Genomic DNA, 115343 nt, shown 5'->3' with positions numbered 1-115343 from the left:
ATAACTAACATCTGTGGCTTGCTCCAATCGATGAATCTTGCGGGTAGCTATTTTAAAGGCCCATTGTTTCCAAAGCGGCAAGCCATACTCTTTAGCAAAACGTTCGTTGGGAATGCCTGACAATGTAACAACTTTTCCCTGAGGTTTAACCACTGAAAAAGCTTTTTCTAAGATTGTCCCCCCCATTGTATCAAACACATAATCATAGTCGGATAAAACTTCTTCAAAATTTTGTGTCCGATAGTCAATCACTTCATCTGCTCCCAACGCTTGAACCCATTCTTTATTTTTACTACTCGTGGTGGTGGCAACGTAAGCGCCCGCTAGTTTTGCTAATTGAATCGCAATGGTTCCAATCCCTCCTGAACCTGCTTGAATCAGGACTTTCTGGCCTGGCTGCACATTCATAATATCATGTAGCGCTTGATAACTTGTCAAACCGACTAACGGAATGGCCGCAGCTTCTTCAAACGTTAAATTTTTCGGCTTCATAGCTACAGCCGCTTGATCCACTGCAATATATTCAGCAAAAGTTCCCACGCGATTTTTGGGTACTCGCCCGTAAACTGCATCGCCCAGCCTAAAATTTTGAACTTTTTTTCCAACAGAGACAACAATCCCAGCAAAATCACTGCCTAAAATCAGTGGCATTTGATAATTTAAAAGCATCTTTACTTTGCCATCTTTTGTTTTTAAATCAATCGGGTTGATACTGGCAGCGATAATTTTGACCAAAACATCGTTGTCATGAATGGTGGGTAAGGGCACCTCCTCGATTGCTAATTCTTTTTGTCCGTATTTATGAATTAAAGCGGCTTTCATCATTGAATCTTTCCTCTCTTTCTATCCTTTTTATCGGTTTAAAAGTTTAAACCTTTAATCAATTAGTATCTTAACGAAGAATGGGATCCACGTCAAGTTTCAGCCCTCAGCGTATTTCATTGACAAAAAACAAGAAAAATGGTTTAATCGTTTAAAAATACGAACCAAAGAGGCGAAAGAATATGAAAGAATTAGAAGAAATTCAAACAGAATTTACTGCGCTTAGTGATTTTTTAATCGCATTAGGTGATGAAAAACGCCAAGCAATTATTATTGCACTGTTAGAAGACCAGGCCTGTGTTGGCCGCCGTGTCACTGAGTTAACAGAGGCGACACAACTCTCACGCCCCGCTGTTTCTCACCACTTAAAAATTTTGAAACAAGCCAAATTAATTGATTGTCGCAGTGAAGGAACTAAAAATTATTATTCACTTTCTCACGATACCACCAAAATTGAGCAACTCCAACAACTATTGACCCACATTACGTCGATTATGCCAGGGAGGAAGCAAGCATGAAAAAAATTCTCGTGGTCCTCACAAACGTCTCCCGTTATCACGGCACCGAAGAACCAACGGGCCTCTGGCTAGGTGAAGCCACGGAGTTCGTGGAAGAAGTAACCAAAGCAGGATTTTCAGTTGACTATGTTAGTCCCCAAGGAGGCTATGTCCCTTTGGATCCCCGGAGTATGAAATATGTAGATTCATCCATTATGGCGGTTTATGAAAGTGCCGATTTTCAAGAACGAGCGCTAGCGCATTCCCTCTCTCTTGAAGAAATTGAGCCAGATGAATACGCAGCAATTTACTTTACAGGAGGCCATGGCGTTATGTGGGACTTTCCTGATAATCCTCAGTTGCAAGCAATCACTCGTAGCCTTTACGAACAGGGCAAATACCTAACTTCTGTTTGTCACGGAATTGCTGGTCTTTTAAATGTCAAAGATGCGTCAGGAAATTATTTGATTGCAGATAAAACCATTACTGGCTTCACAACTGCAGAAGAAATTTTAGCCATGAAAAAAGCAGTTGTTCCTTTCTTAAACGAAACAATTGCTAAAGAACATGGTGCTACTTTTGCGAAAAAGCGTCCCTATAAAGAATTTGCGTATCAAGATGGCCGTATAATCACTGGGCAAAATCCTTTTTCTGTCCGCGCTGTCGCAAGATTGTTAATTCAACAACTATCAAAATGAAACAACAGCGACTACTTTTAGGTAGTCGCTGTTGTTTCATTGCTTCTTCTTTTTTCCGAAAGCCGAAGCCCTAACATAAAAAATTTTTGATTAGCTAAAGAGTAACATCGCGCCAATTAAGATAATTAGGTTAATTAAGCCTAAGACAATCATTGGTTTGGCCATGAATTTTGTCCAAGTGGCATATTGAACTTTGGAAATTTCCAAACCACCCATTACGACACCAGATGTTGGCGTGATCAAATTAATCAAGCCACAACCTGAAGCAAAAATCATAACCATCACTTCTGGACTTAAACCAATGTTTTTAGCTAACGCACCCATTACAGGAATAGAAACGTACGCTAAACCAGAAGTTGAAGGAATTAGGAAAGATAAACCTAAGTATAAAACAAAGGCACCGATGACAAATAAGACTGGGGAGAGTCCTTGTAATAAGCCTGCCGCTTTATCAAGGATAAATGAATCTAAATACGTTTTAGACATCAAAACAGATGCCCCGCGAGCAACTACGATAATTAAAACAACGGATAACATATCTTTGGCACCGTCGATAAATGCTTCAATGGTTTCTTTTTCAGTAAAGCGACCAATCAAGGCAGCAATGATCCCTAAAAGGAAGAACCACATCGCTAAGTCGCCAAAGTACCAGTCACCGAAACTGTTGCCTGTTAAAACAGACGTCCAGCCTTTGAAAATCGTCACTCCAAAGTCGTTCCATGGAATTAAGGAAACAATCATAATGACAAAACAGAAAGCGAATACCATTAAGATTTTTTTATGACGATTCGTAAATGGCATTTCTTTCGACGCTGCTTGTCCATATGTTTTTTCCATATCCTCTTGTTCTTGTAAAGATAAAATTGTTGAACCTTTGTCCGCCTTCACTTTTTTCGCATAACGCATCACAATGAAAATAGAATAGCTAGTAGAGGCCGCCCACAAAATAGCACCGACAATTAAAATAATTCCTGTATTGGGCTGAATGCCAATACCTCGCAACGCATCCATCGCTACCCCTGTGGAGAAAGGGTTAACCGTCGAACCGATAACACCTGATCCTGCACCCAATAGCACAGTGCCTACTGCGACAAACGTATCAAAACCAGCGGCGACCATGGTGGCACTCAATAAACCATAAAAAGGAATTGTTTCTTCTGCCATTCCATAAGTCGAACCACCAATAGAAAATAAAATCATTAAAATCGGAATGATTTTCAATTCGTTCCCTTTTAACTTTTTAACGACTGATTGAATCCCTGCTTCAAGAGCCCCAGTTTGTGTCACAATATTTAAAAAGCCACCAAGTACTAAAATAAAAATATTAATTTCAATGGCATCTTTAAACCCATTGAATGGAGCCATGATAATATCCGATAATTTGGCCCCTACCACGTGGTCAACCATTTTGCCATCAATTTCTCTTGGGGTAAATGGCTGGCCATTTAGCAAGACCGTTACGATACCTAAAACAATTAAAATAATAAATAAAATACTAAAAGACGAAAGCTGTTTTTTGTTTTTCTTCTTTTTTTCTGCCATATCCTTTTATACAGGAACCTACTTTCCTGTATCTCCCTTCTCTATGATTAATTACTCAATCGATCAATAAAGAATGGCGTATCTAGAAAAGTTAAGAATTTATGACTGTAGCTAATACGGTTCATTTGGACTAATTTTTTCATAACACTGCTTGCTGTTTCCCGCGTGGTTCCACTCATCCGTGCAATGTCATTAATGGTAATTGGACAAGCAATTGCAACGCGTTCTCTGTTGTCAATTCGTTCTCCTAAATCATTTAATAACATCGCCAGTGATGTCACAATCCGTTCACATGCATCATTGGTTGTTCCTTTTTGGATTTTGATCATGCTTTCTTTTAAAAGGACCGATTGTTCTTGAATCCAATGAATCAATTGCTGGGGATTATTTTGGAGAAAACGTTCAAACAGTTTAACTGGCACAAACACAACCTCAATATCCGTATAGGCAATCGCGGAGTCGTAATGAACCTCATCTTGAAACAGTCCGATTCTCGGAAAAAGAGCCTGCTTTTTCATAAAATGCAGATAGGAAAAATTACCACTGCGATCATTTTTTTCAATTTTAATGACACCTGAAACCAGTAAAATCAAATGATTTCTCGGATCACCTGGATAAAAAAGGACTTGGCCTTTTTTATAGGAGCGAACGAAACTCTCGTTGCGCAATTCTGTTAGTTCTGATTCAGAAAAGTATTGAAAATCTTGATTATTTTTAGTGATTATTTTCTCTATCATCATCTTAATTCTCCTAAATACTATACTTTATTTTGTCACAACCGTTCCTACGATTTCATCGCCGCTCATACTTCCTAAGTTTTCCAAAGAAGTGATAATTGCTTGTTTATTGGGTTGGCTTTCTACAAACTGAATGGCGGCTTCAATTTTCGGTAACATACTACCTGGTGCAAAATGACCCGCTTGTTTGTATTCTTCCAACTCTGCTACAGTGACATTGGTTAATTGTTTTTCATCTGGTTTGCCATAATTAATGCACACATAATCCACGCCAGTTAAAATAACTAGTGCATCCGCATCCACTAATTCTGCTAGTTTTTCAGAAGCAAAATCTTTATCGATTACTGCTTCGACACCTTTTAATTCTTGTCCTACGACAGGGATGCCGCCACCACCACATGAAATGGTAATTATATCATTTTTTATTAAGGTATTAATAGTCTCAGCCTCGTGGATGTCAATTGGCTTAGGACTTGGAACGACTTTGCGCCAGCCACGTCCTGCATCTTCTTTAAAAATAGCACCTGCTTGCATTGCTTCTTTGGCTTCAGCTTCTGTTAAAAATGGACCGATCGGTTTTGTTGGATTTTTGAATGCCTCATCTGCTGGATCTACGACCACCTGTGTTAAAACAGTAGCCACTTGTTTCTTGATTCCTGCTTTGTTTAATTCTTGATTAAGCGCATTGGACAACCAGTAGCCGATACTTCCTTGTGTCATAGCAACACACGTATCTAGCGGCATCGCTGGATTTTTTTCAGAATCAGCTGCTTGTTGTTGCAATAATAGATTTCCGACTTGTGGACCATTGCCATGTGAAACAATCAACCGGTGCCCTTGTTTAATTAAATGAACTAAATAGGCAGATGTTTGAACTAATGCTTGCTGTTGTGCGTGTGCGCTAGCATCATTTGAAAGGATGGCATTTCCGCCTAGTGCAACGACCATTTTTTTCCCCATTACAAATCCTTCTTTCCTATCATAATAAAGAATAGGCCGCCCTTCAAAAGAATCTCTTAAAGGGCGAAACAACTATTCTTTTTTCAATGTTTTTTCAGTTGCTTCCTACACACGAGGAATGAATAAGTTGCCTAAAGTAGCTGCCATGATCGCTTTAATAGAATGCATTCTGTTTTCTGCTTCTTCAAATTGACGACCATATTTACTGCGGAAGACTTCATCCGTGATTTCCATTTCAGTAATGCCGAATTTTTCAGCAACCATTTCTCCGTATTGTGTTTTCGTATCATGAAAGGCTGGCAAACAGTGTAATACGATTAAATCGCCATCCATGTTTTCGGTTTTTTCTAACATAGCCATATTAATTTGATAAGGTTTCAACAGATTGACACGTTCTTCAAATTTATCTTCTTCACCCATGGACACCCAAACGTCTGTATATAACACGTTGGCTCCTTTAACACCTTTAGCAACGTCGTCTGTAATCATTAATTCTGCACCAGATTCTTTCGCAAATTCTTTTGCATAATTAACGACTTCATCAGAAGGGAACAATTCTTTTGGTGCACAAATGCGAACATTTACGCCTAAAATAGCACCTGTCACTAACAAGCTGTTTGCCATGTTGTTACGGCCATCGCCGACATATACTAAAGTGATTCCTTCTAAACGACCAAAGTTTTCTTTCACTGTCATAAAGTCCGCAATCATTTGTGTTGGGTGCCATTGATCCGTTAAACCATTCCAAACAGGAACACCAGAATATTTCGCTAAATCTTCCACTACTTCTTGACTAAACCCACGGAACTCAATCCCGTCAAACATACTACCTAAAACAATCGCTGTATCTTCAACAGATTCTTTTTTACCTAATTGAATATCGTTGGCGCCTAAATACTCAGGATGTGCCCCTAAATCAATCGCTGCTGTAGTAAATGCAGAGCGTGTCCGTGTCGAAGTTTTTTCAAATAAAAGAGCGATATTTTTTCCTTCTAAATAGTGATGTGGAATCCCTTTTTTCTTCAATTCTTTTAAGTGAATACTGAAGTCTACCAAATACTCTAATTCTGCTCTTGTAAAATCTTTTTCTGCTAATAAACTACGTCCTTGAAATACTGAATTCATGATGATTCCTCCTATTTTTGGGTGTTTTTTAAAGATCTTCACGGTAAAGTGGCATACTCATACAACGAGGGCCACCACGGCCACGTACTAGTTCACTTCCTGGAATGTAATTCAATTTCACGCCTGCTTCTTCTAGCGCTTTATTCGTAATCGTATTCCGATCGTAAACAACAACTTCCCCAGGGGCAATTGCTAATGTATTTGAACCGTCGTTCCATTGTTCCCGGGCTGCTGCGGTTAAATTTCCAGCGCCGCAACGGATTAATTGAACATTGTCTAAATGCAAGTATTTGCATAAAATGTTATCTAATGTATCTTTTTCTTTTGTAATTTGGATGTCTCCATCTGCTTTTTCAGTGATCGAGTAAACAACCAAGCCGCCTTCGATTTCTGGATGAATCGTAAATTTATCATAGTCAATCATGGTAAAAACGGTATCTAAATGCATGAATTTACGATGTTCACCGATATCAAAAGCCAAGATATTTTTGAATCCTAATTTTTGTTCAAAAATATTTCTCGCAATTTTTTCAATTGACGCGGCGTCCGTTCTTTGAGAAATCCCAATGGCCACCACTTCTTTTGAAAGAATTAATTCATCGCCACCTTCAATTCTGGTTGATTCTGAACGATCATAGACTCTAGGAACCTCTTTTCCAGCAAAACGAGGATGATAATCAAAAATGTATTGCCCAAAAATGGTTTCCCGTTGTCGAGTTACTGAATACATATGATTTAAAGAAATCCCGTGGCCCATTGTCGCAAAGTTATCACGTGTGAAGTATAAGTTAGGCATTGGATCAATAATGAATGGATAATCCGCTTCAACCATATCTGTTAAAAATTCTTGCTCATATTTAGGTAATTCTTGTTTTTGAATGCCAGCAATCGCTTTTTGAATCAGTTCTTCGTTGTCGTCAATTTCTAACATTAACTCTCTAACTTTTTCTTTTGCTGATTCGCTGCGAATATTGGCTTCTTCTAAGAATTGGTCAATAAATTGTCGGCGGACCTCTTCATTAATCAACGCTTCAGCAGCTAAGTCCTCTAAATAGACCACTTCGATATCTTTTGATCGTAACAACTCTGCAAATGCATCATGTTCTGCTTGTGCTTTTTCTAAAAACGGAATATCATCAAACAACAGTCTCTCCAGATAATCTGGCATTAAATTTTCTAATTCCTTACCTGGACGATGTAACATCACTGTTTTCAATTTTCCGATTTCAGAAAATACATTAATTGGATGACTCATGTGAAATAACCTCCTCAACTTAATTACAAACACAGAATAACAGACCTGATTAACCTAGGACGTGAGCCATTTGCCAAACAAAATACCAAATATACAACGGTATTCTTTCTTATGCATATTTCTAGCCTAAAAGAATGCGCTTTCATAGATATTCTAAAAAAATAATGCATAATTAAATAAAAAAAAATGCATTTATTCAAAAAAAATTATTTCTCCATGCATTTCATAAAGTTATAATCTTATAGAGGTAAAAGGAAGGGAACCAGAAGTCAAAACGACTTCTAGCTCCCTTCCTTTTATGCGTTACTTTTTGACAAAGGTGTTGGCTGAATAAATTGTTGAAAATACTGCTCTAGTTCTTGTGCTTTTTCCTCGGATGATGAAACAATAATAACAGTGTCGAAGCCAGCGACAGAACATTTCTTTTCACACAAAGACACTTCATCAAGTACAGCTGAAAACAATGTTGCGTTGTCTGGTAATGTATGAACCACTAGTAAAAAGGCGACACGTTCAACTTTGGTCACTACCTCACGAATTGCTTGTATCAACTGTTCTTTTTTTCGTTCTTCTAAAGAAGTGAATTGTTCAAAAATCGTTAACCGCATCTCGCCAGAATCATCTAATGCTTTGACGACTTTTAATTCCCATAAATCCCGTGAAATCGTTGCTTGTGCGACATTTATCTCGCGCTTTTTTAATTCTCTTAACAACTCATTTTGACTATGAATTACAGTTGTTTGAATGATTTCTTTAATCAAACTTTGGCGTGTTTGCTTATTCACAAATAACACCCTTCCTCCAGACATTTACAAAGCAATACTAGCAGAATCTCTCTTATTAGAATAGAAAAAGGGTCGTTTAGCTAAAAGGTTCTCATTGATTTTGTCGGATATTTCGCATTTAAAAAAGTGAGACTTGCACAATTTAGTAAAACGTTGTACAGTGATTTTAGGGAATTACTGGCACCGTTTTAAATAACAGCAATGATGTTTTTTTGCATGATTAACTGAACTGGAGGAAAGTAATGAACCGATTAAAACGCCAAACGATGATTAAGCGATTGGTCACAGAAAATGAAATCCATACACAAAGTGAATTACTAGCATTATTGGAAAAAGAAAATATTCACACCACACAAGCAACTATTTCTCGTGACATTCGTGAGCTGAATTTAAACAAAGTAGACAATGGTCAAGGAGAAGCCTATTATCGTATCTTGAATAATTCTGCCCTTCGTCCAAAATATAAAACAGATGAAGAACGTCTTGTTGACATTATTATTGAAACTGGTGTTTCTTTAACACAAATAGAGTTCACAAATCTTTTAACCGTCTTACCTGGCAACGGGCAAGCCATTGGGGTTTTAATTGATCGCATACGTATCCACAACCCTCATATCTTGGGCTGCATCGCTGGGGATGATACCATCTTAATTCTTTCAAAAAATAAAGAAGATGCCCTTGAAGTTAACAACTATTTCCAGCAGTATTTGTACCACCCATAATTCATCACTTAGTAAAATCGACTATTTTTTGACATCATTGCTATTTTTATTAAAGATAAATAAAAAAAGGCGTCTCAGTGAAAGCTGAGGCGTTTTCTCATGAGTTTTTCTTTTGAACACCGTCTTTTTTTTGTATAATAATCAAAAAGCAAAGAAAGGGTTTCTTATGACTAAACAATTCATACTCACTTCAAACGATCAACAAACTCAGCTCAATGTATGTCATTGGCCCTGTCCTTCACCCAAAGCCGTAGTTCAATTGATTCACGGCATGGCAGAGCATATCCAACGTTATGATGAATTTGCTCGTTTTTTAAATCAATTAGGGTTTGCCGTAATTGGGCATGATCATCTAGGTCATGGCGAATCTGTACAACCAAGCGCACCGATCTATGGTTTTTTTGGAGAACAAGGGCCTGAAAATGTCGTTACAGATATTCATCAAGTGAAACAATGGGCTATGAATCACTATCCACAATTGCCCTATTTTATGATGGGTCACAGCATGGGGTCTTTCGCCTTGCGCAACTATCTGCAAGACTATCCTGTGACTATGCAAGGAGTCATTTTCATGGGCACTGGAACAAGTCCGTTACCTTTAACCGCCGCATTGCCTTTTATTAAAAAAATGGCCGAGAAACAGCCGAAAAAAACAGCTCCGTTCATTGATAAGCTGGCATTTGGTTCTTTTAGTAAAAAATTTCCTGAAGCAGGTTCCTTTAATTGGCTTTCTAAAAATCAAGCCAATGTAGCTGACTATGAAAATGACCCATTAATGGGCTTCGTATTTACCAATAATGGTTTTGCTACCCTTTTTTCACTTGTTAAACGAGCCAATCAAAGGAATTGGTACCAAGCGATCCCAAAAGAATTGCCTATTTTGATCATTAGTGGCGCTGAAGACCCAGTTGGTGATTTCAGCAAGGGTCCCGAGAAAATTCAAAAGCAATTAAAGCATGCAGGTTTTCAGCACGTGACGTTACGACTATTTCCCACATTGCGTCATGAAATTTTATTAGAAACGGAAAAAGCAACAGTTTTTCAAGAAATTGGGCATTGGTTAACGGATTTAACGAATTAAAAAAGAAGGTTGATGTTGTGACATCAACCTTCTTTTTTAATCTATTTTCGTTAAACCGCCCATATAAGGACGTAGAACTTCTGGAATCGTTACGGTGCCATCTTCATTTTGATAATTTTCCAAAATGGCAGCCACTGTTCGACCAACAGCAAGTCCTGACCCATTAAGAGTATGGGCATATTGAACTTGACCCGTTTTATCACGATAACGAATCAACGCCCGACGTGCTTGGAAGTCTTCACAGTTTGAACAAGAACTAATTTCTCGATACGTTTTCTGTGCCGGAATCCAAACTTCTAAATCATAGGTTTTCGCTGCCGAGAAGCCCATGTCACCTGTCGAAAGAGTAATCACTCGATAAGGGAGGCCCAATTTTTCTAAAATGTCTCCAGCATTGTTGGTCATTTTTTCTAATTCTTCATAGGAGTGTTCTGCATCACTAAATTTAACCATTTCTACTTTATGGAACTGGTGTAAACGAATTAATCCTCGGGTATCACGGCCTGCGCTACCCGCTTCCGAACGAAAAGAAGGACTTAAAGCAGTAAAATAAATCGGTAACTCTTGCGCCTCTAAAATTTCGTTATTATAGTAGTTAGTTAACGGGACTTCCGCTGTGGGGATCAGCGTCAAATCACTTTCTGCAACTTGGAAGACATCTTCTTTGAACTTAGGAAACTGACCGGTGCCAAACATTGCTTTGCTATTGACCAAATAAGGAGGAATCACCTCGGTATAACCATGTTCATTAACATGTTGATCTAACATAAAATTATAGACCGCTCGTTCTAAACGAGCCCCTAAACCTTTGTAATAAAGAAAACGGCTACCAGATACTTTCGCGCCTCTTTCAAAATCTAAAATTCCTAAAGCTTCACCGATTTCCCAATGTGGTTTCGGTTCAAATGAAAAAGTTTTCGGCGTACTCCACCGCCGAACTTCTACGTTGGCGGCTTCGTCTGCGCCAACAGGCACGCTCTCATGAGGTAAGTTAGGCAGACGTTCTGCAATGGCTGTGCATTGTTCTTGCAAATGAACAACTTCTTGGTCTAAAACTTTAATTTGCTCGCTAACTTCTTGCATATTTAGCAACTGTTGTGAAGCATCTTTTTGTGCACGCTTTAATTGTGCAATTTCTCCTGATACCTGATTACGGTGTTTTTTCAGTTCTTCAACTTTAACAAGTAACGCTCTCCGTTCTTCATCTAAAGCCAAAAAGCGTAATAAAACTTCCTCGTCCACACCACGTGTTTTTAACTTTTTCTGTACCACTTCTACATTTTGGCGAATTTTTTTCATATCCAGCATCTTATTTCCCTCTTCATGATTAAATTTTAAACAATGGTGAATTTTACTTTTTCAAAAATTTCATTCTTCATTCGTTGGCCAGTCGCTGTGCCAGCTAAGCCACCTAAACCCGTTTCTCTCAATTCTCGTGGTAATTGACGGCCGACTTTATTCATGGCTTCCACCACTTCATCTGCTGGTATTTTATTTACAATTCCAGCTAAAGCCATATCTGCAGCGATTAACGCATTGCCTGCACCTACTGTATTTCGTTTGACACAAGGAATTTCGACTAACCCAGCCACTGGGTCACAAACTAAACCTAATAAATTCCCTAAAGCCATAGCAAAAGCTTCAGAAGATTGGCGTGGTGTTCCGCCAGCCGCTTCAACAGCTGCAGCGGCGGCCATCGCTGAAGCACTGCCTACTTCGGCTTGACATCCACCAACAGCACCAGCAATCATCGCATTGTTGGCTGTGACCATTCCAAATAAAGAACTGGTAAACAAGAAACGAATTTGTTGATCACGCGTTAAATTCAAGGTATTTTTAATCGCTGTTAAAACCCCTGGTAAGGTGCCACTTGCACCAGCGGTTGGCGTTGCGCAAACAACGCCCATTGCTGCATTGACTTCATTAGTACCTAGTGCGGCTTGAACTGCAGACATCATTAAATCACCTGATAACGTTTTGCCAGCTGCGCGGTATTTTTTTAAACGAGCCGCATCACCGCCCGTTAACCCAGTAGGAGAAAAAACGCCTGCTCCTTCTTGCGAGCGTTTGACAGCAGCATCCATGACATCCAAATTTTGACCCATCTGTGTCCAAATTTCTTCATAGCTTTTTTGGCTACGCTCCATTTCTTGCTCAATCATCAAATCAGAGATTTTTTTTCCTGTTTTTTCAGCTTTATCGATAAATTCTTCAATCGAAAGGTACATATGTCAAACTCCTATCATAATAAGATTATTTTCGATGTGTCATCTAGTGAAAACAGTTGTTCTTTCACCGAGGAAATTGGTGCCGAATCTAAGTCAAAGATGAATAAAATTTGATTCCCTTCCACATAACGAGACACCGCATTCACTTGAATATTATTTTTTTGTAACGTATCTTTAAAAGCTTGCATCGCCTGCTCTTCTTGATTAATGACTAACAAAATAGGTAAAGGACCATGTAGTTGGACATTGAAACCGTCTAATTCAATGTATTTCACCTCGATAGTGCCGCCACCTACAGAAATTCCTGTTAAATGAATTTCGTGCGTTGCATCACTGAGTGTCACACATGCTGTATTAGCATGCTTCACTGGACTTTCTTCACTCATTTCTAAAAATTGAATCTCAATTCCTTGTTCTTCCGCAAGTTCAATGGATTGTGTTACGTTGGCATCATCTGCTGCTAGTCCAAGAATTCCGCCAATAATTGCAAAATCAGTTCCATGTCCTTTATGCGTGTCTGCAAAAGATTCATAATATTTAATCACAATTTTTTCTGGCGTTCCGCCGAATAACTTTCTTGCCGCTAAGCCAATTGCTAAGGCCCCAGCTGTATGCGAACTAGAAGGACCAATCATAATAGGACCGATAATGTCAAAACAACTTTTGTAGTTCATTACTTTGTTCACTTTTTTAGGTTTATTGATGGCCATAGCTGTGTTCATACGTAACTCCTCCTTTGGTTTTTACTGCTTCTTTTTCACTGGTTACTTCCGTCGTTCCTTCAAATTCTGGTGTATTATCCACCGCTTCAATTCTGTAACGTTTAAAGACCAGCGCACCTAAAAATCCAAACATCAGACTGACCACTGTGATAATCGCTACTGCTAGTAAAGTCGTTTGAATGGCATTGTTACCTAATGTCACAAGTAAACCAGCCCACGGCGTTGCCATTCCTGTCACAGGTACTTTTAAGCCAAAGAAAGTCACTACAATACCACTAACCATTCCTGAAATTAAATTCGTTGCGTAAATAGGAATTGGATTGGAGCTGATGATATCGACTTGTGTTAATGGCTCAATTGCCACAGCTAACGGGGTTGAAGCTGTGCCTAGTTTTAACTTTTTAAATAGCGCCGCATTGACAATGGAACTGCCGTAACAAGTCAACGCACCGACAGCCATTGGTACACCAGTCAAACCAATCAAGGCAGTTAAAACCATTGAACTTAACGGTGTCATACCAACAATCGGGATAATAGCACCTAAAATTGCGCCCATCACATATGGATTGCCATCTACTGCACTTAAAATCGTGCCCCCAATAACTTCTAGGACACCTAATACAACGGGTTGAATAAAACCAGCAACTAACGAAGCAGCGACTGGAATGACTAAAATAACGACTAATAAGTCAATCCCTTCTGGAATACGTTTTTGCATCTGCTCAACAACAAAAGATAAAAGATATGCGGTAATAAAGGCTGGTAACAAGCTGACTTTAATCAATGACAGACCTAAAATAATTGAAAAAACTGGACTAATCCCGAAAGCGAGCGGCACAAGAGCTCCAGCTGCTAAACCACCTAGACTACCCATAGTTTCACCAATTTGCGACACATAATCTAAATGAAAAACGCCGCCTACTGCATATCGCAAAAACGCCTCTGGTAGAAAGGTGGCACAAGCTGCACCAGACAAAGCACTTAAAGATTTTTTCCCTCGCGGTGCTTTAAAAGAGAATAGGGACATGCCACATAAAACTAAGACTAACATCAAGATTCCTGATAACGTTTTCATTTCTTTGCCTCCAACTATATTTTTTTATAACGGATGGTACTCCTGAATAAAATTTTTATTGCTCAACAAGTGAAAGAATGAGCGAGCATTCCGATGAACTAAAGTACAATGAGTAACAAAAATTTCATTCCACATTCAGAGTATACGACTAAACAAAAGTTTAGTCAATGTATTTTTTTAACGTAAAGAATCTTATTGCTTTTCCATTAAAAAAGTATTACACTAAAATTAATTTCAGTGTAGGGGAGGATATCACTTGGAGTCATATTTACGTTTAAGTGAAGTAGATAAACAAATCTTACATTCACATGCCTTAATGCTTGATGGATTAGGGAACTTCTTTGGTAGTACCCATGAAGTCATTCTTCATAGTTTAGAAAATTTGGAAAGTTCAGCTATCAAAGTCATCAATGGCCATTTCAGTAACCGCAAGGAAGGTGCCCCCATTACTGATATGGCGTTAAAAATGTTAAGTCAAGTAGAGTCGGAACATGATTACGCTGTGAAACCCTACTACAATAAAAATCAAAAAGGGGTTATTTTAAAATCTTCCACCATTCCAGTTATCGGTGAAAATGATCGTATTATTGGATTGATCTGTATCAATATGCATTTAGAAATGCCATTAATTGATTACTTGCAAGACTTATTACCTTCAGGACAACAAAATGATATGTCCCAAGAGCTTAAAAATTCTGAACATTTTTCTGACAATATTGACGAATTAATCACTACTTCACTGACAAAAGTAAAACAAGCAGTAGAAAGCGATCCAAATGTATCACATTTGAATCAAAATAAAGAAATTGTTATTCGTTTATATGATCAAGGAATTTTTAATCTCAAAGATTCTGTCATAAAGATTGCCGATCGATTAGGTATTTCAAAAAATACCATCTATTTACATATCCGCAATCATAAAAAAGAAGAAGCTTAAACCATCAAAGCCACCAACGCTAACTAGCGTTGGTGGCTTTGATCACTTCTCTTCTATTTTAATTTGGTAAATCAAACAAGTAAGGTGTCCCTATTTCTCCATTTAACGTAACATCTAAGCGATTTTTTGTGCCGGGAACTAAATTACTGGCTGTGAAATTCCCTTGGGCATCCGCAGTAAAACTTGCTAAAATCACCCGCGCATCATCTGCACGTGACACTAAAATAGTTGCATTCGGTGCTGTTTTACCAGAAATTGTCCCTTGTTTCGGATCAATCGTAATATTGCTAAAAGAAAGCGCTGCTTCTTGTCCTGAACTTGGAATATCAATTTGGACAGGTGCACTATTCCGTTGATCAACGGTTGCGATTAATTGAGTAGTCGCTCCCGCTCTGGGACTAATTACTGTAAAATTGCCATTGGCATCCGCATAAAAAACACCTGCTTGTGCAGAAGCATCACCGACTACCGTTGCTGTAATGGTTGCATTAGGTAATGTAGTACCATTAATTTCATTTCTTTCAGGATTGAAAACAACATTGGTAATTGTAATGTTTGTATCAGGTGCTTGGTTTTGAGGGACTTCATTCGTTTCATCAGTTCCTGCAGAAGTCTGCGTGGCATTTTCTGACGGATTTTCCCCTGTCACATTAGAATTTTGACCCGCGACAGACGAATGACTACTTTTCATTTCTTGTTGGCTAGAGGATTTCTGCGTGGCTTTCTTTGTTTCTTGCTTTTGCTTAGAATCATTTGTGCTTGCTGTTTTTTTGTTTCCACATCCTGCTAGACTTAAAGACAATACACTGAACGTTAATATACTGAACAAAGCAATTTTTTTCATTTTTCGTTACCTCCAGAAATCTTTTTGTAACATTAATGTAACATTGTTTTAAAAATCTAGCAATAATTTTTCAACCGTTTTCCTTTTTGTTTAAAAAGAAAAAACCTGCACAAAGGCATTTAGCCTTTGTGTAGGTTTTTATCTGCTAAATGGATTTAATGTTTGCGATAGCTTAAATAGTAAAAGCCAGAAACAAAAATGGCGCCACCAATGATATTACCTAAATAAACAAAAATAAAATTACGGAAAAAGTCTCCCCACTGAACGCCGCCTTCAAAAATTGCGGCTGGAATGATGAATGCATTCGCCACACTATGCTGAAAGCCAATTGCAACAAAAATCATTACTGGAAACCAGATGCCTAATAGTTTCCCCGCCGCATCTTTCGCACCATAACAAAGCCATAAGGCCAGACCTACGAACCAGTTACAGCCAATACCTGAAATAATTGCTTGAAGCCAAGTTGCTGCAACTTTATGTTCTGCAAGAGAAAGAACCTGATTTAAATAGGCGCCGCTACTGGTTAAACCTAAATAATGACCAAAAAAATAGGCAACAAATAAGGCGCCAACCATATTTGCCAATGTAATTGTGACCCAGTTCACGAGTAATTCTCTGAAAGAGACCTTTTTAGCAAACCAAGCCGTACTCACTGCCATCATATTTCCTGTGATTAACTCACCACCAGCCATTAAAATAACAATTAGACCAATTGGGAAAACCGCAGCTCCCACTAAAGCTTGAACACTGGCTAAATCTGCTGGAATAGAGGCGGAAACACGCACATAAGCCAAATAGCCGAGGGAAATCATGGCACCGCCGATAAATCCTAAAATGAGTTTTGCTACCAAAGGCTTTTGAATTTTTTTCTGACCATTTTCAATACTAATACTTAAAATTTCATCTGGTGTATACAAACATTTCACTTCCTTTGTTTTTTGTCCTCCTTTACTTTACCCTTATATCACAGAAATTCAAGTACTTTTGTGTATTTTTTCACTAAAAACTGTAGTTCTTTTAATTTTATATGAAAACATCCTGAAACAAGTCCTATTTCTTGTTTCAGGATGTTTACTTATCCGTTTTTAAAGAGTTATCTTTTCACTTTAAAACAATAGGTTGCTATGGCTAACGATAAAAAGCTCAGGCCTAGGAAGCTCCCAACTGCTGAAGATTGTTCCCCTGTTTTGGGGAATTTTTTCTTGGCAATTTTGGTCGTATTATCCGCTTTTTTGACTGTTCCTGAAGATTCTTTATTTGTCTGTATCTGTTTAGTTGCTTGGTTTTCTGCTACTGATTCCTTTGTTTGACTAGCCTTGGCAGAGGGCTTTGAATTACTTTGAGCGTCATTAGGATCTTGATTAGACTCTACCGCGTAAATGACAGAATTCTGGCCTTTACTTTGGCTGTTTTCGTTTACAGGGCTTGGGGTGCTACTCTCACTTGTACTGTTGGTTGCGCTGGTCGTACTTAAAGCACTGCTTTCGCTGGTACTACTTGTTTTACTGGTTGTACTTGGTGTGTTGCTTTCATTCGTATTGCTTGTTTCACTTGGCGTGCTTGAGGTACTACTTTCGCTAGTATTACTGCTCTCACTTGTCGTACTTGAGGTGCTGCTTTCGCTGGTATTACTGGTTTCGCTAGTTGTACTTGGCGTGCTACTTTCGCTGGTATTACTGGTTTCACTGGTCGTGCTTGAGGTGCTGCTTTCGCTTGTACTACTGCTTTCACTTGTCGTGCTTGAGGTGCTGCTTTCGCTTGTACTACTGCTTTCATTTGTCGTGCTTGGCGTGCTGCTTTCGCTGGTATTACTGGTTTCACTGGTTGTGCTTGAGGTGCTGCTTTCGCTTGTGTTACTAGTTGTCTCTGTTGATTTTTCAACTAACAGAAGTAACGCCGTTTTTATGGTTTGTGTTAATTGGTTAATACGCTTTTGTGCATCTGCAGGCGTTTTAAAGCCACCAAGTGTTGGCTCTAATAATTCTTCATCTGACCAAGCAAGCAGTTGTTGTAACTGCTTAGAGCTTCCTTCGCCAGTTGTTGTATCTATTAAGGCTTCTTGCATGGCTTGCCAAGAGTCTGTGGTATATACAGATTCATCTAATTTATGGACGCTTGCAAGTTCAGTTTCTGCTTCTGCACGCTCTAGCGTGATATCGGCTTTTTTGACTAATACTTTCATTGCAGATTGCAAATTACTTGTTAACTGATCCACTTGTTCTTGGGTTTTGTCCTGACTCTCCTGACCTTCTGCTAACAATTGTGCCGCCTGCTGATAATAGGAAGGAACAATCGTTTTAGGCCCAATGGCAGTGAATAGCTGCCAAGAGTAAACTGTATATTGGTTTGCTTCACCAATCGAAGCATAAACGGTTTGTAGCTGGGACAAATCAAGCTTTTTTGCAGAGGCCTCTACCGTCACCGGTACGTTCACTGTTACCAATGCCCCTGTTTCATAAGTTAATTGAACAGTCACTTTTTGTTGACCGATTTCATTTAAAACCTCTGGATTGACGATTTTAGCAGTTGGGACTGCTTCATCCGCGTCATTTGTATTAGCAACCAGTTGCTGCGGATCGATTGATTGTCCTTGCACAATCGTTGTAGCCACAGGGGTTGCTAAAGTATTTCTAACCGGAATTGGCGTATTTTTATATTGCTCATAAAGCGTTGGTGAAATTAATGATTCCCATGTTGCTGGCATTAAGCGATAGTCCGCCTCTGTCCAATTTTCTACCAATAATTGGCCGTTTTTAAGGCCATCATCTCGAGTATTGTCTTTCACAAAACTCGTTTCTGGTCGGAAACCACCGCCACTAGCGATCAACAATTCCCGACGTCGATTTTGCGGAATATTGTGGTAGTTAACAAACTGATTGTTGATAAATACACCATTGAACACATTGTTATTTCCTGTATGTCGATTGTATTCCATTCCAATTGCATATTGATTGTCCCAATACTTCCAATCAAAAATGTTATTAGCCACTAGCCAGTTGGATAATTCTGAAATAGCTCCCTCTGCTTGTGTTTCTGCCAAACCAATCTCTGGTGTTCCATACATAATGAGACCTGTATTTCGCAAATAATTATTCATAATCGTAATATTACGGCCTGATTTAAATTTAAATCCGCCAGCTGGACCATTTTGTAGTCCACGTAAATGATTCCCCACCACCGTGATGTTTTGAGCACCACGGAAATAAATTGCATGATCTCCCACCAGACCATTCAAGTCTTCATTATCATAAGGTGAATAGAAAAAATTATGTTGAACAGTTACATCCTTCAGCATATTAAAAGAATTAACCCCGGTGGATAGATAGTTTTGTTCATTAGGTACTGAAATAGCACCAGCTTCAATGGCTGTTTGCAAACGTGTAATAGTCGCTGCTAAATCTGAACGACTGGTACTTTTAATTGCATCTAATTCTGTCACTTTTAACCCAAATAGATTGTCCACGATGTCTACATCTGACATATACTGGAAACGACTTGGTGTTGAATAACCACCAATGTAAATCGCTCGGTTAAAATCAATCTTGGGTTGCATGTGTGCTGTGTCTCGCATGAAAATATTGCCTGAAATCTTAACGCCAATATCTGCATTTAAATTGACCACGAATCCTTTTAATGGATTATAAAAGATATTGTTTGCTAGCGTTAATTGATTCGTCAATTTCAAGGTCACATTGATGCCGTCAAAAGCAATATTTTGAAGTCGTACATTGGTTTTCGTCCCGTACGTTGTGTCTGTTAGCTGAATCGGTGTACCTGTAACGTTATGTAAAATAGTGGCTCCTGTTGTATCGCCAATTAACTGATAATTTGAAGAAATCGTAATATCTTTTGACAAAGCATAACTTCCCTGTGGTAAAAATAATGCCCGTCCTTCCTTTGCTGTCTGACTCAGCAACGTCTGTAACTTATCTGATTGATCTTCTGCACTATTAGGCACCATCGCTTGCGTACCAAAAATCGTTGTATCTGTTGCGTTAACTGGTTCAACCGCTTCGGTCACCATTGGTAGACCAACCACTGTTAATAAACCAAACAGAAGCATGAGCATTGTTTTCTTCATGGAGTTCCCTCTTTTCATTCCGTTACTTCTAACGGCTTATTTTGTAAAAGTTGATACAGCGTAATAACACGACTGTCTTCGTATGCATAAATTTTTTTGAATTTTGGATTCATATGTAAGATACTTGTTACCTTTAACAAGTTTTGATTTGTGACTTCTAATTCTAAGGCCTCAACCAATTCCTTTAATCGAACACCGGCACTATTTTCTTCACAACTTAAGATTTCTTCAATTTGTTCCATCCGTTTTTTCATTTTATCCCGCCTTTCTTCCCTTGCTCTTTCTATTATATAGAAAAATCCTTGTGAGAAACCTCAATATTTTTTAACTGACTGTTAAAAAAAGTAGTAGTTCCTTTACTATCAATAGCTAATCATCTATTATTTACGATAAAAAAAGCAAAAAAAGCACCTTTTTGACATAATTTTCAGAAGAATTGACGCAGTATTTATTAAAAAACAACGAGAAAACGTCAATAAGCAGGTGTTGATCACCTACTTATTGACGTTTTCTTCTTGTCTTTTTTTACTTTTTAGAAAAATTTTTTTACAATTTATCGGACATATGCATCAAAAAAGCCCATTTTTTTGATTTTTTATTAAAGTGACGTGGTTCTTTTCTCGTTAATTTTTACTATTTTTTGGTTCAAACGATTATATTGCTCAAACGTTAACTCACTTGAAAGTAAAAAGATCTCTGGATGACCCGTTTCCACATCTGTCAAAGAAGTCACTAATAGTAAATCAATATTTTGCCAGTCTTCTTTGCTTGCTTCACTGTATCGTAAAACTTCCAATGCATAGAACCGACGAAAATTATTTTCAATCGAAAGTTTCACCCGTTCTTCTTCCAGTACTGGCAAGCCTGATTTTAAACCTAAAACAATTTTTTGTTCGCGATGAATTAAATCATCGGAAAGCGCCAAAACACTAGAATAACGCAGAGCCAAAAATTCTTTATTTGTAAATAATTCATTGCCTGTTTGTTCGTAAAGTTGATTTAAGCCTTTGCTTAATTCTTCTAAAAGAACCGGATATTTTTCTTTGACTTTATTCCAAAAGACATTATACATTTTCACATTTTGGACATAGTAAAGTTCGGCAAATAAATGTGTAGCAAACAAATAATAAAAAATTTGCGGACGAATTTTTTCCAATTGCGGCGTCATTTGTATTTCTTCTAATAAGAAATGTTGGACTAAATGAGTCAACATATAAACAGGCGCTTCAGACTCATCAAAATGCGCTAAAATTGCTTGTGCAGTGGCTTCATCTTGATAAAATTGGTCATTGGCTAACAAGAAAAAGTACACAAAAGTTAAATCGTTTTTGTTAAGGAAAAGGGTTGTAGCTGTCATCTCTTCTATAAAGGCCTGGTAATGTTTATTACCTTCTAAATAAGTTTCTTGCTCGGCTGAAGGTCGATATTCGGCGCCTTGCGCACTCCGGACTTTTGAGATAGCGACCATATATTTAACTCGGCGTGTCACCGTTTCCGCAACTTCTACGTTGAAAAAAGCCATCATTTTTTGGACAGTTTGTGCGACTTCCGTTTCTTGTATATAGTCAAAAGGCCAAGTATCACGGATTAAGTCCATAAAAATAGTGTAAGCAAAATGGCGCAAATACGCTTCATTGCCTTCAATTTTCCAGGTACTTTTATTAATTACTAAACCCAATGGTGCTAAAATTTCTGTAAACCCTTTGAGCAAGCGCCGAATCGTGGCATCACTAGTATGATACTTTGCTGTCGCTGGCACAATTCCATTAAATCGACCCCAGAATAAATCTTCCATTACTTGATAAGTTAAACTATCCCGAAAAATTGCTGTATAAAGTTTCTGGAATGCTTGACTGGACGCCAAGTTCAAGCGATAGCCATGCCCCTTTTCAAAAGCCAAAGAAGCATCATTATCCACAGCATAATACGTAATGTCATCTTTTAGAAGCTCTACGTATTTTTTGACTGATTTTTTGTTTAATTGTAATTCTTCTGCTAACTCATTGATGTCAATCCAGCCTTCATTAATTGGCAAGTTTCTTAAAATAATAATTTTAGAAACGACATCTGTATCGAATATATCAACATATTCATCCCATTTCACTGTTCACTCAACTGCCTCTCTTCTGTTCTATTGTACACAAAATGAGAAATCTATTCCATGAAAAAATAACAGTTGTTTCTTTTATTCTTTCGTAGATGCGGACGTTTCAGGAACAAACACGTTGAGTCCCCCAGCTTCCACCGTTACTTTAATCGGTAAATCATCGGTAGGGTCGCCATCTGTTCGTGTTTGGACTTTCTTGTCTTTTTCGCCACTAATTTTAAATTGACTCCCAGAGAAATACACGACACCAGGAATTTCATTTAATTGTCCTCTGATAATTTTAGGTAAATAATAGACAAACTTGTAAAAAACTAACTTAGGCAAAATGATAATGTGGACTTCGCCGTCATCTGGCGTAGCATTGGCATCGAAATTGGTAAAGCCGCCAGCAGAATTCGTCATGGTCATCGTTAATAATTGGGCTTTGCCATGCCAACGTCTTTCATCGCCATCAATTTTTAGTTTGTATTTTTTCTTTTTCATTAATAAGCGGAAAAATTGCTTTGTAAAGGCTAAAGGACCATATTTTTGTTTCTCCTGTTGGGTCACATTTGCTGCTGTATCTGCTAATAGTCCAATCGTTAAGGTCGAAATCATCACATCTTGATTTACCATTCCAAAGTCAACTGGTGTGGTCTGTCCTGCCAAAATGGTCTCAAAGGCGTCTTCTTCTTTCAAAGGAATACTTAACACACGTGCAAAATTATTGACTGTTCCACCTGGAATAATCCCTATTTGATAGTCACGAATGGTGTCTTTAAAATTTTGAACGGCATGATGAATGGTCCCGTCACCACCAATGACGACCAAGACACCCACTTGATTTTCTTTGGCATTTTTCCGCATTTCTTCAGGATCAATGTCTGGATTGGAAGGTTGCAAAATAACCGCTTCCCCTCTCGCTTCTGCAGCTTTTTTAAAGCGTTCTGCAATCTCTTTACTTTCACTACTTCCTGAAGTTTCGTTGTATAAAACCATCATCTTTTTCATCATTCTATCCTCATATCTCTAACTAAATTTCTTGCACATGTAAAGTGTACAATATTTTAGCCAAAATACCTAAAGATAGCATCGAAAAACAAAGGCTGAGGCACAAGCGGTTATCTCCAAGAACCCAGTAAGTTCTGTTCAAAGACTAAACTGCGATGAAGGCTTACCTGAGAATGTCAATAAGAAGGAGCTGCTTTTGTTCAGTTGATTAGCTTAAGATGAAAAAACAGGCCATCCGTCCTTTCGACGGATGGCCTGTTTTTTTATAGCTTTTGCTTATTTCTTGCTCTTTTTATAGAAGAGCCAACTTGCCAAACTGACCAACAGGAGGCCGATAAAGACAAAGAAGTAATTGACTTTTGTGTTGGTTTTCGGTAAATCAAGCCAACCTGTCTCTCTAGCTGCTTGTTTCGTTGTTGGCTGATTTGGTTTTGTTTTTTTGGATACAGGTTGTTTCTCGTTAACAAACGTGCCCGCATCCACGAGTTCAGGTTTGTCTTTCGCTGTTGCCGCAATAGTGAATGCGACTGCTTGCTTAGACAGTTGGTAACCATCCGGTGCTTTTGTTTCCACAAAGGTATATTTTCCTGGTTGTAAGTGGTTCACTTGAACTAACCCTTGGTTGTCAGAACGTAATGAACGAGCGACAGTTTGCCCTGTCTCTGCATCTGTCACTTTAAATTCAGCACCTGCTAAGGCATTCTTTTGCTGGTCAATTTTCACCAGCTTGGCAGCACCTTGGTAATTAATAAAAGGTGCTTTAAGTACCACAGTGGCTGGTTTGCCTTGGTTGTCTTTGGCAATCGTAAAGCTTGCGCTTGGCGTTTCATTAAGAAGATAGCCTGTTGGCGCTTGTGTCTCCACAAAACGATACGTTCCCGGTGCTAAGTTTTTCGCAATGACTTTGCCTTGCTTGTCAGACATCAGATTGGCTTGTCCAGCTACGGTTTGCCCTGTTTCATCAATGACCTTAAACACCGCACCTGCCAATGCTTCACCTGTTTCGTTTTCTTTGGTTAATTGAGCAGTTCCTTGATAATTGATAAGATCGCCTAAAGCAATTGGCTGCTCTTTTCCTAATTGGGCGGTTACATCAAATGGATGTGGCGTTGTGTCTAACAGATAGCCTGTTGGTGCTTTCGTTTCCACTAAAACGTAATGCCCTTCATTCAGCCCTTTAGCGTAAATTTCGCCAGTCTTGTCCGTTGTTATTTCAGAAACTTTCTCTCCTGCACGATTCAAGAATGTTATTGGTGAACCTTGTGGCTGATTCTGATTATCGGCGTTGTAAATTGCAAAAACTGCACCCGCTAAGGTTTGACCTTGCTCATTGACTTTACGTCCCGTTACTTCCGCTTGATAATTTACAAACTCTAACTCATCTAGTGGTTGTTTATCATTTGAATTCTTCTTCACTACAAAATAAATGGGTTGTTTATTGACGATATAGCCATCCGTTGCATCCATTTCATCTAATTCATAACTACCAGCGCCTAAATCCTCCATAGCCAATGAACCATCTTTTTCAGCAGTTACTTCTCTTTCAAAGATTTTTTCCCCGTTTTCGATTCGATACAATTTAAAAATCGTTCCTGGAAGTGGGTTCGCATTGGCATCAATTTTCTTAAAGACGGCGCGTCCTTTGAAATTGGCGAAGGCCCCTAATTGGAAGATCTCCGGATCGCCTTTGAAATCACCACGAATTTCTACTTTTACTAATTCAGGATAAATAATATAATCTGCGCCATCTGGTAATTTTGGTGCTTTGATTTCTTTGTAATAATAGGTACCTGGCGCCAAGTCTCTAAAGATAATTTTGCCATCTTTGCCACTCGTTGCTGTAATCCCTAATGATTGTTTATTGTGATCATATAGTTCAAAAACAGCACCTGCTAATGGTTGGTCTGCGCTATTCGTTTTCACGATTTGGAAAGCCCCTTTGTAATTCACAAAGTTGTCACTAGCAACAACGACCGCTGGTTTACCAGCATTTTTCTCAGCAATTTCAAATGGGACTGGCGTGGTATTTAATAAATAGCCTGTTGGCGCTTTGGTTTCTACAAAGCGATATTTACCTGGGGCTAAGTGCTCTGCAATAATTTCCCCTTGACTATTTGTCGTCAAGCCTGTTTGAATCGTTTGTCCCTTCGCATCAAGCACTTTAAATGTCGCACCACTTAATAAGTATCCATTCACATCTTTTTTGATTAATTTAGCTGCGCCTTGATAGTTAACAAAGTTAGCCGTTGCTATAACTGTTGCTGGTTTGCCCCGATCGCTTGCTGCAATCGTGAAAGCACTTGGTTCAGTGTTTAAAAGGTACCCTGCTGGCGCTTTGGTTTCCACAAATTGATATTTGCCTGGGGCTAAATCCGTCACTGTGACTTTTCCGTTTGCATCCGAAACTAAGTGTTCTCGAACCGCTTGTCCTGTGGTATCAAGGACTGAAAATTCAGCACCTGCTAATGGATTGCCTGCTTGGTCTTTTTTAATTAGTTCAGCAGAACCTTGGTAATTAAGCATTTTAACATGAACATCATGAATTTGTCCGCTCGTGTTTTGTGTCACAATGAACCGTTTGGGTGTCGTGTCTAAAAGATAGCCTGTCGGTGCTTCGATTTCTGTGAACTGATAAAGCCCCGGTTTTAAACTATCCACCTCTAACTGGCCATTCGCGTTGGTTCGATCCGGCGCAAGGGGAACTTCTTCCCAATGAGTAAACGGCGTGGTTACGGCATGCTCTAATTTAAAGCGAGCATTGACTAACTTTTTACCCTTCTCATCCATTTTTTCTAAAAATACTTTATTGACATCGTTTTTAATAATGGTTGGTTGTGCTCCTTCGGCTGAAGTTTCTTCATCAATAGTAATGACTCGGCCTTTAGCTAATTCGTCCGAAACTGTATAACCTTCTGGTGCTTTTGTCTCCACCAAAATGTATTGCCCTTGCGGCAACCCACCAAATGTGATAACCCCAGTGGCGTCTACTGTACCTTCACGTAGGACTTGTGTTTTGGCTTGGTCCCAAATTTGGAAATGGGCGCCTGCTAAAATAGTCGTCCCATCCATGGCTGTTTTCTTCAGCTGAATTTTGCCTTTAGTCCCTGTGGCATGACCGCCACTGTGATCAATGTCAACGACCACATCGCCATTGTCATCCCCATGAACGACTTCTGAACCATTTCCAGTAATTGACACTTGGTTGGATACCGTGTCTGTACTCCCCGCCGCTGAAGAAGTCACTAAACTACGATATTCCATATAATAAGGTGCTTCAATATGGGCCATTTTAACGACAATTTTTTGTTGTCCTGTTTCATTATCGGTGGTAACTTCCAGTGTGTAATCTTTTCCTTCTTCTAAAATAACAGATTTATCTGGCGTAATCGTTCCGTCTTCTGTTACGTTGGTACCGTAAATCACCAATGACTCGGGATCTAACACTTGATTTGGTGAGGGTGTATCAGTAATAACCACATCGTCTAAAACCGATTGGGCGCCATTGATCATTACATGCCAGTACACATGATCTGGATCATCTTTGTGGTATTCGCCACCTTTTTTCACTGATTCGCCACCATGTTGAATAGAAACTTTTCCTGTCACATCACGTGAAGAACCTTGGTTTGTATAAGATGCGGTATTGTCATAGCTAGCCGAACCTTCGATAACTTTTTCATCAACAGACGTCTTAAATTCAATCACATACGTACGACTATCATTAGGAAAGTCAACACGCCAAGTATTTTGGTTTTTCTCGCTTGGTTCTTCCATTGTGATATCCGTCAACGGTTGCGTTGGTTTCACTTTTTCAACCGAACCATCTGGTTTTGTATTGCCTTCATAGACTTTCAAGCTCCCAGCCAAATAGGTTTGATTGGCTAAAATTGGATCCGTCAAAAAGGCGTCGACTAAACGATTATTACTTAAATTAACCGCAAGCGTCCAAGTGATTTCTTTGGTGACGGCATTGTAAACACCGCTTTTTTGCGCATTTAAATCAAAAGCAGGTAAAGGTTTAAACGGTTTACTATCTTCTGAATGATGATTGTTTCCTGCTTCATCCATCCAATCAATGGCAGCGGTATTTCGGTAATGGTCCAATGCAGGATTGTTAGCATCTAACTCGGTAACATCGAAAAAGGTAGTATAGGTTACGTAAAAGGCATCACTTGTTTTGGCATACGCCCCCATGAAACTTAACTTAAAGCCTGTTTCACCTTCTGCATTACGAGTTATTTCTACCATGTAATCTTTACCTAACGTCAACTGAGCACCAGTGGTTGTATCTTTAACAACCAACGAATTGGGTACCATGGTTAAGCCAGGAACTGGTTCGTATGTGTCCGTAATCACGGCATTTTCCATCAAATAATTATTTTGATTCACAGCTAACGTCCAACCAATCGTTGAATTTTGATAATCAACTGCACCAGTGTTTTTAATAATATTTTGTTGACTGGCTGTGCCATCACCTTCTGAATGCTGACCAGTGCCAACATCCACACGATTATTCACGGCAACATCGCCTTCGACAATTCCATCAACTTTGGTTTTATAATCAATCTTGACTGCGCCAGTCACATCATGTAAAAAGTCAATTGCAAAGGAACCGTCTCCGTTGATTACCACTTTGTAATCTTTTCCTTCCACAAGTTCTGCTCCAACGACTTCATTTCCTTTGTCATCAAACGTCACTGAATATAAATGTAAAGAATCTGGTTCAAACGTTAAATTATCGCCCATTGTGTCTGTAATGACTGCTTGGTCTTTTGGAATGATTTGTTCACCATAGTTGTAGTTAATTTCCCAAGTGAATTCTTGATTGGTTTCATCGTAATCTATGTTGCGCTTGTCTAACATTTTGCCATATGTGGCGGTAACAGTTGCTTCAGCATCTAACCCATTTGGATTATTATCACTTGTTAACGTCGCGTGATTTTTAAAAGGCACATCGCCGCCGCCATCTGGAATAACCGCCTCGTCAATCGTCGTTTGGTACTCAAGACGATACGCTTTGTTGGTGTCACCTTTAATCGTCACATTGCCATTTTTATCAACGGTATATTCATCTGGACTAAGTTCGCGACCCACTTCTTTAATTGTTCCATCAAGATTCATCACTAACTCATAGACTTTCACGGACTTAAAGGTATTCCCTGTTGGCCATGTTTCCGTCACAGTTGGATTTGTTTGATCTTTCATCGCTTGATTGATATCTACCGTCCAAGTAATCGCACTAGGATTGGGCGTTCGATCAAAATGGCCTTGTTTATCAATTTGTTGTTCGGTATCTGGGACAATCGGAATCACTACAGGCGGCAAATCTTCTTGTGTAGGAATATCAATCACCCAATCTCCTGGGCCCCGCCCATCTGAATCATTCAAATGAGTATCTAAAGAAAAGTCCCCGTGAATGTCACTTTCAGACGTGATTCGCTCATTAAAGGTAAAACGAACCGTACCATCTTCACTAATTGTGTAGGTTCCATAGACATTGCCTTCTGCATCAACTAAATCACCTGAACCTGGTTTATTAGGTTTCAAATTGCCAGGTAATTGAAACTCGAAGTAATCGCCTGCTTTCATTTGTTCCCGCACATCTTCTGGAATCGACCAGTTAAAGTTCCAATGAATGGTCACATCTTCTTTATACGGCGGTGTTGCTGGTGTGCCATCAGGATTTAAATAAATCGGATCTTCAAAATTATCGATAATCGTTGTTTCATCACCTGTAAAATAGTCACTAATATCTGTTGGTCCTGCTACGTGCGGTTTGACAGTCGTAGACTCGGTTGTTTTACTTTCTATCGCTTTTGTCGTGCTGGCGACAGTTTCTTCGGACGAACGAGGAACAGAGGAGTTTGTAGATGCTTCTTCTGTTGAACCTTCATTCGCTGATGCGGCTGGCGAACTCGTGATTGCCGTTGATTCTGTCGGATCAGTACCAGTATTTAACGTCAACGCTCGTTGCTGTTGTCCATAAGAAAACGTCACATCTTCTGTAGCTGTAGGGTTCAACGTTAAGACTAACGTATCTGCTAACGCTTGCTGATTCAATTCAATTTGAATCTGTTTCTTCTGGTCATCCACTTGAATCTTGCGCGTATTATTGGGCGCTGCCCAATGTGCAGCTTTGATTGACACATTGGCACTATAATGCACTACAACCTCTTGTGTTACTGGTTGTGCTTTTCCTTGAAGCGCTAAGGTCATTTCTTGCTGGCTGGTTTGCTTCACTTCTCCTAACGTTAACTGGCCATCGCTGTTAACATCTTCCGCCAAAGCCATGAGTGGTGTGCCATAATTTAGAACAAGTAACAAACACATCAACCCGTAGAGCCAACGGTTTACCATTGGACCATTCTTTCTCATTTCTTTCATCCTTCCTCTACTAACGACACATAGAAGAGAACGTTCACTTCGTACCAATTTTTTATTTTAAACCAAATAAGTGAGTGCTCTTCTGTTGTCTTTCTTCCTTGCTAAAACAGACAGCCAACACACCTTTTCTTTTTATCTCCTCAAAACGCACTCTTACTTCGAATGCGGATTCATTTTCTGCTTTTTCCTATAGACTCTTCTATAAGAATAAGAAGAGTATAACGAGATTTTTCAGCGAAAATTATCAACAACTTCTCCTCCAAATAGAAAAAGTTGATGAAATCCCAGAAACCCTTTTCATCTTTATGAAAACACGTCCTTATCCTTTCTTATTTTTACTATTCCTTCTTCCACTATACCGTTTTTTTTAATTTTTTTCATAAGAACTAACCAGACAAAAAAGCCTATTTGTATAAGCTATTTAAGCTAAAAATCAATAGACTCAAATTATCATTTTTGTTATTTAAATGTTTTATATAAACTGGTTGTTTTTTTTAATAATTTTTTGCTCTATCGTTTTTTGTCCGTGTTTTGTTCCATTTGACACATTCAGTTCTTCTTGATTTTTAAGAATAGATACAGTAGCATAAGAACAACTAGTTCTTTCACTGGCAATCGTCAAATGTCGTTTAAAAAAGAATGCCCTATCTGTATTATCTGAAAAATCAAACAATCATAACCAATTAGAAAGGTGGTTATTATGCATAACTTATTAACCAAACAGGAAATTCAGTTGCTTTCCCTAATTGAATACTTGTATGACAGTAAAGAAAAAGTCCCCATGCAAGTACTCCGACGAAAATATGAATTTTCCCATTACAATATCAACAATTTATTGAATCAATTAACTTTGTTAATTTCTCGAGTCAATACACATGAAAATGTACATATTCGCATCATTAATAATCAACAGTCCATAGAATTAGTTGCCGATGAAAATATCCCGATTGAGTTAATGAAAGAAGCTGTTGTCCGCGGGTCACTAACCTATATGTTAGCCCTGGATTTACTTTTAAAACGCTACACTTCAGCCAAAGATTTTTGTGAAGAGCACTTTATTAACTTTTCTATTTTTAAACAAGTCAGTGACCGTTTAAATAATCATCTAGCTAGATTTAATTGTTATTTAAACTTAAAAAGACGAGAAAAAATTTGTGGTAACGAGAAAGATTTTCGCAGTTTCTTTTATTCCTTATTCTTCATTTCAGGAACTTCTCTAGTACCATTTTTATCTAAGACTAATCAAGCGCAATTGCAGAACTTCATTGAAATCATCAAAAACCGTTACCCTTACTTTACATATACTGATTTACGCAAATTAAAATTAATTATGTCCATAGGTTTACTCCGTTATCAATCCGGTTTTACAATCACCAATTATCCAGAAGTTGCTGCTATTAATTTGGCCTTTCCTTATTCAGAATTCCAACTATTAGTGAATGATTGTTTTATTGATGAACAAAAAGAGCCTGACACTTGGCAAGCTGAGATTCATTTTTATTATGATTTCTTCAGCACATTAACGATGTACTCTCTGGTCCAAATGGAAACCATCAACTTTGCCAACTTAGCGATCATGGGAATGGATAACAGTCCACACGCTACTTGGATTTTTGAAAAATGTACGCAATTACAGTTGGATTTAAGCGCAATAGAAGTGGTCTTTTTGTTGGTTAATTTATCCAATGCCAGTGAACGACTGATTCATTTCCCTGTGGAAGAGGAATTGAGCTATGAGGTTGCTAATGTCTCTTTGTATGAAAAACAATACCCAAATGTTTCACGAACAACCAACTATTTCTTAAAGCGTTTGCCTTTTGACAAACAACATCCACTAGATGCGTTATTTAAAGAAACCATTTTTTTAATTATTCGGAGTGTTTTATTAAACAAACAAATTCCTGTTAAAATTTTACTTCATTCATCTATTAATCAGATACAAGAAAATTGGTTAGCGAAGGAAATCAATAATTATTGCGATGTTCCTTTGAAATTCGTTAATCATATTCAAGAAGTGCCTGACTTAGTCATTACTGACAAAAATAATCCGCTTTTTCACGCCAGTAAAACTTTTTATTGGCATCCCGTTCCTTATTTAGACGAATACTATAACCTAAAACAAGTAGTTCGCAAAATTTATTTTGCTAAATTGCGTGGGGAAAACAGTTTGGAGGGAATCGGATGTTAACAGGGTTACTTGATGTACCTTATCGTAAAAGTTTTGCTCTTTTAGAAGAGTTACTCGAACGTCGTGAAGCAGAAGAACAAACATTGGCGATTTCTACTTTAGCGACTCAATTAAAAATGCAACAAAATACCATTCTACAATCTGTAGCTTTGCTCCAAACAGAAATTGAAAAAAACGGCTGGGAGAACTTATTTTCTTTATCAGCAAACGCCAAAGAAATCACATTTTGGTTTGCACCCTATTTCCAACTGTCGTTTTTGATGCCCTACTTTGTCAAAAAAAGTTTCGCGTATCAAGTACTGACCTATGCCTTTAACCATAATGCAATTGATAGCAAACATTTTGAAAAAGTCCTAGAAATTTCTTCATCAACCTTTACGCGAAAAATTGGACAATTAAACCAATGGCTTCAAAAATATCAGATTGAAATCAATTTAAAACGTACCAATGTGTTGGTGGGCAAAGAAAAAGATATCCGGATTTTCTTTATGATGCTTTTTTGGAACAATTACTCTGAAGGGGATTGGCCGTTACACACGATTACTAAAAAAGAAGTCCACAGTCTCTTTCGACGTTTAAAACACTCTGTTTCTTTCAATACAACACAAGATTTTACAAAAGACTTGATTTTTTCTGCGGTGATTTTAGCGCGTTGGAAAGAGGGCTTTTTTATCAAAGAAACTTTCGTGGAGGAAGAAGCGATTGTTAATCCCTTTGTTAATCTGAGTGAATTTGAATTGTTTTTTAAAGAAGAAGCCTTACACCAAGTTCCAACAAAATTTATACAAAAAGAAGGCCTTTTTGCCTTTTTCTTATTGACGATTAGTGTCAGCTACGCCACACAAGATGTCTTGGAAATTCCTGCAGCACGGATGCATATGGTCCAGCTATTAGGCTCACCCATTAAAGAGATCATTTATCAACTAACGTCTTTTTATCAAATTAAATTGACATTTCACGAGTATCTTTATCTATATACTTCTATCCAAAATTTAAGTGTCTTTTTTAAGACCTTTGTCACGATTGCCAATCCATTTGTGCAAGAAAGCTTTTTAAAAGAAGCACTTCAAAAAAATCCAAGTCTCTACAAAGATGTGAAGCGACTTACAATCGAAATGCTTCCAACATTGATGGGCAATGAAAAATTGTTAGTTGACTGCTTGTTTATTCTTTTTTGTACATTGAAAACGAAATCTTTACCACCGATTCGTGTCTTAGTAAGGACCAATCAAAGTAATTTAATTTTAGATACCCTTTATGAAAAGCTAAGTAAAGCCGTGGATAAAAAATTAATTTTTGTCGCTTCACCAGAAAAGCCTTTCGATGTAATTATTACAGATATCTTTTCAGAAGTTAGTGTCAAATCAACGGTTCCCACTTATTATGTTGATTTTTCTGCTAGCATTGGTGAACTAGCGCAAAGCTTAGAAAATTTAAATACACAAATTGTCACCAAACAAAGTCCACGCCACTTTTAAAAGTTTTCACGTGAAACATTTTAAGTGATAAAAATTACAAAAAATGCCAAAAGGTAGCAGTTTTTCTGCTGCCTTTTGGCATTTTTTACGAAAATTTTCAATGTTCCACTCTAGTGATACCGAAACGTAGAACATTCATTTACTAACTACTCACTTTACATGACGTTGTTATTTTCTGTCACCAATTCTAGCTCTTGCAAGTAATGATCCAAAGTCGCGTGATGTTGATCGACATCGGCTAACTCTGTTTCAATTTTAGCTAAACGCGTGTTCATGCGTTGAATTTCCGTTAGTGTTTGTTGTAAAACGTTTAAAATCCGTTCATCGTTAGGCATTGAAATCACTCCTTGTCCATTTATAGTTCTGAGCCGTGTTCAATCTCTTCAATCGTTTCAAGAGACAAATCTTTGGCATCATTTTTAGCTTTGTGGAAGACCATATATAAAATGGTACAAACGATTGGGATACAGCCTGCTAAGAAGTACATTTGTTGGAATGACATAAAGTTACGTAATTCACCTAAAACGTACGGACCAACCCCTAATCCAAGGTCTAAACCGATGAAATAAGTTGATAAAGCAATCCCGATACGGTGAGGACTTGGGCTTTCTTGAAGACAAACCGCTTGGCCATTTGACATAAAAGTACCATAACCTAAGCCAATTAACCCACCTGAAACTAATAACATCCAACCAGACGTAGTCATACTTAATAAGAATAAGCCTAGTGTTAAGAAAATGTAGCTCGGATACATGACGTAGCGTTCACCTTTGACATCGAAAATCCGACCTGTCGATGGACGTGTTAAGGTAATCACGACTGCATAGACGATAAAGAAGAAGGTGCTGACGTCAACTAAATCGATTACTTTGACATAAGAAGATAAGAAAGATAAGACACTTGAATAAGCAAGCCCCATTAAAAAGGCGATAAATGTAATAAATAAAACTTTCTTTTCAACAAAACTATCAAAATTCCATTTAGATAAAGCTTCACGATGTTCAGGTGTTAACTCAATATTTTTCACTGGGAAAATGAAGCAAGCAATGGTTGTTAACAAAATTAAAATAATTGAAAAGTTAATAATGACATGGAAGTTGGAAACATTTAACAATAACATCCCAATAAATGGCCCAATGCCGGCTGCTAAACTAGTACTCAAACCATAATAATTGATCCCTTCCCCTTTTTTGTTTTTAGGGATATAGGCGGTAACAATTGCGTTGGTCGCTGTCGAAACGGTTCCGTAACCAAACCCATTTAAAAAACGGACCAGATAAAGAATGCCCATACTTGGCATATACATATACGCAACAGTCGTTAAAAGATAAAACAAAGCCCCATAACGTAAGACTTGTTTGCGCCCAATCAGTTCAAGGAGTTTCCCCATGAAAAGTCGTGCAAGCAATGTCCCGATGATGTAAATTCCTGAGGCCAAACCCGCTTGACCTAAAGTAGCGTGTAAGCTATCTTGCGCAATCACCGCAATAATAACCATTAATAAATAATAAACAAGATAGACAATGAAATTAATCACTGTAATACTGATAAAGCCTTTATTCAAAAGCTTTGTTGGTGTTTGTTCTGTCATAATTCTTTGAATTCCTCTCTCTTTTGTTCTGTTTATTTTGTGTTGCTATTTTTCAATAAAAGACCGCTATCCCCTCACTTTGATGACTTATCAAAAAATTTTCTGAAATTCATTTGCAGTTATTACTATACGAGATATCTGTTACAAAAAAATGTAAATTTGTGAATGATAAACGTTATCTACAAATAACTTCAACAAATGTTGTTGATTTTTGTTGAAGAAAGAGTCCTCAACTATTCTCAAAATATCGAATGGTTGAGGACTCTTTCTTTTAATTAAAAATAAGTTCACATCTATTACAAACTGTCTATAGTTTGACTCTGTATGTCTAAGACATCGGTTACTTTTTTACCAAATTGTCCTTGGACCGACTTTTCTAAGCCAGTATTTGCATTTTCTATTGAGCGTTTGGCTTGTCCTAAAGCATTTTTTTCCCTTCGCTTGCTTTTCTGTACTTTTTTACTCTGTTGTTGTAACAGCGATAAACCGAGAGACTGCGCTGTTACTTTTTGCAGATTCTTTTGGTATTCTTTCCATAATTTCTCCAATAACTCCATGAACATCCTCCTTCGTTAACTTTCCCGCTGTGCATTTAATTTTCTATACTTTATTTCTAACTCTTCCCTCTGACGGTAAAGTTTTCTCTTAGCATGACTTACTTCTTCTGAAAAGTCATATTCTAATCGGCCAAGCGCTTGTCTCGCTTGTTGTAGTGGTTGCTGATTTTCGGCAATCATTCGAATAGCAGACTGAATGTTATAATAGGTTTCTTCAGCGAGTTGTTGGCTTTTTCTCTGATAAGAAGCTAAGAGCATTTCTTGCTCATCTAACTCCCGCAATTGTCTGCGGCATCTTTCTAGCTCATCGGCTGTCGTCATGTTAAGGCTCCTTTCAGTTGGTTCGCTAATTCTTGATCTCTCTGAACCAATTCATTTATTTTAGCGGTAATTTGTTGGGTTAATTGAACAAATGAAGTTCTAATACGATTGATTTTGCTGAATTTTTTCTGGAAATATTCCAGATCTTGGTCAACCATCGTTTGTTTCGTACATTGGACTTGATCCATCGCCTCTCTCATTTCTGCATACGAAAGTTCTGGTGTATGTCGTTGAATGAGTTGCAATCCGTTTTCCCAATCTTCTTGTAATTCTTGCATCACTTTTTTGTAAATATGTAGGCACTCTTCCATCGCTACATCAAATTGTGATGCGGCGACTTTAACAACCGCTAAGGCTTGACTATCTTCTAAATAAATCCGTTCATTACTAGATAATCCGCCACCGCTCGCCGTTAAAGAAACACGTAATTCATTCAACTGATTAAATTGTTTCAGTTGTTCTTGAAGCCATTTGTTTTCTTTTTTTAAACGGTTGATTTCTGCCAATGTCTCAGGATTCGTGCCGTCGTAAGTCTCCAGCCCACGAATTCTATTTTTATTTTCTAAAATCTGCTGCGCCAGAATGGTTTGCTCGATTGCAACCCCACCATGCCCATCTGAATAGACAGCAATATCGCCAAATTTATCAATATAATTACCGGCATCATCAATTTCAAACATATCCAAATCATGGCCGAACGTCTTTTTAACCCAGCCAACAATTACGCCACTATAATTATCAACTCCAAAACTATAAAAAGGAATTTTCCCTTGTCCACCTGTTACAAAACTGCTGGTGACCGCATCTGAAGTATCATAGAAATTAATAATTTGACCTTTGTAGTTTTTAATTTGTTCGTCTGTCAATCCTGAACCAGCCGCACCATACGTGATGGCATTGTAGCCTTTCAAAACCGCAACGTAAATTGCTTCGGCACCACCAAGAGAATGACCCGTCGTGTTAATTGTATAGCCAGCTTCAGGAGAATATTGGCGCTCAATCTGACTGGCATATGTTAAAGCAGATTGGAACGCTCCAGCTTGGTGTTTATCATTAAAACCAATTTCTCGAAAATTGGTTTTCCAATCTTGCCATGATTTGGTACCAGCGTAGACAATGGTGAGATTTTGGTTGATTACGGATTGGGGATAGCCTTTGATTTCTTTTAATTTACTATCCTTATATGACTTATATTCATCTTTGATTTCAGCCACTGTCATAGCTTGCATGCTGTTGCTTCTTAGTTCATGTTCGTATCCGAGAGTATCTTTATCAGTATCGATGGTATCGATTACAAGATACTTCGCCCCTTTGTATTTAATAACATTTCCTGAATTTGTTGTTTCTTTCTCCACTCCGTATACTATTTCAGAAAATTTCCGATAATTGTCCATTACTTTATCCCTCCTTCATAATAAATAATTTTATTCTTGGGTATTGTTACAGAAGTTGGCTGTTCTTTTTCTTCTAAAACATAATTATTTCTCGTATTTCCTGGATCCAAACTATAGCGAAATTTTCCTGTTTCTGCTGAGATAGTACTTAATGTTGTATTATCTTCATACACATCGTTAATAATAAATTCGACCTCTAAACCTTTCATTGGCCCTACTGCAAAACTGGTAAATTCTACTTTTTTAATATCGCTGTATTCTTTTAATTCATCTGATTTTTTTAGAAATTCTTCCGTAGTTAAACTACCTTCCCCTCTGTTGTATTCCTTATTTAGCTGTTCATCCTTTGCTTCATCTACTGTGTAAAGTCTGTAGTTATTATACAAATAGTTCGCTAAATCTGTTTGGATTTCGTGTAGTTTCGCTTTTTCTTGTTCGTCCATATACCATTTTCCTCCAATTCCTATGATTAAAATAATGAGTAGTCCGATTAACCATTGTTTCCTATGTTTCACTGATGCACCTCCTTTTTGCCACGCAACGACTTTTTAATTAAATTTTAACAAAACCACCTATCAAAGGAAAGTTATATTTAATCTAATTTTAATAAACTGGATAATATTAAAGAATATAAAAAAAGAGTTTGGACAATCGCCCAAACTCTTCTGAAAAATCTTCTCTATTTTCGTCCTAAAATCCATGAAACGATGGCAACTAAAATCACTGCCCCGATAATCGATGGCACAATAGCCATTCCAGCTAAGCTTGGTCCCCATGTGCCTAAAATGGCTTGACCAATTGTTGAACCAACTAACCCTGCAATGATATTGGCAATAATGCCCATTGATGATCCTTTTTTAGTAATTGCTCCAGCGATTGCCCCAATGACCCCGCCGACAATTAATGCCCAAATAAAGCCCATGATTGTTTCCTCCCTTTAACTGTTTATTCTACACGTGGTTCCATATTTTCTTTGACTTGTTCTGTTCCTTTATTCACAGCTTTTTTTGCTTTTTCTGTTTGTTCAGAAGCAAATTCACCGGTACTTTTGGCAGCGCCTGTGACTTTATCTTGAACCGTTTCGCTATCTTCTTCGTATTCTTCTTTTGATTTGATATCGACTACGTTAACATTCACTTCAATCACATCTAAGTGGGTCATTTTTTTCACTTCACGGCTGATTAATTCTTTCATTTTTTCGTAAATGTCTTGAATATCTTTGCCGTATTCTACCACGATATCCATATCAACAGCGACTTGTTTTTTACCAACTTCGGTATCAATACCAGCTGTGACGTTATCTGTGTTTACTAATTTTTCAGCAATATTTGAGAAAAAGCCGCCATCGACTGTTAATAGACCATCGACATTTTCTAAGGCTAAACCGATAATTTTTTGAACGACTTTATCTTCAAATGTTAATTCACCTTTGATTGCATGATCTTCTGGTGTGTGTGGTCCGTTTCCTGCTGGTTTTGGTACATTATTGAATTTTTCGTTACTCATGGTTCATTCCTCCTAGTTTCTTCTATTATTGCTTTATTTTTAATAAAATAATAACCCATTATTGAACACGAGGTGCCGTGTTTTCTTTGACTTTTGTCTTGCCTTTAGTTACCGCATGTTTGGCTTTGTTGGTTTGTTTTGACATAAAACTACCTGTCGCTTCAGCGGCGTTGCCAAGTTTATCTTGGACCGTTTCACTTTCTTCTTGGTACTCTGCTTGTGTTTTGATATCTACTACGTTGACATTGACTTCGATTACTTCCAAGTGAGTCATTTGTTGGACTTCACGAGTAATAACCTCTTTCATTTGATCATAAATGGTCTCGATATCTTTCCCATATTCGGCTACAATGTCCATATCCACTGCGACTTGTTTTTTGCCGACCTCGGTGTGAATGCCTGTTGTAACATCTTCACTGTTAATCATTTTATCTCGTAAATTCGAGAAAAAACCACCGTCCACAGTTAACAAACCGTCGACTTCTTCCAAAGCAATGCCAATAATTTTTTGGATTACTTTATCCTCAAACGTCAACTCACCTTTAACAATCGATACATTTGCATTTTCCATAGCCAAAACCTCCTATTTATGATGAAAATAATTTTTGACAATGCCTGTCTGTTCCAAATACAAACCTAGCCAAATACCTAGTCCTGTCAGGAGTACTACTAACAATGTTTTAAAGAAGCCGATTGACAGAAACAAGATTGCAAAAACCAAACCGACTAGGCCACCAATTAACGGAACGGCATATTGTTTTATCCATTCAACCATTGTACATCCCTCCTACTCCACACGTGCTTGTGTTTGCTGTTGTTGTGGTCGTTTCATTGATTGAATATCTTCAAAATGAACATCAATCGTAATCTTGTGACCAGTTCCCACCAAACGAGCAAGCCGTTCTTCCATTGTTTTTGACCAAGCTTCTGTTTGTCCAATTAAATCCGCCGTTCGTTTCAGTGTGCCTTTAACATTGACCTTAATGCGTCGTTTTGTCGCCTTTACACGAATGGTTGGTGCTACCAGAAAGTCACTGTCTTGCAAGCTAGAGCGTACAAATCCTTCGATGGCTTTACGGTGTAACACTAACTTTCCTTGCTCTTCTTTTAATTCAAACGTGCCTTTTCTTCTTGGGAATAAAAGAATGAATAAAAATAGAAAGAGCATAATTCCTAGTAAAACCAGCGCTACCCAAAAGATTGCTTGACGTGCGTACTCGTTGTCTTGCAAGAACCATTGGACATTATCTGGTGGTTGCCAAGCTGTATCGGCTGACCAAGTGGTGATGGCCACCGCGCCAAATAATGCCATTAAAATCAGTGAACCTAGAAGCAAAAGTATTTTAACAACTTTATTCACGGAACATCCCTCCTAAAGATTAATTGCTTCTCCACCAGTTACGCCATAAACTTGAGCCGTAACATAACTTGCATCATTGGACGCCAAGAAAACATAAACAGGGGCTAATTCAGCAGGCTGACCCGCACGTTCCAGTAAAGAATGTTGCCCAAATTCTGGCAACTCTTCAATTGGTTGTCCATGATCTAACTGTAACGGTGTCCAGATTGGTCCTGGAGCCACGCCATTTACCCGAATGCCTTTTGGTGCCAGTTGTTTTGCTAAACCAACGGTAAAGTTGGCAATTGATGCCTTCGTTGCTGCATAATCCAACAAATGCTCACTGGGATTAAAGGCTTGGACGGAAGTCGTTGTCACAATACTACTTCCGGCAGGCAAGTGAGGCACTGCTGCTTTGACAATGCCAAACATCGCAATAATATTGACATGGAAAGTGTCTATCACTTGTTCCATTGGTAATTCTTCAATAGCGGCACAGGAAATTTGTTGGGCTGCATTTAAAACGAGGGTATCCAAGCCGCCTAATGCTTCATGAGCTTGTGCAACCAATTTTTCAGGTGCTTGTTTATCTCTTAAATCTGCTGGCAAAAGAAAGACTTTTCGGCCAGCTTCTCGTATATAGTGCGCCACTTCTTCGGCGTCTTTTTCTTCACCTGGGAAAAAATGTAAGGCAATATCTGCACCTTCGCGAGCAAAAGCAATCGCCGCCGCTCGTCCAATCCCAGAATCACCGCCTGTAATTAATACCCGACGATTTTCTAATTTGTGATTTCCGACATAGCTGTCTTCCCCACAATCTGGTTTAGGAACCATTTTGTCCTGTAATGCGGGAGTTTCTTGATCTTGTTGCGGAAATCCATCACTATAAAATAACTTTCTTGGGTCTTTTAAGTTTGGTTCTGTCATGAAATCTCCTCCCTTTCTACTATTACCTTAATACAATTTTTTCTTTTTGAAAAATATTTGAGCACATAAAATAAAAAAAATATTTTTAATACTCATTAAGCGAAATTTTTGGCAAAATTATCTAAAAGCTGATTTTATTTTTCAAAATAGCGTTTAATTGACCTTTTTTATCAACATTTGTTATTGACATATGATGTCCAATTCGCTTAAATAAGAAGGAAGCCCAACAGGCAAAAACAAAAATATTTAGAGATAATTGAGGAGTTACCGCCAATGAGAAATGTTTTACAAGACTACTTAGATGAACATTCTTTTCGAGTCGTTGTAAAAAAGAAGAAAAATTATTTAACTTATGAAGGACTGCAAGATCGTTATGCCTATATTTTAAAAAGTGGCATCATCAAAACTAGCGTTATTTCCAAAGATGGTCGTGAATTTAATTTACGTTATATCAACAATTTGGAAATTGTTTCATTGCTACGTGATGAATATTCAGAATTTATTGATGCACCTTTTAATATTCGCATCGAATCTCCACAAGCAGAACTTTACCAAATCGACCGTGTTCAATTTTGGCGGGATATCAATAATAGTAAAGACTTGCAAATGTATGTCAAAGAATACTATCGGGACCGTTTAATGCATTCCATGAAAAAGATGCAGCAAATGTTGATGAATGGCAAATTTGGGGCCGTTTGTACACAAATCTATGAAATGTACGATTCATTTGGCGTAGAAACAGAGGAAGGTATTTTAATTGATTTCGTGGTGACCAATGAAGAAATTGCGCATTTTTGTGGGATAACTTCTGCTAGTAGCGTTAACCGGATGATGCAGCAACTAAAAGAGTTAGGGGCAATTGAACTACGTAACCGCAAAATTTTGATTAAAGATTTAGATATGATTAGAGATAACATTATTGTTTAACATCAGCACCCCCCGCAAGTTTGACCTTGCGGGGGTGCTTTTTATTTTTCAGTGACAATATTCAATGGAAACTGACCTTTTTCTAAATTAAATGTCCGACCAGCCGTCAGCTGAAGCATTTCTTTTTTCATGCCTTCCGCCAAACGTACATCGCCAAAGCTTTCAATCATATCAATAACGGCGATTACTTCTTTATAATATCTCATTTTGCCAGTGTACAGATAATACGTAAGGTTTTTTAAGTAACGTAAGTTAAAATGAATATAGTAGATTTCAGCAGGAATCGTGGTAACACTCACTAGCGCTAAATATTCCCGAGCTTTCGCATAATTTTTCTTATAAAGTTCCCCAGTAATGATATTTAGGTAAAAACCATAGGCAACATTTAGTGTTTGGGTATCACGTAATTCAGCATCTTTGACAGGAAACATCTGCTCAAGAATCTGAAGGACTTCATTTTCAGAAAACAAGGCGGCAGGATTAGTCACCATTTGATAATCGTAGTATGTATAGTAGCTTTTGCTAGAGATAAGCGCGAGAATTACCATTCGATCGGTTTCATCAAATTCTGGAATTTCCTCCCAATCATTACTAAACGTTAATTTAATATCTGTGTAAATAGACATTTCCAACGCATTTTTATGAGGATTGCGCTCTAATTGATAAAAATAATGAATCAGATTCTTTTTTTCACTTGTATTGTTCAACCCCATTTGACAACATTCAATTTGATGTTTGACTTCTGAAGAAGCCATGATTCTCGTATCAGATACCATAAAAAAAAATTCATTAAAAGTAATCCCCAATGACTGTAATGCCGTCATTAAATCCTCGTAACTTAGCTTGGCTTCACCAATTTCGATTCTTCGATAGGTTTGTTTCCCCTTTTTTGGCAAAACATCTTTCTGAGCAATTTTTTTCTTTTTTCTAAAATATTTTAGAGCACCTAGAACATCCATAATATCCCCCTTTTATAACAAAAATAATATTAAATATTATTTTTTTATTAACTTAAAGATCCAACAATACCTGTACAAATTAAACAAAATCAGCGAAAACATTAATAAATATTTCAAAATATTCATTTTTATTATTTCCGTAATTATAATATTGTAATATTTTGATAATCACAAAAACTTATATACTTAACTTCCCTTGAAAAAACCAAAAGAAATGTTCTATAATAGAAGTCAATATAACTAACAGAGCAGGAGGTTTTGCATATGTTTGGTTTTGATATCAGCTTATTCCTTATTACACTATTCCGTTAAACCCACTCTTCACTAACCATTGTACAATCAATTTCATTGAATATCTATTTCATTTTTATTAAATAACATTTTTAATAAAAGTACATATCGTTTATTTTTAGATATTTTATTTAATTATATGGAATATATTTATTTAAACAAATAAATTACATTTAATTAAATCAGAGGGAAACAGATTGTAGCAAGTGAAGAAAAAAAAACAGCTCTTGAGAGATATTTTCTCAAGAGCTGTTTTTCTATTTTATTTCAAAAGCGGTTTGCGTTGTGGGGTTATTACTTAATAAGGTGTTTTTATACAGTAAATAGTACGCTGCCGCTGACCAACTAAAGTTTTTCGTACTTAGGCCCTTCCCTGTCAGTGGATCATAATTTTCATGAATAGGGCCTTCTCCCATCAATCCTTCGGCATGTAAGAAGAGTTCTTGTGTCATTTCTTTTGCTTCTTTTGTATAGTCATAGTTTTGAAGAGCTTCTACACCAAACAAGGCTTGATCAAGCCAAACTGGTCCCCGCCAATATTTCGTTGCAGCAAATTTTTCATTGTCTTTGGATGCCGTTGGGAATGGCATAAAGGTATTAAACATTTCTTGATTCATCATGTTTTTCTTAACTGCCGCCGCCTGTTCTTTGGTCGCTACTTTTGCCCAGAGCGGCAACCAGCCTTCTGTTCCTTTGCCACGATTGACTAACAATTTTGTTTTCGAGCCGTCTTCATTTATTTGTAAGTCATAGAAGAAGCCTGTTTTTTCATCAAACATATTTTCTTGAATATATTTTTTTAGTTTCTTCGCTTCTTTTTGATAGTTCTTATAGTCCTCTTTTTTGCCTAGTTCTTCTGCTATCGAAGCTAAATAGCCCTTTTCAGCGTAGAGATACGCATTCAAATCCACTGATTCTTGATTAATCGAATACCCCACTACTTTTCCTTTATTTTTGTTTTCAAAAACTTTAACTCCATCATCGCCTTTGCCCACACCTTCTTTGTCAAACCGTGTAGCGTTATCCATGCCACTTTCCCATGCGGCTGCTTCAATAACAGCATCATCGTCCACTTTAGGTTGGCCATTTTTATCTTTAATGATTTGATCCTTGTCGTCTTTTTGCCAGTGAGCATCACTGACCATGCTTCCATATTCTGCTATCCCATTTTTATTGTGGTCTCTGTTGGTATACCACCAATTATGATAAGCCACAAGTTTGGGATACATTTCTTTTAAAAATTCCTTATCTTTTGTTTCTTGATAAATATGCCAAACTGCCCATGCAGCCAATGGTGGTTTAGAATTTCGTTCATTCCAGTTGCCACCTTCACCACCACGCGCACTGTCTTGATTGTAAAAGACAGCATCAATGATCGCTCCTGCATCTTGTGGACGTACGGTATCATCTTTTTGAATTTGATAATCAAACAAGGCCCGCATATTATTTTTAGCTAACTCAGGATTAAAATCAGCCGTTGCTACATCCGCTTTCCACGAATCCCAAGCCCACATACCAATAAACCATTTATAAGACATGGACGGAACAATCCCGTCATGCTTAAAGGCACCTGCCGCACTTCGCCAATTGGTATTAATCGTTTCAATCGATTTGACTAGCGCATTTTGATATTCAGGAAATTCTGCTGTTTTCTTTTGATCAAACGTTTTATCTAGGTATCCTTGCCATCTTTGCTTGTTCTCTTTGAAATAGCGCGCCGCATTTTTGGTATATTCGGGTGCTTGTTGTTGTTCCTTTGCCTCTTCTTCTTTTGTAAAAGTATAGCTTTCTGTCGTATAGGTGTTGTACGTTTGTTTAGGCTTCAATTCAATTGGTTCAGCGGTCGCTGTATAATTCCGATTATCAATTTTTGTTGAAACTTTATCCGCATGATGAATCGTATATTTTGTGTCTTTCGTAGCAAAATAATTCCACGTTTCTCTGACTTCGCCAAAATTCACTTGAATGTCATTGTCTTTAGCAGTTAAACGAGTGCCAATATCTAAGGTTTCCGTTCCCTCTTGAATTTTGTCAAAGACCGCACCTGTCCAGCTTGCTTCAAGTGACAAGGGCTCTTCACCAGTGTTTTCAAGTGTCGTTTGGATAAGCGCCGTTCGATTGCTGACAAAAATTAAAGCTAAATGAATCATTAGATCGTCTAATTCATAGGTTTGCTCTAGGCGCCCAGGATAATAAGACAGGTCCATGCGGTTGCTTTGGCTTAAATCATAGGTTTCTCCCGTTTTTTTATTTTTGACCGTTAATTTGTTTAAACTTGCCGCCAAGTTTACTGGATATTCTTCCGCAATAATCAATGGCCCCGCAAAACCACCCAGTAGCTCTTTATTGCTTTTTTCAGGTAAATAGTAGCCATGCCATGCACCTAAATCAGAAAAATTATTAAAATAATTGGTATCGTATACGCCATTCGTCCGTTCGGTTGGTGATGCACTCACATCTAAAACATTTGCAAATTCATCAACTTTTGTTCTTTCAACACTTGCTTGCACTTCCCCGCTTAACGCAAAACAGCTGACTACGGTGATTCCTAACGCTAACCAAGTAGACACCCGTTTCTTTTTTGATAAACCCTTCATAAAACCCCTCCTATAAAAATGATAGCGCTTTATACACTGATTTATTATCAGCAAGGACTATGCCAAATGGAGTGTATCCCTTTTTATTATTGAAAGATTCAACTTTCTCTAGAAAAAAAGCGACCGTATCGAAGTGTATTGATCAAAAAATAACGAGTGTATCGATAGTGTATTTAGTTTATGCTTGATTCTGTTTTATTTTCGTAGCTTCCACAAATTTTTCAGTAATTTTTTGCGGTCGTGTAATAACAGATCCCACCACCACGCTATAAGCACCTAGCTCCAGAACACGTTGGACTTTTGCTGGCGTATCAATCATTCCTTCTGCAATGATTGGTGTAGTAAAATGCTTCTTTGCTTCTCTTAACAGTTCAAAATCATTTTGTTCAATCCGCTGATTTTCACTTTGCGGCGTATAGCCGACTAACGTTGTGCCAATATAATCAAAACCTAACTCCGCCGCTTCAATCATCTCTTCCAGCGTGGAACAATCTGCCATCCATTCTTGGTTAGGATACTTTTCTTTTATTCTTTTGAAAAATGTGGCTAACGTTTCGCCATTTGGTCGTTTTGAATGGGTTGCATCGAGAGCGATAATTTCTGGCTGAACAGCCATTAATTCATCTATCTCACGCATAGTTGCGGTAATATATACTTCTGCGTCAGGATAATCTCGTTTAATAATCCCAATGATTGGTAAATCAACCTCTTTCCGGATTGCTCGAATGTCTACCACAGAATTTGCTCGAATACCTTTAGCCCCTCCTTGTTTAGCGGCCAAAGCCATCTTGGACATGATAAAAGAACTATGCAACGGTTCGTCTGCCAACGCTTGGCAAGAAACAATTAATGCCCCTTTGATTTCTTTATTCAACATTGATCCCTCCAATTTAAAAGCGATTACAAACACAGTATAACTACAACAGCTGAAATATGCCACTCTTCTAAATAAGAACAAACGTTTCACGTGAAACAAAAGAAAGCAAGCGGTTAAGGCTTGCTTTCTTTTGACTTATTTTTAATTTTTACGACCCTCTAAATAATCATACCCAAAATGTGCATACGCAAATGGCGTTGCAATTCGTCCTCGCGGTGTTCGTTTAATGAAACCTTTTTGAATAAGATAGGGTTCATACATATCTTCCACCGTTTCGGTTTCTTCACCGATGTTTACAGACAAGGTACTTAAACCAACCGGACCGCCGCCGTATAAATCAATCATTGTTTTCAACAATTTTTGATCGACATAGTCCAAGCCTTGATGGTCCACTTGCAGTAAGGTTAACGCTTTGTCTGCAATCGCTCGGTCGATTTTGCCATCTGATTGGACTTGGGCAAAATCACGGACACGTTTTAACAAACGGTTAGCAATTCGGGGGGTTCCTCTTGAGCGGCGCGCAATTTCAAAGGCACCTTCCTCAAAAATCTCCGTTTGAAAAATATCCGCGGAACGGAGAACGATTTCTTTTAAATCCTGCTCTTGATAATACTCCATGTGAGAAATAATCCCAAAACGATCTCGTAATGGTGCTGAAAGCATCCCTGCCCGTGTGGTAGCGCCCACTAAAGTAAAAGGCGGTAATGGAAAATGAACGGGATGTGCCGTGGTTCCTTGACCAACCATGATATCAATGTAAAAATCTTCCATTGCGGAATACAGCATTTCTTCCACAACTCGCGGCAAACGATGAATTTCATCGATAAATAACACATCACCAGGCTCTAATTCGTTCAAAATAGCGACTAAATCTCCCGCCCGTTCGATGGCTGGTCCACTTGTGGTACGAATGTTCACATTCATTTCATTGGCGATGACCATCGCCATTGTCGTTTTCCCTAAACCTGGCGGACCATAAAGAAGGGTATGATCCAACGCTTCATTCCGATTTTTCGCCGCTTCAATATAAATCGTTAGTTCTTGTTTTACTTTGTCTTGACCAATATATTGTGCTAAAAATTGTGGACGTAACGATTTTTCAATTGAAGCTTCTGCTTCTTGACTTGCAGCTGAAAGCAACCGTTCTTCTTCTGTCATCGTTATTCCTCCTTAGCGTTTCATCATGAATTTTAACGCATTGCTCAAATAAACATCTGTCGTTGTCTCACCTAACGCTTCCAATTGCTTAGTGATACGCTTAATCTCTCGGTCACTGTAGCCTAGGGCACTTAATGCTTCTAACGCTTCTGCCAATGCTTGATTGCTTGTTGTCACCGCTTCGGTTGCGGTCATGGCAGCCACCGCTGCTTCGGAAGACTCTAATTCGCCTAGTTTTCCTTTTAAATCTAAAATCATTTGTTGGGCTGTTTTCTTGCCAACACCTGGGAACTTCGTTAAATATGTAACATCTTCCCCTTCAATTGCATTGATTAAACCACCATGATCAGCCACAGAAGCCATGATAGCTAAACCACTTTTAGGGCCAATTCCAGAGACACTGATTAATTTTAAGAACAATTGTTTTTCTTCTAAACTGCCAAAACCAAATAATAGCTGTGCATCTTCCCGCACGACTTGGTGAAGATATAGTTTAATGTCCGTATCCATTTTTCCTGAATAGCGGTACGGGTTATCGACTGAAATCTGATAGCCAATGCCATTTGTTTCAACGACAATATAGTATGGGCTAACAAACGTTACTTTTCCAATAATATATTCGTACATGTTGTCACCTTTCCAATTGCTGATTGCGTACATATGTTCCATTTTAACACAAAGCATCAAAAAGCCATAGCGGAGAATTTTTTATCATCGACCTTGGCTACATCTATTTGTTACTTTTCGCTCACTAGGGAATTAAAAAGTGCGTACTGTTTTTTTTGACATGCTTGCGTGATAATAGCGGTAGCTTCAAAAAAATAACTAAAAAGGAGACTACATACATGAAATTAAGTATCTTAGATCAATTAACGGTTCCTAAAAATCAATCAGCAAGCGACACATTACAAGAAGCCAAAGAGCTCGCTCAATTAGCGGAAAAACTTGGTTACACAAGAATTTGGTATGCCGAACATCACGGTTCAGACGCCTTTGCCAGTGCAACGCCAGAAATTTTAGTTGCACATATTGCTAGTGCCACCGAAAAAATTCGTGTTGGCGCGGGTGGCATCATGACCATGCATTATGCGCCATTTAAAGTCGCAGAAACGTTTAAAACGTTAGCAGCTTTATATCCTGATCGAATCGATTTAGGCATGGGCCGCTCGCCTGGTGGCAGCCCTTTAACTACGTTGGCATTAAATAATGGTCAGCCACCACAGCTAGACCAATTTGATAAATTACCTGAAATTTTACTCTTTTTAAGAGAGGAATTTCCTGAAGATCATTTATATTCTAAAATTTCAGCTGTTCCGCGGGAAGTTCTATTACCACAACCCTGGTTACTAGGTGCTAGCAAAGAAAGCGCACGTTCAGCTGGTGAATATGGCATTAATTTTTCCTTTGCGCAGTTTATTCATGGACATTTGCCCAAAGAAGTATTGTCCGCATATTACAAGCATTTCCGACCAGTAACTGAACAGCAAGAGCCGCAAGTGAGCGCTGCGTATTTCACTTTCGCCGCCGACACGAAAAAAGAAGCAGAATACCATGCGGCTAGTTTCGAGCATTATATCTTTGCCACCGAACATGGGCTTCCAAATAAATTTTTATCGCCAGAAGAAGCCCTAGCTTTCCCTTACAGTGAAATGGACAAACTGGTTTTAGAACAAAATAAACAACGCTTTGTCATTGGCAGTAGCCAAGAAGTTGCGGAGTTTTTCCACCAACAAGAAGAACTAGGGTTGACAGAAGCGATGCTAATCACCCCAGGTTATGACAAACAAACGCGCTTTCAATCGTTTGAACGCCTAGCAAAAGAATTATTATAGAAAGGAAATGAGAAATGTTAGATGTTTTAAAAAGAATTAATACGCTTGCACAAAAAGAGCGTGAACAAGGCTTAACATCTGAAGAACAAGCTCTTCGTGTCGATTTGCGACAAGAATATTTGCGGACCATTCGTGAACAATTCAATAAAACATTAATGGGCGTCACTATTTATGATCCTACTGGTGAAGATGTAACCCCAGAAAAATTAAAAGAAGAACAGCAGAAATATTTTGATTAAAAGAGACACAGAACAGTCGATTTGACTATTCTGTGTCTCTTTTTAACTACTCTTCTGTTACATATGTCCACTTATAATCATATTGTGCGCCAGCACCATGGGCAACGACGCCTTTCACTTCTTTACTGCGTAGATGGGCAGTCGCCTTTTGATAAAGTGGTGCTAAAGCGGTCTCTTCACCAATCAATAACTTCTCAGCCTTAACCATATCTTCCCAACGTTTTTCAGGATCTGAAGCATCTCTTGTGGCTGAAGCCTCGATCAACTCATCGTAGGCTTTACTTGAAAAACGCCCGCGATTATAGTTATTACCAGTAACAAAAAGGTCTAAGAAACTACTTGGATCTGCGTAATCCGCAGCCCAACCACCTAAGATTGTCTCAAAATCGCCGCGACTACCTCGATCAATTCGAACTGAAAACGGCACTGGGCTCACTGTTACATCAATGCCCTCTAAAGTATCCTTTAACGTACCTTGAATATATTCCGCTAACTTTTTCGTAGAATCGACATCATCGGCAACAATATCCATTTTGAGTGTTGTTATGCCCAATTCTTTCTTCGCTTTTGCCCAATATTCTTTTGCTTTTTCTGGGCTATATTCAACAATTTTTTTATTTTCATCAGCAAAATCTTTGTCATCTGTCGGCGAATACGACATCCCTTCTGGAATTAAGCCGGTAGCGACTACTGAGCCGTCGCCTAAAATTTTATCTACTAATGCGTTGCGATCAATCGCTGCTGAAATTGCTTTGCGTAAATTCACATTATTATACGGTGAATTTTTATCTCGCTGATTAAATTCCAAATAGCTGGTTCGTGCTTCTTTTTCGATAACCAATTCTGGATCCTTCGCCATTTGCTGGGCCAATTCGCCACTTAAAATAACATCATCTGCTTGGCCATCTTGGAATAAGTTCAAGGCAGTTGGTGCCTCCTTAACAACATCAAAATTGATTTTATCTAATTTGACATTGTCTTTATCCCAATAGTTTTCATTTTTTTCCAAAGTCCAATTGGTATCTGAGCCAGCCCCTTCAAAGTTAGCTAAGACAAACGGACCATTATAGACTGCTTTTTCACTGGAAGCAGCGTAATCTTTGCCATATTTCTCTACGGTTGCTTGATGTTGCGGGAAAAATAGTGGAAAGGCCAGTAAATAATCAAAATATGGTGTTGGTTTTGCCAGTTTAATTTCTAGCTCGTAATCTCCGTTTGCTTTAATGCCTAATTCAGAAACTGGTTTCTTACCAGCTACAATGTCTGCACCGTTTTCAATCATTTCTAGAAAATAAGCATACTCAGCGCCAGTCTGAGGATCTGCTGTACGTTGCCAACTAAAAACATAATCGGCAGCTGTGACAGGATCACCATTGGACCATTTTGCTTCTTCTCTTAGTTTCACTGTGTACGTCAAACCATCATCACTGACTTGCACTTTTTCTTTAGCCCCTGCTGGTTGCGGCTTGCTTTTATCATCTAAACGATAAATTCCTTCATACGCATTATTCAGTGCCGTAAAACTAATTGTATCTGTTCCTAAAGATAAATCTGCAGAAGGCATTTCTTGTTGAACTACTACTTTAAATTCTTGTTTAGCGGCAGTTTTCTCTGATCCGCCCTTTGCTTTTTCGGCGCCAGCTCCCCCATCACCACCACAAGCAGCTAAAACTAACAGCGTTGTTAAACTTAACCCGATAAGTCCTTTTATACGTTTACTTTTCATGCCTTTCTCCCTTCACAGAAAAAACTCTTCATTTTTTAATTTTTAGAATATTCTTATAATACTAAAATTAAAAACAAATGGCAAGCATTAAAATAAAAAAAGAACCAATCCCGAAGGACGGTTCTTAAAAAATGACTAACTAGCTTTGTTACGTCGTTTATAAATATACCAGCCAGAAGAAGAAAGTCCAACGAACAGTAAACCATATAATGCAAGCGTTTCTGTTTCTGTACCCGTTTTAGGTAAAAAGCCGCCATACTTTTTCTTCTCTGTTACGGATGGATTGCTCTGTCTTGCTCCCGCTTGGTTTTGTTTATTGGTTGCTACTGGTGTTTCTGGTGTTGGTTTCGGATCTGGTTTTGGATCTGGTTTTGGATCTGGTTTTGGATCTGGTTTTGGATCTGGTTTTGGATCTGGTTTTGGATCTGGTTTTGGATCTGGTTTTGGATCTGGTTTTGGATCTGGTTTTGGATCTGGTTTTGGATCTGGTGTTGGATCTGGTGTTGGATCTGGTTTCGGATCTGGTTTTGGCGTCTCTCCTCCACCAATTAACTCTTTGTAAGCTTCTTCCGAAATAGAAACAATTCGTTCGCCTGGGAATGGTTCTTTATATTGTGCTAAATCAATCGTCGTTGCTGCACGATACAACCGCAAGCTGGTTGCACTTTTCAAGTATTCAATTAAGACAGCATCTAGTGAAATCCCTTCTTCTCGTTCACCACCTAGCATATCGTAACCATCACCACCAGCAGCTAAAAAATCATTGGTAGCCATCCGGTATTGTTTCTTCTCATCCAATGGTTCAAACTTTTGTGTTTGCCGATTTTTAATTTCTATTCCTAATACGCGACTACCGACAATCGTTTGTCCTGTTTCATTGCCTTCGTCACTAGCCAAGCGAGTACCTGGTTTTGTGGAATCATAGTGGATACGAATGGAGCTTGAAACATGCAGGAAACCACCATTTGCGCCAAGTTTTGGTTGGCCAGCATCATCTAGTAAAATTGTGCCATTCTCATCTTTTTGTGGAATCGAACGAACAGACATTTCAAACATTTCTTTAACTTGAGCGCCGGTTACTTGAATTTGCGCAATGCTATTGCCAAAAGGTAACACAGCAATGACATCCCCAACTTTAATTGGCCCTTGTTTAATATCAGCGCGAATGCCGCCACCATTAGTTACTGCAAAATCAGCAGGTTGACTAAACGCGTCTTGGCCATATGACATAATCGCATCACCAATCAAATTCCCTAAGTTGGTCTCTCGTGTGCGCACATTTTCTCGTTGTCCATCCAATGTGAATGGAATATAATCGACAATTACTTTTTCATTTTCAGCGTTAAAATTCGTACGTGCTTCATCAACGATGGCTTTAACTGCCGGGTTTTCTGGCAATTCTAGCAACTCTGCTGCTGAAATCAATTTTGCTGTTTTCTTAGTTGGTTCACTCTCTGGTGCTGTGACAATTCCAACATTATTTAAATAATTACCTGTTTGAGCATAGATCACTTTGCCATAACGTTTGCCGCTTTCGACGGCTGTATGCGAATGTCCATCAATCACAGTGATATCTAACTCAGGATATGTTTGACTAAGGGTTTCTGCTAGCGTATCACCACGCCAGATATGCGGCGTCGTTTCATCTACGCCTAAATGCCCAGTAACCACGAAAGCTTGAATATCCGCGTACTTCTCTTTAATTTCATTAATCACTGCTTCTACTTCTGGAATCGGGTCTTTAAATGTCACCTTCTCTACGTTTTTCGGGTGTGTTTTCGTTGCTGTTTCTGGGGTCGTCACACCTACAATGGCAAACTTTTTCCCGGCTTTTTCTACGATAGTATACGGATCAAAAACCCGTCCACTGCCATCTTTGTAATACGTATTACTAGATAAAATCGGAAAATTCAGTTGGTCTTTATAACCTAGTGCAATCTCTAAACCAAAATCAAACTCGTGATTTCCCACCGCCATGGCATCATAACCAACTTCATTCATTGCTTTGGCCATATCCGCGCCTTTGGAGAAATTGGAGATTGGTAATCCTTGGAAAACATCCCCTGCATCCACCATCAAGGTTGGGTTTTCTTGGTCTTTAAAGGTTTTTAGACGCGCCATACCTAATTCGCCTTTCCCTGCTTCTAGTCGGCCATGAACGTCATTTGTGTGCATAATGGTATATGCATTATCTAAATCAAAGCCCGCATTACGGACATCTTGTTTCGTAATAGCGGCGGCGTTTGGTGTACGTCCATCAGGAGAAGTCGGAATTTGAAGAGTGCCGTCATTCACTAATTCGATTGCTTTGGCACGCCATTTTTCATCAAAATTTGTCCCAATAATTGACCAATTTCGTTCGATTTCTTGTTCTGGATCAAGCGTTCCTTTTTTCTTAATATAATCAACAATCATTCCTCGTAAGGTTTCTGGATCAGAATTTTTAATAGGTTCCCCTACTTGAATCCCTTGGCTAGCTAAACCGCCGTAACGATAATTATTCATAGCAATCGTATATTCTTTGGCAGGATTCAACGGTTGGCCGTCAATTTTCGCATCTACAATTCGTTCACCCACTGGTTTTGAAATGTCAATCTTGTAGTCCACTCCAGAAATCATGTCATAGTTATATACACGAATGTTTGGATTAAAACTAATGGTCAAATCATCTGGCTGTGTTTGGTTATAGTACGCCCCTTGTTTTTCTAAATACTTCAGTAAGTTTTCACCGTTAATGGGAACACTCACTAAGGTATTCGGGTATTTGTAGATATCAAAAATCGTGGCATAGGAAATCTTCCCCGCAGGTAATTTACTGTCGTATTTAAACAGCGCTGCCGCACTTAATTGTGCACCTGTCACTTCTTTTTGAACGTTATTAATTAAAGAAATCATCGCTGTTGGTTGTAATTGTGCTTCGGGAATTCCTTTAATTTCTTGTTTTGGTAAAAAATCAGCTGTTGCTGTGCCGATCTCCTCCTGAATAAACGCTCGCGTTTTTTCATGGTATTCTTTTGTCGCTGCCTTAACTGCTTCATCTGCTGGAACATTCGTTGTTGGTACAATCGTTGCTGTACCTTCTTGCACTTCCCACTTATCGGCATTTTTAGCAACTGAAAGATCAATTTTGACAACTTCTGTCCCCGTATCTTTCGGTCCCCCTACCGGTACAGTTTTTCCATTCGGCGCTGCTCCTTGCTTGGTAAAAGAAAGGTGGTCATGACCTAGAATATACGCATCAATCCCCGCGACATTTTCAATTACTTGGTCGGCACTGGCAGCCGGATCACTATTTTGTTGTCCCGCATGAATCGAAGCAACAATAATGTCAGCCTGATCGTTAGTTTTCAACTCAGCAACTGCTTTTTCTGCTTCTTCTTTCAAAGGTAAAAAATTAAGCGAAGTAACACGAGGGCCATCCCACAAAGGAATGTGCGGGATTGTTAAGCCGATAATCCCAACTTTTAAATCTGGCAGCCCATCTTGATTAAAATCAAGTTCCTTCGTGGTAGTCCCTTCAACAAAACGACGACCATCTTCCTTATTGTAGGTATTCGCAGACAAGATTGGAAAAGTGGCTTCTTGTTGAATTTTTTTGATTAACGGTAAACCAAAATTAAACTCATGATTTCCCAAAACCATTGCATCATACTTCATCACATTCATGGCGGTGATCATTGGATGGGTCTTTTCATTCACTAAAGGCGCTTTATTATACAAGTCATCTGTTAAAATAGTGCCTTGAATATTGTCGCCATTATCAATTAAAACGGTGCCTGCTGGGTTTTGCGCCCGGACTTGGTTGACGACTGTACTTACTTGGGACAAACCGACTGGTAATTCTTTATCATCTTCATAAGACCAATTCCATAATTGACCATGAACATCTGACGTACCTAAAATTGTTATTTTTTGCGGCGTGCTCGTTTCTTCTTTTTCAGCGGTTGACGTTTCTAAATTCGTCGTCTCTGTTGGTGCCGTGGTTTTTTGTGACTGCTTGACACTGTCACTCGTAGCCTGATTTGGTGCTTCTTGTTTGATGTCTGTTGTTTCCTGTGTAATAACTGGTTCTTGTTTTATACTTGAATCGGTGGTACTTGTTACTGCTTCTGAACTTTGTTGACTCGTTGTTTCTACTGCATATGCCGTACTAGTAACGCTTGGCGCTATCAACGCAACAGCCATTAAAAAATGCATGCTCCACTTCACTTTTTTAAAGCTCAACTTTTTCACAAATTTCCTCCTTGTGTTTCAACCCATTTGCAACAAACAATTGTCAAAGTAACAAACAACAAAAAGAGCCTTCCCCCATCACGCTGCTCTTCTTTTCCTATCATAATATATCCGTTAAATAAAAAACAGTAAATTCCGTTAAAATAAGATGTTTTTCCTGTAAATTGTTTTTATTTTTGGACAATATAGCGGATTTGTTTGTGAAAAAAATAGTAATTTTGACCAAAACACGAACTTTATAAAAAAGAAAGTCTTTTTATATTGGAAAAGCGGAACAAAAACTATTTTTTTGAAAAAAATAACTAAAAATACCGAATAAACAGCATTGGTCTAGTCCTTGAATACCTATAAACAAATACTAGCAGCAATTGGTCTAGTCTTTAAGGAGGAAAAAGAACGCTCTTTTGCTTAAGCAAAAGAGCGTTCTTTTTTATTTGAGGTTAATCCTTCATGTAAGGTAACTTTTTAGCATAGCCTTCTTTATTCACTTGACGTGCCCGGGCAATCGCCAAATCTTCTGAAGGGACATCTTCTGTGATGGTTGAACCAGCAGCAGTCACCGCATGATCACCAATCGTGACTGGCGCAACAATGTTCGTTGCAGAGCCAATAAACGCGTGATCACCCACGACTGTTTGGTGTTTATTTTTGCCATCATAATTAACAAAAACAACGCCGCAACCGACATTAATATCTTTGCCTAATGTTGCATCACCAACGTATGTTAAATGGCCCACTTTTGTTCCTTCATCGATTGTTGCATTTTTTACTTCCACGAAGTTACCAATGTGTACGTTTGCCCCCACATCTGCTTTAGGACGTAAATGTGCATACGGACCCACATCGGCCCCCTCGCGAACCACACTTTCTTCAATCACAGACTGTTTAACAACCACTTGATTGCCGATATGACTATCAACGATTTCTGAATGTGCGCCAATCAAGCAATCTTCGCCAATCACTGTTTTTCCTTTGATAGTGACTCCCGCTTCAATGACTGTGTCTGAACCAATTACCACGCCTTCATCAATATACGTTGTGTCTGGATCAATAAATGTAACACCATTTCGCATATGCATTTCATTTAAACGACGATGCATAATTTTATTAGCAGTGGATAAAGCAACACGATCATTTACACCCATTGCTTCGTCAAAGTCTGCCATTTGGTAAGCAGCGACAGCTTTGCCTTCTTTTTTCAAAATTTCAATGATATCTGTTAAATAGTATTCCCCTTGTGTATTGTTTGTATCTGTTTTCGCTAACGCTTCAAACAATGATTCATTATCAAAACAGAAGGTTCCTGTATTAATTTCTTGAACACGTGCTTCTTCTTCACTGGCATCTTTTTGTTCCACGATTCGTTCAACAATGCCCACATGATCACGAATAATTCGACCATAGCCTGTTGGGTCTTCTGCATGCGCTGTTAAAATAGTCGCACTTGCATTCTTACCTTGATGGTAATCGAATAAATTTTTCAAGGTTTCCGCAGTTAATAACGGCGTATCCCCTGTAATAACTAATGTTGTTCCTTGTTTACCACCTAATAACTCTTGTGCTTGCATGACTGCATGCCCAGTTCCCAATTGTTCAGCTTGTAAGGCATATTGACTACGTTCGCCTAAATGGCTTTTAATCATTTCCGCCCCATGTCCAACGATTGTCACGATTTCTGTTGGTTCTGTTTGTTCTACTTGATCTAAAATATGTTCGACCATTGGTTTACCAGCAACTGGATGCAATACTTTATAAAGTTTAGATTTCATGCGTGTTCCTTTACCAGCTGCTAAAATAATTGCGTATCTATTTTCCACGTTTGCCACCTCAAATTAACTAAATTGTTTGATTTTCTTCTAAATCGTCCTCATTATACCTTTTCTAGTTTATCTTACTCTTTTGTCTTTTTCAACAAAATAAGGCATTTAAAAGGTAGACCAATTTATTTTCTCATCTTTTTTTAAAGGAATAAAACAGAAAAAAAGAACCTGAAAATGGAATGGACCACTTTCAGGTTCTTTTTCAAATTATTTCTCTGTGAAATAGTTTCCTGGGACTACGCTAATCGTTTTTGTTTGTGTATCCACATCTTCCACGTACAATAGCGAAGTATAGTCATCGATTGCACGACGGCCATTGAATTTTGACTCAGCAAAAACGGTAATGCCCACAAGTTCTGCTTCAAATTCTTCAATCATACTCTTCATACCATTGACGGTGCCGCCGCCTTTCATGAAGTCATCCACGACTAAAACTTTTGATCCGCGTTTTAAACTGCGTTTTGAAAGTTCCATTTTTTCGATACGTTCTGAAGACCCTGATACATAGTTCACGCTCACCGTTGAACCTTCAGTAATCTTAGAATCGCGACGAACAATCACAAACGGAACATTTAAGTAATAAGACACAGCTTGCGCAATTGGCACTCCTTTAGTCGCAACGGTCATTACCGCATCAATTTGTTTGCCTAAATATTTAGAAGCAATAATCCGGCCCACTTGTCTTAATAAATTCGGTTCCCCAAGTAAATCTGAAAGATAAACATAGCCCCCAGGTAATAAGCGATCTTGTTCTGACAAACGATCACATAAATCCATAATCAACTGCTCCGCTTCCTCATAAGGAATTTCAGGGATAAAGCGGACACCGCCTGCAGCGCCTGGAATCGTTTCTAAAATACCTGTTCCACGTTCTTTAAATGTTTTTTTAACAATTGCTAAATCTTCACTAATGGAAGACTTGGCAGATTGGTATCGGTCAGCAAAATATGTCAAAGAAACCAATGTATGGGGATGATCTAAAAGATATTGGGTCATATCGATTAATCGTTCACTTCTCCGAATTTTCAAATTCGTCACTCCTTTTCATTCTATCGTTCCTTATTATAAGGGGTTTAACCGAAAAATTCGAGGATTTTTTTCAAATAACTGAAAATAGTTCGCCATTTCTTTTAAAAAAAAGAAATAAAGGAGAAAAACTTTCGTTTTTCTCCTTAGTTTCTTTGCATTTTTTGTTTTCGTTGGACCATGACAACCACTCGGCGATAAATATTGACTAATAAGAATAAACCAATAAAAATTAGGGTAATGCTTGCACTCGGTGGTGTTTCCAAATAATACGAGCTAGTCAACCCTGTTAGCATGCCAATCAAGCCCATAAACACACTGATAATAATCACCGTGTTAAAGCCTTTACCAATTCGCATACCTATTGCAGCTGGTAAGACCATAATTGCTGAAATTAACAAGGCTCCCGCGATCGGAATCATCACAGCAATCGCCACACCAGTAATTACATTAAAAAGCATCGACATCCAATGAATAGGTAGCCCATCAACATGAGCAGTATCTTCATCAAATGTTAAAACATACATTGGACGTTTAAATAACATAAACAATAGAACTAAAACTACGAATAAAATTGCCAACATAACCACTTGATCCCACGTAATCGTGACGATGGAACCAAATAAATACGATTGAATACTAGCAGCTGAATTGCCTCCTGTTAAATTCATTAAAACTAACGCCAAAGCCAAACCGCCTGACATTAAAATAGCAATCGAAATTTCTGAATAGGTGCTATAAATCATTCGTAAATATTCTAGAATGATTGCAGCCACAATCACGACAATTAAGGTCATTAAATTAGGATTCCAATTAAAAAAGAAGCCTAGAGCCACACCGGCTAATGACACATGTGAAAGGGTATCTGCCATTAAAGATTGTCGGCGAATAACTAGAAAGACGCCGAGCATTGGAGCAATCACTGAGATAAACAGTGCTGCTAAAAAGGCCTTTTGCATAAATGCATAAGAAAGCATTTCTGCCATACGATTCACTCCTTACCGCTAAAATGAACACTACCATTGTAGCGACGTTTAAGCGAATTAATTTTTTAATTCCTGCTTATTTTTTAAATTTTTCCAACATTTCTTTAAGCCGTTCCTAGGCTTTCGTTATTATCGAGCCAGATAACGTTTTATTGGAAAATTTACGTATACGATTCTTCACTCATATGGAAGCAACGCCATTTCGAATCTTCTTTGCGGACAAGACGAATTTGACGATCTACATAGGTTTTGATATCTTCATGATCATGCGTAATCATCAAAATAGCTTTTCCATGTTCATGCGCACTGTGTTGCAACAATTGATAAAATTCGTTTCGCGATTGTTCATCCATACCTGTTGTTGGCTCATCCAAAATAAATAAATCTGGATCGGTCGCAAACACTCGCGCTAAACTAATTCGTTGCTTTTGCCCGCCAGAAAGCTCGCCAATTCGTTTGTGGCGCATTTCCCACATGTCCACTGATTTCAAAGCTTTTTCCACATGAAGATGATCTTTTTTCGTCAACGGTTTGAACCAACGATTTCTGGGAAAACGACCTGAACGTACTAATTCAATGACGGTGCTAGGAAAGCCCGCATTGAAAGAAGCGACTTGTTGTGGAATGTAGCCAATACTGATTTTTTCACCAGCACTATTTTTTTTAGCGACCGTAATTTTGCCACTTGTTGGTTTTAATAACCCTAAGGTACTTTTGATCAGCGTTGACTTGGCAGCGCCATTTTCTCCTGTTAAAATAACGAATTCCCCTGGATCAACATAATAAGAAACATCTTCTAAAACAGGTTCATCATCATAATAGAAGGTTAAATTTTCGACTTCAATATAATGCATAAGTTGGCTCCTTTCTGTTGCCAGATTAATGAATGCTTTTTTGTAAAGCAGCGAGGTTTTCTTTCATGACAGACACGTAGTTCTCGCCTGCTTCTTGTTCTTTTTGAGTTAAACTCTCTAAAGGATTCAATACGGCTAATTCGACGCCTGTCTCGTCTGCCAATGTTTTGGCTACTTTTGTAGAAGCCGATGCTTCAAAATAGATCACAGAAACATTGTTTGTTTTAATATATTTTTTTAATTCGGCTAAACGACTTGGCGAAGGTTCTTGGTCTGGATAAATCCCAGCAATCGGTTCTTGGGTCAAACCATATTGTTTCGCCAAATAGCCAAATGCAGCATGTTGCGTCACAAAGGTCCGATTTTTAGCGCCTGCAAACGCAGCTTGGTATTCCTTATCTAACGCAGTCAATTTTTCCAAATAAGCAACGGTATTTTTTTCAAATACGGCTTTTTTCTCAGGATATTTTTTGATAAGCGCATCCCGAATCGCTGTTACTTCTTTTTGCGCTAACACGGGATCTAACCAGACATGCGGATCCAGTTCGTGGGAATGGTTATGGCCTTCATGACCTTCTTCGCCAGATTCTTCCTCTTCTGTTCCTTGCATCAATTGAATGGATTGACTGGCTTCCACGATTGAAACTTTTTTCGTATCCAAGTTTTCAATAACATTCGGAACCCAAGTTTCTAGCTCTTTACTATTATAAACAAAGACATCCGCATCAGTAATTTTCGCTAAGTCTTTTGCGCTTGGTTCATAATCGTGTGGTTCCGTTCCAGCTGGAATCAACAGCTCAACCTCTCCCTCATCACCAACGACTTGTTTTGTGAAGTCGTACATCGGATAAAAAGTAGTCATTACCGTGAGCTCTTTCTTCTCTTTTGGCGATTGTGTGGTTTGCCCACAGCTAGCTAAAAGAAAAGCACTGATTGCTAAAGTAACGCCGATTATCAAACGGCGGTAGATTTTCGTCATGTTCTGTCCTCTTTTCGATTTACCTATTATAAACCGTAATATTTACGATTTGCCAGGAATAATGTACCAAATGGATCACGGGACGTCAAGGAATAAATTTAAAAAAACAACAGAGCGTGGGACAAAAATCACTTTGGGTTTTTGCTCCACGCTCTGTTGTTTTTATTTATTTCAATGTCCGAACCAAATAAACTTCTTCGCAAAAGCCTTTAAGTCCATTATAAATCCGTTGTGCTCGTGTTTTCTTTTCACATAAAGCAAAGACTGTCGGTCCACTGCCGCTCATCAACGCTGCATCAGCGCCGTACTTCAGCATGCGATCCTTGATTTGTTGCACGATTGGATGTCTGGCAATCGTGACACTTTCCAACGCATTGCCAACCGTTTGGGTCATCCCAGTATAATCACCATTTTCAATAGCTATTCTTAGTCCAGCAATATCTGGATGGTGCAATTCATCTACCGCTAAATCATTAAAAACGGTACTAGTGGATACACTAATTCTTGGTTTAACTAACACAATCCAACATTGAGGCATGGTCGGTAATGCTTCAATTTTCTCCCCACGTCCGTTTGCAAAGGCTGTTCCACCCCTTAAACAATAAGGAACATCCATACCAATTTGGCTACCAATTTCACAGAGTTCGTCCATCGTCAACCCCAGATTCCACAGTTTGTTCAAGCCTCGTAATGCTGCGGCACAGTCACTGCTACCCCCTGCTAAACCAGCTGCCACGGGGATACGTTTTTCAATATATATTTTAATTCCTTTATGAATATTATAGGTACGCTTTAATAAGTCAACTGCTTGATAGACATGATTCCGTCGATCCACGGGTAAAAAAGAGCTGTCCGTTTCAATACGAATGATGTCTTCTTCTAGATTTTCAAAAGTTAAATGATCGGCTAAATCTACACTTGCAAAAATAGATTCAACTTCATGATAGCCATCCACACGTTTATGCAGAACATCTAACCCAAGATTAATTTTCGCAGGAGCTCGTTCGATTATTTCCATCGGTTCCCTGATTCACCTTCCTTAATCTTTTGTCTACCAACATTTTAATCTTTTAGATTCTATCATATGTCCATGAAGAAGTACACCGAAGATTGCTCTTTCTCTGACAACAGATGGGTGAAATTAAAAAGAGCTTAGGAACGAAGGGCTCTTCCTTCACTCCTAAGCGGACTTTCTAAATTATACGGCTTGACCGATGAATTCGATTTCAACGGTGCGTGTTAAAACATCTGAATAGCTATAAGATACACGTTCAAATGAGTTCTCGTCTGGATCCAAGTCAACAACAAAAACAGATGGATAAGTCTCCGTTAAGATTCCTTTACGTTCTGTTTGGCGCTTTCTTCCAGTCTGAGCAACTAACATAATTTCACTGCCGATACGGCCTTCCAAATCTTTCTTAATTGACGATAACGTTGTTGGCATTGCATTCACCTCGAGAAACATTATATCACTTTTTTTAAAAAATTTCAAGTTTATCATACTAGAAGTCTGTTTGCAACTACTTTTGCTCGACAAACCGGCTGTTTTGTCGAATTTTTATTCATTTTCTAATGTATATTTCATTTTTGCTTTGGCACGATCATAGGCACTTCGGACAGCTGAAAAAGTTCCCCCACGCACTTTAGCGATTTCTTCTAACGTGTAGCCTTTTAAGTATGCGTTTAAAATTTGTTGTTCCAACGAGGAAAGACGTGTCGGAAAAGCTGCCAATTTTTCTTGAATCATTAATTGACCTAATGGGTCGGTAGCCGCTGTCCCTAAATAGTCCACTAACTCTTCACCAGCGCTTTCTAATCGTTGTTCCAGAGAAATAGACAAGGTATCTGTTCGCCGCTTATAGGCGCATTGATGGCGAATTAAGCTATGTACGTGATTTTCAAAATTTCGTTTAAAAAACTTTCCTAATGATGCTTGTTTTTCTGAATCAAATCGTTCTAACGTCCGAAAGAAGACAATTCGCCCTTCTTGAAGCCAGTCCTCAGTATCATAATCTTTTAAATAGTATTTTTTCATGCACTTATAAATCACTGGCTGATATTGCCCATATAAGGCTTGAAATTGTTCTTGGTCTCCTGCTAATGCTTGTTGAATCTGTTCTAACATAAAAAGCCCTCCTTTTCGATAAACGTATCGAATGATTTAGGAGAGCATAGCATGTTAGAAATTTATGACTTAAGCGAACATTTGTTTAATCTTTTTTTTGAGACAATTCTTCTAGCTTCTCAGAAAGTTTTGATAACTGCTCCACGTTCCATGGAGAATTTCGACGAAATTGCTGGAAATGGATATCCGTTGCATGAATGGCAATCGTCTTTTCTGTTTTCTGGACAGCTTTGTAAAGTTCATTGGCCGAAGTCCGCAATGCACCTTGTGAAAAGACCACCCATTGTTCAGCCAAATCGCTCGTTGCGACTGTTACTTGCGTTAAACGATCATTTTTTTCACCAGCTAGACGTTCAATATAACTATCTGCTGTTTCATCTTCTTTGGTGAAAACCACGGTCAAAAGGTACTTTTTGTACGTTTGCTGAATACCTGGGACTAATTGGGCATCAAAGACCACAATGATTTCCAACCCTTCATATTTGCCATAATTGGACAGACGACTAAGAAGCAGTTCACGCGCATCCTCTAAACGCTCTTGCTTTTTCAACTGGACCAATTCTGGCCAAGCACCAATCATATTATAGCCATCAACGATTAACAATTGTTTTTTCATACAATCGCCTGCTTCTATAATGGGTTGCGGCCACGATAGACTTCATACATTAGCAAGCCTGCAGCCACACCAGCGTTTAAGCTTTGAACGTGTCCAGTCATTGGAATCGTTAATAATTCATCCACTTCTTTATGAAGACCTTGACTCATGCCACGACCTTCATTTCCGATGATTAAGGCAATTGCGCCTTGTGTATTCCAGCGACGATAATCCGTCCCAGACATATCTGTACCAAAAATCCAAAATTGATTCTCTTTTAGCGTTGCAATACTTTGTGCTAGATTCGTTACACGAGCCACTGGAATATGTTCCACGGCCCCTGTTGACGCTTTGGTTACGGTTGGTGTAATTCCCACTGCACGATGTTTCGGAATGATAATACCGTCCACGCCTGTCGCATCAGCTGTTCGCAAAATTGAGCCAAAGTTATGTGGGTCCTCTAGACTGTCTAAAATTAGGAAAAATGGTGTTTCTGTCTTTTCTTTTGTTTGTTCCAATAATTCTTCTAAAGTTAAATATTGATACGCCGTGATTGCTAAAACCATGCCTTGATGCACGCCGTGATCACTCATCGTATCTAATTTTGCTTTAGGCACCCATTTGACTGGAACAGCCTGTTCTTTCGCTGCTTGTTTTAATTGCTCAATTTTCTCGCCACGAGCATCTTCTTGTAAAAACAATTTATTCCCGCGTCCTTGCTGCAACGCCTCAACAGTGGCATGGAAACCAAAGACAAAGTTATCTGCTAGCTCTTCTGAGGTTCCATCAGCACCTGCTGTCGCTGGTCGTGGGTTCCGTTCTTTTGAACGCTTATCTGAACGTTCTGGACGTTTCTTACCTTTTTTAAAAGGACGAGATTTTTCATTTTTCATTGGTTTCACCTACTTTCTTGATACACCAGTTAATTAATTCTTCTAAACGTTCTTTTTGTTGTGTTAAATGTAAATAACCCATCAAGGATTCGAAACCGGTCGCTACCCGATAGGTCGTCACATCAGCATTTTTGGCAAAGGTGTGACTTTTAGCATTCCGACCGCGTTTGTACATCACTTCTTCTTCCTCCGTTAGCATTTCTCCCGCTAACATCGCTTGCATTAAGCTTGCTTGGGCTTTTGCTGACACGTAGTGTGTCGCCATGCGATGCAAAACATTCGGTTTCGTTTGTCCTAAGGAAACTAAATAATCACGAATGTAAATTTCATAAATCGCATCGCCAACATAGGCCAAAGCTAAACCGTTTAATTGTTTGTAATCTCTCATTCACTTCTTCTCCATCTCGTTCCTTGCGGAGTATCTTCTAAAACAATGCCTTGTTCTTTTAATAAATCGCGGATTTCATCACTTCGGGCAAAATCACGGTCTTTCCGTGCTTGGTTCCGTTCTTCAATTAACGCATCGACTTGTGCATCCACTAATTCTTCGTTTTTAAAGAATAAACCAAAAATAGCTAACCAGCCACTGAAAAGCTTATCCATCGCCACTAGAATTGGTTCCGAAACTGTCGCTTGTTCACTATACTGATTCATCATCTTCGCTAATTCATAAACGACCGTAATCCCGTTAGCTGCATTGAAATCATCGTCCATTTCCGTAATAAAACGTTGTTCTAATTCGTTTAATTGAGCCAAATAGTGTTCATCCTCTGGCAAACTTGCGACCGCATCTGCTTGTCTAAAACGTAAATTTTCAAACGCATTTTTCAATTTTTGATAATTGGCTGCTGCCTCTTTTAGAGTGCTTTCGCTATAACGAATCGGGCGACGATACTGGGTGGTGGACATAAAGAAACGTAAAATTTGCGGATCCACTTTTTGAATCATTTCATGAACAGTAATGAAGTTACCTAGGGATTTACTCATTTTTTCATCGTCTTCACCAATTGTGACATAGCCGTTATGCATCCAGTAATTGGCAAAGGTATGACCTGTTTTGGCTTCGCTCTGTGCAATTTCATTCTCATGATGTGGAAATTCTAAATCTTGTCCACCGCCATGAATATCAATCGTCTCTCCCAAGTGTTTTGTCGCCATGACAGAGCATTCAATATGCCAGCCGGGACGTCCTTTCCCCCAAGGAGAATCCCAAGAAATTTCATCTTCTTTGGCACTTTTCCAAAGAGCAAAATCCAATGGGTCTTCTTTTAATTGTTGTTCAACGCCAGTTCGTTGACTTGCCCCCACTTCTAATTCATCAATCGATTGATGGCTTAATTTACCATAATTAGGGAATTTACGGGTGCGATAATACACATCACCTGCGACCTCATAAGCAAAACCTTTTTCAATTAAAACTTCGATGAAAGCTAAGATATCAGGCATGTGGTCCATCACCCGAGGATGTAACGTTGCTGGTTGAACATTCAATGCTTGCGTGTCTTCTTCAAAGGCTTTGATAAAACGATCCGCCACTTCCGGCGCAGTAATTTTCAATTCTTTGGCTGCCTTGATAATTTTATCATCGACATCTGTAAAATTCGAGACATAATTCACTTCATACCCACGATATTCAAAATAACGACGAATTGTATCAAAGGCGATCGCACTGCGCGCATTACCGATATGGATATAGTTATACACGGTTGGTCCGCAGACATACATCCGAACTTTATGCGCCTCAATTGGCGTAAATACTTCTTTTTCTCTGGTCAATGTATTATAAATTTTAATCATGCCCTTTTTCCACCTTTCTTCCATTTAGACGAACGACTTTCGCAGGAACACCCACAGCTGTAGCATCTGCTGGGATGTCTGAAATAACAACAGCACCCGCCCCAATTTTTGAACGTTCACCAATCACAACTGGCCCTAAAATTTGAGCTCGTGCCGAAATCATCGCTCCTTTTTTCACTGTTGGATGGCGTTTACCCGTATCACGACCGGTCCCACCTAACGTCACTCCGTGAAACAAAACAACATCTTCTTCTATTTCCGCGGTTTCCCCAATCACAATGCCCATGCCGTGATCGATAAAAACCCCCGCACCAATTGTGGCCCCAGGATGAATTTCTACGCCCGTTATGAAACGCCAAAATTGTGCATGAATCTTCGCCAACAAAAACAACTGATGCCTATATAAGAAATGAGACAAGCGATGCCAAAACAGGGCGTGCAAGCCAGGATACGTTAAAAGAACTTCTAGTGTGGTCCGCGCTGCAGGATCGTTTCTTTTAACAGCTGCGACGCTACGTTTCAACCAACTCATATGGTGAACTCCTTTCTATTATACAAAAATAAAAAACGTCTTTTAAGCAACAAAAAAACGTTGCTTAAAAGACGCCCATGCGTGGTTCCACTTTTCTTCACAAGAACTAGCTCTTGCCTCGATACAGTTAACGCCTGCCGACGTCTTCGGTTACTTTTTTCACCAAAGCCACTCATAGATGCATTTCGACAAAAGATGCTCGCTGTTCTCACCACCCACAGCGTCTCTGAAATCCATCTGCTTGTCTACTTCTTCTATTCTTTGTGTTTTTATAACACTTTATTTAAATGATCTAATGCTTTTTCTTTGCCTAATAATTCGATGGTTTCGCCTAATTCAGGACCATGCATTTGTCCAGAAACAGCAATTCGAATTGGCATAAACAAGTTTTTGCCTTTAACGCCGGTTTCTTTTTGGACGGCTTTAATCGCTGCTTTAATACTTGGGACATCGAAAACGTCCAAGGCTTCTAATTGTTCTTTAAACGCATGTAACACAGTTGGCACTGTTTCTCCTTGCAAGAATTCTTTCGCAGCATCATCTAAAACTGGATGTTCATTAAAGAACAAGTTTGATAGTTCCACAATTTCAGCTGCATAACTCATTTGTGGTTGATACAAGCTAACTAATTGTTTTAACCATTCGATTTTTTCAGGAGATGGATTTTCTTCAACACGACCGTCAGCGACTAAATAAGGAATACACATATCTGTTAGTTCACCTAAGTCCATTTGTTTCATGTATTGATTGTTAATCCATTCTAATTTTTTCGCATCAAAGGCCGCTGGTGACTTGCTTAAGCGTTGTTCATCAAACAATTTAATCAAGTCTTCTTGTGAGAAGATTTCTTCTTCGCCAACAGGAGACCATCCTAGTAAAGCAATAAAGTTGAACATGGCTTCTGGTAAGTAACCTAATTCACGGTATTGTTCAATAAATTGTAAAATTGTTTCATCACGTTTGCTCAATTTTTTGCCAGTTTCTGAATTAATGATTAAGGTCATATGGCCAAAGACAGGTGGTGTCCATTCAAACGCTTCGTAAATCATTAATTGTTTTGGTGTGTTCGCAATGTGATCATCGCCACGTAAAACGTGAGAAATTTTCATTAAGTGATCATCTACTGCAACGGCAAAGTTATACGTTGGCATCCCATCGCGTTTTTGGATGACAAAATCGCCACCAATGTTATCTGACTCAAAAGTAATTTCACCTTTCACGATGTCATCAAATTTGTATTCTGTATTACGTGGCACACGGAAACGAATCACTGGTTCTAGACCAGCCGCTTCTTTGGCTGCTTGTTCAGAAGGTGTTAAATTCGCACAAGTGCCTGCGTAGTGAGGCATTTCCCCACGAGCTTGTTGTGCTTCACGTTCTGCTTCTAATTCTTCTGGCGTACAATAACACTTATACGCACGATTGCTGCTTAATAATTGATCAATCAATGGTTGGTAAATTTCTTTACGTTCTGATTGACGATATGGACCATATTCTCCCGGATGAGCAGGTGATTCATCCCATTCCATCCCTAACCATGCTAAGTTTTCCAACTGACTTTTCTCGCCGTCTTCGATGTTCCGTTTTTGGTCGGTATCCTCGATACGAATGATAAATTCTCCGTCATTGTGGCGGGCAAATAAGTAGTTAAATAATGCTGTTCTTGCATTCCCAATGTGCAAGTGTCCAGTTGGACTTGGTGCGTAACGCACACGAACTTTCGTCATGTTCATTCCTCTTTCCATTTTTTAAAAACAGACGGTTTAACGTCGTTTTCAGTTATTTTTCCAATAAAGCAACGGCAATTGCGCCGATTCCTTCTTTTTTACCAACAAAGCCCATCGTTTCCATGGTCGTTGCCTTAATGTTCACTTGTGTGACCGCTAAGTGGCAACTCGCGGCTAGATTCTTTTTCATCTCTGCCAAGTATGGGCTCATCTTTGGCTCTTCCGCTAAAATTGTACAATCAATATTGCCAATAGTAAAGCCCGACCGCCCAACTTTTTCATTTACTTTTTTTAATAAGTTTACAGAATTCGCATTTTTGAACTGCGGATCGGTTTCGGGAAACAGTTGCCCAATATCACCCAGACCAGCGGCACCAAGGATTGCATCAATAATTGCATGTGTTAAAACATCGGCATCTGAGTGACCTAACAGACCTTTTTCATAAGGAAGAGTAACCCCACCAATAATTAAAGGTCGTTGCGGAACTAATTGATGAACATCAAAACCTTGACCGATTCGAATCATACTAAGTCCTCACTTTGCTTAATTTTTATCGTTTTTAGGATGGTTATCCTTGCGATCATTAATCCCGCGACCCGCGTGCGCCGGTTTGGCAAAAATCATACGCCCAGCTGCGGTTTGTAAAGCACTTGTAACGACCACTTCGATTTGCTCATTCATGTAATGCTGGCCATCTTCAACCACAACCATTGTGCCATCATCTAAGTAAGCGACCCCTTGTTGACGCTCTGTTCCGGCTTTTACAACCATCACATTCATCGTTTCACCTGGAATCACCACTGGTTTCACAGCATTAGCTAAAGCATTAATGTTTAAAACAGGCACATTTTGAAATTCAGAGACTTTGTTTAAGTTGTAGTCATTGGTCACAACCACGCCATCTAATAATTTTGCTAATTTGATTAATTTACTGTCTACTTCAGAGATATCCTCGAAATCTCCGTCATACATCTCAACGGAGATACCTTCTTCTTTTTGTAAAGCATTTAAAATATCTAAGCCACGACGACCTCTCACCCGTTTTAAACTGTCTCCAGAATCAGCAATGTATTGTAATTCATATAAAACAAAGTTAGGGATGAGCAAAACACCTTCTAAAAAGCCTGTTTTAGCGATATCGTAGATTCTGCCATCAATGATGACACTGGTGTCTAAAATTTTGTATTTATGGAAGTTGTCTTCCACTTTACGTTCCAACATTTGTCCTTCGGTGTCTTCCGTATTTGCTTTCTTTTGGCGAGGTGTAAAAACTTTTTTCCACTCCTCAATCCGTGTTGTTCCCATTCGGAAACCTAAGTAACCCAGAATAATCATAACTAGAATTGGCAGTAAACTATTCACGACAGGAATTTGTAAGTTGTACATTGGAATGGAAATAATGACGCCAATTGTTAAACCAATGATGGCACCAATACTTCCAAATAATAAATAGGTTAAACTCATTTCATTTAAAGCTGCTTCGATTTTTTTGACAGCGGAAACAATATACTTTGCTAACCCTAAAGATAAAATAAAGAAAATAATTGCACCGATTAATCCGTTCGTAAAGTTATTGTTTAACCAACTGTTATTGCCTTGCTTAGCCATTTCCCAAGCCATTGGGAAAAGAGAAATTCCTAAACTTGCACCAGCAATGATCATCAGCAACGTGATGATTCGTTTTTGCATATAGCCATCCTCCTCGTTTATTTAATAAAGACATCTAGTGTTGTGGGGCGTACAAAAATCATACGCCACCAACAACCTAAACGGATTATTTCTACTTTCATTATTTAAAAACTTTTCTTAACGTTTCACCAATTGTTGAAACGCCAATAATTTCAATACCTTCAGGCGCTTCCCAGCCACCAAGGTTATTTTTAGGGACATAGACTTTTGTAAAGCCTAGTTTTTGCGCTTCACGCACTCGTTGTTCAATACTATTCACGCGGCGGATTTCACCAGTTAAACCAATCTCACCAATGAAACATTCTGAAGATGAGGTTCCTTTTTCTTTATAGCTAGAAGCAATACTGATTGCTAACGCTAAATCAATAGCTGGTTCATTAATTTTGACTCCACCAGCCGCTTTTAGATACGCATCCTGGTTTTGTAACAAAAGGCCTGCCCGTTTTTCTAAAACCGCCATGATTAAAGAAACGCGATTAAAGTCCAACCCGGTGGTCGTTCGCTTGGCATTGCCAAACATCGTTGGAGTAACTAACGCTTGGATTTCCACCAAAATGGGGCGTGAACCTTCCATTGCTACCACAATTGAAGATCCGGTGGCTCCTTCTAAACGTTCTTCTAAAAAGACCTGAGAAGGATTCATAACTTCAACCAATCCATGTGTCTGCATTTCAAAAATACCAATCTCATTCGTTGAGCCAAACCGATTTTTGACAGCCCGTAAGATTCTAAAGGTGTGATGCTTATCTCCTTCAAAATAAAGAACCGTGTCTACCATATGTTCCAACATCCGTGGCCCTGCGATAGACCCTTCCTTCGTTACGTGTCCGACAATAAAAATGGCAATCCCATTCGTTTTTGCCAGTTTCAATAATTCGGCAGTTGTTTCTCGGACTTGACTGACACTACCAGCAACGCTGGTAACATCTGGCTGCGTCATTGTTTGAATCGAGTCAATAATGACATAGTCTGGTTCTAATTTTTCAATGGCTCGTGATATTTCGTGCATATCTGTTTCTGCGTATAAGTAAAATGTCTCGTTGACGGTGCCTAGACGCTCCGCTCGTAATTTAATTTGCTCAGCACTTTCTTCACCAGAAACATATAAAACCGTGCCACCTGTGGCTGCTAATTGTTGCGATACTTGTAAGAGCAATGTTGACTTACCTATTCCGGGATCGCCACCGATTAAAACTAACGAACCTGGAACAACGCCACCACCCAAAACCCGATTCAGCTCCACTAATTCAGTTTTTACACGCGGCTCTTTTTTAGGTACGACTTCAGATAGCCGTTGTGGTTGTGTCTTTTTACCAGTCAAACTTACTCTAGCACGACGATCAGAAGTATCTTGAATAACCTCTTCCACCATCGAATTCCATTGTCCGCAATTAGGACAGCGGCCGAGATATTTTGGAGACACATACCCACAGCTTTGACATTCAAATTGAACTTTTGCTTTTTTTGCCATGTAGAATCTCCTTATCTGTTGTTTATTTTAACATTTATTAAATGGTTTGAATAACGTTGCCTACTGAAAAAATGGGCTTTATTTTTGTCCAGACGAACCAAAACCGCCCGTTCTTTCTGCCTCGACTTGGTCATCATCCGCTAATAAAAACGGCTTAAAAATCCCTTGGCCAATTCGTTCACCTTTTTCAATGACAACATCTTCATATCCAAAGTTTAAAAATTGGAACATGATATGTCCTTCGTTATTCTCGTTATTATAATAATCACTGTCAATGACTCCGACACCATTCGCTAAAAGTAGGAATCGTTTTAGCGGGTTCGAAGAACGACTTACCAATTCTAAATATTCAGAATCAGGCATATACGCCTTAATTCCTGTTTTAACTAAAATTGGTTTGGGATTTTCTCCAGCTTGTTGTAACTTCCAAAGACTTGGTACAACGACCGTTTCGGCTGCTTGAAAATCATACCCCGCGGCACCTTTTGTTGCTCGTTGTGGGACACTCAAGCCCTCTTCTTGATACTTAGAAATAATCTCAAAACCACGTTGTTTCATATTCATTCTCCCCTACTGTCTAAACTACTCCTATTTTACCATAATCTCTGATACTCTGGTTGTTTTTAGTAAGTTTCTCATTTCTAAAAGCCCAGTTAATCTAGACTACGCAAAAAAGAGGAGAATTTTTGTTTATTTTCCTTCTTTTAGTCTATCATCTTCTCTTAAAATAAACAGACCAAATCCCAAAAAGTCCCAAGATTCCCTCAAAAAGTTCACACTTTCATTAAACTTTCTTTACTATTCATTATTTAGCACTTTCTAGTAGCCGCTGATTTTGTTATAATGAGTGTCAAATTTTACTGTAAAAAGAAACGAGGCACTTATGAGAAACAAACTCCAACAGGCCAAACGAATTGTGATCAAAGTCGGAACCAGTTCTCTGATTTATCCCAATGGCAATATTAACTTAAAAGCAATTGATCAATTAGCCTTTACTTTGAGTGATTTAAGCAACCAAGGCAAAGAAATTATTTTAGTTTCTTCTGGCGCAATTGGTGTCGGACTGAATAAATTAAATCTATCTGTGCGCCCAACGACAATTCCAGAACAACAGGCAGTCGCTGCAGTCGGACAAGCAGAATTAATGAACATTTATAATCAGCGGTTTTCAACCTATAGCCAACAAATGGCACAAGTTTTATTAACTCGTGATGTTATTGAATATCCTGAAAGTCGCAATAATGTTACCAATACTTTTGAACAACTGTTAAAAATGAATATTATTCCTATCGTCAATGAAAATGATACTGTCGCAATTGAAGAATTGGATCACTTAACCAAGTTCGGGGATAACGATCAATTGTCTGCCATTGTCTGCCAAATTGTTCAAGCTGACTTGTTAGTTATGTTATCAGATATTGATGGTTTCTTTTCAGATAACCCTACTGTCAACAAAGAAGCCACATTATTTTCTGAAATCAATGAAATTAATGAAGACTTGTTCCAATTAGCCGGTGGTAAGGGGAGCCGCTTTGGCACTGGTGGGATGTCTAGTAAATTAAAAGCTGCTGAACGTGTGTTAGCTAATCAACAGGCGATGATTTTAGCAAACGGAAAGCAGCCAAAAATCATTTTTGAAATTTTAGAAGGAAAAGATATCGGTACGTTATTTATTAAAGGAGGGCATGAAAGTGACTGATTTAAAGCAACTAGGGCAACAAGCTAAAGAAGCCTCTTATACGCTAGGCTTGATGGATACTCGTCAAAAAAATACTTTGTTAAACAAAATGGCCGCAGCCATTGAAGCCAATGCACCCCGCATTTTACAAGCAAACGCATTAGATTTAGAGCAAGCCGCTACCCACGGAATTTCTGAAACAATGCAAGACCGCTTACGTTTAACAGAAGAACGGATCACAGCGATGGCCGAGGGCATACGCCAAGTCGCTACTTTACCCGATCCAATTGGGGAAGTAGATAAAATGTGGCGCAATGAAGCGGGGCTGTTAATTGGGCAACAACGCGTGCCTTTAGGTGTTATTGGAATCATTTATGAATCGCGGCCAAACGTGACAACAGATGCCGCTAGCCTTTGTTTCAAATCAGGAAATGCTGTTATTCTTCGAGGCGGAAAAGAAGCGTTTCACTCCAATCAGATATTGGTGACAATTTTACAAGAAGCGCTAATCCAAGAAGCCGTTTCTCCCCATCTCATTCAATTTGTTGATGATACTTCTAGAGAAACAGCCCAACAACTTATGCGCTTAAATGACTACTTGGATGTCCTCATTCCACGTGGCGGCGCCAATTTAATCAAAACTGTTTTGACAACAGCCACTGTTCCTGTTATTGAAACAGGCACAGGCAATTGTCATATTTACGTGGACAAAGACGCCCAGTTAACAATGGCAACTGAAATTATTGTCAATGCTAAATGTCAACGTCCTTCTGTCTGTAACGCCGCCGAAACGTTATTAATTCATCAAGAAGTGGCTGAAGCCTTTTTACCAACAATTGAAAAAGCCTTGAAGGAGTTTCACGTGGAACTTCGGGCAGATGAACGTGCGTTAGCAATTTTTGAAGAAGCCATTCCAGCGACTGAACAAGATTGGGAAACGGAATTTCTCGACTTTATCTTAGCAGTGAAAGTCGTTGATTCTTTAGACGAAGCCATCCAGCATATTAATCGCTACAATACAAAACATTCTGAAAGTATTATTAGTGATAATTACTTTGCCACACAACAATTTTTACAACAAGTGGATGCAGCCGCTGTTTATGCGAATGCTTCAACTCGTTTCACGGACGGTTTTGAATTTGGATTTGGCGCCGAAATCGGCATTAGTACGCAAAAATTACATGCCCGTGGACCTATGGGCTTAGCAGAGCTTACTTCGACAAAATATGTTATTTATGGAAATGGGCAAGCACGTTCTTAGAAAGAAAAACCCTTGATTTAAAAATCAAGGGTTTTTCTTTCTCCTCTCCAATGTGCATTTTTACACATGAGATTGTTCACAGTTCCACAATCTATTCTTGATATTTTTTTTGAATCCTCATTATACTTTCTACATATGCTTGTTTCACTTGGACTGGCTCTAAAATTGTCACTTCTTCACCAAAGCCCATAAAATAGTTGGCTAAAAATTGTGTTTCTGTTGGATGAATCTGTCCAACTAAAAAACACTGCGTGGGCGTTTCTTCCAACTGAATATTGTCAAAGCGATGTTTATAAAAAAATTCTTTGCCTTTTTCTGTAATGATTGCTTTAAATGGAATCGTACGTGCCGTCGTTTGTTGATGGCGATACGATTCTTTCAGTTCTTCAGTCGTAAAATCCAGTGTTTGGTTTAATTGCTGAATAGCCTCCATAAAATCACAGCGGTAAGTACGCCAAGCCTTTTTAGTCACATCATAGCCTGAACAATACCAATACCCTTCTAAAATAGTTAACCGGGTTGGTAAGATTTTTTTCGTTGTTGCTTCATATCTGGTATAGTTAAACTGAATTACTTGTTGCGCCAAAATACAATGAAACAGCTGCTCTAAATTGCCTGGTGCTTCTACTTGTTCAATTCCTTCGTAATAGACGACCTTACTCATTTGACTGATTTTAAATTGGGTTGGTTCATCTAAAGAATGCAATAATTTTTGCTGAATTTGCTGATAGGAATGACCAAACGGTGACTCTGCGACTAATTTCAGTAATTGTAACGAAAAAAAGATCGCTAACACTTCATTTTCGTTAAAATAAATCGGCGGCAACAACGGTTTGTTTAAAACTCGATAGCCACCATAACGACCATTCTCCACATATAGCGGCACGCCTAAATTTTCCAAAGCTTCAATATCCCGCAAAGCTGTGCTTTTAGAAATCCCAAAAGTTTTCATTAACTGATTTAAATTAAACTGAGGATGGGTTCTCAAGAAAAAAAGTTCCTGATTTAAACGTTCTGATTTTTTCATTTTTCCCTCCATCGGTGTCACTTTTTGACACCTTTTATTGTTATGCTTATCTTATCAATCTTAGGAGGTTCAAACAATGAAAAACACACAATTTGCCCTTTTTATGGTCTTAAATGGACGAGCAACGGAAGCCTTGACGTTTTACCAAGAAGCCTTTGCTGGTGATATTCTTTTTAAAATTACTAATCAAGAATTTAAAGAGCGCTTAAATCCTTCTTTGACCATTCCCGCTGGCGAAGAACACTGGCTTTCTCACTCGATTTTACAAATGGACACTTTTCAATTACAACTAGCTGATAATCCTTTGTTTGCAGGAATGAATACCACGCCCACAGAACAATTGACCCTCAGCTTAACCGTCAATAGCCGTCACTCTGCCAAAACAATTTTTGAAAAACTCACGCGCCATCCCGAATCCTGTATTATCCAAGAACCAATTGAAAATGAATTTGCAACATTTTATGCGATTGTGAAAGATCCTTTTGGTTTAGTCACTCAAATTACTCAAGAAAAACAAGCAGATCCTACCAAGAAAGGAAGTTAGCCGAAGAATGCGAACCTATGAATCAAAAGAAGCCTTGATTGAGGCCATTCAAATAGCTTCACAAAAATATTTAGCTGAATTTGCAGAAATTCCTGAAACACTTAAAGATCACCGAATTGAAACAGTAGCTAAAACACCTTCAGAGAACTTAGCCTATCAATTAGGCTGGCTCAACTTGCTGCTTTCTTGGGAAGAACAAGAACAACGTGGTCTGACCGTTCAAACGCCAGCTGAAGGTTATAAATGGAATCAACTGGGTGCTCTCTATCAATCATTTTATCAAACCTATGGACAAATGAGTTTAGAAAGTCAGCTGATTGCGTTGCAAGACACCTTAGAAAAATTGCTTCATTGGATTGACTCGCTTTCCGAAGACGAATTATTTTTACCTCAACAACGGGCTTGGGCGACCACCAAAGCACAATGGCCTCTTTGGAAATGGATTCACATTAATAGCGTTGCCCCTTTTACTAGTTTCCGAACGCAAATTCGCAAATGGAAAAAAGTGTGTCTTTAAAAAGTTATCCACATTTTTTCAAAAAAAGCTTGACAAGCATTTTTAAATTCTCCACAGAAAACTTTGTGGATGAAATTTCTTATTTTTTCCAAAAAACTTTTCCACAATGCTTATTTGTTCGACATTAAATCTTTGTAAATTCTAGAAAAAATAAGATGAAAACGTTGTTTTAATAACGTTTTCATCTTATTTCAACTTTAGGGGCTCCTTCACTTTTAGCAAGCAGCCCTTCTGAACTTACGTCTATTTTTTTAGCAACTCGAAAACTTATCCTTGTGGATAAACCGAGATAAAAAGCTTTTTTGTGGTTTTCAACAGAGTTATGCACAAAGTTATCCACAGGGAGTTTTCAGCAATTTTTCGGAGAATATTCGTTGTTTTAATCTGGTGATTTAGCATTTGAATGTCAATCCCTTACTCCTAATTCTTCTTCACTCCACCCTTAGGATCCTAATAAAATTTTAAAGTTTTTCTTCTATTGGTACATCAAATAAAGAGTATGATAAACTATAGGTACTTTCGAAAAATCAGGTGAGGTTATTTATGAAAAATAAAAGTAGGCAGTTTTTAAAAAACAACTGGCCTTATATGTTAGCCAGTTTCTTCATTCCATTTTTAATTATGGCAATTATCTATTTGAGTATTGGGATTTATCCAGGAAGTAGTCGCAGTGTTTTAGCCAGCGATGCCTTTTCTCAATTTTCAAATTTTCACGCAAGCTTTAACAATGTTCTTCATGGAAAACAAAGTCTTTTCTATACGTGGAATGCTTCTTTGGGACTAAACTACTTGTCCTTAATTTCCTATTATCTTGGTGGCTTATTTACGCCGCTCGTCTTTTTCTTTAACAATCAAAACATGCCTGATGCGCTCTATTTCCTAACGTTGTTGAAAATTGGGAGTGCTGGCTTGAGTTTTTGGTTCTTGGCAAAACAAACCTTTAAGATTCCTAAATGGTCCCATGTGACTTTAAGTGTGTCTTATGCGCTAATGTCCTTCATTGTGGCCCATTCAGAATTAATTATGTGGTTGGATGCCTTTATTTATCTGCCACTCGTAATTTTAGGAATTCATCGTTTAATGGACCAACGAAAACCGACATTATTGTTTGTCAGTTATTTCTTGCTTTTCATTACAAATTATTATTTTGGCTTTATGATTGGGTTGTTTTCCTTCCTGTACTATTTTGCACGAACGTTTACAGACTGGCAACGATATAAATCTCGAATCGTTGCGTATTTTACTACTTCTCTTTTAGCTGGTGGAGCATCCATGATTATGGTCTTACCTGCTGTCTTAGATTTACGAACCAATGGTGAAACTCTTTCTGAAATTACAACCTTTAAAACAGAAGCGACTGCCTTTTTAGATATTATTATGAAAAATATGATTGGCGTTTACGATACAACCAAATATGGGTCCATTCCTTTTATTTACATTGGGTTGTTGCCTTTGATTTTTTGTCTCTTCTATTTCGTTACGAAAGAAATTCCATTGAAAAACAAACTACTTTTTGGCAGTTTGTTTGTCCTATTGATTGCTAGCTTTTACATCACGCCCTTAAATTTATTCTGGCACGGTATGCATGCGCCGAACATGTTTCTTTTCCGCTATAGTTTCCTCTTTTCATTCCTAGTTATTTTGCTTGCAGGTTATGGTTGGGAGAAATTTGAAAAGGATGATCTCGGCGTCTTAAGCGGCTTGATTTTGATTCTTTTAGCAATTTTTGCTCTTGCAATGGGCACAAAAGGTGCTACTAGTTATACGTATGTGACTTTAACCTCTTTCGTATTAACAGCAACTTTTTTACTATTATACTTTTTCGGAATTGCTTTTTATCAATTGAAAAAAGCGCCTATGCAATACTTAGTGATTTTGTTATTGCTGCTCGTTTCTGGTGAAGCAATCATTAACACACGGGCGATGGTCACTGGTATTTTAGATGATTGGAACTACGCATCACGTAGTTTGTATTCTGAACCTTATCCTGACTTAAAAAATCTAGTCGATCAAACAAAAAAAGAAAATGATACTTTTTATCGCTTGGAAAATTTAAATGGTGTTTCGGCCAATGACGGCATTAACTATGGCTACAGTGGCATTAGCATGTTTTCTTCCGTACGGAACCGACATTCTTCAACATACCTAAACGCCTTAGGTTTCCGCTCGCGAGGCACGAATTTAAATATTCGTTACCAAAATAATACCTTGTTAATGGATGCTTTGATGGGCATTAAATACAATATTGCTGAAAATAATCCAATGAAATTCGGCTTTGAACGACAAGCTGCTGCTGGTAAATATCAGCTTTATCGTAACGAAAATGCTTTGCCGTTAGGATTTTTAGCAGACAAAGAGATTTACAATGTCCGGCAACCTCTCAATGATAATTTAGGTAGTCAAACAAATTTACTAAATGCTTTAGCCAATACCAATGAACGGTATTTTACCTTTTATCAACCAACGATGACGCTTCAAAATAACGTGACAATTACGCAAAATACAGCTGGCGTAACTTTTACGGAGAAACAACATAACGTAGCCAAAGAGATTTCTTATACAGTCAATGTGCCCGCCAATACGCAAGCTTATTTGAGTTTATTCCCAACAGATTTTGCTCAATTGGAAAGTTCCACTGCGACGGTCACCGTGAATGGCTCGAGTCAGCAATCACAAATTGGCATTACTGGCCAATATTATAATTTAGGCTACTATCCAAAAGATACAACTGTTAACTTCAAAGTAAGTTTTTATGGAACCAAAGCAGTAAGTTTTGTTCAGCCGCAAGTAGTTGGCTTAAATACCAATGCATTTGAAAAAGCCATTTCCGCTGTGCAAGAAAAAGGCGTTGATTTAACCACTGGCAAACGCTCTGCTTCAGGTACCTTTACCGCCGACAAAGATCAAGTACTCGTCACTACAATTCCTTATGACAAAGGTTGGCGTGTCAAAATTGATGGCAAAAAAGTTACCCCAAAAGCCTTTAAAGATGCCTTTCTAAGCGTTCCTGTCAGCGCTGGAACCCATACTATTCAGTTCTCTTATTTACCAGAAGGATTGATTCCTGGCATCGTGTTATTCGTTCTATGTACTGGTGGTTTCGTTGCCTACGTAACCTTGATTCCTGCTAGACGAAACCGTAAAAAAGAAGACAAATAAAAAATCACGCGATGGCTAAGTCATCGCGTGATTTTTTTAAATTTCAGTCATTGCTTCTTCCACAAGCGAAACACTTTGATGTCTTCCTTTCGTAATCAACAAGGAAAGTTGCACAAAAGCAAAGAGTACACTGGTCCGCTTAGGATAAGCAAAATAACGTGGTTGCCAACTAGTGACATATTGTTCTTTGCGCTTGCGTGTATCTTGAAACGCATAAATTTGATAACTATACTTGTAAAAAATATTAACAAAGCGTTCTTTTAAAAAAGAGTACTTGCTCTCCCCTACGTTAGCCAACGGCGCCATCCCAATATCAATTAATTGATAGCCCTGCTGTTGATAGGTTTCAATAAAACGAGTGAACAAATATTCTCTAGTAAAAGCAGGTGCTTCTGAACGAATACGTAACAAATCATACGAAATACTTTTGCCTTTTTCCATTTCTTTTCCCGTAATGAAACCGATGACCGTTTGTTTCTGTCTCACCAAGCCCACACTACTGCATTTCAAGTACTCGGGATCCAACCGTCCACCAATAAAGTAGCGCTCTTTTTGATTCCGTGACCAGTCCGCAGAAACTCGTTCTAACTCTTGATATAAGGCATCACTAATCGTTTCGGGATAAAATTCAAACTGAAAATCCGCTGCTTCTGCTGCTATTTTTTCAGTCACTGTTTCCGTCCAGGCTGTTTGATTCACTGTTGACGGCTCATCAAATTGAATCAAGCCTTCTTCCCCAACTTTCATAAATTCAAAGCCGCAATCGTGAAGATTCATAACATATTCTTCCGAAATACGATAAAAAACTAATTGATAGCCTAACAAATCAGCTTGATCCATAAACGCCAGTGTCGCCGCTGTCCATTTCTCTCGTTGCCCAATCGGATCCGCCAAGACAAAGCATTTATTAAACTTCATTTGAAACCCAAAAAGTACTTGATCTTCGCCTTCTTCTTGGTAATAAAAATGACCATAATCCTTTAAATACAAAAATTGACTGCCTTCGTTGCCACCAAATTTTTCCAAAAAGCGTGTCAACCGCGCTTCCTCAAACCCCTCACCTAAAGTAACAGTTGTTTCGGCTAAATATTGATACAAAAAGAATAAACCAATCAAGGAAATACTTAATCCAATCAATCCGTTAAACCAAACATCATCTGACGGAAACAACAAAAAGTGATTGATAACTTGATTGCCACCAGCTGGTCGTGCGGCGTAATAGCCAGCAACCGCATAACCGATAAACAAGCAGCCAAACAAAATACTATCTACCGTTAAAGCGCCCCATGAATAAACAAACTTTTCACGATAAAATTCTTTACGAGCCAAAATAACCGCCAATAAAATAACAGCATAAACAGCAATTAACTGCCACGAAGTCGTTCGTGCCACCGTATTTACAATACAAAATCCTAGTAAAATAATTGTAGGCCAATAAGCTTTTTTCACTTTCATAGAAATGCCTCGAGCTAAACCTAATAACAAGAATCCTACAAATAAATTCAATGTTTGATCTAAAAAATTAAAAGAAAAGGGAAGTAACACTTGGAATAAACGACTGACATTCGACAAATTCGTCACAGTCGACAATAGAACCATCATAATCCCTGCAAAATATAACGCCGCCACCAAAATAAAATGCGCCACTTTTTGTGAAAATAACCGAGGTAAATTATCAAAAAATTGATTGACTTTCATGCCTGCTTGTTGCAAGAACAAAATAACTCCTGTCATAAAAGGCGTCACATAATAGAACAAACGATAATACAACAACCAGACGACCGCTTGTGATCGATCAATCCCTAATTGTGACAAGCCCAAAATCATTAAGACATCAAACGTTCCCATACCACCAGGAACCATGGTTAACATCCCGATTAACGTAGCGATAACAAACATTGGGTAAACAGAAACCATCGAAACTGGCACCTGCATCAAGCGACCTATCATCAAGAAAGCAAACATCCCACCTAGCCATTGACCTAATGAAGCGCCGAATAATAGGAGCACCGCTTTTGGAAAAAATGTTTTAAACAATGTTCGCCGTTTTAAATACGTGAAAAACCAGAGCGCTGGCGCAATCAGACTGCCCAATAATAACCAAACCCAATATTCACGAAAAACATTTTGAGTTCGAATAAAAAATAAATCAACAAACGCCACAAAAGATAAAATAGATAACCCTGAAATCAAGAACAGAGCAACTTTTGAGACCGTTGCTACAACCTTGCCCCGTGGTACATCTTTTCCGTAAAAATTAATCCGTAGCGTTGCCCCAACCACACCGCCAAAACCCGCTAAGTTATTAATGGTATTGGTGACCCAAGCCGAAGTTAACCAATCCATTCGTTTCATTGGTGGCTTACCTTCTTTTTCCAATAACTTAACGACTACATAGTCATAAAGGAGCATCGGAATAACCCCTAATAGTCCTGCCAAGACCATACCAATTAAACGCCCCGTACTTTGTTGTTCCATCGTGGAAAAAATATCCGCCCAGGTCATGCCTTGAGCGATATGTGTCACTTGGTTAGCCACGAAAACTAATACAGAACCAAGAAAAATTAGTTTCAATAATAAACTGTGTTCTTTCAACCACTGCGTTAGTTGGCTAATATTTTTTTTCATCTTATAGCCTCTTTCATATCTCTTTTCTATTCATTTAACTTTCGTTTTATCGATTTTCTTCCATGGTAGCCTATTTGCTGAAAATTTTCCAGCACGGCTAGACATTTTGGCTGAATCGTATTGTTTTATTGAAAAAAAAGAGTGAGAAAAAAATCTAAGACGATTTTTTCTCACTCTTTTAACTGTATTTTTACGCCACTACTTCTGCGATAATCTCAATCTCCACCAACACATCCATCGGTAATTTAGAGATTTCAATCGTTGTGCGTGCAGGATATTCCGCACTAAAATACTCAGCATAGACTTCATTGAATGCCGTGAAATCCGCCATATTTTGTAAATAGCATGTCGTTTTGACTACATGAGCAAAATCACTACCAGCTTCTGTTAAAATCCCTTGAATATTTTTCAGTACTTGATTGGTTTGTTCTTTAATCGTTGTCCCAACCACCTTGCCTGTTTCAGGATCCAGTGGAATCTGACCAGAAGTAATCAATAAACCATTCACAATTTTTGCTTGTGAATATGGCCCAATTGCTTGTGGTGCTTGCTTTGTTTTAATTGTTTTCATTTCTTTTCCCCCAGTAAATGACAAGTTGTTACTTTTTGTTATTTTATTTGTTTCTATTTTTCCATTGTACTGCAACCCTTTTCGGAATGCTATCTTTTCTCAATTATTCCCAAGCGCTGATGCTGTGCCATCCTTTTGTAAAACAGCTTCAAAACCTTGACGCATCCTTTCAAGTCCCTCGTGTAGTTTTGCTTGCGAACAGCCAATATTTAACCGTAAAAATCGTTGCCCATTACCACCATAAATCGAGCCGTCCATAATGGCGACTTTCCCCACAGAAACTAAAGCCTCTTGTAAGCGGGCCACATCTGGAACTGCCGCTGATACGTCCAACCACATTAAGTAAGTGGCTTCCAGCTCCGTCACTTTAATTTTTGGCAAATATGTCTGTAAAAAATCTTTCACGTAACGTTGGTTCTCCGCTAAATAATCATTCAACTCGTCAACCCAAGTACCACATTTTTGATAGGCCGTCATGGTTGCTAGCATTCCCAAAATACTTGTTGATGATAGACCATCGGCGTTTTTTAATTTGAGCTGAAAAGCGTCACGCAATTCGTTATCTGGAATTAGGGCGTAAGCAAAAATCAGCCCTGGAAAATTAAAGGTTTTCGTGCCACTGGTAATAATGGCAGATTTTTTATAATCAAATTGCGTAATTGGTCGATGAACTTGGCCTTTATTAACGATATCCATATGAATTTCATCAGAAAGTAAAAACACATCATACTGTTGGCACAATGAAACCATTCGCTCTAATTCCCATTGCTCCCAAACACGTCCTGTTGGATTATGCGGGGAACATAAAAGCAAACAGCGATTTTCTGGTTGCGCTAGTTTTTTTTCTAAATCAATAAAATCAATGCTGTAGCGCTTCTCTTGATAAAGCAGTTCATTTGCCACTACTTGCCGCTTATTTTCCTGAATGACTTTAAAAAATGCATCATAGGCAGGTGTTTGTAAAATAATGCCCTCCCCTTCGTTAGTCAATAATTGAATCAAAGCAGAAATACCATAGATAACGGTCGGGGTATACATAATCCAGTGTTCTTCAATCTTCGTCTGGAATCTTGTCTGGTACCACGTTTGAATTGCTTCTTTTAATTGCGGATGGTTCCACCTCGTGTAGCCAAATACTGGATGTTTCAAACGCTCCTGTAATGTTGCCAGAACTGCCTCTGGCACAGCAAAATCCGTATCGGAAATAGTGAAGGGAAGCAAGTCCGCTTCCCCAAATCGGTCTTCTACAAAATCCCACTGTGTACAATACGTTCCTCGTCGATCAATTGCTTTATCAAACGACACACTCTTCACCTTCTGTCTTTTTTCTAACCTAAAATCATCTCTAATTGATTACGGACCGTTGTCACTTTGGTTCCGATAATCACTTGCACATTCTGCGCATCTAAATGCACGACACCTAAAGCCCCTAATTGCTTTAATTTGTCATCATCTACTTTATTAGCATCTGCTAACACTAAACGTAAACGCGTAATGCAATTATCAATAGCTTGAATATTCTCTTGCCCACCCAAAGCCGCTAAAATCCCAGGCGCATCATAGCCACCCGTTTTCTTATATTGAACTTCTTGATCGGTATATTCAGTCTCATCTAAGACCTTGTCTCGTCCAGGTGTTTTTAAATCAAAGGTTACAATGACTGTTTTAAAGACGAAATAATAAACAACAAACCAGATAGCGCCGACAATGAGAACCCACCACCATTTTGTATAAGTTCCTTGTAACAAGCCAAAAATAACAAAGTCCAGTAGCCCGCCATCAGTGTTCCCAATCACAACACCCAATAAAGCCATTACCATGAAACCTAGACCAGTCATAATGACATGAAACAGCCATAATAATGGACTAATAAATAAGAATAAAAATTCAATTGGTTCTGTAATGCCAGTGATAGCCGTAGCAATTACACCCGAAAGGAGTAAGCCTTTAATCTTATGTCGATTCGCCGGAGCTGCAGTATGATACATCGCAAGTGCCGCCGCTGGTAAGCCAAAAATAAAGGTCGGCATTTTCCCTTGTGACAAGAAAGCTGTTGCGCTTGGTGAAATCGGTAAATTATTTTGCAATTCTGCATAGAAAATATTTAACGCACCAAACACTTCTTTGCCAGCCACCACCGCTGAACCCCCTGCTTCAGTAAAACGAATCATGGAAACCAAAATATGATGCAACCCAAACGGTAACAGTAGACGTTCCCCTGAACCAAACAGAAAAGGCCCAAAAATACCAGAACGTTGGATAAGTTGGCCAATCGCCATAATCATTAGCGCGAAAAGTGGCCAAACTAACGGAATTACTAAGCCCACGAAGGCCATCACTAATGAAGTAATAATTGGTACAAACCGTGCGCCAGAAAAAAAGGCAAAACTATCTGGTAGTTGCACCGTATAAAATCGATTATGCAACTTATATACAATAAGCCCAGCGATAATTCCACCAAGAACACCCATTTCAATCGTTTGAATCCCAAAAACCATTCCTTGGCCGGCTTCCCGCAACTGCTCAGGATCCACGAGGCGATTCGTCTGCACTAAGTAGAAATTAATCGCTAAATTCATCACCGTATAGCCTACGAAACCTGAAAACGCAGCAATTCCTTTTTCTTTCCGAACTAACCCCAACGGAATGGCCATTGCAAACATGACAGGTAAATAGGCAAACGCAAAACCACCAATTGTCGACATAAATTGGAAAATAATTTTCACTGCGGGCTTTCCTAAAAACGGGACCGTTTCAATCATGGATTCACTGGAAAAAGAACTTCCTAATCCCAACAAAATCCCCATAAAAGCTAATAAAGCCACTGGCAACATAAACGTTTTGCCTAATCCTTGGAAAAACTCCCAGAAAGTCGCTTTCTTTTTCTTTACTGCCATTTCTTAACTCCTCCATTCATTCTTTACAAAGCTAAAAATGATTGCGTTTACATTCATTGCCCTCATTATAACTAGCCCAAAACAAAGAAAAAAGAGGCTACACTCTTTCTGTATCCCCTTACATCATTTAGTATGGTGTTGCATAAAATTACCGCGGCTGCTTTGCCTCTGCGTACATTAATAAAACCGTATCGAACAAACAAATGACAGCAATTCTTGAACTTAAATCCACGCGCTGATGATAACGTGTCGTCCCTTTGGCAAATAACGTCGTCGTCGTCAATTTTTCCAAGGTGCTTCCTTTAGTCGAAATCAAACTAATCATCGGCACTTGCTGTTCCTGCGCTACACGTGCATACGCTAAAATCCCCTTAGTTTCTCCTGTATAACTGACAAAAATGGCTAAATCCTGTCCGTCCAGATTCTTAACTGCTGCCGCTTGTTCATCCCAATCAGATCGTGCATAGGCTTTTTTTCCTAAAAATGTTAGCTTTCGTGCAAAATCAGTACAAATAGGAAAACTGCCACCAACACCGAACACTTCAATCGTATTCGCACGCTCAATCATTTTAAGCATTTCCGCGACTTTGGCTTCATCCATTTGTTGAAAACTATCTTGCACATTGGCAATCAACTGTTGCGTAATAGCTTGAAAACTACGACTATCGCTTTCTGTGCTCTCGCTCTGCACCGATTGGACGATTGCGTATTTTAATTCTTGGAAGCCTCGATAACCTAAGTGTTTTGCTGTCCGAGAAATAGTGGCTGTTGAGACAAACAACGCCTGCGCCACCTCATAAATGGTTTGTGAACTAATTTCCGTCATATGCGTCAAAATATAATCCAGTACTTGATTTTCAATTTTACTTAAATGATTTCGTTTCTTTTCTAACAAAGCGATTAATCCCTCAGTCGACATCCAATCCCTCACTTTAAATCCTTTTTTATAATTATACACCAGAATATTCTGATTATTTCAATAAGAAAGTCCAAAATAACCAACAGCGGCTCCATCATTCGCCAGAGAAAAAAATCAGCCTTCCGATGGAGGTGTTTGTTGCGCTTTCTTGCTATACTCTGTATATAGAAAACAGGAAAAATTTGGAGGTAGTACGTATGAATAATCAACGACCAATGTTTATAAATATTCTTTTAGTGGTCCTTTTATTTTTAGTTGTCGGTTCACTCTTTAGTGCCGTTGTCGGTATCGTGGGAAGCTTATTGTGGCTAGCAGTAAAAATTTTAGTTCCCGTAGCGATTATCGTGTGGCTTGTTCGAACAATTTCGGGAAATAATGGCAACTGCCACCGTCGTTATTAAAAAAAAACAGGTTTTCCTTTTCGGAAAACCTGTTTTTTTTACTTCTTTTATCTAAAAGCATATACAATATTACTAATACCAAACATCATAAAGTAGAAGCCAACTAAGAAGCTTAAAGTTAGTGCTGAAGACAATGGATTAAATAATAACATTACACCTAAGATAATCCCTAAAACGTCAACAATTAATGTGAACCAGAAGTAACCTGTGCTTACTCGTTTAGCAAAATCTAAAGTAAATAAGCCGAAAATTGAGTCGAATAAAAACCAAATTGCAAAAACAAATGGTAACACAGCGACACCAATATTTAAGTTAAACAATAAGTAAACACCAATTAGGATATCAATAATCCCTAAGATGATTGGTGCATAAGCTTTGTAGCCTAGCAATTCTTTCATACGATTACGTACAAAAATTTCGAAAATCCCTTTAATAATAGCAAAAATCGCAAAAACCATCACAATGGCAATTAAATTACCGGCAGGATTTTGGAAAGAAATTAATGCAGTCAGAACAAATAGAATTCCTAATACTAATGAACCCCAGTCCATTCCATGATGTTGTCGTTGTTCCATGACACTCACTCCTCTATAAAATAATTTATTACACTTATTATGTTACTACTATTTTACAAGGTGTCAAATATTTTCATCGTGCTTTCTGAAAACCATTTCAATGATAACTCCATTAAAAACAACGTATCACTTGATTGTCTCTTTTTTGGTGCACAATTGTGCCTTTTTTGTATAAATAAGTCCCTCGTTTTCCCACAAAAAAACCGCTACTTTTTCATCTAGTTTATAAAAAAGTAACAGTTATAAATTATTTTTTCTTTTTCCCAATCGAGAGAATCCCTCTTTTTATGACATCAAAGAAACTCAAAGATTGGACCATATGATCTGGGTCAACATATTCACGAATAGCTCGTAACACTCGCTTCGGCTCTTTTGAAGCAAACGTATACGTCCCATTTTTCTTGGTTTGAATCGCATAACGAGGAATCCATTTTCCTTTGAACATTACTGAAGCCAACACGTAATCGACTTCTTCCCACGGAATTTGGATAAACTTACGTGGATCTTTGGCATGGTAAAATTCAAACCCGCGGTCACCTATCATAATTTGTCCATAATCTGTTAATCCTGTAAATGCCGTCGCATCTATAACTAAATCAACTTTTGTGTTTAATGATTGTACCATGTTATCTGCTCCATTTCATTCGACTAATTCCTCTTTATTATACGTTTCTTTCCTGATCGAAACAAACAAAATTACATCTTTGTTTAAAAAAGCGGAAGAAAAGTTTCTCGACTTCTCTTCCGCTTTTTTTGATTAGAAGTAATGAACTTACTTCGTCATTCTTATAATAAGCCGATTAAGTGGCCGACTACGCCGACTACGAATAAACCAAGAATGATAACGATTGGGCTAACTTTTTTCTTCAATAACCACATGCATAAGAATGTAAGTAGTAATGGTGCTAGACCTGGAATCAATTGATCTAAGTTATCTTGTAAAGTAGTAACTTTCGTTGGTGAAAGCGCCAAGCCTTGGTTCACTTGTTCAAAGGCTTTATGCATTCCTTCACCGCCAGCAGGAAGTTTATCCCACTCGATATAAGCACCTTTGTCTAACTTAACTTGTGAGACAATTGGTAAGAACTTAATCGATACCCAACGTTGAACTAATGCGGCCAGTACGAACATCCCTAAAATAGAAGCACCTTTTGTAATATCTTGTAGTAAACCACCTGAAAGGTCATCAGTAATTTTAGAACCTGCTTTGTAACCAAACTCTTGTGTATACCACATGAATGACCAACGAATTAAGTTCCAAGCAACGAAGAATAAGATTGGGCCTAAGATGTTACCACCCATTGCTAAGGAAGCACCTAAAGCTCCTAACATTGGACGAACAGTAAACCAGAAAACTGGGTCACCGACACCGGCTAAAGGACCCATCATCCCAACTTTAACCCCTTGAATCGCTACGTCATCAACTGGTGCGCCATTGGCACGTTCTTCTTCCAAAGCTAATGTTACACCAAGAATTGGTGAGGCAATGTATGGGTGTGTATTAAAGAATTCTAAGTGACGTTTTAACGCCGCTGAACGTTCTTCTTTCGTTTTATATAATTTTTTGATTGCTGGAATCATTGAGAATGCCCAGCCGCCGTTTTGCATACGTTCATAGTTCCAAGAACCTTGGATAAATGTTGAACGCCAAGCTACAGCTAAACGATCTTTTTTAGTTAATTGAATTTTTTCTGCCATTTTCTTTGCTCCTCCTTCAGAATTAGTAGTCGTTTAAAATATCGCCTAATGGGTCGCCAGAGTTGCCTCCGCCATTTGAGTTAGAAGAACCGCCCATTTTAGATAAGTTCAAGTAAATAAGAGCTAAAGCGACACCTAAAGCACCTAATGCGATTAATGTTAATTGAGAAATCGCTGCGACTACGAAACCGATAATGAAGAATGGCCATACTTCTTTTGTTGCCATCATGTTGATTACTAATGCATAACCTACGGCAACGACCATACCACCACCGATAGCCATACCATCAGTTAACCAAGCTGGCATTGATTCTAAGAAATTACGAACAGTGTCAGCAGGAATGAATAGTAAAGCACCTGCTGGAATCGCAATACGAATACCTTGTAAACATACAGCGAAAATGTGTAACATTTCAACTTGTTTAATGTTGCCTTTTTCAGCAGCCGCATCCATCATGTGAACGATTGGAACCGCAACTGTCCGAACGATCATTGTTAAGAACAAACCTGCAACCGCTAAAGGAACTGCGATGGCAATCGCTGAAGGAACACCTTTAACACCTTGGCCACCTAAAACTAAAATAATTGCTGAGGCAACAGATGCTAAAGCGGCATCCGGTGCAACGGCAGCCCCGATGTTCGCCCAACCTAACGCGATCATTTGTAAAGTACCACCTAAAACAATTCCGGCTTCTAAATTACCAGTAACTAATCCGATTAATGTACATGCTACTAACGGTTGGTGGAATTGGAACTCATCCAAAATCCCTTCCATACCAGCTAGAAAGGCAACGAGTAAAACTAAAATAATTGATATAACAGACATGATAAGCCTCCTATTTTGATTTGTATTTGGCGAGTTACGCGTTTGCTAACTCATTTTTTGCTTTTTTCAAAATTTCGTCCATATTCGCTTTTGAATCATTTGGCACTTTACGCACATCAAATTTGATGCCTTTGGCTTTTAATTCATCAAACGTATCAACGTCTTCTTGACCCATTGATAATACTTTGCTTACAACGACTTTTCCAACAGAGTGAGCCATTGAACCAACGTTTACTTCTGGGATTTCTACGCCGCCTTCAACCACTTTTAAGACGTCTTCAGGATTTTCAAATAATAATAATGCTTTTGTATTGCCAAAACGTGGATCTTTCGCTACTTCAATCATTTTACTGATTGGAATAACATTGGCTTTTACTCCTGGAGGAGCTGCTTGTTCGATTAATTTCTTACGTAAGTCATCTTTTGCAACGGCATCAGAAACAACAATAATTCTGTTTGGTTGTGTTGCTTTTGTCCAAGCTGTTGCTACTTGACCATGTAATAAACGTGAATCAATACGTGCTAGCACAAATTTAATTTTGCCATCGCCAACAACTGTACCTGGTGGTAACGAACCTTTTGGCTGTGCATCTTCTGTCGCAGCAGCTTTTGGTGCTTCTGCTGGTTGTAACTCTTCTGGTTTAACTTTGACACCATCTTTTGCTGTTTCAAGAATGTGTGTCGCAATTTCTTGTGCTGATTCCATAGAGAAACGAGAAGCATATGCTTCAATAACCATTGGTAAATTCATACCTGCAACGATTGCCCATTTGTCTTTATGATCTTCTAACAATGAGTTCGCTTGGTTAAATGGTGTTCCTCCCCATAGGTCAACTAAAAATAGTACTTCGTCTTGATTGTCAAACGATGCAATGGCTTCTTGCATTTTTGCTTTTACATCATCGGGACCTTCGCTAGGCATTAACGTAACTGCTTTTACATTTTCTTGTTCGCCAAAGATCATTGCACCAGATTGCAAGATCCCTTCAGCAAATTCACCGTGACTTGCTAGGATAATTCCTACCATTTTTATACCTCCTGTATAATTGATGTTTTTTTTCATGGTTGTACTGCTAAACGCTTTCACTTTTTGAAAAAAATCAGATAAATCAGATTCTGACAAAAATAAATGAAAAAATTTCAATAGTTCTTGATTTTTTTCAACATCAGCACTTGCCTTTATCAATACAGTTCATGAAGCAATGATGTTGGTCCTAGGCCACCACATCCTTTCAATGTCTTTCGTCTGTAAAAATTAACGTCAGCTGGCGTTATTTTCTTTGCTACGCTCTTTTTTCAGTAAATCCATCAAATTCACTTGGCTGTCTGCTGCGACTTTTCGAATTTCCAATTCAATACCTTGTTCATTTAAAAACAGAAATGCTTTTAAATCGTTGGCATCCACTGCGACTGCATTCGTAATCATTCGCTTGCCTGTGCTGAAACTCATTCCGCCAATATTCACAGAAGTTAGTTGTACACCGCCTTCGACCACTCGTTTCACGTCCAAAGGATTAGTGAATAACAACATGGCTCGAAACGAATCAAAACGAGGATCAGGGTAAACATCAATCATTTTTTGAACAGTGATGACATTTACTTTGACACCAGGTGGAGCAGCTTGAACCAACAAGGCTTTTCTCAAATTGTCATGAGCAACGGAATCACTAACCACTAAAATGCGATTAATGTTCGTCAATTTTGCCCAAACAGTTGCTACTTGGCCATGAATTAATCGATCATCAATTCGAGCTAAACGAATATCCATTACCATCGGGAATGCTCCTTTAAATTCATTTTTAAAGGTTAGGACCTTTGTCTTTTTACTTAAAAATTTTAGGTAAAAAGGGACACCTTATTATAAGCAAGTTTCGTGCCAACTTTAGTGTATCGGTTCGAAACCTAGAAAATTATAGGTTTTTTTAAGAAAATAAAAAAAACGATACACTAATAAATAGTGTATCGTTTTTTCTGTATTAATCTAGTGTATCAATTTCGGTGATTTTATCTTCGATACACTGAGCATTTTTGACTAACTGTGCGATAAAATAAACTTCTTCTGCTGGAACATCCATATTAAGAGCTTCTTCCATAGTCTCAATTGAGGCCACAATCACTGGATAAATTGGTTCTTGAACCAATCGACCAAGTTCCTTTTCTGAAACCGTCAGTGTATCATTCCGTAAAATACGCTCCAACATGCCCGATGTGTGCATAATCAAATTGATGTAAAATGTGTACTCTTCTGGCATCGCTAATTGGGTTTGGATATTTTTAGCGAATGACCACAACAGATCAATGATTTTTTTTCCATTAATGAAAGTGAAACTTTGCTCCATATATTTTAGACAAATTTCTTTTGCTGCCGCTTCGTCCAACGGCTTATTCATTACTTCTTCTTTCCGCTCTGCTAGTAATTGCTGAATAATTTTTTCTGCTTCACCGGAAAAGAAATTTTCCATGGAAATATAAGGAACACCAATTTTGGGATTGGTAATCCCAGTTGTCGCAATAATTTCATAGTCTTCTTGAATTTTAGGCAAGACTTCTTTCATATTTACAATGGACAAAGGAATCACTTCTAAATGCCAGTCTATTTGTGGCAAGACAGCTTCCTCAATAAGCTCTTTCATTCGGCGCGCAGTTCCTTCTCCAGAAGCGCAGATAGCAATAATTGCTCTTGTTTTCCAATTTTCAATGATTTGTTTCGTTTCACTTTGGCGAATATCGGCATAGCCATGAAAGTTTTTTAAAGACTCGTGAAGTGTTTCCAATTGTGTATCAATTAATGCGGTTTTGCGGGCCGCTTCAAGAACAATTGGCGTGGTCACCATGTCTACTGTCCGCACATCAATGCCTGTCTGGCGTACAATTTCTTCTGAAAACGTACTTAATGAACCCATATCCACTAATAATAGTACGCCATTTTCTTCATTCACTTCACCAACTGCTTCAACGATTTTACGCAAAGCTTCTTTCGGTGGCATATCTAACGGCATATCCACAGCCTTCAAATTATCAACATTTAACAATTGAGAAACCACTTGTACCATACTGCTAGCGGTACTATTTCCGTGCGCAGCCACGACAATGCCAATCCGGCCAGCCTCAGGATTTTCTCTTAAAGAAATGAGCAAAACAGCTAAATAGTAACTTTCAGATTCAGGAATCTCCATCTGATAACTACTTTCAATAATATTTTTAATTTCTTTCGCTGTTTCAAACTCTGTTGGATAATCTAAAACCATATTTCGAATACTTTCATTTAAAGGATGCTTAGGATCTTTGCCTAATTGGATGCGTTTCAAGAAAGAACTAATGTGTAAACTCATTGCATAAATAAAGTTGGGTTGAAACGAATACGATAACCGCTTCGCTGCAAAATTATAAATTTTCTTAGTGACATCAATAATTCGTTGGTCAACAATTTCAGCCAATTTATTTTCTGTATCAAAGGTGAATCCATAATCTTTGTAGAAAGATTTTAAATGAACATTGATATCCGTTGTAATAAAATTATTAATTAGTTCTTGGTCCAAGCCGTCTGCTTTTAAGAGAGCCGCTTTATCTCCAATAATCTCATATAGATTGTAAGGCAATTCATAGGCATCTGACTGAATAGCTACTAAAGATTCATTTGGTGATACCACTAATTGCGGTTCCAGATATTTCGATAACTCCGACAATACTTCTCGATTACTGGCAAGTTGCATAATGCCTTCTTTAATATTGTCCGTTAATTCGTCCATCGTAATCATTAATTCCTCTTGTTCCATCTGATTAAGGAACCCTCGCGCAGTCACAAGTTGCACATTCGATTTTAGCTGACCGACATTTCCATAAGAAACACTTCCAATTAACGCTTTGACCACATCTTCTGACAAAGAGATTCGCCGTTGAATCCGCGCTGCTTCCATTGAAACCATCACTTTTAGGAGGTCAATTTTTTCTTTCGCAGGACGGTCACTAAAGTTCGGTAATTGAATGATAATCGGAATGCGTCGCACAAAAGTATTCAATAAAGAAGAAGTAGGATTCTCCGTCGTAGCACAAATAATCCGAACATCCGCATGATGTGATTTCACTGTTTCACCTAAACGCGCGTACACGCCGTGATCCATAAAATAAAAAATCATTTCTTGTCCTTCGGGTGGTAACCGATGTACTTCATCTAAAAACAGAATGCTGCCATCTGCTTCATCAATAATCCCTTCTTTCGCTTTCGTAGCGCCTGTGAAGGCCCCTTCTACATACCCAAATAAATGCGACATCAAAAGTTCTGGATTATGCGCATAGTCTGCACAGTTAAACACCACAAACTCTTTTTCTTTGGCCACAATTTGGTTCAGCTTCGCAAATTGAAACATGGCATGAGCAAAATAAGTTTTCCCAGAACCTGTTGGTCCAGTAATTAAACAATTCAAGCCTTTTGGCGGATATAAAATCGCTGCTTTGGCTTGTTCAACCGGCGTTTTCATGCTCCCAGCTGAACCGATAATTTTTTTGAAAATATCTTCAACTTCTGGGGTTTTACTTGTCGTGACTACTGGTTCAACCAATGGTTCGATAAAAGTTTTTGTGGAGTGATCCATTGATTTTTCCCGATAACTTTTAACTGGCTTGGTTAATGGTCGATGCTGAAACGCCACCTGCGCGACATATTTTACTGGTCGACCAGATAATTTTTTCAAGCGCCCTTCACGAACCAGTTGATTCAAATCTTTACTAGCATTGGTCCGCTGAATGTTTAAACGTTCTGAAATTTCTTGTGTCGTGACTCCCGCATCACTTGTTAAGGTCATTGGCGTTAAATTCTTCGTTTGCTCTTTAACATATTGATAGATTTTTTCAATCCGCTTCATTTTTGATGGCTCCTTTAATCGATACACTAATTAATTTACATGATACAGTGTATCATTAAAAAAATACACTAAAAACCCTTTCATGAAAAAAATTTCTGTTTCACATGAAACATTTTAAAAAAGCGCCTTTTTTCTATAAAAAACCCACCTTTTTATTCGTTTCTGTAAAAAGATTGAAACTCCTTGAAAAAAGGTTCTGTAGCCGATATAATGCAGAGAGGTTCAAGAATATATTAAAAGCGAGGAAAACAATTGATTACTGTTAATGATGTAAGTTTACAATTTCCAGATCGTAAACTTTTTGAAGAAGTGAATATTAAATTTACTCCTGGCAACTGTTACGGCTTAATCGGCGCAAACGGTGCAGGAAAATCAACGTTTCTTAAAATTTTATCAGGTGAGATTCAACCGACAACTGGCGTGGTTTCAATGGGTCCTAATGAGCGACTAGCGACGCTGAAACAAAATCACTTTGACTACGAAGACTACACTGTTTTAGAAACTGTAATTATGGGACATAAACGTCTTTACGAAGTAATGAAAGAAAAAGATGCTATCTATATGAAAGAAGATTTTTCAGATGAAGATGGGATTCGTGCCGCAGAACTAGAAGGCGAATTTGCTGAACTTGACGGTTGGGAAGCAGAACCTGAAGCAGCTGTTTTACTCCAAGGGCTAAACATTCCAGAAGAATTACATGATCAAAAAATGAGCGAATTAACAGCTGGTCAAAAAGTCAAAGTATTATTAGCTCAATCTCTTTTTGGCAAACCAGATGTCTTACTATTAGACGAGCCGACAAATGGTTTAGACACTCGCTCAATCAATTGGTTAGAAGAATTTTTAATCAACTTTGAAAATACCGTTATCGTGGTTTCCCATGACCGTCATTTCCTAAACAAAGTCTGCACTCACATGGCAGATTTAGACTTTAGTAAAATCAAACTTTACGTTGGTAACTATGATTTCTGGTTGGAATCAAGCCAACTAGCGACAAAATTGCAAGCACAATCTAATGCCAAAAAAGAAGAACAAATCAAAGAATTACAAGACTTTATCGCTCGTTTTAGCGCCAATGCCTCAAAATCAAAACAAGCAACGTCTCGTAAAAAAATGTTAGATAAAATTACCTTAGATGACATTCAACCTTCCTCTCGTCGTTATCCATTCGTTGGTTTTACACCAGAACGTGAAATCGGCAATGACTTATTACAAGTTGAAAATGTCTCTGTAACGATTGATGGCAAAAAAATCTTAGATAATATCTCGTTCAACTTAACAAAAGATGATAAAGTGGCATTCATCGCTGACTCAGATATTACAACGACTACGTTATTCAAAGTGATTATGGGCGAAATTACTCCCGATACAGGTTCTGTTCGTTGGGGCGTTACAACTAGCCAAGCTTATTTACCAAAAGACAACAGCAAAGACTTTGAAGAGCCATTAACCATTTTAGATTGGTTACGTCAATTTGCTGGTAAAGAAGAAGATGACAATACGTTCTTACGTAGTTTCTTAGGTCGGATGTTATTCTCTGGTGAAGAGGTACTAAAACCAGTCAATGTTCTTTCCGGAGGCGAAAAAGTGCGTGTCATGCTTTCAAAATTAATGCTTTCCAAAGCCAATGTCTTAGTTTTAGATGATCCAACGAATCACTTAGACTTAGAATCAATCACTGCATTAAATGATGGGTTGATGGCTTTCACTGGTTCAATTCTTTTTGCTTCACATGACCACCAATTTATCCAAACATTAGCGAACCGAATTATTGCTGTTTCTGATAAAGGGGTCATTGATCGGGCAGAAACAACCTATGATGAATTCTTGGAAAACCCAGAAATTCAAAAACAAATGGACGTTTTATTCAGTTCAGATTATTAAAAAATGAGGTCGGGACAGAAGCGTTTAACTCCGAGAACCAAGTAGGTACTGTTCAACATCTATTTACTTTGCAAATAGTGTTTCTCAGCAATAAGAAGGAATTTCCGAAAATTGTCATAAAACACAACGAGGAACGAGTTGATGTTGCATGATACCTACCCGGTGTTCTATAATTTTTGGAGACCAAGTAGGTATTGTTCATCATCGAATCACTACGTTCTTCGTGATTCTCAACAATTTCGGCTTATTTCCGAAGGACCTTCAACTCTTAGAGCTTTAGCTCTTAGAAGTTGTTGAGATCGGAGCAACGCGTAGTGTTGCTTCTGTTCCCGCCGTTTATCAATTTTTAAGCCTGGGACAAAAATCACTTTGGATTTTTGTCCCAGGCTCATTTTTTATTTTCTTTTTTCACCAAAAGAAAACACAGCAATACAACCTATTCCAGTATGACTAGTAATGGTGGGGCCTAGAGGATAAATCAGTATCTCATTAACCTCTATTTCTTTTTCAATTAATTCTTTGACTTTTTCCGCGTCATCTTTCGTTCCCGCATATGCAATCAACAGTGTTTGTTTCATTGGCTCTACAATGCCTTGAATCGTTTCTTGCGCAATCTTTTGCAAGGACTTGTTTCGTCCACGAGTTTTACCAACGGATGCTAGTTTGCCCGCCGCATCCACGCGAATAATTGGTTTAATGTTCATTAAGCCACCAAGTGCAGCCGCTGTTTTAGAAATCCGTCCGCCACGTTCTAAATGTTTTAAATCATCTACCGTTACCCACGAGTGAAGTTTCATTTTTTGCTCTTCAAGATAGGCAACAACTTCTCCTAATGAATGACCATCTGTTTGTAATCGAATGGCTTCTCGGACTAACATCCCTTGACCTAAGCTAGCTGCTTTTGTATCAATAATATGAATTTCTACATTATCGTACTCTTCTTTTAACATCTCTACTGATTGCAACGCACTTTGATAAGAGCCACTTAACCCAGATGAAAAAGCTAAATAAATCACCGGTAACCCTTGCTCCACAAAAGGACGGAAAAATTCATTGTAGCGTCCCACATTAACTTGAGAGGTAGTGGGCATACTTCCATTTTTAATGGCCGTTAAGAAGTTCTGATAATCAAACGTTTCACCTAAATCATCGCGATATTCTTTCCCGTCAATTTGAATATTCATGCTAATAAAAGGTACTTGGTTTTCTTTTAAGTATGTATACGGCAAGTCACAACAAGAATCTGTCACTAATTGATAATTCACGGACAATTGCCCCCTTCATGTTTTCTTTTATTTTACCATAGTTTTTCATTTTTATATAAAATTAAAAAAGAACGTAAAGGCTGAACTGGCATAAGCCATCCTTTACGTTCCCTTAAAAATCTGCTTAAATTTGTGCCCAAACGCTTTCTAAAACGTTCGTTTGGTTACGGTCTGGACCTACAGAGAATGTTGAAATGCGCACACCAACTAATTCTGAAATCCGATGCACGTAGTTACGAGCATTAGCTGGTAAATCGGCTAAAGTTTTGCAACCAGTGATATCTTCAGACCAACCTGGTAATTCTTCATAAACTGGTTTACAGCGGCTTAATTCTTTCAAGCTTGCTGGATAATGATAAATTAATTCACCATCAAGTTCATAAGCTGTACAAATTTTCACCGTTTCTAAACCACTTAACACGTCAATCGAGTTTAATGACAAGTTCGTAATCCCTGATACACGTTTTGAATGACGCATGACTACTGAATCAAACCAACCAACACGACGCGGACGTCCTGTTGTTGTTCCGTATTCTTTACCGACACGACGAATGGTTTCCCCTGTTTCATCAAATAATTCTGTTGGGAATGGGCCGTCACCGACACGTGAAGTGTACGCTTTGCAGACACCAACCACTTTATTAATTTTTGATGGACCAACGCCACTACCGATAGTTACGCCACCAGCTACTGGATTAGAGGAAGTAACAAATGGATAGGTTCCTTGATCGATATCCAACATGACACCTTGTGCCCCTTCAAATAAAACCCGTTTTCCAGCATCTAATGCATCGTTTAAAATAACCGAAGTATCTGTAACATATTGTTTAATTTGTTGTCCGTATTCATAGTATTCTTCAAAAATATCATCAAATTCAATGGCTTCGCTATCAAACATTTTAACGAATTGACGATTTTTTTCTTCTAAGTTGATTTGCAAACGTTCCGCAAAAATTTCTTTATCCAATAAATCAGCGATACGGATTCCCACCCGTGCTGCTTTATCCATGTAGGCTGGGCCAATTCCTTTAATCGTTGTCCCAATCTTGTTTTCACCTTTCGCATCTTCTTGCAATTGATCCAATTTAATATGATACGGCAAGATGACATGGGCACGATCTGAAATACGTAAATTATCAGTGGCAACATTATTTTCTTTTAAATAAGCTAATTCTTTTACTAAAGATTTTGGATTCACAACTACGCCGTTACCAATTACACTAATTTTTTCTTTATAGAAAATCCCTGAAGGAATTAAATGTAATTTATACGTTACGCCGTCGAATTTAATGGTATGTCCGGCGTTATCTCCGCCTTGGTAACGAGCGATCACTTCTGCGTTTTCACTTAGAAAGTCTGTAATTTTTCCTTTACCTTCGTCGCCCCATTGCGTTCCAACAACTACTACTGATGACATTCGAACACCTCGTTCATAATTTTTTTGTCCTGAATCATTGTACCAGTAAAACCAGTCCCTTTCAAGGGTAAAAATCGAATATTCTTTCACAATAAAAAGCGTTTCTGTCAAAAATACGAACATTTTTAGCTATGTTTTTGTAAAATAATAAAATATACGAATATTGTTCGTGTTTTACTCTCTGATTTTAATCCCTTAATAAGCAAAAAAACGAACTCAAAAAATGAGTTCGTTTTTTTAAAATTCTGTCCTCGGCGAAAGCGAAGAAAATTTATTATATTCTTTAATGAAAAGTAATTCGACCGTTCCACGCGCACCACTACGGTTTTTCTCAATGATAACTTCTACAACATTGTCCACTTCTGGTGGCTCATGATCGCCGTCTTCTCCTTCACCACGATCGTAGTAATCATCACGATAAAGAAAGGCAACGATATCGGCATCTTGTTCAATGGAACCTGATTCACGAATATCACTTAACACAGGACGTTTATCTTGACGTTGTTCCACGCCACGAGAAAGCTGTGACAAAGCGATAACCGGGACTTTTAATTCTTTCGCTAATTTTTTTAATTGACGTGAAATATCAGAAACCTCCTGTTGGCGGTTCTCTTTTCCAGTTCCTTCAATCAATTGTAGGTAGTCGATCAAAATTAGACCTAAGTTGCCTTTTTCTTGTGCTAATTTACGACATTTCGCACGAATTTCGGTAATTTTAATCCCTGGTGTGTCATCAATATAGATATTCGCACGGGACAAACTACCCATCGCAATAATTAAGTTTTGCCATTCTTCTTCAGATAATTGTCCTGTTCTTAAATGGCTGGCCTCAATGGATCCTTCTGCACAAAGCATCCGGTTCACTAATGATTCTGCCCCCATTTCTAAACTAAAAATAGCGACAGCTTTATCTGTTTTGGTGCCGACATTTTGGGCAATATTTAATGCAAAAGCGGTTTTCCCTACCGCTGGACGGGCCGCTAAAATAATTAGCTCTTCCGCTTGCAAGCCGGCAGTCATTTTATCCAATGCTTGATAGCCTGTAGGTAAACCAGTAATCTCTTCATCATTTTGGTATAATTGGTCAATATTCGCAATAGTTGTATTTAGAACATCTGAAATTGATAAAAAGCCACTGCGATTCCGCTTTTCAGAGACTTCTAAAATGCTTCGTTCTGCATCATCCAAAATAGATTCAACATCTTCACCTTGCTCAAAGCCTTTAGTTACAATCTCTGTAGCAGTTTGGATTAAGTTGCGCAGCAACGATTTTTGTTCAACAATTTTTGCATAATAAATGACATTGGCAGCTGTCGGCACAGCTAAAGCTAAATCTGACAGATAACTTAGTCCACCAACATCTTCTAACAAATTCTCTTGTTCTAGGCGATCTTTGATTGTTACCACATCAATCGCTTCATTTCGGTCGCTTAAGGTCATCATCGTTTGGAAAATCAACTGATGACTACGACGATAGAAATCTTTAGGTTCCACATATTCCATCGCTTCTATTAGCACATCTGCATCTAAGAAAATAGAACCTAAAACGGCTTGTTCCGCTTCAATATTTTGTGGCGGTACCCTATCTTGCAATAATTCATTCATTTTGTTCTCTCCCACGATGTCTTACTTTCTGGTTCATTTAGTCTATCCATTTTAACACAATTTCATTAAAAAAAGTACATTTTTTCTCTGCTGATTTCTCTATTTTTAGTTCACTTCCCAATTTTAAAAAATATACAATTAATAAAAATATAATACTTTCGTTAATTTAAATTGTTGTATATTTGATTTTTAAATATTATAAAAATAATTAGAGTAATTTATTTGGCATAAAAAAGAAGCCGGAGAAATCGGCTTCTTTTTTATCGATTGTATCATTCCGCTACGACATGAACCTTAATTTTCGCTGTAACTTCATGATGTAGTTTGACTGGTACGTTAGTGTAACCTAGAGAACGAATTGGGTTGGCTAATTCGATTTTGCGTTTATCCAATTTTACATTGTATTGTTTGTTTAAGGCTTCTGCAATTTGTTTTGAAGGAATTGAGCCAAATAAACGGCTGTCTTCTCCAGCTTTTGCCTTGATCTCTACAACAGTCTTTTCATCTTCTAAAAAGGCTTGCATTTCTTTTGCTTGTGCTAAAACTTCTGCTTCATGTTTTTCTTGGGCTTTCTTTTGACCCGCTAATGCACTCATGCTCCCTTTATTGGCTTCTTTCGCATAACCATTTTTAATTAAAAAGTTTTGGGCGTAACCAGTTGGCACTTCTTTTACGTCCCCTTTTTTTCCTTTTCCTTTAACGTCTTGTAAAAAAATGACTTTCATTTCCTTCACTCCTGTTCATACATTTCATTAATATTTTGACGAATTACATCAAGTAGTTGCTCTTTTACTTCTGCTACTGTTACGTTTGATAATTGTACTGCCGCATTAGTAAAGTGACCGCCACCACCTAAATTTTCCATAATAATTTGGACATTAATTGAACCATTACTCCGAGCACTAATGCCAATCTGTTGATCCGTCCGCTTGGTAATGACAAATGCTGCATTAATCCCTGCCATAGAAAGTAATGTGTCCGCTGTTTTGGCAGCTGTGACACTATCATATTCTTTGTCTTCACTCCCTGCAACAACGACGGTATCTTTTGTGACATATTCGCTTTTAGAGATTAAGTTGTTCATTTCCAGATAGCTTGTAAGATCAGAACTTAATAGATATTGTACTAAAGATGAGTCTGCTCCACAAGTTCGTAAATAACTAGCCACATCAAATGTTCGCGCCGTCGTTCGTGTATTGAAACTTTTCGTATCAACCACAATTCCCGCCAACATCATGGTTGCTTCAAAGGCCTGCAGTTTATTTGCGCTATTACTTTGGTATTCGATCAATTCTGTGACTAATTCTGAAGCAGAAGAGGCAGAAGATTCAATATAAGAAAGCAAGGGTTTTGCTGGAAATTCGTCTCCTCGTCGATGGTGATCAATGATTACTACTTTATCAAAACGCTCATAGAGCTCTTGTGAGATCGATAGAGACGGTTTATGGTAATCTACCATAACTAATAAGCTACTTTCTTTCTTGCGCTTCATGGCCTCTTTAGGACTAATAATGCGCTCTTCTAATTCTGGGTACTCTTTAATCGCCTCTAACACTCTTTTGACATCGGGAATGATTTCATTTTCATCTAAAACAATCCACGCTTTTCGATTATTAAACGAGGCTAAACGAGCAACACCAAATGCTGAACCTAACGCATCCATATCTGGATAACGATGGCCCATAATATAGATGTCAGCTGATTCCGCAATAATTCCCTTAATTGCCATGCTCATTGCGCGAGAACGTACTTGGGAACGTTTCGTCGTTACTGCCGTTTTTCCACCAAAAAATAACGGCTTCGCTTCATCTTTGGCTTCTTTTACAACCACTTGATCGCCGCCACGTACTAAAGCTGTATCTAGGTTCGTTTGAGCCGTGGTCCCGGTTTGATCTAAGGTTGGCCCCCCATAAGCAATCCCCATGCTTAACGTAATGGCTACTTCATGGTTAGCTGATTCCTTACGGATCGTATCCAAAATAGAAAATTTTTCGTCCATCATTTTTTGAATATCTTCCCATTGGGCAATGAAAAAATAACGTTCTGCGTTGATTCGCTTATAAAAAACTTTGTATTGGTCCATCCAATCAGAAACCATCGTCGTAATGAAACTATTCAAATAAGAAATTTCTTTCTCATCCATTGTATCGGTGACATCATCATAATTATCGACAGACACAATGCCAATAGCCGTTTGCATTTCGACTTTTTCTTGATACAAATTACTTTCTTTAGTGATATCTTCAAAAGTAATTGTATGTTGTTCTTTATTGACGCTAAAGCGATAGGTATTTTCGTCAATCGTAAAAATATCTTGGTTTCGTTCTGCTAATTCTAAATAAGACGTCACTTGGCTAGCGGTTAACGTTAGCTGATTGTCTTTATTAAAAATAGAAGCAGCATAAGGATTAAGCCATTCTACCGCGCGTGTTTCCCCGTTATACGTAATAATTCCCACAGGTACTTCATTTACAACATAATCCAACGATTGTTCAGCAATGGAACTTGCTTCTTGAATCTTTTCTACGTTCGTAATTTCTACATCTCTAATCAACAGCCGAATAACCACTAAGAGAAAGATATCTAATGCGATAATTACCGCCAATAGCAGCCATTTATTTGTTAGTAAGAAATAGAGGAGAAATTCTACTAAGAGAAGACCCACAACAATTAAGAAACCGTTTTTTTGAATTCTCTTCTTTTGCATTTTTTTGCCTCCAATCTTTCTGCAGACCTTTGAGGCGACTTGTTCCAACGAGCATATTGCTCTGGTGATTCACTAGTTATTTCATCCCTTATTTTATCACAAAACACTTCATTCTGCGAACCTTGTTATGTTTCACGTGAAACACTAGTCAAGATAAAAAAGAACCAAAGAGCAAGCTCTTTGGTTCTGGAAATTGTCATAAAATTATTGTTCGTCACTAACGAATGGTAATAATCCCATGATACGTGCGCGTTTAATAGCAATCGTTAATTTACGTTGGTTTTTAGCGCCAGTACCTGTAACACGACGTGGTAAAATTTTGCCACGTTCTGAAATGAATCGTTTTAACAATTCAGTATCTTTATAGTCGATGTATTCGATGTGGTTTGCTGCGATGTAGTCGACTTTCCGACGTTTACGTCCGCCTCTTCTTTGTTGTGCCATTCTTGTTCCCTCCTATCAAATTCGTTTAGAATGGTAAATCATCATCTGAAATGTCGATAGATGAACCTGAGCCACCAAATGGATCAGAATCTTTATCGAAATCAGGCATACCGTTATTGTTTTGCGACTGAGAAGATGATGGATTGAAACTATTGTTGTTGTTATTAAATCCAGAACCGGCATTGTTATTACCAAAGCTACGATTTTGTGATTGATAACCATTTTCGTTGTTATTAAAGCTACCGCCGCCAGTTCCTCTTTGTTCTGAAGCAGAACGAGATTCTAACAATTGGAAGTTTTCACAAACCACTTCAGTTACGTAGACACGTTGACCTTGTTGGTTCTCGTAGTTACGAGTTTGAATTCTTCCGACAACACCTAATAATGTACCTTTACGGGCATAATTAGCCATTGTTTCTGCGGGTTTACGCCAAATCACACAGTTGATAAAGTCTGCTTCACGGTCACCATTTTGATTCGTAAAGTTACGGTTTACAGCAAGTGTAAAGGTCGCAACAGCTGAACCACTAGCGGTGTAACGTAAGTCAGGATCTTTTGTCAATCTTCCGACTAATACAACGTTATTAATCATTCAAAACATCTCCTTTCGTCAATAAATGTTTCATGTGAAACAAATTATGCTTCTACCTTCACGATCATATGACGGATAATATCGTCATTGATTTTTGCTAAACGATCAAACTCGTTGATTGCGCCAGCTGTTGATGGAGAAGTAACATTAACGATATGATAGATGCCTTCACGGAATCCGTTCATTTCATATGCTAAGCGGCGTTTTTCCCAATCTTTAGATTCGATAACTTCTGCTCCGTTATCTTTTAAGATTGTGTCGAAACGTTCTACTAAAGCAGTTTTTGCTTCTTCATCAATGTTCGGACGAATAATGTACATGATTTCGTACTTCGTATCTTGACTCATTGATTTTCACCTCCCTATGGACTTCAAGGCTCTTAGTTGGCTAAGAGCAAGGAGAACATACCTAAAAAGGTAGTTCACAATCTCTAATTATATGCTAATTGATGGACAAAAGCAAGAAATAGTTTTGAAAAGCCCCAATAAAAAAGTTTCGCCAACTGGCGAAACTTTTTTATGTTATTCTTCTGTTTCTGATGTTGTTTCGTTTTCTGTTGTTTCTACAACTTCAACGATTTCTTCTTCCACTTCTTCTGGTTCTACAACAGCCATTGTTACCACTTTGGCACCATCTTCCATTCTCATTAAACGAACCCCTAATGTTGCGCGTCCTGTTTGAGAAACAGAATCAACGTTAAAGCGGATAATGACGCCTTTGTTCGTAATCAATAAGATATCTTCATCCCCATTGACCGTGGTTAAACCAGCTAATGGACCATTTTTCTCAGTGATATTTGCTGTCTTAATCCCTTTACCGCCACGTCCTTTAACTGGATATTCAGAAGCTTTTGTACGCTTACCATAACCATTTTCAGTAATGACTAGGACTTCTTTATTTTCATCCAGAATCGCTGCGCCGACCACATAATCATTTTCGCGGAGACGGATTCCCCGAACGCCTGATGCTGTCCGGCCCATATCACGTACAGTATTTTCATCAAATGTGACAGAGTATCCTGCATGTGTTCCGATAATCATCTTCTGATTGCCATTAGTCGTTACCACGTTAACTAACTCATCATCTTCTTTTAAGCTAATGGCGATTAATCCATTACTACGGATATTAGAAAAGGCTGTTACGGCTGTCCGTTTGACGGTTCCTTTTAAGGTTGTGAAGAACAAGTATTTACCTGCTTCCGCTTTGCCCTCAACAGAAATAATCGCTTGAATTTTTTCTGCAGAATCAATTCCCAGTAAGTTAATCACTGGAATTCCTTTTGCTGTTCTACCGTATTCAGGGATTTCGTAACCTTTTGCTCGGTAAACTTTCCCAGTGTTCGTAAAGAATAATAACGTGTCGTGTGTTGAACAAGAAACTAGGTTTTTCACGAAATCATCATCGTGAACGCCCATCCCTTGGACACCACGTCCGCCGCGGCGTTGCGCCCGGAATTCGGAGTTTGCCATCCGCTTAATGTAGCCGTTATTGGTTAATGTAATCACGACTTCTTCTTCTTCGATTAAATCTTCATCTTCAAGACTTAAGACTTCACCTACTAATAATTCTGTGCGTCGTGCATCACCAAATTTTGTGCGAACGTCATTTAACTCTGTTTTAATGATTTCAATGACGCGTTCTGGGCGGGCTAAAATGTCCTCTAAGTCCGCAATGAATTTCAATAGCTCTTGATATTCATTTTCAATTTTGTCGCGTTCTAAGCCTGTTAAACGGCGTAAACGCATATCTAAAATTGCTTGCGCTTGACGATCTGAAAATTCAAAGCGTTCAATTAACGTTGCTTTTGCTTCGTCATCTGATTGTGATCCACGGATAATGGCAATGATTTCATCGATATGATCTAAGGCAATTCGTAGACCTTCTAAAATATGCGCCCGTGCTTCTGCTTTGTTTTTGTCAAAAATCGTCCGGCGAGTAATGACTTCTTTTTGGTGCTCGACGTAATTTTCTAAAATACGTTTCAAGCTTAAAATTTTCGGTACGCCTTTTTCGATGGCTAACATGTTAAAACCAAAAGATGTTTGTAAGGCAGTCATTTTGTACAAGTTGTTTAACACAACAGAGGCACTCACATCTCGACGAACATCGATGACAATCCGCATGCCTTCACGAGAAGATTCATCCCGCAAATCAGTAATTCCTTCAATTCGTTTATCTCTGTGTAATTCAGAAATTCGTTCGATTAATTTGGCTTTATTCACCATATAAGGCAATTCAGTTACTAAAATACGTTCTTTTCCATTCGGCATTTCAGTCAATTCAACTTTTGCACGAACAGTAATCGAACCTTTCCCTGTTTCATATGCTCGGCGAATCCCTGATTTCCCCATCACTAAACCGCCTGTTGGAAAATCTGGTCCAGGTAACACTTCCATCAATTCATTCGTCGTTACATCAGGATTGTCCATCAATAAACTTGTTGCATCAATCACTTCACTTAAATTGTGTGGTGGAATGTTTGTTGCCATCCCCACCGCAATCCCCGTTGTTCCGTTAACTAGTAAGTTTGGAAAACGAGCAGGTAAAACTACTGGTTCTTGTTCTGAATCATCATAGTTTCCTTGGAAATCGACTGTATTTTTGTTAATATCTCGTAGCATTTCTAAAGCAATTTTACTCATACGTGCTTCGGTATAACGCATAGCGGCAGCGCCGTCACCATCGACAGAACCGAAGTTTCCGTGGCCGTCAACTAACATAGCCCGATAACTAAAAGGTTGTGCCATCCGCACCATTGATTCGTAAATCGCACTGTCCCCATGGGGGTGATATTTACCCATAACATCCCCAACAATCCGGGCTGATTTTTTGTGTGGTTTATCAGGGGTTACCCCTAATTCGTTCATTCCATATAAGATTCGGCGATGAACAGGTTTTAAACCGTCACGAACGTCAGGTAACGCGCGGGCTACGATAACACTCATTGCGTAGTCAATGAAAGATTCTTTCATTTCGCTGGTCAGATTGACGTCTTGAATGTTTTCTTTAATTTCTTCACTCATGAATTTTTTCCCCTCTAAATATATGTTCTAGCGTCTCTTACAACGTTGCGACACATTAAATATCCAAGTTTTTCACGTAATGGGCATTTTCTTCGATAAACGCACGACGTGGTTCCACACGATCGCCCATTAGCATTTCAAAAATTTGGTCAGCTTCAATGGCATCATCGACACTCACTCGCGCCATTAATCGTTTTTCTGGGTCCATTGTTGTTTCCCAAAGTTGGTGATCATCCATTTCACCCAACCCTTTGTAACGTTGAACACTTGGTTTTGGTGAAGCAGGTAATTCTTCTAACACTTTTGCTAGTTCCTCTTCAGCATGTTTGCCCGGTTGAACGTAGGTGATGTTTTTCCCTTGTTTCACACCATATAGTGGTGGTTGGGCAATATACACATAACCAGCTTCAACAATTGGCCGCATGAAGCGATAGAACAAGGTTAATAACAACGTTCGAATATGCGCACCATCGACATCGGCATCGGTCATAATCACTAGTTTGTGATAACGTGCTTTAGAAACATCGAAATCTTCGCCGAAGCCTGTTCCCATAGCTGTAAATAATGACCGAATTTCTTCATTGGCTAAAATTTTATCCATGCTGGCTTTCTCAACATTCAAGATTTTCCCACGAATTGGTAAAATGGCTTGGAATTCACGGCTACGTCCTTGTTTTGCTGAACCGCCTGCCGAGTCTCCTTCGACGATAAATAATTCGCATTTTTCCGGATCTTTACTTGAGCAATCAGCCAGCTTCCCTGGCAAGTTGCTAATTTCTAACGCGCCTTTACGACGGGTGACTTCACGGGCTCTTTTAGCGGCTAAACGAGCTTTTGAGGCCAACATACCTTTTTCGACAATTTGTTTGCCGACTGTTGGATTTTCCATTAAGAATTTTGTAAAGTATTCTGAGAATAAACGATCCGTAACGGTCCGTACTTCTGAGTTCCCTAATTTCGTTTTGGTTTGTCCTTCAAATTGAGGATCTGGATGTTTGATGGAAACCACTGCAGTTAAACCTTCACGAACATCTTCCCCAGTTAATTTTTCATCGTTTTCTTTCATCAATTTTTGTTTACGTGCATAGTCATTAATCACACGTGTTAAAGAAGTTTTAAAACCAGATTCATGCGTTCCGCCTTCATAAGTATGAATATTGTTGGCAAAACTTAAAATATTTGAGTGGTAGCCATCTGTATACTGCATTGACACTTCCACTGTAATATCTTGTTGCTCTCCTTCAATGAAGATTGGCTCTGGGAAAATAACGTCTTTATTGGCATTTAAATGCTCAACATAACTCTTAATCCCGCCTTCATAGTGATACTCTTTTTTATCTTCTTGTCCTTCACGACGGTCTTCAATTGAAATGTGTAAGCCTCGATTTAAAAAGGCTAATTCACGAACCCGTGTTGCTAATTTATCAAAATCATAAACGGTTGTTTCTGTAAAAATTTCAGGATCTGGAATAAAGTGAACAGTAGTTCCGTGACGATCCGTTTCTTCGATAACTTTTAGGTCATCAACAACCGCACCACGACGATATTCTTGGTAATACACTTTGCCATCTTTATAAACACGAACATCTAAACTGGTCGATAAAGCATTAACAACAGAGGAACCAACACCGTGCAAGCCACCTGATACTTTATAGCCGCCACCGCCAAATTTCCCGCCGGCATGTAGCACTGTAAACACTGTTTCCACAGCTGGGCGACCTGTTTTGGCTTGAATCCCGACTGGAATTCCACGACCATCATCGATAACAGTAATACTATCGTCTGGTTCGATAATTACTTGAATTGATTTAGCAAATCCTGCTAAGGCTTCGTCGATAGAGTTGTCAACGATTTCCCATACTAAGTGGTGTAACCCTTCGCCACTAGTAGAACCTATGTACATACCAGGACGTTTCCGGACAGCTTCTAAGCCCTCCAAAACTTGAATCTGACTAGCGTCATATTCTTGCGCACGTTCTCTCATGTTTTTTTCTTCTTCTGTCATGTCGCTGAATTCCTTTCTATCTTGCCTTGTTGAACATAAAAAATATCTGGTTCAACTGTTAGCTTGTCTTTTATGTGATCTAAACTAGTTGTCGTTAAGAACGTTTGAACTTTGCCTTCAATCGTTTCTAACAAGTGAATTTGACGTTCATTATCTAATTCACTCATGACATCATCTAGTAATAACACAGGATATTCTCCTGTTTCTGAATGCATCAAATCAATCTCTGCCAATTTAATACTTAAAGCTGTCGTTCGCTGTTGGCCTTGTGAGCCATACGTTTGAACATTTTGACCATTGACAATAAACAGCAAATCGTCACGATGAGGGCCTAAAAAAGTATTCGCTTTAAACAATTCACGCTTACGATTGTTCATTAATTGTTGGAGCAATTGATTTTGAAGTGCTTCTAAGGAAAGATCCGTGTTGTCAATTGGGATGCTTGATGCGTAGTCAATGGTGAGCGTTTCGCGTCCATGACTAATTTTTTGATGGAGTAAGTTTGCCCAGTGTTCTAATTTTTTAAGAAAACCTAACCGAGCGTATAGAACTTTCCCGCCAAATTCAGCTAGCTGTTCTGTCAAAATATCCAGATAAACAGTATCTGTTTGTTTCTTTTCAGCTAGTTGTTTTAGGTATTGGTTCCGTTGCTTTAAAACAGTCTGATATTGGACAAGATCATAAAGATAAATAGGACTCACTTGTCCGAGTTCCATGTCAATAAATTTCCGGCGGACTTGAGGTGAGCCTTTCACCAAAGATAAATCTTCTGGGGCAAATAAAATAACATTCAGTTGCCCAATGTACGCACTGAGCCTTTTTTGCTCAATGTGGTTAACCTTGGTTTTACGTCCTTTGTTGGAAATTAAAATTTCCAACGGCACGGTGCCTGTCTTTTTTTCAACCACGCCGCTAATTTTAGCTGCTGCTTGTTCCCAGCCAATTAATTCTTTTTCATTGCTGGTTCGATGACTTCGTGTCATTGCTAGAACATAAATGCTTTCTAACAAGTTGGTTTTTCCTTGGGCGTTTTCGCCTAAAAAAAGATTTAACGTTTTTGGAAAATCTAAGCTGACTGTTTCATAATTACGATAATGCTGAAGTGTCAGCTCATTCAGCCGCATCGTCGGACTCGTTTCCGTTTTTCACCATAAAAAAAGTACCTTCTTCAGGTATCTCAATCATCATGCCCGCATAAAGTTTCCGTCCGCGACGATTTTCCAACTCGCCATCAACAAACACGCTATTATCTGCCAAATACCATTTGGCTTGGCCGCCACTACCAATGACGTTGATTTCTTTAAGAAACTGACCAAGCGTTATATACTCAGTTGCTAAAACAAACGTTTTTTTCAATGTGCATCCCTCTTTTTTCTAATACGTTCTCATATATATTATACCCTTTTTCATAAGAGAAAACAAATTTATCTGTCTAATTTTCATTCTAAGCAATTTTAATTCTAAATGACCGAAAATATTATTAGGATAAAAAAACTCTTAAAAAGCATTTTAAAACGGAAATTGATATTTTCTTGAGAAAAAAGGGACCTGATTTGGCAGAAATGACGAGTAGCGTTTAACTAAAAAACAATTTGGGGTAACTCAAAGACAAACGAAGAGGGCGCGCAATGAAGAAAAGTAGCTTGTAGAGGTCTGAGCGTCGTTTTAAGCAACGTAAACTTCTTTCACTAGGAAATGTTCATAAAAAAATGAACAGCTCTTAAACGAAAAATTAAAGGGCTTTTTTTCTTTATCCACGAAAAAAAGGCAGAATTTATTCTTCAAACGATAGTTCAAACATTCACAATCATATTAGCGTAAAAGCTATTCTAGTTTTAAAAAGCTTATCTAGCAGCGTTTATCGGCTTTAAACAGACGACAAAAAAGAACCTTCGGCGATCATAGTGATTTTCCGAAGGTCTTTTTTAAACATGATTAATTTGTACGAACCGGTGTAATTAGTTGAATGAAATCTAGTTCTGTTTCGGTTGGCTCCAATGTAAACGGACGAATTGGAGAAAGGAATTTCACGGTAATATTCATATCGCCAAACGCTCGCAACGCATCTTTCATATAATCTGGGTTGAAAGAAATATCCAACGCTTCACCAGAAACATTTTCATAGTTTAAAGCTTCTTCGACTTTTCCAATTTCAGGTGAATTTCCATATAAAACAACAGAATCTGGTGAAATTGAAAGGCGAACAATATTGTTACGTCCTTCATGAGAAAGTAAAGAGGCACGTTCGATTGCTGAAAGCAATTCTGGTACATAAAATTCAATTTGCGTGTTATGGCTAGTTGGAATTAAACGGTTGGTATCAGGATAATTTCCTTCTAACAAACGAGAATAGAAGTACATTGTTTCTGTTTTAAATAGCACTTGGTTTTCCATAATGCTGATTTCAACCATTTCTTCTTCATTGGTTAATGAACGAGAAAGTTCAGTTAAACTTTTTCCTGGAATTACAATGTTAAAGTCTTCTACTGCTTGTTCTGTCGGGATCACACGTTGACTTAAACGATGTGAATCTGTCGCAACGGCAAGTAATTTTTGATTTTCTAAAATAAAGTGAACCCCAGTTAAAATTGGACGACTTTCGTGCATCGATACAGCAAAACCTGTTTCACTAATAATTTTTGTCAATAAATGAACAGGTAATTTCATTTGGTTTTGAGTATCAATTACTGGTAAGTGCGGATAATTATCCGCATCTAATCCATTAACCGTAAAATCAGCTTTTCCTGAAGTAATTGCAACTTGATTGTTATCTAGAACTTCCATTGTGAACATATCTTCTGGTAATTTACGAATAATTTCGCCAAAGAAACGAGATTGTAAAACGATGCTACCTGTGCGTTCAATGGTCATTTGAGCTTTTTCATCGTCTTTACTTAAAAAACTTTCAATTGAAATATCCGCGTTACTCCCAGTAAGTGATAAGCCATCTTCTGATAACACAATTTTAACACCTGTTAAGATTGGAATCGTTGTTTTAGAAGAAATTGCTCGTTGAACAGTTTGTAATTCTTGTAAAAAGACACTTCGTTTGACCGTTAATTTCATAATGTAAACTCCTTTTTAAGTATTTTCAATACGTTCTAATTTTGTACGCCACTGTTTTGTATATTATATATAAATAAATAATAAAAGTAATAGGGCATGTTGATTCTGTGGAAAAGTCAAAAGAGCATTGATTTTACTAAGTTATCCACTTGTGTATAAGTTGTGGATAACTTTGTTCTTTTTTGTTTAGTTTTCCACATCCTAAGAGTTCAATAAATTTTTAATTTCACTGACTTCTTTTTGAATCGCTGGGTCTTTTTCCAATAATTGCTGAATCTTTTCGTGCGCATGAATCACCGTTGTATGATCTTTGCCGCCAAATTCGGCACCAATTTTTGGCAAGGAATTGTCGGTCATTTCTCTAGCAAGATACATTGAGATTTGACGAGGAACCACAATTGTTTTCACCCGTTTTTTCCCTTTTAAATCTTTAAGAGGCACATGATAATATTTGGATACTTCTTCTTGAATTTGTAAGATGGACAATTGATTTTTACTACCAACTGATTTTAGAGATTTCAAGGCGTCCGCCGCTAAACTAGTGGTAATATCTTCTCCATTAATAGTTGCAAAGGCTTGAACGCGGACCAAAGCACCCTCTAATTCACGGATGTTGGAATCAATTTGACCAGCGATATAACTTAGTGTATCATCCGGAATTTCTAAACGCTCGGCATCTGCTTTTTTGCGCAAAATTGCAATCCGTGTTTCTAAATCAGGCGGGGTGATATCGACAGACAAACCCCAAGCAAAGCGAGAAACTAATCGTTCAGGTAATTTTGGAATATCATTCGGCGGGCGATCACTTGTTAAAACAATTTGTTTATTTTCATTGTAAAGATCGTTGAAGGTATGGAAAAATTCTTCCAATGTTGCTTCTTTTTCCGCCAAAAATTGAATATCATCGACTAATAATAAGTCAACATTGCGATATTCTTTCCGAAATTGTTCGGATGTCTTTGTTTGAATTGAGTTGATAAATTCATTCGTAAACGTTTCGCTACTAACATATTTGACTTTGGCATCTGGTTGATTCACTAACATTTGATGACCAATAGCATGCATCAAATGGGTTTTCCCTAACCCTACACCACCATAGAAGAAAAGGGGATTGTAAATCGAACCAGGATCCTCGGCAACAACAAGCGCTGCAGCATGAGCCATTTGGTTTCCTTTACCAATAACGAAGGTGTCGAAAGTGTACTTAGGATTAAGCATCGCTTTTTTACTTTGTTCACTAAAAACAACTTCTTCTTCGGCAGGTTCTTCGAGTTCTTGTGCCAGTGCTGCGTCTTTTTCATCGGCAACAACAAAATGGGGCATCACTTCTGCACCGGTCAATTTAAATCCAGTTTCGACAATTTTTGCCGAAAGATTTTTTTCCCAGTAATCACGATGAACTGCAGAAGGGACTTCTAGCCACAATTGATTGTTGTCTAATTTCAAAGGGCGTGTGGTTTTAATCCAAGCATCAAAACTTGGCGCCGACAAAATCGCTTGATAGGCTTCTTCAAGGCTATGCCAAAAACTTTCCACGTCGGGCAT

At 38.4% G+C, this 115343-nt stretch carries 99 protein-coding genes and 1 other annotated feature (1 of these 100 running past the window's edge); of the genes, 17 read left to right on the top strand and 82 right to left on the bottom strand.

From position 1 onward, the window contains the following. On the bottom strand, positions 1-825 hold the 5' portion of the coding sequence (locus IGL36_RS00495) for an NADP-dependent oxidoreductase (protein ID WP_002397688.1). It extends 192 nt beyond the left edge of the window; only the first 825 of its 1017 coding nucleotides appear in the window; its start codon is at positions 823-825; its stop codon lies beyond the left edge, outside the window. Between the two features lie 179 nt (positions 826-1004). On the opposite strand from IGL36_RS00495, the gene IGL36_RS00490 reads away from it, so the two are divergent. Both IGL36_RS00490 and IGL36_RS00485 read left to right on the top strand, forming a co-directional pair. Further along, positions 1005-1340, top strand: coding sequence for an ArsR/SmtB family transcription factor (locus IGL36_RS00490; protein WP_002356136.1), 336 nt, complete (start codon positions 1005-1007; stop codon positions 1338-1340). Next, complete coding sequence (locus tag IGL36_RS00485; protein WP_002359260.1) at positions 1337-2017, top strand: type 1 glutamine amidotransferase domain-containing protein; 681 nt, start codon at positions 1337-1339, stop codon at positions 2015-2017. Before IGL36_RS00490 ends, IGL36_RS00485 begins: the two co-directional genes overlap by 4 nt. A gap of 90 nt (positions 2018-2107) precedes the next feature. On the opposite strand, the gene IGL36_RS00480 is transcribed toward IGL36_RS00485, so the two are convergent. The 6 genes from IGL36_RS00480 to IGL36_RS00455 form a co-directional block, all read right to left on the bottom strand. Further along, a complete protein-coding gene (locus IGL36_RS00480) occupies positions 2108-3559 on the bottom strand; it encodes a YfcC family protein (protein WP_002356134.1) in 1452 nt (483 codons plus the stop codon). Positions 3560-3606: 47 nt separating this feature from the next. Further along, positions 3607-4299 (bottom strand): Crp/Fnr family transcriptional regulator, encoded by a 693-nt coding sequence (locus tag IGL36_RS00475; protein ID WP_002363490.1) that lies wholly within the window; start codon positions 4297-4299, stop codon positions 3607-3609. Between the two features lie 24 nt (positions 4300-4323). Next, positions 4324-5256 (bottom strand): carbamate kinase, encoded by a 933-nt coding sequence (gene arcC / locus IGL36_RS00470; protein ID WP_002356132.1) that lies wholly within the window; start codon positions 5254-5256, stop codon positions 4324-4326. A gap of 105 nt (positions 5257-5361) precedes the next feature. Next, a complete protein-coding gene (gene argF, locus IGL36_RS00465) occupies positions 5362-6384 on the bottom strand; it encodes an ornithine carbamoyltransferase (RefSeq protein ID WP_160747730.1) in 1023 nt (340 codons plus the stop codon). Positions 6385-6409: 25 nt separating this feature from the next. Then, positions 6410-7636, bottom strand: a complete 1227-nt coding sequence (gene arcA, locus IGL36_RS00460) for an arginine deiminase (RefSeq protein WP_002356129.1) — start codon at positions 7634-7636, stop codon at positions 6410-6412. 296 nt (positions 7637-7932) lie between these two features. Then, positions 7933-8445 carry an arginine repressor gene (locus IGL36_RS00455; protein ID WP_002397689.1) on the bottom strand — a complete coding sequence of 171 codons (513 nt, stop codon included), beginning with the start codon at positions 8443-8445 and terminating at the stop codon, positions 7933-7935. Between the two features lie 218 nt (positions 8446-8663). Between IGL36_RS00455 and IGL36_RS00450 the strand changes: the two genes are divergently transcribed. Both IGL36_RS00450 and IGL36_RS00445 read left to right on the top strand, forming a co-directional pair. After that, the gene (locus IGL36_RS00450; RefSeq protein WP_002356125.1) at positions 8664-9143 is read left to right on the top strand and encodes an arginine repressor; all 480 of its coding nucleotides are present in this window, start codon (positions 8664-8666) and stop codon (positions 9141-9143) included. Positions 9144-9273: 130 nt separating this feature from the next. After that, the gene (locus IGL36_RS00445) at positions 9274-10224 is read left to right on the top strand and encodes an alpha/beta hydrolase (protein WP_002397690.1); all 951 of its coding nucleotides are present in this window, start codon (positions 9274-9276) and stop codon (positions 10222-10224) included. Between the two features lie 36 nt (positions 10225-10260). Here IGL36_RS00445 and serS read toward each other — a convergent pair whose 3' ends face one another. Genes serS through IGL36_RS00425 form a run of 4 tightly spaced genes read right to left on the bottom strand, consistent with a single transcriptional unit; the run spans position 10261 to position 14249 of the window. Then, complete coding sequence (gene serS, locus IGL36_RS00440) at positions 10261-11532, bottom strand: serine--tRNA ligase (protein WP_002383464.1); 1272 nt, start codon at positions 11530-11532, stop codon at positions 10261-10263. Between the two features lie 26 nt (positions 11533-11558). Continuing rightward, positions 11559-12452 carry an L-serine ammonia-lyase, iron-sulfur-dependent, subunit alpha gene (gene sdaAA / locus IGL36_RS00435; protein WP_002356122.1) on the bottom strand — a complete coding sequence of 298 codons (894 nt, stop codon included), beginning with the start codon at positions 12450-12452 and terminating at the stop codon, positions 11559-11561. A gap of 14 nt (positions 12453-12466) precedes the next feature. Continuing rightward, the gene (gene sdaAB / locus IGL36_RS00430) at positions 12467-13162 is read right to left on the bottom strand and encodes an L-serine ammonia-lyase, iron-sulfur-dependent subunit beta (protein ID WP_002387470.1); all 696 of its coding nucleotides are present in this window, start codon (positions 13160-13162) and stop codon (positions 12467-12469) included. Beyond that, positions 13149-14249 carry a PTS sugar transporter subunit IIC gene (locus IGL36_RS00425; protein ID WP_002368593.1) on the bottom strand — a complete coding sequence of 367 codons (1101 nt, stop codon included), beginning with the start codon at positions 14247-14249 and terminating at the stop codon, positions 13149-13151. Before IGL36_RS00425 ends, sdaAB begins: the two co-directional genes overlap by 14 nt. A 316-nt stretch (positions 14250-14565) precedes the next feature. Between IGL36_RS00425 and IGL36_RS00420 the strand changes: the two genes are divergently transcribed. Next, positions 14566-15186 (top strand): helix-turn-helix transcriptional regulator, encoded by a 621-nt coding sequence (locus IGL36_RS00420; protein ID WP_002383467.1) that lies wholly within the window; start codon positions 14566-14568, stop codon positions 15184-15186. 58 nt (positions 15187-15244) lie between these two features. Here IGL36_RS00420 and IGL36_RS00415 read toward each other — a convergent pair whose 3' ends face one another. The 7 genes from IGL36_RS00415 to fss1 form a co-directional block, all read right to left on the bottom strand. Next, positions 15245-16030: a hypothetical protein gene (locus IGL36_RS00415; RefSeq protein ID WP_002397692.1), complete on the bottom strand. Its 786-nt coding sequence runs from the start codon at positions 16028-16030 to the stop codon at positions 15245-15247. A gap of 155 nt (positions 16031-16185) precedes the next feature. Continuing rightward, the gene (locus IGL36_RS00410; protein WP_002389593.1) at positions 16186-16947 is read right to left on the bottom strand and encodes a formate/nitrite transporter family protein; all 762 of its coding nucleotides are present in this window, start codon (positions 16945-16947) and stop codon (positions 16186-16188) included. Positions 16948-17123: 176 nt separating this feature from the next. Continuing rightward, positions 17124-20129, bottom strand: a complete 3006-nt coding sequence (locus IGL36_RS00405) for an LPXTG cell wall anchor domain-containing protein (protein ID WP_002397694.1) — start codon at positions 20127-20129, stop codon at positions 17124-17126. Continuing rightward, a complete protein-coding gene (locus IGL36_RS00400; RefSeq protein ID WP_002356115.1) occupies positions 20126-20365 on the bottom strand; it encodes a hypothetical protein in 240 nt (79 codons plus the stop codon). The genes IGL36_RS00405 and IGL36_RS00400 overlap by 4 nt, the downstream gene beginning before the upstream one ends. Before the next feature lie 344 nt (positions 20366-20709). Then, entirely contained in the window at positions 20710-22215 is a 1506-nt protein-coding gene (locus IGL36_RS00395; RefSeq protein ID WP_002397695.1) for a helix-turn-helix domain-containing protein, read from the bottom strand. An 81-nt stretch (positions 22216-22296) separates the two neighbouring features. After that, positions 22297-23211: a diacylglycerol/lipid kinase family protein gene (locus IGL36_RS00390; RefSeq protein ID WP_078122538.1), complete on the bottom strand. Its 915-nt coding sequence runs from the start codon at positions 23209-23211 to the stop codon at positions 22297-22299. Between the two features lie 273 nt (positions 23212-23484). Further along, complete coding sequence (fss1, locus tag IGL36_RS00385; RefSeq protein WP_152687211.1) at positions 23485-29583, bottom strand: fibrinogen-binding MSCRAMM adhesin Fss1; 6099 nt, start codon at positions 29581-29583, stop codon at positions 23485-23487. 709 nt (positions 29584-30292) lie between these two features. On the opposite strand from fss1, the gene IGL36_RS00380 reads away from it, so the two are divergent. Together IGL36_RS00380 and IGL36_RS00375 are read left to right on the top strand one after the other, a co-directional pair. Further along, positions 30293-31780 (top strand): helix-turn-helix domain-containing protein, encoded by a 1488-nt coding sequence (locus IGL36_RS00380; RefSeq protein WP_002396763.1) that lies wholly within the window; start codon positions 30293-30295, stop codon positions 31778-31780. Next, on the top strand, positions 31774-33258 hold the full coding sequence (locus IGL36_RS00375) for a helix-turn-helix domain-containing protein (RefSeq protein ID WP_002396762.1): 1485 nt from the start codon (positions 31774-31776) through the stop codon (positions 33256-33258). Before IGL36_RS00380 ends, IGL36_RS00375 begins: the two co-directional genes overlap by 7 nt. Before the next feature lie 155 nt (positions 33259-33413). Here IGL36_RS00375 and IGL36_RS00370 read toward each other — a convergent pair whose 3' ends face one another. The 12 genes from IGL36_RS00370 to IGL36_RS00315 form a co-directional block, all read right to left on the bottom strand. Further along, entirely contained in the window at positions 33414-33593 is a 180-nt protein-coding gene (locus IGL36_RS00370; protein ID WP_002381345.1) for a hypothetical protein, read from the bottom strand. A gap of 20 nt (positions 33594-33613) precedes the next feature. Next, on the bottom strand, positions 33614-34849 hold the full coding sequence (locus tag IGL36_RS00365; protein WP_002356101.1) for an MFS transporter: 1236 nt from the start codon (positions 34847-34849) through the stop codon (positions 33614-33616). 296 nt (positions 34850-35145) lie between these two features. Further along, on the bottom strand, positions 35146-35412 hold the full coding sequence (locus tag IGL36_RS00360; protein ID WP_002356100.1) for a hypothetical protein: 267 nt from the start codon (positions 35410-35412) through the stop codon (positions 35146-35148). A gap of 9 nt (positions 35413-35421) precedes the next feature. Beyond that, entirely contained in the window at positions 35422-35727 is a 306-nt protein-coding gene (locus tag IGL36_RS00355) for a hypothetical protein (protein WP_002356099.1), read from the bottom strand. Beyond that, on the bottom strand, positions 35724-37121 hold the full coding sequence (locus IGL36_RS00350) for a DUF2974 domain-containing protein (protein ID WP_002356098.1): 1398 nt from the start codon (positions 37119-37121) through the stop codon (positions 35724-35726). The genes IGL36_RS00355 and IGL36_RS00350 overlap by 4 nt, the downstream gene beginning before the upstream one ends. Beyond that, the gene (locus IGL36_RS00345) at positions 37121-37636 is read right to left on the bottom strand and encodes a hypothetical protein (RefSeq protein ID WP_002397700.1); all 516 of its coding nucleotides are present in this window, start codon (positions 37634-37636) and stop codon (positions 37121-37123) included. Before IGL36_RS00345 ends, IGL36_RS00350 begins: the two co-directional genes overlap by 1 nt. A 164-nt stretch (positions 37637-37800) precedes the next feature. Next, entirely contained in the window at positions 37801-38043 is a 243-nt protein-coding gene (locus IGL36_RS00340) for a GlsB/YeaQ/YmgE family stress response membrane protein (protein WP_002356092.1), read from the bottom strand. 23 nt (positions 38044-38066) lie between these two features. Beyond that, complete coding sequence (locus IGL36_RS00335) at positions 38067-38627, bottom strand: Asp23/Gls24 family envelope stress response protein (protein WP_002356090.1); 561 nt, start codon at positions 38625-38627, stop codon at positions 38067-38069. Positions 38628-38685: 58 nt separating this feature from the next. Further along, positions 38686-39198, bottom strand: a complete 513-nt coding sequence (locus tag IGL36_RS00330) for an Asp23/Gls24 family envelope stress response protein (RefSeq protein ID WP_002383483.1) — start codon at positions 39196-39198, stop codon at positions 38686-38688. 12 nt (positions 39199-39210) lie between these two features. Further along, on the bottom strand, positions 39211-39402 hold the full coding sequence (locus IGL36_RS00325; protein ID WP_002356087.1) for a DUF2273 domain-containing protein: 192 nt from the start codon (positions 39400-39402) through the stop codon (positions 39211-39213). A gap of 12 nt (positions 39403-39414) precedes the next feature. Continuing rightward, the gene (amaP, locus tag IGL36_RS00320) at positions 39415-39987 is read right to left on the bottom strand and encodes an alkaline shock response membrane anchor protein AmaP (RefSeq protein ID WP_002397701.1); all 573 of its coding nucleotides are present in this window, start codon (positions 39985-39987) and stop codon (positions 39415-39417) included. 12 nt (positions 39988-39999) lie between these two features. After that, positions 40000-40893: an SDR family oxidoreductase gene (locus IGL36_RS00315; RefSeq protein WP_002368606.1), complete on the bottom strand. Its 894-nt coding sequence runs from the start codon at positions 40891-40893 to the stop codon at positions 40000-40002. A 273-nt stretch (positions 40894-41166) separates the two neighbouring features. Between IGL36_RS00315 and IGL36_RS00310 the strand changes: the two genes are divergently transcribed. Beyond that, positions 41167-41820 carry a Crp/Fnr family transcriptional regulator gene (locus tag IGL36_RS00310; protein WP_002356081.1) on the top strand — a complete coding sequence of 218 codons (654 nt, stop codon included), beginning with the start codon at positions 41167-41169 and terminating at the stop codon, positions 41818-41820. Between the two features lie 41 nt (positions 41821-41861). On the opposite strand, the gene IGL36_RS00305 is transcribed toward IGL36_RS00310, so the two are convergent. From IGL36_RS00305 to ruvA, 5 genes are all read right to left on the bottom strand, one after another. Continuing rightward, positions 41862-42779, bottom strand: coding sequence for a helix-turn-helix domain-containing protein (locus IGL36_RS00305; RefSeq protein WP_002367583.1), 918 nt, complete (start codon positions 42777-42779; stop codon positions 41862-41864). A 548-nt stretch (positions 42780-43327) separates the two neighbouring features. Continuing rightward, the gene (gene ygjK, locus IGL36_RS00300; protein WP_002397702.1) at positions 43328-45667 is read right to left on the bottom strand and encodes an alpha-glucosidase; all 2340 of its coding nucleotides are present in this window, start codon (positions 45665-45667) and stop codon (positions 43328-43330) included. A 178-nt stretch (positions 45668-45845) separates the two neighbouring features. Beyond that, entirely contained in the window at positions 45846-46544 is a 699-nt protein-coding gene (locus IGL36_RS00295) for an N-acetylmannosamine-6-phosphate 2-epimerase (RefSeq protein WP_002364575.1), read from the bottom strand. Positions 46545-46685: 141 nt separating this feature from the next. After that, positions 46686-47702: a Holliday junction branch migration DNA helicase RuvB gene (gene ruvB, locus IGL36_RS00290; RefSeq protein ID WP_002381340.1), complete on the bottom strand. Its 1017-nt coding sequence runs from the start codon at positions 47700-47702 to the stop codon at positions 46686-46688. A gap of 12 nt (positions 47703-47714) precedes the next feature. Continuing rightward, positions 47715-48329: a Holliday junction branch migration protein RuvA gene (gene ruvA, locus IGL36_RS00285; RefSeq protein ID WP_002359241.1), complete on the bottom strand. Its 615-nt coding sequence runs from the start codon at positions 48327-48329 to the stop codon at positions 47715-47717. A 218-nt stretch (positions 48330-48547) separates the two neighbouring features. On the opposite strand from ruvA, the gene IGL36_RS00280 reads away from it, so the two are divergent. Together IGL36_RS00280 and IGL36_RS00275 are read left to right on the top strand one after the other, a co-directional pair. Continuing rightward, on the top strand, positions 48548-49534 hold the full coding sequence (locus IGL36_RS00280; RefSeq protein ID WP_078122543.1) for an LLM class flavin-dependent oxidoreductase: 987 nt from the start codon (positions 48548-48550) through the stop codon (positions 49532-49534). A 14-nt stretch (positions 49535-49548) separates the two neighbouring features. Then, positions 49549-49773 carry a DUF896 domain-containing protein gene (locus IGL36_RS00275; RefSeq protein ID WP_002386409.1) on the top strand — a complete coding sequence of 75 codons (225 nt, stop codon included), beginning with the start codon at positions 49549-49551 and terminating at the stop codon, positions 49771-49773. 46 nt (positions 49774-49819) lie between these two features. Here IGL36_RS00275 and IGL36_RS00270 read toward each other — a convergent pair whose 3' ends face one another. From IGL36_RS00270 to IGL36_RS00175, 20 genes are all read right to left on the bottom strand, one after another. Continuing rightward, complete coding sequence (locus IGL36_RS00270) at positions 49820-51499, bottom strand: peptide ABC transporter substrate-binding protein (RefSeq protein ID WP_002361487.1); 1680 nt, start codon at positions 51497-51499, stop codon at positions 49820-49822. Positions 51500-51634: 135 nt separating this feature from the next. Further along, complete coding sequence (locus IGL36_RS00265; RefSeq protein WP_430609058.1) at positions 51635-55732, bottom strand: 5'-nucleotidase C-terminal domain-containing protein; 4098 nt, start codon at positions 55730-55732, stop codon at positions 51635-51637. Positions 55733-56172: 440 nt separating this feature from the next. Next, a complete protein-coding gene (gene glmU, locus IGL36_RS00260) occupies positions 56173-57558 on the bottom strand; it encodes a bifunctional UDP-N-acetylglucosamine diphosphorylase/glucosamine-1-phosphate N-acetyltransferase GlmU (RefSeq protein WP_002356067.1) in 1386 nt (461 codons plus the stop codon). Between the two features lie 201 nt (positions 57559-57759). After that, complete coding sequence (gene purR, locus IGL36_RS00255) at positions 57760-58581, bottom strand: pur operon repressor (protein ID WP_002381336.1); 822 nt, start codon at positions 58579-58581, stop codon at positions 57760-57762. A gap of 143 nt (positions 58582-58724) precedes the next feature. Continuing rightward, on the bottom strand, positions 58725-59564 hold the full coding sequence (locus IGL36_RS00250; RefSeq protein WP_002383493.1) for a metal ABC transporter permease: 840 nt from the start codon (positions 59562-59564) through the stop codon (positions 58725-58727). Positions 59565-59725: 161 nt separating this feature from the next. Beyond that, complete coding sequence (locus IGL36_RS00245; protein ID WP_002356064.1) at positions 59726-60418, bottom strand: metal ABC transporter ATP-binding protein; 693 nt, start codon at positions 60416-60418, stop codon at positions 59726-59728. A gap of 25 nt (positions 60419-60443) precedes the next feature. Then, positions 60444-61397: a metal ABC transporter substrate-binding protein gene (locus tag IGL36_RS00240; protein WP_002397708.1), complete on the bottom strand. Its 954-nt coding sequence runs from the start codon at positions 61395-61397 to the stop codon at positions 60444-60446. 166 nt (positions 61398-61563) lie between these two features. Then, complete coding sequence (ispE, locus tag IGL36_RS00235) at positions 61564-62415, bottom strand: 4-(cytidine 5'-diphospho)-2-C-methyl-D-erythritol kinase (RefSeq protein ID WP_002356061.1); 852 nt, start codon at positions 62413-62415, stop codon at positions 61564-61566. Between the two features lie 180 nt (positions 62416-62595). Continuing rightward, a complete protein-coding gene (locus IGL36_RS00230) occupies positions 62596-62898 on the bottom strand; it encodes a Veg family protein (RefSeq protein ID WP_002383497.1) in 303 nt (100 codons plus the stop codon). A 57-nt stretch (positions 62899-62955) separates the two neighbouring features. Next, positions 62956-63522, bottom strand: a complete 567-nt coding sequence (locus tag IGL36_RS00225; RefSeq protein ID WP_002356059.1) for a sigma-70 family RNA polymerase sigma factor — start codon at positions 63520-63522, stop codon at positions 62956-62958. An 85-nt stretch (positions 63523-63607) separates the two neighbouring features. Continuing rightward, positions 63608-64138, bottom strand: coding sequence for an NYN domain-containing protein (locus IGL36_RS00220; protein ID WP_002364580.1), 531 nt, complete (start codon positions 64136-64138; stop codon positions 63608-63610). Between the two features lie 14 nt (positions 64139-64152). Next, positions 64153-65010 carry a 23S rRNA (guanosine(2251)-2'-O)-methyltransferase RlmB gene (rlmB, locus tag IGL36_RS00215; protein WP_002356057.1) on the bottom strand — a complete coding sequence of 286 codons (858 nt, stop codon included), beginning with the start codon at positions 65008-65010 and terminating at the stop codon, positions 64153-64155. Further along, positions 65000-65398, bottom strand: coding sequence for a Mini-ribonuclease 3 (locus IGL36_RS00210; RefSeq protein WP_002356056.1), 399 nt, complete (start codon positions 65396-65398; stop codon positions 65000-65002). The genes rlmB and IGL36_RS00210 overlap by 11 nt, the downstream gene beginning before the upstream one ends. Beyond that, positions 65395-66807 (bottom strand): cysteine--tRNA ligase, encoded by a 1413-nt coding sequence (gene cysS, locus IGL36_RS00205; RefSeq protein ID WP_002364581.1) that lies wholly within the window; start codon positions 66805-66807, stop codon positions 65395-65397. The genes IGL36_RS00210 and cysS overlap by 4 nt, the downstream gene beginning before the upstream one ends. Next, positions 66800-67339: a serine O-acetyltransferase EpsC gene (gene epsC / locus IGL36_RS00200; RefSeq protein WP_002356054.1), complete on the bottom strand. Its 540-nt coding sequence runs from the start codon at positions 67337-67339 to the stop codon at positions 66800-66802. The genes cysS and epsC overlap by 8 nt, the downstream gene beginning before the upstream one ends. Positions 67340-67403: 64 nt before the next feature. Next, positions 67404-67610: a binding site (T-box leader), on the bottom strand. After that, positions 67609-69066 carry a glutamate--tRNA ligase gene (gene gltX, locus IGL36_RS00195; protein WP_002381335.1) on the bottom strand — a complete coding sequence of 486 codons (1458 nt, stop codon included), beginning with the start codon at positions 69064-69066 and terminating at the stop codon, positions 67609-67611. (Overlaps the previous feature by 2 nt.) 52 nt (positions 69067-69118) lie before the next feature. Continuing rightward, positions 69119-69592 (bottom strand): 2-C-methyl-D-erythritol 2,4-cyclodiphosphate synthase, encoded by a 474-nt coding sequence (gene ispF / locus IGL36_RS00190; RefSeq protein WP_002367570.1) that lies wholly within the window; start codon positions 69590-69592, stop codon positions 69119-69121. An 18-nt stretch (positions 69593-69610) separates the two neighbouring features. After that, complete coding sequence (locus IGL36_RS00185; protein ID WP_002368622.1) at positions 69611-70756, bottom strand: PIN/TRAM domain-containing protein; 1146 nt, start codon at positions 70754-70756, stop codon at positions 69611-69613. A 100-nt stretch (positions 70757-70856) separates the two neighbouring features. Beyond that, positions 70857-72227, bottom strand: coding sequence for a DNA repair protein RadA (radA, locus tag IGL36_RS00180; protein ID WP_002356050.1), 1371 nt, complete (start codon positions 72225-72227; stop codon positions 70857-70859). Positions 72228-72305: 78 nt separating this feature from the next. Next, a complete protein-coding gene (locus IGL36_RS00175) occupies positions 72306-72791 on the bottom strand; it encodes a dUTP diphosphatase (RefSeq protein ID WP_002361472.1) in 486 nt (161 codons plus the stop codon). A gap of 319 nt (positions 72792-73110) precedes the next feature. On the opposite strand from IGL36_RS00175, the gene proB reads away from it, so the two are divergent. After that, positions 73111-73926 (top strand): glutamate 5-kinase, encoded by an 816-nt coding sequence (gene proB, locus IGL36_RS00170; RefSeq protein ID WP_002389550.1) that lies wholly within the window; start codon positions 73111-73113, stop codon positions 73924-73926. Continuing rightward, complete coding sequence (locus tag IGL36_RS00165) at positions 73913-75166, top strand: glutamate-5-semialdehyde dehydrogenase (protein WP_002385467.1); 1254 nt, start codon at positions 73913-73915, stop codon at positions 75164-75166. Before proB ends, IGL36_RS00165 begins: the two co-directional genes overlap by 14 nt. A 91-nt stretch (positions 75167-75257) precedes the next feature. On the opposite strand, the gene IGL36_RS00160 is transcribed toward IGL36_RS00165, so the two are convergent. Further along, the gene (locus IGL36_RS00160) at positions 75258-76205 is read right to left on the bottom strand and encodes a helix-turn-helix transcriptional regulator (protein ID WP_002385468.1); all 948 of its coding nucleotides are present in this window, start codon (positions 76203-76205) and stop codon (positions 75258-75260) included. Positions 76206-76269: 64 nt separating this feature from the next. Between IGL36_RS00160 and IGL36_RS00155 the strand changes: the two genes are divergently transcribed. From IGL36_RS00155 to IGL36_RS00145, 3 genes are all read left to right on the top strand, one after another. Then, complete coding sequence (locus IGL36_RS00155) at positions 76270-76737, top strand: VOC family protein (RefSeq protein WP_002397711.1); 468 nt, start codon at positions 76270-76272, stop codon at positions 76735-76737. Positions 76738-76744: 7 nt separating this feature from the next. Beyond that, on the top strand, positions 76745-77254 hold the full coding sequence (locus IGL36_RS00150) for a ClbS/DfsB family four-helix bundle protein (RefSeq protein WP_002405038.1): 510 nt from the start codon (positions 76745-76747) through the stop codon (positions 77252-77254). Between the two features lie 543 nt (positions 77255-77797). After that, a complete protein-coding gene (locus IGL36_RS00145) occupies positions 77798-80413 on the top strand; it encodes a YfhO family protein (RefSeq protein WP_002370603.1) in 2616 nt (871 codons plus the stop codon). A gap of 36 nt (positions 80414-80449) precedes the next feature. Here the strand turns inward: IGL36_RS00145 and mprF are convergent, their stop codons facing one another. The 5 genes from mprF to IGL36_RS00120 all read right to left on the bottom strand — a co-directional run bounded on the left by mprF (position 80450) and on the right by IGL36_RS00120 (position 87428). Then, positions 80450-83041 (bottom strand): bifunctional lysylphosphatidylglycerol flippase/synthetase MprF, encoded by a 2592-nt coding sequence (gene mprF / locus IGL36_RS00140; protein ID WP_002397714.1) that lies wholly within the window; start codon positions 83039-83041, stop codon positions 80450-80452. Positions 83042-83231: 190 nt separating this feature from the next. Next, positions 83232-83612, bottom strand: coding sequence for a RidA family protein (locus IGL36_RS00135; RefSeq protein WP_002356039.1), 381 nt, complete (start codon positions 83610-83612; stop codon positions 83232-83234). A gap of 99 nt (positions 83613-83711) precedes the next feature. Next, positions 83712-84926 (bottom strand): MalY/PatB family protein, encoded by a 1215-nt coding sequence (locus IGL36_RS00130; protein WP_002397716.1) that lies wholly within the window; start codon positions 84924-84926, stop codon positions 83712-83714. Positions 84927-84940: 14 nt separating this feature from the next. Further along, positions 84941-86509, bottom strand: a complete 1569-nt coding sequence (gene malX / locus IGL36_RS00125) for a maltose/glucose-specific PTS transporter subunit IIBC (RefSeq protein WP_002361463.1) — start codon at positions 86507-86509, stop codon at positions 84941-84943. Positions 86510-86657: 148 nt separating this feature from the next. Then, on the bottom strand, positions 86658-87428 hold the full coding sequence (locus IGL36_RS00120; protein ID WP_010716712.1) for a MurR/RpiR family transcriptional regulator: 771 nt from the start codon (positions 87426-87428) through the stop codon (positions 86658-86660). 197 nt (positions 87429-87625) lie between these two features. Between IGL36_RS00120 and IGL36_RS00115 the strand changes: the two genes are divergently transcribed. Next, positions 87626-87829 carry a hypothetical protein gene (locus IGL36_RS00115; protein ID WP_002383512.1) on the top strand — a complete coding sequence of 68 codons (204 nt, stop codon included), beginning with the start codon at positions 87626-87628 and terminating at the stop codon, positions 87827-87829. Positions 87830-87876: 47 nt separating this feature from the next. Here the strand turns inward: IGL36_RS00115 and IGL36_RS00110 are convergent, their stop codons facing one another. The 7 genes from IGL36_RS00110 to IGL36_RS00080 form a co-directional block, all read right to left on the bottom strand. Next, the gene (locus tag IGL36_RS00110) at positions 87877-88404 is read right to left on the bottom strand and encodes an HdeD family acid-resistance protein (protein WP_002356034.1); all 528 of its coding nucleotides are present in this window, start codon (positions 88402-88404) and stop codon (positions 87877-87879) included. Positions 88405-88651: 247 nt separating this feature from the next. Continuing rightward, positions 88652-89029, bottom strand: a complete 378-nt coding sequence (locus IGL36_RS00105; protein ID WP_002356033.1) for a DUF956 family protein — start codon at positions 89027-89029, stop codon at positions 88652-88654. A 161-nt stretch (positions 89030-89190) separates the two neighbouring features. After that, the gene (locus IGL36_RS00100; protein ID WP_002356032.1) at positions 89191-90102 is read right to left on the bottom strand and encodes a PTS system mannose/fructose/sorbose family transporter subunit IID; all 912 of its coding nucleotides are present in this window, start codon (positions 90100-90102) and stop codon (positions 89191-89193) included. Positions 90103-90124: 22 nt separating this feature from the next. After that, positions 90125-90928 (bottom strand): PTS mannose/fructose/sorbose transporter subunit IIC, encoded by an 804-nt coding sequence (locus tag IGL36_RS00095; protein WP_002356031.1) that lies wholly within the window; start codon positions 90926-90928, stop codon positions 90125-90127. Positions 90929-90962: 34 nt separating this feature from the next. Then, a complete protein-coding gene (locus IGL36_RS00090) occupies positions 90963-91955 on the bottom strand; it encodes a mannose/fructose/sorbose PTS transporter subunit IIA (RefSeq protein WP_002356030.1) in 993 nt (330 codons plus the stop codon). Positions 91956-92189: 234 nt separating this feature from the next. After that, positions 92190-92702, bottom strand: a complete 513-nt coding sequence (locus IGL36_RS00085; RefSeq protein ID WP_002385473.1) for a mannose/fructose/sorbose PTS transporter subunit IIB — start codon at positions 92700-92702, stop codon at positions 92190-92192. 202 nt (positions 92703-92904) lie between these two features. Then, on the bottom strand, positions 92905-95790 hold the full coding sequence (locus IGL36_RS00080) for a sigma 54-interacting transcriptional regulator (protein ID WP_002356028.1): 2886 nt from the start codon (positions 95788-95790) through the stop codon (positions 92905-92907). Positions 95791-96042: 252 nt separating this feature from the next. On the opposite strand from IGL36_RS00080, the gene IGL36_RS00075 reads away from it, so the two are divergent. Further along, positions 96043-97674 carry an ABC-F family ATP-binding cassette domain-containing protein gene (locus tag IGL36_RS00075; protein ID WP_002359215.1) on the top strand — a complete coding sequence of 544 codons (1632 nt, stop codon included), beginning with the start codon at positions 96043-96045 and terminating at the stop codon, positions 97672-97674. 395 nt (positions 97675-98069) lie between these two features. Here the strand turns inward: IGL36_RS00075 and IGL36_RS00070 are convergent, their stop codons facing one another. The 14 genes from IGL36_RS00070 to dnaA form a co-directional block, all read right to left on the bottom strand. Next, positions 98070-98939 carry a DegV family protein gene (locus IGL36_RS00070; protein WP_002359214.1) on the bottom strand — a complete coding sequence of 290 codons (870 nt, stop codon included), beginning with the start codon at positions 98937-98939 and terminating at the stop codon, positions 98070-98072. A gap of 124 nt (positions 98940-99063) precedes the next feature. Next, positions 99064-100356 carry an adenylosuccinate synthase gene (locus IGL36_RS00065; RefSeq protein ID WP_002359213.1) on the bottom strand — a complete coding sequence of 431 codons (1293 nt, stop codon included), beginning with the start codon at positions 100354-100356 and terminating at the stop codon, positions 99064-99066. Between the two features lie 237 nt (positions 100357-100593). Continuing rightward, a complete protein-coding gene (gene dnaB, locus IGL36_RS00060) occupies positions 100594-101961 on the bottom strand; it encodes a replicative DNA helicase (RefSeq protein ID WP_002381331.1) in 1368 nt (455 codons plus the stop codon). Positions 101962-102233: 272 nt separating this feature from the next. After that, a complete protein-coding gene (gene rplI / locus IGL36_RS00055; protein ID WP_002356023.1) occupies positions 102234-102686 on the bottom strand; it encodes a 50S ribosomal protein L9 in 453 nt (150 codons plus the stop codon). Positions 102687-102691: 5 nt separating this feature from the next. Continuing rightward, positions 102692-104716: a DHH family phosphoesterase gene (locus tag IGL36_RS00050; RefSeq protein WP_002363542.1), complete on the bottom strand. Its 2025-nt coding sequence runs from the start codon at positions 104714-104716 to the stop codon at positions 102692-102694. A 156-nt stretch (positions 104717-104872) separates the two neighbouring features. After that, a complete protein-coding gene (gene rpsR / locus IGL36_RS00045) occupies positions 104873-105112 on the bottom strand; it encodes a 30S ribosomal protein S18 (protein ID WP_002356021.1) in 240 nt (79 codons plus the stop codon). 25 nt (positions 105113-105137) lie between these two features. Next, on the bottom strand, positions 105138-105704 hold the full coding sequence (ssb, locus tag IGL36_RS00040) for a single-stranded DNA-binding protein (protein WP_002364599.1): 567 nt from the start codon (positions 105702-105704) through the stop codon (positions 105138-105140). A gap of 44 nt (positions 105705-105748) precedes the next feature. Beyond that, positions 105749-106051 carry a 30S ribosomal protein S6 gene (rpsF, locus tag IGL36_RS00035; RefSeq protein ID WP_002356019.1) on the bottom strand — a complete coding sequence of 101 codons (303 nt, stop codon included), beginning with the start codon at positions 106049-106051 and terminating at the stop codon, positions 105749-105751. Positions 106052-106225: 174 nt separating this feature from the next. Next, positions 106226-108727, bottom strand: coding sequence for a DNA gyrase subunit A (gene gyrA, locus IGL36_RS00030; protein WP_002361457.1), 2502 nt, complete (start codon positions 108725-108727; stop codon positions 106226-106228). Positions 108728-108782: 55 nt separating this feature from the next. Beyond that, positions 108783-110732: a DNA topoisomerase (ATP-hydrolyzing) subunit B gene (gene gyrB, locus IGL36_RS00025; RefSeq protein WP_002359210.1), complete on the bottom strand. Its 1950-nt coding sequence runs from the start codon at positions 110730-110732 to the stop codon at positions 108783-108785. Beyond that, a complete protein-coding gene (gene recF, locus IGL36_RS00020; protein ID WP_002397722.1) occupies positions 110729-111856 on the bottom strand; it encodes a DNA replication/repair protein RecF in 1128 nt (375 codons plus the stop codon). Before recF ends, gyrB begins: the two co-directional genes overlap by 4 nt. After that, positions 111843-112088, bottom strand: a complete 246-nt coding sequence (gene yaaA / locus IGL36_RS00015; RefSeq protein WP_002356015.1) for a S4 domain-containing protein YaaA — start codon at positions 112086-112088, stop codon at positions 111843-111845. Before yaaA ends, recF begins: the two co-directional genes overlap by 14 nt. Positions 112089-112667: 579 nt before the next feature. Further along, positions 112668-113798, bottom strand: a complete 1131-nt coding sequence (gene dnaN, locus IGL36_RS00010; RefSeq protein ID WP_002356014.1) for a DNA polymerase III subunit beta — start codon at positions 113796-113798, stop codon at positions 112668-112670. Between the two features lie 201 nt (positions 113799-113999). Next, positions 114000-115343, bottom strand: coding sequence for a chromosomal replication initiator protein DnaA (gene dnaA / locus IGL36_RS00005; protein WP_002356013.1), 1344 nt, complete (start codon positions 115341-115343; stop codon positions 114000-114002).

This window comes from Enterococcus sp. AZ011 (genome assembly GCF_050548355.1).
Taxonomy (GTDB): domain Bacteria; phylum Bacillota; class Bacilli; order Lactobacillales; family Enterococcaceae; genus Enterococcus; species Enterococcus faecalis.
The sequence above is the reverse complement of the archived record's forward strand: the minus strand, read 5'-3'. Positions and strand labels throughout refer to the sequence as shown.

Bases quoted from the DNA above. Each gene is read 5' to 3' on its own strand.
- IGL36_RS00350 (WP_002356098.1), bottom strand. From the start codon at position 37,121: ATGGACAATTATCGGAAATTTTCTGAAATAGTATACGGAGTGGAGAAA.
- arcC (WP_002356132.1), bottom strand. From the start codon at position 5,256: ATGGGGAAAAAAATGGTCGTTGCACTAGGCGGAAATGCCATCCTTTCA.
- mprF (WP_002397714.1), bottom strand. From the start codon at position 83,041: ATGAAAAAAAATATTAGCCAACTAACGCAGTGGTTGAAAGAACACAGT.
- recF (WP_002397722.1), bottom strand. From the start codon at position 111,856: ATGCGGCTGAATGAGCTGACACTTCAGCATTATCGTAATTATGAAACA.
- IGL36_RS00400 (WP_002356115.1), bottom strand. From the start codon at position 20,365: ATGAAAAAACGGATGGAACAAATTGAAGAAATCTTAAGTTGTGAAGAA.
- IGL36_RS00150 (WP_002405038.1), top strand. From the start codon at position 76,745: ATGCGAACCTATGAATCAAAAGAAGCCTTGATTGAGGCCATTCAAATA.
- proB (WP_002389550.1), top strand. From the start codon at position 73,111: ATGAGAAACAAACTCCAACAGGCCAAACGAATTGTGATCAAAGTCGGA.
- epsC (WP_002356054.1), bottom strand. From the start codon at position 67,339: ATGAGTTGGTTGAAACGTAGCGTCGCAGCTGTTAAAAGAAACGATCCT.
- IGL36_RS00160 (WP_002385468.1), bottom strand. From the start codon at position 76,205: ATGGAGGGAAAAATGAAAAAATCAGAACGTTTAAATCAGGAACTTTTT.
- IGL36_RS00085 (WP_002385473.1), bottom strand. From the start codon at position 92,702: ATGGTAATGGATATTCGTTTAGCTCGAATTGATGATCGATTAATTCAT.
- IGL36_RS00250 (WP_002383493.1), bottom strand. From the start codon at position 59,564: ATGGCAGAAATGCTTTCTTATGCATTTATGCAAAAGGCCTTTTTAGCA.
- IGL36_RS00355 (WP_002356099.1), bottom strand. From the start codon at position 35,727: ATGACGACAGCCGATGAGCTAGAAAGATGCCGCAGACAATTGCGGGAG.
- IGL36_RS00485 (WP_002359260.1), top strand. From the start codon at position 1,337: ATGAAAAAAATTCTCGTGGTCCTCACAAACGTCTCCCGTTATCACGGC.
- ispF (WP_002367570.1), bottom strand. From the start codon at position 69,592: ATGATTCGAATCGGTCAAGGTTTTGATGTTCATCAATTAGTTCCGCAA.
- IGL36_RS00155 (WP_002397711.1), top strand. From the start codon at position 76,270: ATGAAAAACACACAATTTGCCCTTTTTATGGTCTTAAATGGACGAGCA.
- IGL36_RS00370 (WP_002381345.1), bottom strand. From the start codon at position 33,593: ATGCCTAACGATGAACGGATTTTAAACGTTTTACAACAAACACTAACG.
- IGL36_RS00095 (WP_002356031.1), bottom strand. From the start codon at position 90,928: ATGTCTGTTATATCAATTATTTTAGTTTTACTCGTTGCCTTTCTAGCT.
- IGL36_RS00120 (WP_010716712.1), bottom strand. From the start codon at position 87,428: ATGTCGACTGAGGGATTAATCGCTTTGTTAGAAAAGAAACGAAATCAT.
- IGL36_RS00280 (WP_078122543.1), top strand. From the start codon at position 48,548: ATGAAATTAAGTATCTTAGATCAATTAACGGTTCCTAAAAATCAATCA.
- IGL36_RS00415 (WP_002397692.1), bottom strand. From the start codon at position 16,030: ATGAAAAAAATTGCTTTGTTCAGTATATTAACGTTCAGTGTATTGTCT.
- malX (WP_002361463.1), bottom strand. From the start codon at position 86,509: ATGGCAGTAAAGAAAAAGAAAGCGACTTTCTGGGAGTTTTTCCAAGGA.
- gyrB (WP_002359210.1), bottom strand. From the start codon at position 110,732: ATGACAGAAGAAGAAAAAAACATGAGAGAACGTGCGCAAGAATATGAC.
- IGL36_RS00490 (WP_002356136.1), top strand. From the start codon at position 1,005: ATGAAAGAATTAGAAGAAATTCAAACAGAATTTACTGCGCTTAGTGAT.
- IGL36_RS00090 (WP_002356030.1), bottom strand. From the start codon at position 91,955: ATGGTAGGAATTATCCTAGCAAGTCACGGTGAATTTGCTGAAGGGATC.
- IGL36_RS00175 (WP_002361472.1), bottom strand. From the start codon at position 72,791: ATGAATATGAAACAACGTGGTTTTGAGATTATTTCTAAGTATCAAGAA.
- IGL36_RS00115 (WP_002383512.1), top strand. From the start codon at position 87,626: ATGAATAATCAACGACCAATGTTTATAAATATTCTTTTAGTGGTCCTT.
- IGL36_RS00080 (WP_002356028.1), bottom strand. From the start codon at position 95,790: ATGAAGCGGATTGAAAAAATCTATCAATATGTTAAAGAGCAAACGAAG.
- IGL36_RS00365 (WP_002356101.1), bottom strand. From the start codon at position 34,849: ATGACAGAACAAACACCAACAAAGCTTTTGAATAAAGGCTTTATCAGT.
- ispE (WP_002356061.1), bottom strand. From the start codon at position 62,415: ATGGAAATAATCGAACGAGCTCCTGCGAAAATTAATCTTGGGTTAGAT.
- IGL36_RS00375 (WP_002396762.1), top strand. From the start codon at position 31,774: ATGTTAACAGGGTTACTTGATGTACCTTATCGTAAAAGTTTTGCTCTT.
- IGL36_RS00480 (WP_002356134.1), bottom strand. From the start codon at position 3,559: ATGGCAGAAAAAAAGAAGAAAAACAAAAAACAGCTTTCGTCTTTTAGT.
- IGL36_RS00310 (WP_002356081.1), top strand. From the start codon at position 41,167: ATGAGAAATGTTTTACAAGACTACTTAGATGAACATTCTTTTCGAGTC.
- IGL36_RS00165 (WP_002385467.1), top strand. From the start codon at position 73,913: ATGAAAGTGACTGATTTAAAGCAACTAGGGCAACAAGCTAAAGAAGCC.
- IGL36_RS00330 (WP_002383483.1), bottom strand. From the start codon at position 39,198: ATGGAAAATGCAAATGTATCGATTGTTAAAGGTGAGTTGACGTTTGAG.
- IGL36_RS00240 (WP_002397708.1), bottom strand. From the start codon at position 61,397: ATGACGAAAATCTACCGCCGTTTGATAATCGGCGTTACTTTAGCAATC.
- IGL36_RS00405 (WP_002397694.1), bottom strand. From the start codon at position 20,129: ATGAAAAGAGGGAACTCCATGAAGAAAACAATGCTCATGCTTCTGTTT.
- rplI (WP_002356023.1), bottom strand. From the start codon at position 102,686: ATGAAAGTCATTTTTTTACAAGACGTTAAAGGAAAAGGAAAAAAAGGG.
- dnaA (WP_002356013.1), bottom strand. From the start codon at position 115,343: ATGCCCGACGTGGAAAGTTTTTGGCATAGCCTTGAAGAAGCCTATCAA.
- IGL36_RS00230 (WP_002383497.1), bottom strand. From the start codon at position 62,898: ATGATAAACTTGAAATTTTTTAAAAAAAGTGATATAATGTTTCTCGAG.
- arcA (WP_002356129.1), bottom strand. From the start codon at position 7,636: ATGAGTCATCCAATTAATGTATTTTCTGAAATCGGAAAATTGAAAACA.
- IGL36_RS00360 (WP_002356100.1), bottom strand. From the start codon at position 35,412: ATGTTCATGGAGTTATTGGAGAAATTATGGAAAGAATACCAAAAGAAT.
- IGL36_RS00380 (WP_002396763.1), top strand. From the start codon at position 30,293: ATGCATAACTTATTAACCAAACAGGAAATTCAGTTGCTTTCCCTAATT.
- IGL36_RS00185 (WP_002368622.1), bottom strand. From the start codon at position 70,756: ATGCAAAAACGAATCATCACGTTGCTGATGATCATTGCTGGTGCAAGT.
- dnaN (WP_002356014.1), bottom strand. From the start codon at position 113,798: ATGAAATTAACGGTCAAACGAAGTGTCTTTTTACAAGAATTACAAACT.
- IGL36_RS00135 (WP_002356039.1), bottom strand. From the start codon at position 83,612: ATGAAAACAATTAAAACAAAGCAAGCACCACAAGCAATTGGGCCATAT.
- IGL36_RS00315 (WP_002368606.1), bottom strand. From the start codon at position 40,893: ATGACAGAACCAAACTTAAAAGACCCAAGAAAGTTATTTTATAGTGAT.
- IGL36_RS00065 (WP_002359213.1), bottom strand. From the start codon at position 100,356: ATGTCATCAGTAGTAGTTGTTGGAACGCAATGGGGCGACGAAGGTAAA.
- IGL36_RS00220 (WP_002364580.1), bottom strand. From the start codon at position 64,138: ATGAAAAAACAATTGTTAATCGTTGATGGCTATAATATGATTGGTGCT.
- rpsF (WP_002356019.1), bottom strand. From the start codon at position 106,051: ATGAGTCAAGATACGAAGTACGAAATCATGTACATTATTCGTCCGAAC.
- IGL36_RS00305 (WP_002367583.1), bottom strand. From the start codon at position 42,779: ATGGATGTTCTAGGTGCTCTAAAATATTTTAGAAAAAAGAAAAAAATT.
- ruvB (WP_002381340.1), bottom strand. From the start codon at position 47,702: ATGACAGAAGAAGAACGGTTGCTTTCAGCTGCAAGTCAAGAAGCAGAA.
- sdaAA (WP_002356122.1), bottom strand. From the start codon at position 12,452: ATGTACCTTTCGATTGAAGAATTTATCGATAAAGCTGAAAAAACAGGA.
- IGL36_RS00105 (WP_002356033.1), bottom strand. From the start codon at position 89,029: ATGGTACAATCATTAAACACAAAAGTTGATTTAGTTATAGATGCGACG.
- IGL36_RS00450 (WP_002356125.1), top strand. From the start codon at position 8,664: ATGAACCGATTAAAACGCCAAACGATGATTAAGCGATTGGTCACAGAA.
- IGL36_RS00390 (WP_078122538.1), bottom strand. From the start codon at position 23,211: ATGATGAAAAAGATGATGGTTTTATACAACGAAACTTCAGGAAGTAGT.
- radA (WP_002356050.1), bottom strand. From the start codon at position 72,227: ATGGCAAAAAAAGCAAAAGTTCAATTTGAATGTCAAAGCTGTGGGTAT.
- IGL36_RS00245 (WP_002356064.1), bottom strand. From the start codon at position 60,418: ATGCATTATATTGAAGTCGAAAATTTAACCTTCTATTATGATGATGAA.
- gyrA (WP_002361457.1), bottom strand. From the start codon at position 108,727: ATGAGTGAAGAAATTAAAGAAAACATTCAAGACGTCAATCTGACCAGC.
- IGL36_RS00425 (WP_002368593.1), bottom strand. From the start codon at position 14,249: ATGAAAACGTTATCAGGAATCTTGATGTTAGTCTTAGTTTTATGTGGC.
- IGL36_RS00295 (WP_002364575.1), bottom strand. From the start codon at position 46,544: ATGTTGAATAAAGAAATCAAAGGGGCATTAATTGTTTCTTGCCAAGCG.
- IGL36_RS00325 (WP_002356087.1), bottom strand. From the start codon at position 39,402: ATGGTTGAATGGATAAAACAATATGCCGTTCCGTTAATTGGTGGCCTA.
- ygjK (WP_002397702.1), bottom strand. From the start codon at position 45,667: ATGAAGGGTTTATCAAAAAAGAAACGGGTGTCTACTTGGTTAGCGTTA.
- IGL36_RS00145 (WP_002370603.1), top strand. From the start codon at position 77,798: ATGAAAAATAAAAGTAGGCAGTTTTTAAAAAACAACTGGCCTTATATG.
- IGL36_RS00455 (WP_002397689.1), bottom strand. From the start codon at position 8,445: ATGTCTGGAGGAAGGGTGTTATTTGTGAATAAGCAAACACGCCAAAGT.
- gltX (WP_002381335.1), bottom strand. From the start codon at position 69,066: ATGACGAAAGTTCGTGTGCGTTACGCACCAAGTCCAACTGGACACTTG.
- IGL36_RS00335 (WP_002356090.1), bottom strand. From the start codon at position 38,627: ATGAGTAACGAAAAATTCAATAATGTACCAAAACCAGCAGGAAACGGA.
- ssb (WP_002364599.1), bottom strand. From the start codon at position 105,704: ATGATTAATAACGTTGTATTAGTCGGAAGATTGACAAAAGATCCTGAC.
- sdaAB (WP_002387470.1), bottom strand. From the start codon at position 13,162: ATGGCCATCAATAAACCTAAAAAAGTGAACAAAGTAATGAACTACAAA.
- dnaB (WP_002381331.1), bottom strand. From the start codon at position 101,961: ATGAATGAATTATTGCAAGATAGGGTACCGCCACAAAATATTGAAGCG.
- IGL36_RS00110 (WP_002356034.1), bottom strand. From the start codon at position 88,404: ATGGAACAACGACAACATCATGGAATGGACTGGGGTTCATTAGTATTA.
- ruvA (WP_002359241.1), bottom strand. From the start codon at position 48,329: ATGTACGAATATATTATTGGAAAAGTAACGTTTGTTAGCCCATACTAT.
- IGL36_RS00100 (WP_002356032.1), bottom strand. From the start codon at position 90,102: ATGGCAGAAAAAATTCAATTAACTAAAAAAGATCGTTTAGCTGTAGCT.
- fss1 (WP_152687211.1), bottom strand. From the start codon at position 29,583: ATGAGAAAGAATGGTCCAATGGTAAACCGTTGGCTCTACGGGTTGATG.
- cysS (WP_002364581.1), bottom strand. From the start codon at position 66,807: ATGATTAAAATTTATAATACATTGACCAGAGAAAAAGAAGTATTTACG.
- IGL36_RS00340 (WP_002356092.1), bottom strand. From the start codon at position 38,043: ATGGGCTTTATTTGGGCATTAATTGTCGGCGGGGTCATTGGGGCAATC.
- IGL36_RS00475 (WP_002363490.1), bottom strand. From the start codon at position 4,299: ATGATGATAGAGAAAATAATCACTAAAAATAATCAAGATTTTCAATAC.
- rlmB (WP_002356057.1), bottom strand. From the start codon at position 65,010: ATGAAAAATGAAAAATCTCGTCCTTTTAAAAAAGGTAAGAAACGTCCA.
- serS (WP_002383464.1), bottom strand. From the start codon at position 11,532: ATGCTGGATATGAAAAAAATTCGCCAAAATGTAGAAGTGGTACAGAAA.
- IGL36_RS00210 (WP_002356056.1), bottom strand. From the start codon at position 65,398: ATGAGAGATTACAAACAATTAAACGGTTTAGCTTTGGCCTATGTTGGC.
- IGL36_RS00225 (WP_002356059.1), bottom strand. From the start codon at position 63,522: ATGTTAGAACAGATTCAACAAGCATTAGCAGGAGACCAAGAACAATTT.
- IGL36_RS00270 (WP_002361487.1), bottom strand. From the start codon at position 51,499: ATGAAAAGTAAACGTATAAAAGGACTTATCGGGTTAAGTTTAACAACG.
- IGL36_RS00420 (WP_002383467.1), top strand. From the start codon at position 14,566: ATGCTTGATGGATTAGGGAACTTCTTTGGTAGTACCCATGAAGTCATT.
- rpsR (WP_002356021.1), bottom strand. From the start codon at position 105,112: ATGGCACAACAAAGAAGAGGCGGACGTAAACGTCGGAAAGTCGACTAC.
- IGL36_RS00275 (WP_002386409.1), top strand. From the start codon at position 49,549: ATGTTAGATGTTTTAAAAAGAATTAATACGCTTGCACAAAAAGAGCGT.